The sequence below is a fragment of the Nocardia carnea genome, from assembly GCF_029868855.1.
In the GTDB taxonomy this organism is placed as follows: Bacteria; Actinomycetota; Actinomycetes; order Mycobacteriales; family Mycobacteriaceae; genus Nocardia; species Nocardia carnea_A.
Map to the genome: position 1 here is coordinate 1 of NZ_JARWOV010000244.1, position 112683 is coordinate 112683.

Here is a 112683-nt window from a genome sequence, read left to right on the forward strand (position 1 = left end):
CACTCCGTCCTCACGGTTACGGGCGACCCGGACCACATCGTCGCGGAACTCCTGGGGATAGGGCTTGGGCACGATGACATCCTTCCAGGTTCGCCTGTCGGCGAACCAGATCGATGTCACCTATCCGTGCAGCAGCCCCGAGCGTGCTGCGGTCGCAGCGGGCGTGCTGGTCTACGTAGAGTCGGCTGGTGTTGTCCGGTCCGTAGACCAGGATGCCGCAGGCCAGGTTGAAGTTCCGGTATGGCATGGGGATGAGATTCCAGAACCCGGTGGGGACTTCGGCCCACGGCAACACCGCGCCGCGGAATGGTGGAAGAGATGGCAGAGTGGACCCGCGTTGTGGTGGGGCGAACTCGACTACCAGGCGGTGGCCTTCCTTTCCGGGAATGAGTTCCCAGGTGAACGGCTCAGTCGGCTCGAAGCCTGGTATCTGTAACGGTATCTGGCTCGCCTCGCGCGCCTGCAAGGCGGGAACCAGCAGGGGATCGATGCGGATCGGCAGGTGTACGAGCGCGATCTTTCCTCCCGATGCTTGGTCGAGTACGCCCACAAGTTCGAGCGCTTTCGCCGATGCCGCGTCGGTACCGATCATTGCCATCACCGCGGTGGCTTGCCCTGGAGGTGCGGCGGGGATCTCGATGACCGAGGATGACAGTGAGTCGCCCGTGACTACCCGTAGTTCGGATTCGGGGAACCAGATACACAGGGCGGCGCGCCAGTGCGCAATGATCGTGGTCTGCGGCAGCTCCCATCGGTCGATGGTGTGCCGGTCGCCAGGCCGCAGCGCCTCGCGGGCCCGCTCGATGTAGCCGAGCTGCGCGTAGTTGTTGCTGTGCAGGCTGAATTTGAACTCACCCGCTCGCTGCCGGGGAGCCAGATACAGCTCGTCGGTGACCTTTTTGCCGCTGCCGGTCCACACCCGCCACTCCGCCGATCGGCGCCCATCCGGCGCGCCCACCACGAACCGCACCGTATTGATCAGCGCGCGAGCCTTCTCGGTCATGCTGCCGCAACGAACCAGGTCCGGGAAGCGTTCCACAGCAGGGGCTACTTGGCCCCGTTGAGTGTAGCCAGGCTATTAATCCCGTCGAATCGCAGACATTAGCAGTGCGAGAATCGCGAGATGTGTCGATGGTGTGTGCCCACCAAGAGCGCCTTGTCCTTCTCGATGTCGAGTTGCTCGGGCGGATGGGAATGACTCGGCGTAAGCGAGATCCACTGCCGGTGCGCCGGTTGCGAGAAGAGGCATTGCGCAACGAGGCGGGTACTCCCGCGCGTAAGCATCATCTGGTGCCAGCGTCCTACCTGCGACGCTGGGCGGAGGACGATAGCAAAGGCCGCTCGAAGCTCCGGGTCACTGAGATCGATCGGGCGACCAGTTACTGTGTCGGGCCGGACAATGCGGCACGAGAACCCGATTTCTACCGAGTCGAACACCCGGATTTGGATCCGGCGAAAGTTCCGCCGTCGTTGTTCGAGACCCACCTCAGCAAGATCGAACGCAACGCGAAACACGCCATCAGCGCGCTGATCGAACACCGCGCCACCTATTCCCTCGGCCCCGAACGGTTCGTCTTGTTCGCCTGGCACCTGGCATACACCGCGACCCGGGGCCGTGCATTCCGTGCCCGGATGAACGCGGTTGCCACCGCGCACTACAGGCTGATTGCCGAGAGCACCACCGACGCCACGATCGCAGCGCGGATTCGCGGGCTCGGTGAGGATCCGACACCGGAGCTGGTCGCGTCGTGCCGGCGAGTGTTCGACGATGTGCGCGATGGCAAACTCATAGCCCGCCACGACGAATCTGCGGTCATCCTACTTTCAGTGACGAGTGCAGGCGCCGGTGGGACCGTATCGTCGGCGAGTAGATCTTGCGGGTCTGTGGTCTGGGTCATGCGCCGGTGGGCCACTGTCCATGCTTTGGCAAGGAGGGTGCGCCCGGTTTCGGGGTCGTCGAACAAGGCATCGAGTAGGTGGTCGGCAGGGTCCGAGCCGGCTGGGAGACGGTAGATGAGGAAGGCGAGCCAGGCGATGTGGCTGTGGCTGACCCATCGGTCCTCTGGTTGTCCGTCGAAGGATTGGATGCATCGGTTGCTGCGTGGGGACGCGTGAGGGTCCCGCACAACTAACGCGGGGTTGTCTTCGTAGATCAGGCTGTTTGATCGCGATGGTGCGAGTCGGCTTCTCCATCTCGGGTGCGTTACGTTCGATCACTGCTTCCAATGCTCCGATGGTGTCGATCTCGCCGTCGCGCCACGCGGTGTAGATGCCACGGAGCAGAGTGTCCCGATACGGGTGCTCGAGCGGTATCTGTAGGCGGACCCGTTCCCCGGCCGCGTCGATGACCGTGACCTGGTGCGGCGGGGCGCTGTCCCGACTCAGGGTCTTCTCGGGCGGCGTGGTGTCGGAGCGTGCACGGTCTCGGCATCGCACGAACGCAGCCACTGGCTTTCCCTCGCCGGGCCGACCCTGATCGATATGGAAGGCTCCGAGGGACTGCACCAGCGGTTTCAATTTGGGGTGGCCGTAAGTCCGGGTGTCGAAGTCGGGTCGGCTCTTCGACAGATAGTTGCCGACCGCTCCCAGGTGTGCCCACCCGTTCTCGTCGGAAGAAGCTTCCACCGCTGCGGTTACCAGACCGATTAGATCCGGGCCGGGGATTTGTGTGGCTCGATCGAGCGCGGTATCGGCGGCCGACTGTTGGGTCGAGCTCAGGTTCTCGGCGTACACGAATTTGTCGCAGGCTGCCACGAACGCCCGTGGTGTCTTGCGTTCGCCTATTCCGAAGACGGTGAGTCCGGACTCTCGTAACCGCCCCGCTAGCCGGGTGAAGTCCGAGTCGCTACTGACCTGGCAGAACCCGTCGAATCGGCCCGTGTACAGCAGGTCCATCGCGTCGATGATGAGTGCGGAGTCGGTGGCGTTTCGTCCGGAGGCGTAGGCGAACTGCTGGACGGGCTGGATCGACAAGGTCGGCAGGTGTGCCTTCCATCCGGTGAGGTTTGTACTGGTCCAGTCCCCATAGGCGCGTTTGACGTGCGCGGTCCCGTACTTTGCGACCTCGGCCAGCAACGGCTCTGCCAGCGTTGGCGACGCGTTGTCGGCATCTATCAGCACCGCCAGCCGGAGCGAATTGTCCGAAGCCACCCGATCCCTCCCTGTCTACTGCGTCCCTGTGACAACCATTCTGAAGGCGAAGTGCCCCCTGTGCGGCCGAACGATGAAGAGCGAGAACGGGTCCGGTGAGCTCCTCTTGCGGAGCGAACCGGATCGGACGGTGTCTGTAGCGAAGATATTTCCTTGGTGCTCCAGGGCGATGGCTGTCTGCGCGCGAATCTGTTGGCTGGGCGGCGATGTGAACGGGTGAGTCGGTGACGAAGGGGACTGCGCCAGACTGGCGATACCTTCGTCTGAGCTCGATTGTCCATATCGGTTGTGTTGATCCGGTTGGATAAGTTACGGATCGAGATCGAGGTCGGGCTCATGGATGCCTGGATCGGCGAAGTCATTCGGTTCCGGTTCCTCGGCGTCGCCGCTGATGTTGATTTCGCGTTCGTGTGCGCGCTGCTCCGGTGAGAGAGCGCTTCGGCGCTGCTGTTCGCGGCGGTAGGCGGTGAGTTGCTCGTGGATATCGTTGATCCGGTCGGTGATTTCGGAGTCGAGTTCGTCGGCCGGCTGGCCGATGGGGTGGTACATCGCGGTTTCGGTGTCGACAAGGGCCAGGCGTAGCTTGAGCTGATCGATGTACTGGTCGAGTTGGCCATCGGAGAGCACCAGTAGAGGGTTGTCCACGGTGGGCTGTTCGGGTGTCGGGGTAGCGCGAGGTTCGGCGAATGGATGATTGGTGACCCAGCTCTCGATGGCTTCGCGGTGCGTAAGAGTGGCGTGCCAGTCGCGCCGGAGCATCGCCTGGGCCGCGGTCGGAGAGTAAGTCTGTGCGATATAGGTGCATCGGGCGTGGATGTGGTCGCTGGGGTCGTGGTCGGGGATCCCGGGGGCGCCGGTGTCGCGGCATTCCTCGCACAGTCCGTCGTCGCTGCGCCGTGGTGAGGCGGGGCGGGATTCGGCGGGGGCGCGTTCGATCCCGCAGGACACGCACCCGAACCCACGGGTACCGGGTACGGCGGCGCGATCGAAGTCGAGTACGTAGGCGTCGGGTGTCGGGTCGGGTGCTTCGTCGCGGCGGTGAGAATGGGGATGCAGGGTGTCGCGGGTAGGGATATGGGCGGGTGGATCGGCGAGGACGGTGTGGTCGGGGAGATCGAAGGGAGAGTCGTCGCGGTTGTCGAGGTAGTTCTGGACCAGGTCGCGGCCTGCCTGCTCACCCGCCGGAAGGGCTTCGCGCGGCTGGCTGTGCACTGCGGGTTCGTGATCGCGTGCGGCGTGATCGCGGTGGTAGCCGGTGTTTCTGGTGCGGGTGTCGGGCTGAGAGATGCGGGGGTCGGTAGCCGGGGTGCACGCCCGGATGAGTGCGGCGTGGTCGGGATAGCGGGTGGCGGCCCATTCCAGGCGGGCCAGCGCGACCGGGTAGGCGTGGTGGTAGAGGGTGTCGGCGACGGCGGCGATGACCCATTTCTGGTCCGCAGTCGCGGTGGCGGACACGGTGCGGAAGGCTGCGGTGGCGTCGTCGACACGGCCGGTCGCGAACAATTCGGCCACTGCGCTGATCGTGTCGGGTAGATCGTCGGCGGTGGTGTGGTCGGTGGGTTCGCTCGCTGAGGTGGGGGCCGGGCGCGGTTGCGGGTCGGGTTTCATGCGCGGTTCCTGATCGTGTTCGGGGTTGGTGGATGCGGTACTGCTGGTGGGTTCCGGTGGGGTGTTGGTGGTGTGCGGTGTTGTGGTGCGGGTGGGGAGGTGGCGCAGGAGTGCGTCGACGCGCCATGCCACGGCGGCGGCGAGCTGGTCGGGCCGTAGTCCGGGTGCATCGTCGGGTTGGGCGCTGGTGAGCAGCTCATAAGCGGTTGCCAGCAGATCGCGCGCCGACCACGTGGTGCCGGTGGCGCGGTCGACGGAGGCGACGAGCCGAGGCCAAGCCGGGTCTTTTATGACCCGGTCGGCTGTGTCGTGACCGAGGACTGCGTGGAGGTCGGGTAGCCAACCTGGCCGCAGCTGTCCGGCGGTCAGTGTGTTGTCGAGGGCGGAAGGTTCGAGTTCGAGCCGGGACCACAGAGCAGCGGCGGGCATTTCATCGGGAAGTGGACGCACGGCGGCGGCGTCGGTGAGCAGGGTGGTGATTTCGATTCCGGCGCGGTGAGCGACGTCGATCTTGTCGGCGACGATCGGCCAGTAGGGGTCGCTGGCGATCCGCGGCTCCAGTGTGTGGGCGAATGGGGACCACAGATTGCTGGGAAGGTGGCGGTCACCGAGACACGCGGTAAGGCGCGCGTCGAGGGCTTCCTGGTGGTCTCGTTCGATCTTGCTGTAGCGGCGGGGCCCGGTCGGGTGCGGTTCGCGGTCGCTGATGTGGAGGCTGGCGCGCCACACGGCCAGATCGGCGACCAGGTTCTGGTTGATGCCGATCAGGGGGCGTGCCCAGTACGGGGCGGTCGCCGGGGTCCAGGTCCGGGTGATGGTGCGGATCTGGTCGGCGAGATCGGCAACGATGCGTTCGCGTGCCCGCAACTGTCCGGCGAGAGGATGGTTGTCGAGGCCAGCGGGTAGTCCGTGTGTCCAGGGGAGCGGCCCGGACGGGAGGGAGTGTGCACCGGTGGGGTCCAGGCGCCAGTCGAGTACGGCGGCGGGGTCGATGGCGGTGTCGAGTTCGCGTTCGGCCGCGGCGGTGGTTAGTGCGTCGATGGGGTTGTGGCCGGAGAGTGCGATGAGCGCGAGGTGCTGGCGCAGAACCGGGTAGGCGGGGCTGTCGGTCAGATGGATACGCACCGTTTCCGCGGCGGTGTTGAGGCGTTCGAGTGCTTCGGGGCCGAGTGCGTCTTCTGCGGCGAGGCCCACTTGATCGAGGTAGATATCGAGCGCGCGTCCGATCCGCCGGTGCGAATCGAGGGCGTCACGGAGCGCGGTGTGCGCGGATTTCTCTGCTCCGTCCTGGTCGAGAATGTGGAGGAGGACTTCCACGGCGGTGCGCGGGTAGACGGCGGGTTCGGTCCAGAAGGAGCCCTCGCTACCGCCCAGCGCGGTCGGGATATAGGCGTGGTTGGCGTGCCGTCCTCGGGTCATCGCGACATAGAACTGTTGACGGGTTTCGCCTCCGGTGAGCGCGATATGGCAGGTGTCGGTGGTGATTCCCTGCGCGGAATCGATCGTCGCCGCGTACCCGAGCCGCACATTCTCGGCCACGTAATCAGCGGGAAGCCGCACACTGTCGCCCAGTTCTCTGCCCGAGCGCAGATGCTGGGCGGTGATACTTCCGTCGCCGTGGACGGCGGTGACGGTCCAGGTGTAGCCGTTGCGCACCCAATCCCGGGCCCCGAGTCGCAGCGTCGAATCGTTGCGGCGGGTCCGGATCGTGTCCCCGACCGAGGCGCGCAGCTCGTCGGTCAGTGCCACTTCCGTGCCGGGTTCATCACCGTCTCGGGCGAGGCGATCCACGCGAGCGCGCGCGTTGAGCGCAGTCACGATGTCGTGGGTAGCGGCGAGCATGATGGTGTCGCGACCGGCCAGGTGGTCGCCGATCCACGCGGTGTAGGCGTCGTCGTGGGTCGACCCCGTGTGCCCGCCGTGGATGCGGCCGTGGTCGAGATACCAGCCCAACGCGATCGGATCCCCGTCGCGTAGTTGCACGCTGGCGGTGGCTTCCCCGGCCGAGGCGAACCGCACCACATGAGTCAATGTGAGTGTGTTCTCCGGTGCGGCGGCGTGCATGTCGGTGCCCGCGCCGCCGGCTTCGATCGCCGGGAGCTGCCGGTCGTCGCCGATACAGCGGATCGTTGCGCCGCGGGCTGTGAGGAACCGGAGCAATTGAAGACGTTTGGCGTTGCCGACCTTGACATGTTCATCGACGATTACGAGCGTGCCGGCGTCGATATCGAGGACCCACTGCGGCAATGTAGGCGGCGCTTCAGCGGCCCGCGCCGCATTATTGCGGCCGGGTGTGTGTTGGTTGAGGACGTGCAGGACCTTGTCGACGGTCTCCACTCGGGCCCCGATCGCCTCACCGAGTTCGGCCGCGGCTGCGGCGGTGGGAGCTAATCCGAGGACGGTCCCGCCGCTGGCGTGCCATGCGGTGGTGAGTACGCGCATCGCGGTGGTTTTGCCCGACCCGGCGGGGGCGTTGGCGGCGTGGACCCGTAAACCGGAGGTGGCGAACCCTTCGATGACCGCGGCCTGGCCCGCATTGAGGGGCCGGTCCGGGTGCGCGGTGTTGAATTCGCGCACCGCGACAGCGACCTGGCCCGGTGCAAGTTGCCGCCCACCCGGCTGCACGGCGAAGTCGATGAGCTGCTGCTCCACCGACAACACCGCCGCCGAGGTGTAGAGCCGGTGCGCGGAGTCGGCGTAGACACTGCGACCGTTACGGCGTTGCAGCAGCACCGGTACCGAGGCCAGTGCGGGTTCGTCGGCGATATCAGGGTCACCCTGTCGGATGGATCGGCTGGGGGACAGGGCTTCGTTGGTGACCGCTTCGGCGACCCGTTCCCACTCGTCGGGTTCGATCCGGCCGCGGAGTTGGCGTTCGGTTTCGGCACGGATATTGGTGTAGCGCCAGGTCGACCGCTGCGCCGAAACGACCTCTACCACCCGGTCGGCGGTGCCCGAAATCCACTCGGTCGTGGCCGATACCCGCGGTGCCCGGAGAGGATTCAGTGCGGCGACCACCACATCCGCGACAGCTTCTCGGCTGCCGAGGATCTGCACGGCCTGAGCGCGCCAGGTGCGGCGCTGCTCGGCCAAAGAGCGCCGCAGATGTTTGGTGGGCCGGGTTTCGAGGGTCGCGCGTTCGGCCAGGTCATACACCTCCCCGGGGGTCGGTTCGCGCCCGAGTTCGCGCTGGAACATGGCCGAGAGCTCTTCGAGCCGACGGGTGATATCGGCGTCGCGGCGCGACCACGAGTGAATCACCTGGACGGGGATGCCGATGATTTCGCGGATCGGGCGCTTGTCGGCCGCGGTGTCAGGGCGAGGGCCGAACCGGACCCCGATGAGATGTTCGAGGTGATGCTCTAGGCGGGTGTTGTAGATCTCGGAAACCGTGACCAGTGCCCGGTACATATCAGCGCCGTAGAGCGTGCGCCAGCGTCCGTGCAGGGTGCGGACCCGGTTGGCGATCAGGACGTGGGTGTGCAGGTCCGGGTCACCGGCACGGCTGTCACGGTGGGTGAACCAGGCCGCGATGATGCCGTCGACATCGACGTGACGGATCCCGTTGCGGCCCAGCCGAGTGCCGACCGCGTGGCCTTCCAGCCAGCGCAATGCGTCGCGGATCGCCCGCTGATGCGCGTCCTCGATCTTCTCCGACACCGGCCTCGGTGCCAGCGCCCACAGCACCGACACGCTCTTCACCGGAGAAAAAGTGATGTCGAATCCAGCGACCGCGGCCGTCTTCGGCCGCGAAGCCTTGGCTACCCACCCCGACAACTCCCGCGCATCCAAGGGCGCGCGGCCGTACTCGTCGGTGAACATATCGAACGCGACATGGGTGCGGATCCGGATCTTTTCGGATTCGGGAATGCCTTCGTGCGCGTCCAATCCGTGTTCGGAATTGTATTCCTGAAACGCTTTCGCGCACTGTTTCCGGAACGCGGAATTCTCGGAATATACCCGGAACGGATTGCCCAAACGGGTGGCTTTGTCGGCGGCGCGGACCGCGTCTTTGTGTTTCGCGCCCCGCCGCATCTGCTCGTCATAGACCGCGGCTTCCATGGTCGTGGCGTTCGGGTGCCGACCCAACCCGAACAGCGATTTCATCTGATCTTCGGTGACTTCAGCACCCGCGGTGAGGTCGAGTGCGGCCAACCCGGTGCCGTGCCAGTGGCCCGGGGATTCGCCTTCGGCGGAGTAGTAATCGGCCAGGCTGGAGCGGCCGCGGGAGTCGGTGTCGTTCGCGGCTACCTTGCGCAGGTAATACTCATAGCCATTGCCTGCCACGACTTTATGAATCGTCGCGGTCATACCCCCATGAAGCGCCCATTCCCGCAACGAATTCCAGAGCCCGGGTTTACCTATTTTGTGGCAAATCCACCGAAACCCTTGGTCGTTACCAAATTGTTATCCTCGATGAAAGAGGTCTGCTTGTTGGAAATGTGTGGAGGAGGGGTGTGGGGGTGTGGAGGGGTGATGAGTGTGGAGGTAAGGGAGGGGTAGTGGCGGGTATGTGGTGAGGGTGTGTGATGCGGAATGGGTGGGGAGCCATGGATAGGGAATGGGTCCGTATCCATGGCTCCGGTTGACGGCGATCCGTGGGCGCGTCGTCAGAGGCGCGGGCTCCAAAGAGCGGTTTCGGGGTGCCAGCCGAAGGACGCGCACGCATATGAGCGGTCGTCGAGGGCGACGACGTCGCCGACGGACAGCGAGCGCAGGCCACTGTCGTACCAGGCGCGAGTGTGCTGCTGGTCCTCGGCGTGCAACGGGTGGTCGTTGAACATGGCGAAGACACGATCGAGGACCTCGAGGTCGTTGACAGTGCGCGGGGTCGGCAGCGTGAAGGTGTAGGCGAGCACGAGCAGTGCGCCCGGCTGGTACCCGGCGAAGGCGACGCGACTGCGGTTGAGGAACACCCGCACCTGTCGGTCCACGACGGCGGGAGTGGGGTGGACCTTGAATACGCGCGACGCGAGGGAAGTCAGACGTTGACGCAACAGAGGGCTCCTGACGGTGAGAGGGTGGCGGCCGGTCCGCCGCAGGAGGTGTCACCGCGGCGGACCGGAGTACTGGAGGGCGAGACGACAGGTCAGGCCGCGCGGCGGCCCGGTTCACCTCCGGTGGCGACACCGAGGTCGACACGGCACTGAGTGCAGTAGTTGTCGGCGTGCACGATCGCGGATCGGGCGCAGGCGTCGCAGCGGCCGATCCGCTGCCCGGCCCCGAGCGCGGTAGGCCACGGCCGACGCGGTGTTGCCGGTCGCGCGGCCCGGCGCGGTTCGGGCGCGTCGAGGTTCATCGCCATCCAGCGCGTGATCAGCCGCCAGGTCGGACCGGTGTTCGCCGCGGCCGCACGGACCCGGTCCAGGAGGGCCCGCGCCTGGCCGGGGTGAGTGGCGGCGATGTAGGCGCAGCGGGATTCGACGAACTCCCGCACACCCCAGGGAGTGGTGAGTGCGGGGATGCCGGGGTGGCCGTCGGCGCGGCACACATCGCAGAGCCCGTCGTCGCTGACCGGCCGGCCGTCGCGGATGTGGACGGCACGCCGGTCGGCATCGGGGCGGTCGATCCAGCATCCGACGCACGGCCAGCCGAGGTAGGGGACCATCGCGGCGAGGTCATAATCCAACCCGGAGCCCTGCCACGTGGATTCGGGGATGTCGAGTTCGCTGTAGGGCAGGAAGATGTCGTAGTCACTCGGGATCGCGAGCCCGGTCCGGCGTGCGGCGAACCGCATCTGATCGGCGGCGGTGATTCGTGGCCGACGCGCGGGCGTGCGGCGTCGCCGGGAACGACCGGGACGTTCGTCGACCGGTGCGGTATCGGCGCCGTGCTCGCGCAGAAACGCGGATGCGCGATCGTCGAGGGCGGTGTGGCGTCCGGACCGGACCCGGCGGGAGGCAGGAGTTTCGGGGTCGAGGAGTTCGCGGTCGCGGTCGGTGTAGTTCTCGGCGACGTGGCGGATGTAGCTGCGGTCCCACAACTCGGCTTGCACGTGCGCCCACACCAGATGCGCGGGTTTGCGCGGATTCGGCACCGTGGTATCGCGGGGTTCGTCGGTGGTGTCGATCGCATACAGGCGGTCGGCGGCGTAGGCCGCGTACTCGGCCTCAAGGCGGCGGGCGGTACGCAGGTCGCGGTCGTGGTGGCGCAAACTCACCACCGCCTCGGGTTCCGGTGCGTGTGTTTGGGCGCGGGCGCGGCGGGCGGCGATGGCCTCGGGCCGCAGCCGTGCGGCATCGGTGGCCGGGGAGGGGGTGGCAGTGAGGCGTTCGCGGTCGCGGCGTTCACGGATGGAGCGGCGCACCCATTCGGCGGTCTCGATCGAGACCTCACTGATGTCGGGCATGCCGGGGATGTGCAGGCCGGGGTCGGTGTCGGTGGTGTAGTCGATCACCATCGCCCGAAGCTCGGGTCGGCTTTTGGCCATCCACCCGAGCTGACGCGCTGCTACCGGCCACGGGGAGCGGGCCAGCAGATCCGCGGCCCGCTCCAGGAACCGACGTTCGGGCGGGGTGGCGAGGGTGAGCGCGAATGTGAAGTAGTCGCGGGCTCGGTCGGGGTCGGTGTCGAGCAGGTAGTCGACCTCCCACAGTGCCTCGGCGAACGGCGACACCCCGGTCTCGCTAGCGGTGTCGGAATCGATGGTGGCGGTGTCGGTGGCATTCGCAGCAGTAGTCATCACAATGTCCCGTCTGGTCGGAGAAACGACGCAGCCCCGTACCGGGAAGCTCGCGCGATGGCACGGACCCCCACAACGGGGCTGGGTGGCTGGTCGGGTGACCCGCCTGAGTGCGACCGACCAGGGTGGGGGCCCGACACGGCGCAGGGAACGCGCCGAAGCGGGCGGCACCGAATTTCCGCGCACTCCCGTGCCCACCGGCGGTGTCATGAGGTCGGGGCGCCGGGGGAAATTCGGTGGTGGCCGGGGGGGGGGGGGGGGGGGGGGGGGGCGTCGCCTGGGGGGGGGGGGGGGGGGGGGGGGGGGGGGGGGGGGGGGGGGGCCCCCCCCCCCCCCCCCCCCCCCCCCCCCACCCCAGCACTCGAAAGGAACGGTGTCGCCCGCGGCGTCGCGGGTACCGGTGTTCTTCGCTATCGCGTCCGCCAGTTCGGTGCAGGACTTCCAGGTGCGCGGGGTGGTGTCATCGAGATTGCCGATCGTGTACCACTCCTCGGTTTCCCGGTAGCGGACCAGGCCGAAACCGTCGGGGTCGAGGGTGATATCCAGGGCACCGGATATCGTCCCGGCTTCCCGGGTCATGACCGATGTCTTGTTCGGCAACTCGATGACTTCGGCTATTTGAACTCACCTCGTTTTATGCAATCGTCCACGGCGGTGCGCAGTGCTGTCTGCTCGTCCTGATCGACGCTCAGCCCGTACTTTAGCTTGACCTGCACGTAGTGCGAGATATATCCGCACCGGAAACTTCCCGGCGGGAGATAGTCGGCCGGGTCCTGATCGCCCTTGGAACGGTTCGCAGAGGGGTCGGAAGCGATGAGGTTCTGCGCGTCGTTGGCGATGCGACGGCGGGTATCGGTGTCCAGGTCCTTGGCGCCGGACCGCCAGGCCTCGGCGAGCGGGACGATATGTTCGGCGTCGACACCGGACGATTCAGTGATGAACTTGTACGGTTTCAGTTTTCCGGTTTTGGCGTCCATGACGCCGTAGGTGTCCTGCCAGCCGCCGCCCTTACCGATTTTCAGGTCGCAGGTTTTCGGGTCCAGGGTTACGTCACCGGTGGCGTCGCGCAACATCATGACCTCGCGGGTGGTGCATTTGCTGTACTGGGTGAATTCGGGACCGAAACCGTGTTCGGCGGCGTTGTCGTCCCAGTGCGGGAACTTCTCCCGGCTGTAGCCGGTCATACCGACTTCGGTTTTTACGGGGAGGCGGTCGAGTGCGGATTTCACGTCGGCGGCCGCGGCGCTCGGGGCGTCCGCCGCGCCGGCGGCGGGATCTGTTGTGCTGTCGCGTCCTTCGAGGAGATAGCCGCCGGCCAGGACGATCACGATCAGGATGGGGACCGCGACGGCGGCGAATTTACGAACCGGGGCGGGTAGTGCGGACAGCAGCGAGTTCACCGTGCCACCTCCGCGAATCGGGCGCCGATGGGCGAAACGCCCGATTGCTCATATGTTGTGGGCTTCAACGAAATTCCTTGCCGAGGTGCCGGGATGTACCGAGCGTCAAGCTACCGCCCGCCCAGCTAACCCGAAGCTACTCTCCGGTGTGAGATTCGGCATAGTCCCCACGGCACCACCTCCGAGTCGCCGTGCCGGCGCCGACTCGGAGGTGGGCCTGCCACGAACGAGGGCTTGCGTACCGGCGCAATTCGCGGCCCGGTTGTCCGGACCGGGTACCGCGCCGGCGCCGCGGGGCTTGATGAGGGGGAGTCCCGTGGTCGCCGGTGCGCCGGATGTGCTCGTCGTGACGTCTCTGGGCCGGAAGGTTCCCCGGCTCGTGTGTGGTGTGGTGAACAATTCGCCGGCGACCGGTGTCCACCGGCCGACGGTTCGTGAAAAGCATAGGGAGTTCCCATAATTGGGAGCGAACGGGGGGTGGGTTACCGCCGAGTTCAGCTCGCCGCCTCGTCGTCGGGGACGATCTGGGCGGTCGGCGGGATACCGGTATCGAGAAAATGGATCAATCGCGCTATCCGGTCGGTGTGCTCCAGGCTGCCCGCGAGCCGGTGCCCGACCAGGGCGAGCGCGATGGCGGTATCGGTCGAATCGCCGGTGGCCGAGAGCGCGGTGCGGAGCTCCTGGTTGAGTGTCCGCATGGCCGCCGGCGCATCCGCGTCGGCGGCGCTGTACCGGCCGGTCGTCACCGCCCGCTCGGCCTGTGCGGTGGCGGCGGTGGCGAGTTCCGCCATCGCGCCGAGTGGGCGGAGAACCGGTGCGGCCGCGACCGGTTCGGGATGGCTCAGGTACACCTGGTCGGCAACCTGGCTGAACAGGTGGCCGATCCGGGACAGTTCACCGGCGATCTGGATGGCGGTGACCACATGGCGTAGATCGCGTGCCACCGGCGCCTGGAGCGCCAGTAGGACGACGGTGCGGGCTTCGCAGGCGCCGTACATGGTCTGTAGGCGTTCGTCGAGGGCGAAGACCTCGTAGGTCGCGGTGAGGTCGGCCCCGACGAGGGCGTCGGTCATGCGTTCGGCCGCCTCGTGGGCGATGCTGCACATCTGCGTCAGATCCGCGGTCAACGCGACGAGCTCGTTGGTGAACTGAGTTCGCACGGGGGAATTGTCGCCCATTGTGCGCGCATCGGTCGAATGATCGGGTGATTCGATGCCCGAGTTCGCTCGGCCGCATACCCGGCTGCGGTGTTACCGTCGCCACATGGTCGATTTGCGAAGTTTCAAACATCGCGTTGTCACCACTTTTCAGCGCCGGGTGGCCAATCCGCTCAACCGCCGAGTGCCCGCGCAGCAACTGCTGGAGACGACGGGCCGGGTCAGCGGGCAGCCGCGGGTCGTTCCGATCGGTGGCCGCCGCAGCGGGAACGAGTTCTGGTTCGTCTCCGAATTCGGGGATCGCAGCGACTATGTGCGCAATATCCGCGCGGACAACCGGGTCCGGGTGCGTCTGCACGGTGAATGGTTGTCCGGCACTGCGTATCCGGTCCCGGACGACGATCCGGTACGGCGGCTGGCATCGCTACCGCGTGGCAACAGTGCTGTTGTGCGAGTGATGGGTACGGATCTGTTGTCGATCCGCGTGGATCTGGATCGTTGATTCGGGTGATTCCGGGCCGGCTGTCGATATCGGCCCGGCCCAGGAATGGTTCCGGATGCGCTGGATCTCCAGCGCGCCCGATTTCTCGTATTCGCACGGTGTGAATGAGGTAGAACGAGTTCTCATGTGCTCACTGAGGTCGGGTGACGCGATGCACAATCGATCGGATGAGATGTGCAGCGGTAATTTTCCGTGGTCACTGTCACACTGCCGCAAATTTGTTTGTCACCTCCAGTAACGATTAGCTTGCTCTCCATTGGCATCGATGCCGGACCGGAGAGATTGAGCGCATGAACTTCGCAACATTGCGTGCCCCCGTGGCGGTATACGGATCTCGGCGATGACTCCCGAGAGCCATACCGCGGCGATCGATACGGACCGGCCCTCCGGCCCCACCGGACCGCAACCCCCGCGCCGTACCGACACCGCGCGGGAAATCGTCGGCAAGAATTTCTCGGGCACCATCGTGTCGTCGGTACGGACCTTCGGCCGGGGCGTCGGGATGGCGCAGGAATCCGTCGGTGGCGCGGTTTCGGACCTGGCTCGCGGCCGCTTCCAATGGCAGGAAATGCTGGTGCAGGCGTGGCGGCTGGTGACGGTCACCGCGTTCCCCGCGATTCTGATGGCGGTGCCGTTCGGCGTGATCGTTTCGGTCCAGGTCGGCAATCTGATCCACAATCTCGGTGCCGATTCGCTGATCGGTGCCACCGGCGGCCTCGGAGTGATCAAACAGGGCGCGCCCTTGGCCACCGGCTTCCTGCTCGGCGGCGCCGGGGCCGCGGCCATCGCGGCTGACCTCGGCGCCCGTACCATCCGCGAGGAGATCGACGCCCTGAACACCATGGGGATAAGCCCGGTGCACCGGCTGGTGATCCCGCGCATGGTGGCGATGCTGCTGGTCGCGCCCCTGCTGAACATCCTCGTGATCTTCGTCGGAATCGTCGCCGGATACCTGGTGGCCATCGGCGGGCAAGGTGTCACACCCGGGTCGTACTGGGCCGCGTTCGGATCGTTCACCACCGCCGCCGACGTGTGGGTTTCGCTGCTCAAGGCGGTGATCTTCGGCTTCCTCGTGGTGATCATCGCCTGCCAGCGCGGGCTCGAGGCCAAAGGCGGCCCACGCGGGGTGGCCGATGCCGTGAACGCCGCGGTGGTCCTCTCGATCGTCGCGATCGTGATCGTCAACCTGGTCATGACCCAGGTGACCGCCATGTTCCTGCCGACCAGGCTGGCGTGATGGCGGCGACCTCGTACGCCCCGAAGGGGCTCGGATTCCTCGCGCGCTACTTCCGCCGCGGCAGCCGGATCCTGGGCGCGGTGGATTCGCTGGGATTCGCCGTCGTGTTCTGCTGGCAGGTGCTGTCGTCGATACCGCTGGCACTGCGCCGCTACCGCGGCGAAACATTGCGGATCATCACGAATATGACGTGGGGGCGCGGATCGGTCATCGTCGGCGGCGGCACCGTGCCCATGATGATCGTGCTCGGGCTGGTGATCGGCGCGTCCATCGGAGTCGAATCCTTCGCCACCCTCGACATGCTCGGGATGGGACCGGTCACCGGGATCGTCTCCGCCTTCGCGACCACGCGGGAACTGGCGCCGATCGCGGCCGCGGTGGGTTTCGCCGCCCAGGCGGGCTGCCGGATCACCGCGGAGATCGGGTCGATGCGGATCTCCGAGGAGATCGACGCCATCGAGGCGCTGGGCCTGCGGTCGGTGCCGTTCGTGGTGACCACGCGGGTGATCGCCGGCGCCGTCGCCATCGTCCCGACCTTCCTGATCGCGCTGATCGGCTCCTACTTCGCCTGCCGCGGCCTGATCACCCTGGTGCACGGGCAGTCCGCCGGTGTCTACGACCACTACTTCTTCCAGTTCATCGCGGGATTCGACATCATCGCGGCCACGGTGAAGGTCGCGGTGTTCGGCATCGTGGTGATCTGCGTGCACAGCTATTACGGATTCTTCGCCACCGGTGGACCCGAAGGTGTCGGTATCGCCTCGGGACGTGCGGTGCGTGCCAGTTTCGTCGCCATCATCGCCATCGACATGGTCCTGACGATCGTGTTGTGGGGATTCGACTCGGCGATCAGCTTCACGGGATAGGGACAGATGCCGAAGTACGGAATGCCCGGGGTCGCCGCCGGTCCGCGTAGTGCGCGGCGGGTCGGCGTACTGGTCGTCGCGGTGCTCGCGGTGGTCGCCCTCACGGTCTACGGCTACCGGTCGATCACCTCGGACGAGGGACTGCGGGTCGCGTTGCGCACCGAGCAGATCGGCGATGGTGTGGTCGCCGGAACGCTGGTGCGGGTGGACGGGGTGCAGGTCGGGGAGGTCACCGATATCGCGCCGGCGGGCCGCGGCACCCAGCGGATCGGCCTTTCCCTCGACGAGAGCCGGTTGCACGGGATCGACGACAGCATGGTGGTGGACTACGCACCGGCCAATCTCTTCGGTATCAGCGAGATCGAACTGCGGCCCGGGTCCGGTGGCACGCCGCTGCGCTCCGGTGCGGTGGTGGATCTGACCGGCCGGCGGGCCGCCGATGTGTACGACGCCACCATGGGTGCGCTGCTGCGCAGTATGTCGCAGACCAGCGGCACCGTGTTCACCGCCGATATGGCGCGGGTGATCTCCCAGGCCGCCGCGGATGTCAAGGCGTTCACGCCGCTGGCCGAGGCGCTGATCACGGCGGGGCGGGTGATCGCCGAACACCAGTCGATGCCGGCGAACGAACTGGTGGGGCAGTTGGGTCCGGCGTTCCAGGGCGGCGGGCAGTTCGCCGGCGCCACCATCGAGGTACTGGACCAGATCGTGGATATCGATGTGCTGCGCGCGAACCGGACCGATTTCGACGCCGGGGTGAAGGCGCTGACCGGCGATATCCTGCCCGCTCTGACCGGCACGATGGACAGCGCGAGCCAACTGTCCGGATACACCGATATGCTCGCGCCCACCCTGAACCTGCTGGCCCTGGCCGTGCCGGACCCGCAGCAATCGGCGGCCGATCTGCGTACCCTGCTCACCCGGCTGGGGGTCGCGCTCGAGGACGGGCCCGACGGGCCGGTGCTCGACCTCGAGGTCGACGTGGACGGAGTCGCGGGAGGGCAGCGATGACCGCGCGGCGCGCCGCCTGGCGGCTGGCTCTGTTCGCCGGCGTGATGGCTTTGGTGCTGGCCCTGGTGATCGGGGCCATCAAACGACCGGTGGACGGCGAGACCGAAACCCACCACGCCCTGTTCACCGACGCCAACGGTCTGAAAACCGGAGACGATGTGCGGATGTTCGGTGTGCAGGTCGGCAAGGTAGAGGCCGTTACCCTGGACGGCGACCGGGCGAAGGTCCGGCTCACCGTCACCACCGACACCCCGGTCTACGACAACAGCGTCCTGGCCATCCGCTATCAGAACCTCACCGGCCAGCGTTATATCGATCTGCAGCAGCAGCCCAACCCGGGGGTCCGGCTCGCCGACGGCACGGATATCGGGCCGCAGCAGACCATTCCGTCGTTCGATGTGACCAGCCTGTTCAACGGTCTGCAACCGGTTCTGGCGACCCTGTCGCCCGAGGCGGTCAATCAGTTCACCGAGAGCATGCTCGCGGTGATCGAAGGCGACGGCGCGGGAATCGGCCCGGCACTCGGCGCGATCGGCACACTCAGCGAATACGTCGAAGACCGCCGGCATCTCATCGGGACCTTGGTGCGCAATATGTCCGACCTCGCGGAACGGGTGGGCGGCCGGCTGTACCACCTCGTACCGCTGCTGGCCCGGCTCACCGATATCTTCGAGGCGCTGCAGCGCAATGTCGGCGGGCTCGCGGATTTCGCGATGAGCGCGCCGTCGGTCCTGGAACCGGTGGATCGCCTGCTGGCCGCGGTGGGACTGAGCCCGGAGATGGGCCCCGATATCGATGCGATGATCCGCAATCTCTTCCCCGATCCACAGCAGGCTCTCGACACGTTCGGCCGGCTGCCCGGCTTGCTGGCCGCGGTGGATACCGCGTTCCCGCGGACCCCGTCCGGCTATCGGCCGGAGTGCAGTAAGGGCGAAGCCGAAGTGCCGGCCCCGGTGCGGGTCCTGATCGGCGGGCAGCAGGTGGCGATATGCAACGGATGAACATCGCCCGGTGGAAGTCGGTGCCGGCGCGCTGGTTCGATCGGGACCGGCCGATCACCGACGAGCCCACGAATCTGCGCAGGCAACTGCGGTTGGGGATCGCCGGTATCTGCGCGGTGGCGGTGCTGGGCGTGGCGGTCGGTGCGCTCTATGTGCTCCCGCTCGGAAAGCAGACCTACACCGCCGAACTCAGCGAGGCGCAGTCGGTGAAGGCCGGCGACGATATCCGGCTGGCCGGGGTTCCGGTGGGGGAGGTGGAATCCCTCGAACTGGAACCGGATCGGGTGCTGATGCGGTTCACCGTGGACCGGGATGTATTCGTCGGCGACCGGAGTTCCCTGGATATCCGCATGCTCACACTGGTGGGCGGTCACTATGTCGCCTTGTTCCCGGCGGGGGACAACCCGCTGGGCGACAACGTGATTCCCGCCGACCGGGTCCGGCTGCCGTACAGCCTGATGGAGACCTTCCAGGATGCCACTGCGCCGCTGCGGGAAACCGACGGCGACACCCTTCGCCGTAACCTCGCCGCACTCGACACCTCCATCGAAGGCGCACCGGAAACACTGCGCAGCGTGCTGGACACCGTCGGCAGCTATCTCGACGCCATCGAACGGCAGCGCACCCAGGTGTCGAACGCCATCGCGACCGCCGACGAATACGTGACCATGTACGACGGCGCGAAAACCGATCTGGGCCGGTTGATGGACAACGTCAATCTGATGGAGACGGTGCTGTTGGACAAACGCGCCGAACTGCGTCAGGCACTGGGCCTGCTCAGCTCGGTGGTGCAGCGCGTGACGGCCCTTGCCCCGACCTGGGACCAGACACTGAAGCCGAAGGTGCAGCAGCTCGCCGACGCGCTGCCACGGCTTCAGGAGTACGGCGACCAGCTGGAACCGATGATCGCCTCCGCGCAGAGCCTGAGCGCGAAACTGCGCGAGCTGGTCGGGCCCGACGGCGGTGTTGAGGTCGATCGGTCGGGAACCACGGTGACAGCGCCCGGTCTGGATCCCGGCGCCGTCGTCTGCGTCCCGCTTCCCGGGAAGGTGTGCTGATGCTGAAACGGATGCTCGCCTCCCCGGCGCTGATGTCGATCGCGGGAGCGGTGGTGCTGGTGCTCCTGGTGTCCGCCGCCTACGTAATCGCGTTCGAACCGTTCAGGCAGACGCGCGCCTACTGCGCGATCATGCCCGACAGTATCGGCCTCTACCAGGGCAATCAGGTGTCGATGCGGGGTATCACGGTCGGTTCGGTGACCCGGATCGCCCCGGCCGGCGCGAAGGTGCGCGTCGATTTCGAGGTCGACGCCGACCATCCCGTATACGCCGGCGCCGGTGCCACCACCGTGTCGGACACGGTCGTCGCCGACCGGGAACTGGCCGTGCTGCCGGGTACGAACACCGCCGACGAGCACGACCCGGGGCAGTGCCTCACCAACACCCTGACACCGAAGAGTCTCACCCAGACGGTGACCGCGCTGGCCGAGCTGTCCGATCAGATCGGCGGCACCGAGACCCGGCCGAACGCGCTGGCGGGCGGCCTGGACGCGCTGGACTCCGCCTCCGCCGGCACCGGCCCGCAGATCAACGACCTCATCAACCAGCTGGGCCGGGTCCTGGAATCGCCGGACGCCGATATCGCCCATCTGGCCGGTATTTTCGACGCCTACGCCTCGGTGTCGAACAAGGTCGCCGAGCACTGGGGGAATCTGAAACTGATGCTCACCCGGCTGGCGCCGACACTCCAGATGTCGCATGCCGAACTGCTCACGCCGGGTATCGAGCTGTTCGACGGGCTGCGCGAAATCCTGCCGATGCTCAACGATCTGTCGGTGATCCTGGCGGATCCACTGATGTCCACCCTGGACAATCTGGTGCCGCTGGTGAAACTACTGCGCGCGAATGTGGGTTCGCTGAGCGAGATCGTCGCCACCACACCGGTACTGGCCACGGCGCTGCGCACCGTCACCGATCCGGCGACAGGTGCGCCCGGCCTCACCTACGCACCGCCGCGGGTCGCGATCCCGCAGCAGAACGCGGAACAGGTGTGCGCCGCGGTGAACGCGCTCGCACCCGGTCGTTGCGCGGGCGCGGCGAACGGCATGGTGGATCTGGATCTGGCGCGGCTGGTACTGGGATCGGCGGGTGCGCGATGACACAGCGATTTTCCTTCGATACGACGCGGCGGATCACTTTCGACCGCGTCCGGTTGCGGCGCGGCCTCGCGGCCTGCGGACTCGCCGCGGCACTGGCCGTCTCCGGTTGCGCATTCGACCCCTCCGATATCCCGGTTCCGGGTGCCACCGTCACCGGCGGGAGTTATCCGCTGCGTATCGAATTCGCCAATGTCCTGAACCTGCCCGCGCGGGCGAAGGTCATTGCCAACGGCGCGCAGATCGGCAATGTGGAACGGGTCGAGGTCGTCCCCGGCGACGCGACCACCACCGGGTATGTGGTGGTGGATATCGAGGTCGACGACGCGGTCGAACTACCGGCCTCCACGATCGCGGAGCTACGGCAGAACACCGTGCTCGGCGATATCCACGTCGCGCTGACCACACCACCCGACGGCTACGACACACTGCTGCACCCCGGTGACACCATCACCCGCGACCGCACGAAACCACCGGTTCAGCTCGAGGACACGATGGCGGCCATCGCCTTCTTCGTCAACAGCGGCGCGGTCGGGGATCTGCAGGACATCGTCCACCGGCTCAATGCGGTGCTGCCGCAGGACCCGGCGAAAACCCAGCAGATCGCGCAGGTGCTGGCCACGGACGCGGTGGACCTCGCCGCGCATCTGGACCAGGTGGATCTGCTGCTCACCGGTGTGGCCGAGAACGCGGAGGTCATGCACGGGATCCAGGACGAACTGGACAATATTCTGCGCCCCGAATCGGTGCAGCAGATGAACGACGCCACGGCATCGATCGCCGGGGTGACCGAAATCTTCGGCGGCCTCGGCCCGGTCGGGCAATCGTTGAGCTGGCTGGCACCGCTGGCGCAGTCCGGGGGCGCGGCCGCTGCGGCCTTCGTCCCGCTGGCCACCGGCGGCCCGCTGGATCTGCGGCAGCCCTCGAACCTGAACCTGCTGGTCGCATTGCTGCGGGACAAGATCATCCCGTTCGTGGAGAACGGCCCGAAGGTGGATATCAGTGCCGTCCGCACACCGGGACTGTCCACCGACGACCAGGTGGACCGGATCATCGAAACCCTGCGCATGATCGGAGCCGTGCGATGAAACTGGGTCCACTGGCATCGCTGGGCGGTATCGCGGCCATCACGGTGCTCGGCGCGAGCTACCTGACCTTCGGTGTGGTGCGCGCCGATCCGTTCCGCGACTACCTGAACGCCTCCCTGGTGCTGGAGGATTCCGGGGGTCTGGGTGTGGGCTCACCGGTCCTGCTCACCGGTATCGAAGTCGGCCGCGTGACCTCGGTCGACCGCGTCGCCGACGGTGTGGAAGTCGGTTTCCGGCTGCAGGATTCGCACCGGCTGCCCGCCGACAGTGTCGTCACTGTCGAGCACCTGTCCGCGCTCGGCGAGCCCTACGTGCAGTTCGCGCCGAAAACGGGCGCCGGGCCCTATATCTCCGACGGGCAGCGACTGGAGTCGGAAGATATCCACAGCCCGCTGTCGATCCCCGAGGCCGCCCGGATGGTGACCCGGACCATGAACCAGCTCGACCCCGCCACCATGGATTCGCTGGTGCGCACGATGAGCGAGGCCCTGCACGGCACCGACGCCGTACTCCCGGAACTCACCCGCGCCGCGGACCTGCTCGCCGCGGCCATCATGTCCCGCGAACCGCGGATCGCCGAACTGCTCGACAACTTCGAAACCGCCGCCGCCGACGCCACCTGGGCGGGCCCGGCCACCTCGGCGGCCGCCACCGAATTCACCCGATTCGCCGAAGTCCTCGACGATTTCGTGGAATCGGTGGGCCGGGTCACCGGAGCCGAGGGATCACCGGAGAAATACCTGGCGGACGGTGGACTTGTTCCGCTGCTGGAGCGCCTGCGCACGGTCCTCGACGAGATCGGGCCCGAACTCGCGGCCCTGCAACCCGGACTGGTCCCGCTCACCGACAGCCTGAACAACTCCGCACCCCAGGTGAATATCAGCAGCCTGCTCCAGCAGGCGCTGGAGAGTACAGACGAGGATTCCGTGCAGGTGCGGGTCGGCCTGAAGTAGTCTCGCCGACTCGGCGTGACCGCACCGAAAACGCCGGGCTTCGACACCGTATCCGTGTGGGCGGTTCGTTTCCGAGCCATGGCTCGATTTCGCACTGTGCGATCCGTCGCGCTGTACCTGCGCTACGAATCATCGCTGTTCCGGAGCCTCCGGTTCGGCCCGATCCAGGATGGCCTGGGTCCGGGTGTCGAGATCGCCGAGGGTGGAAAGCAGTCCGATAGCTCCGAGTTCCGGGGGTGGTTCGTCGGCCATCTGACGTAACTCGGCCAGCACCGCGTCGATATCGTCCGCCGGCACCGGCCGTCTGCGCGGCGCGACGGGAGCTTCGACGGGTTGCCACGCGATGGCCTGCTGCCACCACGGATCGCGGATGGCCCACGCCCAGATCGTTTTGCGGACCAGCGGTGCGCTATCGGTGTAGAGCTGGAAGAACGCGTCGAGGTCGCGGTGTTCGAGTTCGAAGATCTCGTCCGGCAGGCGGCGGGCCCGGATATGACACATCGGTGCGCGGGTCACCTGCAGCGCGGGGTCGCGCGGGTCCGGCGGCGTCTCCAGGATCTCGTCGAGAATGCTCTCGGTGAGATAGGGGAGGGTGAAGGTTCCCGTGGTGACCTGTATTCGGGTGGCGCCGCGTGGGTTGTAGAGGCGGCGGGTCGCGACATCCAGGACGGCCAGGTCACGGTCGGCGGTGAGCGCCAGCAGGGCGCGCAGGCAATCGAACCGGTCGCGTACGGTGGCTTCCAGCAGGGCGCCGCGGGCATCGGGGCGGCGGTGGACCCGCAATCCGGTCCCGGAACGGTGGATCAGGGTGCACACCACACCCACCGCCCGCTCCGGTGGACTGGGCTCGGGTGCTTCTACCAGGGACAGATACCGCTCGTACGCCTGCTCGGCCGAATCGAGCGCGGCCGCCGGCAGTACGGCGAATAGAGAACTCACCCGCCAAGTACAGCAAAATATGCGAATTGTCGCTGGTTCACTTCAAATAAAACCCTGCCGGGGCAACAGATCTCGGGTGCTCCTCAGATACCGGCGACATCCGCCAGCTGGCCGATACCGTAGGTGACCGCCATCGCCAGCGCACCGCCGAGCACCACCCGGGCCACCGCTCGCACCCGGTTGCTGCCGCCGAGCCAGGCGCTGACCGAACCCGTCAGTGCCAGCGCGAGCAGGACCGCGACCATGGTGACCGGGATCCGCGCCGTGGTCGGCGGCAGCAGGATCGCCAGCAGCGGTAGCAGCGCACCGAGAGTGAAAGCCACCGCCGACGAGAACGCCGCGTGCCACGGATTGGTCAGTTCGTCGGGATTCAGGCCGAGCTCGGCCTCGGCGTGGGCGGCGAACGCGTCGTAGGCGGTCAGCTCCTCGGCCACTTGCCGAGCGGTCTCGGCGGACAGGCCTTTCGCGTGATAGATCGCGGTGAGCTCGGCCAGTTCGTCCGCCGGATCCTCCTTCAGTTCGCGGCGCTCCTGTGCGAGCAGCGCAGCCTCCGCGTCACGCTGGGTGCTCACCGACACGTACTCACCGACAGCCATGGAAATGGCGCCCGCGCTGATCCCCGCGATCCCGGCGGTGAGGATCGTGCTGGTACTGGACGCGGCCGCCGCGACACCCACCACCAGGCCCGCGGTCGAGACGATCCCGTCGTTCGCCCCCAGCACCCCGGCCCGCAACCAATTGAGCTTGGCCGCGAAACCCGTCTGCGGGAGATACCGATCCTCCGCTGCCTCTGTCATACCCAGAGGCTATGACAAATGTGTCAGCTGAGGACATCCTTTCCGGTAGGCGGGCCGCCATCGAGTCCGGCTCGCGCCGCGGCCGGCTCTTCCTCGGTGACATGGCCGCACTCCGCCTTGTATCGGCGTGTATCCGCGGCCAGGCGTTCCCGGCGAAGCGCTCGGTCCACGGCGGCGGTGCTGTGTCCACGCCCGGGGAGGTTCTAGCGGGCAGTGTGCGCCTCTTCGGACTGATCCGGGCTATTGCGGAACTGCGTACAGGTAGAACAAAACGATCGTGACCAGGCCCATCGCCGGGGTGAGGACCCAGGTCTCCACCTTGTTGCCGGTGCGGGAGATGATCGGGACCGCCAGGCGCGGCTTCAACGGCCACAGCAGTGGGCAGCCGCGGTCGGTGAGGCAATCGCCGACGATATGGATGAGCGCGCCGAGGCCGATGGCGAACGGGAGCCAATACGGGGAATCCGGGAGCCAGCGGTCCATCAGCACCGTGCCACCGGCGGCCAGCAGTACGCACAGACCCCAGGCGCGGAAAGAGTCGCCGCGCGGTGTCAGATGCAGGGCCCGGATACCGAAGGCGAGCATGACGAAGATGACACCCAGGGTGAAATATCTGCCCAGGTAGTGCACACCGGCCCAGGTCGCCCAGCCTGCCAGCAGGACGAACAGCAATCCGTGTGTGCCCTTGCGGTGCCCACCGGAAACAGTCGCGACCCCCTTCGCCACCACATTGCTCAACGGGCCCAGCGAATCCCCGATCGTGCCGCCCGGATGATCGATATCCGGCAGCAACGCCGCACCGGCCGTGATCAGCGCCCCCAGGATCAATTCGAGCGCGCTGACATCTACAGGGCCGCGCACGAATTCCATCACCGGGACGGGTACGACGGTAGCGGCGGTGGCGAATGCCAATGCGCCGCTGGTGGCATGGGAATGGCCGAGCAAAAGAACTCCCGGTATCAAGGTGCGATCGGACGTAGCGATCAAAGTTAGCAATCGATCCCGACAACCCGGACCGCCGCACGACGCGCCGGACACCCGCGGTCACGAGACACGCCGCGCCGACGGTGGTTTCGATGAAAACGCCCTGGGAAATCTGTACGCCGGCATCCATCGATGCAATGCTGGCGCGACCGGAGCGCCGGTGGAGCGCTCCGTTCTCGGAGGGGGTGTCGAATGCGTGATGTCCGGCCGATTCTGTATCGGGTACCCGATTTCGAACCGTCGACGGAACCGCCGGGTGGGCTACCGCCCGACCGGTGCAGGGGTGCCGAGCCGCCTCCAAGGCTGCCGTCGGCCGGAACACCATCGGACGTAGCGTCGTCGGGGGAGGCGCTTTCTCCCGGGACGCCGGGACCGCTGTCTGCACGGACGCCGTCGGTGCGGATCGGGGCACGGACAATCAATAGCGCCCGCGAGACGGGGGCGGCGCCGGACGAGTCCCGTGGTGCCGTCTCCAACGCATCCACAACGACATGCGTACCCGCGGAAAAATCCACTGGTTGCCGAACCCGCATCGACCGCAAATCCCTGCGCGCCAACCGCAGCGCACCGGCGGGGATTCGCCGTGCGCACCGCGCCGGGCATTCGGCCGACGACCGCACCGAGCCGATCGAGGCACAGGAATTCGCCGGGAAAGCCCTGCGGATTCTGCTGGAGGTGCTGGACCGCCGCCGCCCGGTAGCGCAGCTCAACACCCTGTGTGCCCCCGCGCTGATCCACGCGGTCGGTGCCCTGGTGGCGGGTGATCACGCCCCCAGCCGGACCTTGGGCGCCGCAGTGCTGACCAAGTTCCGGTTGTTCTCGGCCGACGACCACGCGTTCGAGCTCATAGCCATGTACCAGCGCGGCCCCCGCCGCCTCGCCCTCGCCGGCCGTGTCGAGCACACGGCCACCGGCTGGAAGCTCACCGCCTTACGTCTGACCTGAGCGCCCGCCCGGCGCCACCCGGCTCGGCTCCCGGACTCGGCGGGCCGGTCGACTCCTGCCCGGCCTCGGACCACGGTGGTGCGCCGGCAGTACAGGCCAGCGGTCGTGGTGGGCGGAGAGCCCGGCCGACCGCTACCGCGTCTGGCGGGTTCAGGTGTCCAGTTCGTAGGTGTCGATGAATTCCTGGCCGCCGATGAGGTAACGATCCAGGCTGATCTCGTCCGGTTTCTCCGGATCGAAGGGCGTGCCGATCTTGCCGTCGACCTCGGCGTATTGTGGTTCACCCCACGGGGCCATTATCTCGATCGGGTGACCGGTGTCGTTCGGGATTGCGCGTATCTTCCCTTTCGCTCGATACACTCCGGCTTCCTCGGTCTCCTCGTGCCGTTGCCGGAAGTGGGTTCGGGCGGCGTCGATATCCGATTCGGCTGCCTTGTAGATGTATTCCTCGCCGCCCGGGTTCGTGATGACGACCTGGCCTGCCCGGGTGCGATTGGTGGTTTCTCTGGTGCCATCCGCCAGGACGGTTTCGACGAGCTCGCCCTCCTCCGCGATTCGGGCGCGGACCAAACTCTTCTTCCGGTAGATCGGAGCCTCCGCGAGTTTGGCCGTGTAGTCGGGTGTGGAGAGATCGAGTCGCACCCTGCGCTCCGGATCCGAGCCGGTCGCAGTGTCCGGCTTCCCGGTATTTCTGCCCGCAGGCTGGGCGAACTCCGGAGTTCTGCCTGTTCCGGCCACAGGTTTCGCCGCTGCGGCGTCGCTCTGTTCGAAAACCTTGCCGGCATCGCGTGCGGTATCGGCGGCCCCCGGGTGGGCAATTCGTGAGCTCGGGTGTAATGCGGCGCGAGCTGCTTCAACTTCTGGATCAGCTCCGCCGCTACATCTGCCCATGACTGCCCCGCGGCCATCGCTGGTCCTCCGATTACATGCTCACAAGCTCGAATGCCGGAATAAACACATGAATCGACCACAGTCGACCCACCGGCCTGCTATTTCTGCCGCTGAAATTCGGAATCCATACGATCCGAAATGCAGGCCACTCCGGTCGGGGCCGCCCGTGCCGGCGTCCGGTTCGCGCCAGGACCTGCGTCGACGACGATACTGAATCAATTTGCCTCGAACAATTCTTTCCCGGTATATTTCGGGAATTTCGTGCTCGCTTCACATTTCGAAATTCAGTTTTTGTTCCTTATGCACAACGCTTGCGTCTAAAAGAAACGCGCGTGGAGTTGCGATACTTTCCCACGGGGAGCATGGGGCGGCCGGGCCGGATCTCCGCCGAGAGCGCTCGCAGTGTTCGTGACGCGCAGGACGCCAGTGGCTTCCGCTGTGATGTGGGTCATTCGCCCATCCGGTGGACCTTCGGGAGCACTTCGCTTACCTGGAAGTGGGGTATCCCACCAGGAAGTGTGTACTTGTCCGGGTCGGCGTCCGAGCCGACACTCGGACCTTGTGAACGAGACCCCGGAAGCCCTCCGAACAGCACGTACTGGAATCACAGCGGCCGGTCAGGAGGTTCCGGTGACCGTGCTCGGCACGGGATCGATGGGGCGGGCGCTCGCCGAAGCCTTTCTCGCGGCCGGGCATTCGACGACGGTATGGAATCGGACTCCGCACCGGGCGGCTCCGCTGGTGGCGGCGGGCGCCGACCACCAGCTCGACCTCGCCGATGCCCTCGCCGCAAGCCCGTTGGTCATCAGTTGCACCAGCGGCTTCCGGTCTGCACGCGAGAGTTTGACGGGCGCGGAGCACCAGTTGGCCGGCCGGACCGTGATCACCCTCAACAGCGGCACCCCCGCCGAGGCTCGGGAATTCGCGGCGTGGGTGAAAAGCTGCGGGGCGCGTTTCCTCGCTGGGGCGATCAAGAATGTGCCCTCGGCCGTCGGTAAGCCGGACACCCTGTTGTATTTCTCCGGTGAACGAGCGGTATTCGACACTCACCGGGCAACGTTGCAGGCGCTCGGCGGCGACCTCGTCCATCTGGGGGACGACCCGGATCTGGCCGCCCTCTACGAGTCGGCCGTCGGCGCTACCCTCCTGCCTGCGCTGCTCGGATTCTTCGAAGGCGCGGCGTTGCTGGCGGGTCGTGGCATCGCAGCGCAGACGATGGTGCCCTACTCCGTCAAATGGCTACAGATGATCGAATCACTCCTACCGATCATGGCCGGAGAGATCGACGACCGGGACTACACCCGCCTCGGTTCCTCGATCGCGTTGTTCCACGACGCGATCCCCTACGACGAGCAGCTCGGCGCAGACTCGGGCGTCGATCTGTCCTGGCACGCTCCGATGCACGAGCTGTTGCAGCGAGCGGTTGCCGAAGGTCGTGGCGAGCAGAGCATCACCGCCTTGTTCGAACTCCTGGTATCTCGCCGGTCCGGCCGGTGAGAGCTGCCACGAAACACCGGCCCCGATACAGGGAGGAAGCGCCATCATGTCGCATACAGCAACCGGTCCGGTGACCGTTATCGGGCTGGGCCCGATGGGACAGGCGATGGTCCGTTCGCTGCGGGCTTCGAACCTCGTGGTCTCCGTCTGGAACCGTAGCCAGGAAAAAGCAGAAGCCATGAGGGAATTCGGCGCTACCCGTGCGCATACGGTCGCCCGGGCTCTCGATGCCGGCGAAGTGATCGTGCTCAGCCTGACCGACTATGCCGCCATGTACGACGTCCTCGGGCCGGCTGCCGACCACCTGCCCGGGAAAACAATAGTCAACCTCTCGTCGGATACGCCGGACGAGACCCGCGCGGCCGCGAAGTGGGTCCGTGCGCGAGGCGGCCGCTTCGTCGCCGGCGGAGTGATGGCCGACGGAGCGGGCGGTTGCCGCCATGGCAACCGACACCGGCGGGTGGCGTGATCTCGGACATCTGCGCATGATGACGGCCGGTGCCGGGCACGTGGCCGAGACCGCCGCCGTCGGAGTCGACACGGGCTCGGCGCGCGCGGTGCAGAACCACTGGCGTGGTGCGCTGGCCGAAAGCGAGCGGGCCGGTGAGCCGATTTCGACCTTCCAGCTGCTTCGGGGCGATACGGCATAACCGATCACGGTGCCTGCGTGCTCCGCCCGATTGTGGGAACGGGCCATCGTGGTTGCGGGGACAAAGGTTTGCCCGGCTGCCTACCATGAGGGCACGGGAGGCTCCGTCGACGGGAGAGCGTGATGAACGACAATGCGGGCGTGGTGGATCCGAATACACCGAGCATCGCGCGGGTGTACGACTATTTGCTCGGGGGGAAGGACAATTATCCGGTCGATCAGAAAATCGGCGACCATTTCAAGGTCGATCTGCCCGGTTCGGTGGCCATCGCCTTCGGGAACAGGCAGGCGCTGGTGCGGGGTGTGCGCGATATCGCCCGCAGTGGGGTGAAACAGTTCATCGACCTGGGCAGCGGACTGCCGACAGCGGACAACGTGCACCAGATCGCGGCGCGATACACCGACGGTGCGAAGGTCGTCTATGTGGACAACGATCCGATCGTGCTCGCGCACGGCCGGACGCTGCTGGCCACCGACGACCGCACCACCGTGGTCCAGGCCGATGTGCGTGAGCCGGAAAAGATCCGAGACAACGACGAGGTGCGCCGCCTCATCGATTTCGAGCAGCCGGTGGCGATGGTGTTCAGTGCGATCCTGCACCACCTCAACGACGACGAGGATCCGCACGGTGTCGTTTCCTACTGGCGTGATCAGATTCCCTCCGGAAGTCAGGTATTCATTTCCCATTTCAGGTCCGGTGGGAATGCGGAGACCGAGGCGGCGGAGCAGAAACTGCAGTCGACGTTCGGGCGCGGCCGGTGGCGCACCGACGATGAGATCCGTGAGCTGTTCGGTGATCTGGAGATCCTCGAACCCGGAATCGTGCCAGCGGTCTTGTGGCGGCCCGATACCCCGGACGAATCCGATTCGCCACTGAGCAGTATCGGCACGGCGGAACGGGAACTGACCGTATGGGATCAGCTCATATCGGCCGGGTTGGCTCGCAAACTGTGAGAGCGGGAGCCGCCGAGCAATCGGTGAACCGGAAATGGGATGTGTTTTCGGAGCCTCGGGGGCAGACTCGGAGGAGTGCAAGCGCGTAGTGTCGGCGAATTGATCGCCGCTTCCGATCGTGAGCGGGTGAAGTACCTGCCGTTCTGGGGCCACCAGCCGCGTCCCGACGGGCGGATCGGTGCGAATTGCCTGAGCCAATGGTGGCCGGTGCGGTTCACGGTCGACGACGTGGATTTCGCGACGGCCGAGCATTACATGATGTGGCGGAAGGCGTTGCTCTTCGACGACTACGACATCGCGGAAAAAGTTTTGGCGGCAACGCATCCGGGTGCCGCCAAGAAATTGGGCCGGAGTATCCGGGGGTTCGCCGACGATACGTGGGTGGAACACCGGTTCGGCATCGTGGTGAGCGGCAACCTGGCGAAATTCGGTCAGCACGCGGAGTTGCGACGATTCCTGTTGGACACCGGGGATCGAGTCCTCGTGGAGGCCAGCCCGGTGGACCGGGTCTGGGGTGTCGGGCTGACTGCCGACGATCCCCGAATCGAGAGCCCGGCCGGGTGGAAGGGGCTGAACCTTCTCGGGTTCGCCTTGATGGAGGCCCGTGAGCGGCTGCGGGCCTGACTCGTGGCGTATCGGCTCGCGCCCGATCGGTGTTGCCGGTCGACCCTGTAGAACTTCAGCGGGGGCGGTGGACTCGTAGGTCCACTGGGCGGCCGTCGGGATCGTGCGCTGTCATCGTCCATTGGGTGGGGAGGGTTTCGATCGGGCCCACCTGCGCTCCCGCTGCGAGCAGCGTTTCGCGCAGGGAGCACAGTTGGTCGTAGGCCGCCAGGCGCAGGCCCCAGCCGGCGCGGCCGAGTGGGTCGGGGCGGCTGCTGCCGGGACCATCTGTTTCGACGAGCATCAGGTGGTCGGCGCCGCCGACGTCGAGTATCGCGATCCGAGGTGCGTCTGGAGCGGCGGGGCGTTCGAAGGCGAGCCGGGCGCCGAGTAGTCCGGTGTAGAACGCGGTGAGCCGGTCGATATCCGTTGTCGGCAGGGTCAGATGGTTTATTCCGAGGAGTTCGAGCATGGTTCGCCGAGCCTAATTCGGGGACTGCGGCGGCGTCCATCCTCCGGGCTGCCTGCTTTGTCCCGATCCGGAATGTGTTTACGCTGCTTGTCCGGATATCGGATCGGAGGACAGATGGTCGGCGGAAACGAGCCGGGTGGCCGGAGGCGGGATTCCGCGGCTACCAGGGCCGCGATTCTGGCGGCGGCACAGGAATTGTTCGCCGAGCGGGGCTACGAGCGGGCGACGGTGCGTGATATCGCGACCCGTGCAGGTGTGAACCAGGCGCTGCTGTTCCGGTATTTCGGGAACAAGGATGAACTGTTCCGGGCGACGATGACCGATCGGGGCCGGTCGATGCTCGAATCCGGCTCGGTGGAGACGCTGCTGTCGAGGCTGCTGGAAAAGGCGTTGGAGCCGGGGGAGGCGACAGTGCACGGGAATTGGTTGCAGGCGGCATTGCGGTCCAGTGGACACGAGGCGAGTGCGTCCGTGATCCGCCGGGAATTGGGGGAGGAGTACATCCGGGCGTTGTCCTCGCTCACCGACGGGGAGGGTGCGGAGGTACGGGCAGATCTGCTGCTGGCCTGGCTGCTCGGTATCGGACTGGTGCGTTCGGTGCTGCGCCGGGAGCCGCTGGCCGGTGCCGATCCCGCCGAGGTTGCCGGATATGTGCTGCGTGCGGCGGGTGTGCTGCTGGAACGGAACGACCCCGGATTTCCTCCGGAGTAACGGTATCTCGTCGTTGACGCGTGATCCCGCACACCCTTACCCTGGCTAAGTAAGCAGCCGCTTACATTGCTGGGGTGTCCGCCCGCCGGGCGCCGCGGAAGGGAGATCGCATGACCGTGAACACCGAGGTGCGCCGCTACCCCTTCGGTGCACCGACACGTCTCGATATGGACCCGCTCTACGCGAAACTGCGCCGCGAGGAGCCGGTCAGTCGGGTCGAATTGCCCTACGGCGGCCAAGGCTGGCTGGTCACCCGCTACGACGACGTCAGAACGGTGCTCGGCGATCCCCGGTTCAGCCGCGCGGCGACCGTCGGCCGCGAAGACGTCCCGCGCGCCACCCCGGCTCCCGCGCAACCCGATTCGCTGCTGAGCCTGGATCCGCCCGAGCACAGCCGGTTGCGCAAACTGGTCGCCAAGGCGTTCACCAGCCGCCGGGTCGCGGAACTCCGCCCGCGCACGCGGCAGATCGTGGACGAGAAACTCGGCGAAATGGAACGCGCCGGTGCCCCCGCCGATCTGGTGCAGGGGCTGGCTCTTCCGTTACCGGTAACCGTGATCTGCGAAATGCTCGGCGTGCCGGCCGGGGAGCAGCACCGTTTCCGTGACTTCTCCGACGCGATCCTGTCCACCACCGCCTACACCCGCGAGCAGATCGAAGCCGCCCGGGGTTCGCTCGAGGGCTACCTGGCCGAACAGGTGGCCCAGCGCCGGGAACACCCCACCGATGATCTGCTCGGTGCGCTGGTCGCGGCCCGCGACGACGAGGACCGGCTGAGCGAACGGGAACTGGTCAATCTGGGCGTCGGGATTCTCATCGCGGGCCATGAGACCACCGCGAACCAGATCGCCAACTTCACCTATGTCCTGCTCACGCAGCGCGAATACTGGGACCAGTTGCGTGCCGACCCGGAGCTGATCCCGGGCGCTGTCGAGGAACTGCTGCGCCACACCCAGCTCGGCGCCGGCGGCGGACAACCGCGGGTGGCGACCGAGGACGTGGTGCTCAGCGGGGTCACGGTGCGGGCAGGGGAGGCGGTGTTCGTGCACACCCAGGCCGCCAACCGGGACGAAGCCGTATTCGACGATCCGGAAACACTCGACCTGACCCGGCCGCGCAATCCGCACATCGCGTTCGGGTACGGGGCGCATCACTGCCTCGGCGCGCAGCTGGCGCGGGTGGAACTCCAGGTCGCGATGGAGGCATTGCTGGAGCGGTTCCCGGGTTTGCGGCTCGCGGTGCCGGAGGACGAGATCCCGTGGAAGTCGGGGTTGCTGGTCCGGGGCCCGGAGAAACTTCTCGTGTCCTGGTGAGCCGTGAGCCGGTTGGCCGAGTGGCGAACCGGTTCGGGCGCTCGCCGCTGCCACCAGGTGAGGGCTACGCCGGCCAGTCGATCATCTCCTTATCCGCGCCGCCTGTTCCAGGGTGAACTAGTCTGTCGGGTTTGCGTAGTGGCCCGGCCGAGTTGCCGGCGTGGCGGGGGACCGGGATGGCCGTCCGTGCCACAACGCCCCGTCCTCCGTCTACGTCGGCTCTCAACCTGTGCGAGGCGACTGTGATGTCGTCGGTGTGGATTCGGGTGGGTGTGGGTCGGCGTCGGTGAAAATGCGGTCGAGTTGTGTGTCGATCAGAGTGAGGGCGCGTTCGGGGCTCAGTTGCCCCAGCAGCAGTCGGGTCTGTAAACCTTCGGCGGCAGCGGTCAGGAACATGGCTTCACCGGCTGCGTCGACCTCCTGGGGTACCTGCTGGAAAGTCTGGCCCCGGGTGAGGAGGCCGGCGACCAGATCGGCCAGCGCTGGTGGGGCAGCCCGTGCCACGGCGGCGAGATCGGGTTCGGTGAGGAAGCGGACGAAGTAGGCCGCGTACACCACGTGCCTGCTGCGTCGTTCCTCGTCCAGGGGGAGCATTTCCAGTAGCACGCCTCGCACGATCGCGCGGATACCAGGGTCTTCGCCCAGTGCTGCCAGGCGATCCCGGGCCTGTTCTTCGGCGTCTGTATTGAGAATTTCCAGTGCGCCGAGCAGCAATTGGTCGCGTGTGCCGAAGTAGTACTGCAGCAGGCGCGCGGACACTCCGGCTTCGGCCGCCACCTGTCGGAGGGTGACCTGTTCGAGTCCGCCGCGTATGGCCAGCCGCCAGACCGCTTCGGCGATCTGGCGGCGGCGTAGTGCGTGGTCGACCTGTCGGGGCACGGGTTTGGTCCTTGTCGTTCGATCCTTCGGCAGGCAATCCTTTGTGGTGCGATCGTATCAACGCTGTTATGGTGCAGTCGAACCATGAAGTTGCCACCGCGTCGTACTCCGGCGTGTGGATTTCCGGCCAGAGGCCGGCCTGAAGACGAAAGAAGAGGGCGAATGCGTTACGTGACAGCGTTGATCGGCGGCATGCTGCTGCTGGTGCTCGGAGTCCAGGGCGCGATCAGGTTGCTGGCCGACCACGGCAATTCCGGGTTGCTGAGCTGGCTGCCCGGTGGATTCCCGGTTCAGTTGCCGGTATATGTCGTGGTGGCCTGCGTTGGAGTGCCGCTGGCGGGTTGGGGTAACCGCAAGGCCAAGCAGGCCGGTGTCATCAAGTGATCCGCTGCCGGTCGCTGGTGTTCGTGGTCGCTGGACTACTGGTTGCGGCCACGCTGGCCGGGTGCGGTGCACTCCCTGACTCGCGCGCGGAACCACGAGCACCTCTGATCGATCTCGACGCAGGCAGGGTGCGCGGGATCGAAGCCGACGGGGTAGCCCGCTTCCGGGGTATTCCCTATGCCGCGCCGCCCGTAGGAGAACGCCGCTGGCACCCACCGCAACCGCCGAATACCTGGCGAGGTATCCGCGAGGCGACGACTTCAGGCCCGGTCTGCCTGCAACCGGAGGCGCCTGAGATGCCACCGGGTCTCGACCAGAGCGAAGATTGCCTCACCCTCGACGTGACTGCTCCGGCCGGTGACAGCGCAAAGGCGGCCCGGCCGGTCCTGGTGTGGATCCCGGGCGGTGGTTTCGTCACCGGCGCCGGCTCGATCTACGATCCGGCCCGGCTGGTGCGTGCCGGTGGCGTCGTGGTGGTGACGGTCAACTATCGGCTCGGCGTATTCGGCTTCTACGCCCATCCCGGACTCCGCGGCAGCAATTTCGGGCTGCAGGACCAGGTCGCGGCCCTGGCATGGGTGCGCGACAACATCGCTCATTTCGGCGGCGACCCCGGCCGGGTCACTCTGGCGGGTGCTTCGGCCGGTGCCATGAGCGCCTGCACCCTGCTGACTTCACCGCAGGCTCGGGGACTGTTCCAGCAGGCGATCGTCGCCAGTGGCTCGTGCCGGACCAGCCACCCCGCAGGCGCGTTCGGCGAAGCGGTCGGCGCCATCTCGACATGGCAACCACTGACCACCATCCAGCACACGGGCCGCGGCCTGGCCAGTCGATTGGGCTGCTCCGATGTGGCGTGCCTACGTGACCTACCGGCGCGGGCACTGTTGCCGCATACCGCCGGGTTCCCGCTGCTGGCCTACGGTACCGAACTCGTACCCGAGGAGCCGGCACGAGCATTCGACTCCGGAAAACAGGCAGAAGTGCCACTTCTGCAAGGGAATACCGCAGACGAGCACCTCGAATTCACCCTCGCCGCCTATCCGGAGCCGCTCACGGCCGACCGGTACTCTGCCGTGCTACGGACTGCCTTCGGGCAGGCAGCCGCGGACGTCGAACGGCGGTATCCGGCAACGGATTTTCCATCGCCCACGGCCGCGGCCGGACGAGTCTTCAGTGACCGCGACTGGATCTGCCCGTCCTGGCGAACCGGCCGGCAGCACAGCACCAAGGCGCCCACCTATGCCTACATCTTCGCCGCCGAATCCGCGCCGACTCCCGCCGGAAACCCGCTGCCACCGCATGTCCGACCGGCCACCGCGCACGGCTCCGACCTCTACTACCTGTTCGATTTCCCCACCGGACCCGCGCTCACTGCCGAACAGCAGCCACTCGCCGATCTTCTCGTCGGCTATTGGACCGCGTTCGTCCGGTCAGCAGACCCGAACGGCGCCGACCGCCCCCACTGGCCCCGGTTCGACGAACAGAACACCGCGATCAGATTTCAGGACGGCGCCGGACAGGTCGATATGAATGCCGGGCACCACTGTGAACTGTGGGGGTTGTGAACGTCGACCATCGAGGTATGGCAGTTGGTCTGGTAGCGGCCGGAAAAGTGACCGGCCCTACCGCACAGTGGCTCGCCGAAATCACCGCCCGGTGGTAGGTCGGGCGGCGTGGCGGCCGGGCTGTTGTGCGGTGCTGATGGCCGGTTTCGCAGTGGCGCACTTTCATGCGCACGCCCGCGGGAGCCCTTCCGTTCGTGGCGGATCACTGTGTGGTCAGCCGGTCGCGTTGTGTCTCACACAATTCCCAGATGATGCTCTGGGTGCTTCTGTCCAGGACGGCACCGGGCCACTGGGTCGGGGTGGCCTTGCTGTTGAAGTAAGTCCCGTGAATACCTTCGGCCTCGGGACTGGAGGCGAGGTACACGCTGGAGCGGGTGGCCCGCAGTAGTGCGCGGTGGCCGTAGACGATCGGCATGGCGAGCCGCAGCAGCGGCACTATCGGTCGCGCCGGCAGCGGGTAGGTGGCGGTGGTGAGGTTCTTGTTCATCGACGTGTACGCGTGCCCGGGGTAGGCCACGTTCAGCGTCACACGGGTGCCGTCGAGTTCTCGGGCGAAACGGTAACTCATCGCCATCTGTGCCAGCTTGGTCTGGTTGTAGAACGACAGCCCGACGTAGGATTTCTCCCCTTGCAGGTTGTCCAGGTCGATCCGCCCCTTCGGGATGCCGCCCGTGATGTTGACGACCCGGGCGGGCTGCCGAGTGGACCCGGCGGCCGTCAGGGCCGGCATCAGCCAATGCGTGAGACAGAACGGCGCGACCACATTGACCGCGAACGCGGTCTCGAGGCCGTCTTCGGTCAGTGTCCGGTGGGGTCGCGTCGCACCCGCATTGTTGATCAGCACATCCACACCATCGGTCCGATTGCCGACCTCCTCGGCGAGGCGCTGCACGTCGCGGAGCCGGGACATATCGGCTGTGATCGCTTCGACGCGGTCGTTCCCACTGCAGCCGCGGAGCTCGTCCACGGCAGCCTCGGCACGGTCCCTGTCGCGCCCGACGAGGATGACGCCGGCCCCCAGTACGGCCAGGGCTCGCGCGGTTTCCTTCCCGATACCTCCGGTACTCCCGGTCACCAGCACGGTCTTGCCTTCCACGGTCACCACTCCACTCGCTAGATTGTCACTTGGTGACATCATAGACACCTGATGTCGACAAGTAGTCTGAGTGCGTGACAGAAGGACTGCGCGAACGGACGCGCCGAGCGGTCCGGGCCGAGCTCGCCGAGGTCGCCATGGGCCTGTTCACCCGGAAGGGATTCGACGAGACGACTGTCGAGGAGATCGCCGGCGCAGCCGGAATGACCAAGCGCAGCTTCTTCCGGTACTTCCCCACCAAGGAAGACGTCGTCTTCGACGGCGTCGACCTCACCGGAGAGAAAGTTGTCGCCGATATCGCGGCTCGGCCTGTCGGCGAAGACGCCTGGGAGTCGCTGCATCTGGTGCTCGGGGCCTGGCAGGGCGAGATCCAGGCCGGTGAGCAGATACTCGCTACCCTTCGGCTCATCGAGGCCACACCCGCGCTCGTCGGACGATTCCATCACCGGCGAACCGAATGGCGGCAGCGCGTCAGCGAAGCGCTGCGAAACCGCCCAGGAGCAGACATCGACGCATACACCGCGGACTTGCTCACCAACGCAGCCACCGCGGTACTCGACGCCGTATCCAGCGAGTGGGTGCGATCAGGCGGGAAGGCGGACCGCACGGCTCTGCTGGACCGAGGGTTCGGCCAGATCGACGTCGGCCCCGACGTGCGCCGGGTATGAACTCGCGCGGCGGCTACCGGCTGACATCAACGTCCAGCCCCGCAACACCTGGGCCCTGGTTCAACGGCCATACGACGCCCAGGACGTCCGCCGGCGGAGCGCGGGCAGCTCAGGACAGCCAGCCGCGCTGGTTGCGTTCCCGGAAGTAGGCGTCGTCGGCGTCGATCTCGTCCTGGGAGATCACTCGCCGTAGGGGTGCCTGCGAGGAAAGTTCGCGCTGGGGTTGCCGTGGTTGTGCGCTATCCCGGGGCGGCTGCGGGGATGCTGCCCGGTGCGGCGCGCGCGGTGTGCTCTGCCGGACTGTGCCGATGGCGTGCTGGAGGCGCCGGGTGATTTCGTCGGGTGATCCGGGCGCGAGGGTGAATTCTTCGCTGCTGTGTTTGATCAGCAGGTATCGCCCGTCTTGGGGGAGGAGGTCCATCCAGTGGAAACCGTGTGGGTTGCCGGTCGGGCGGGAATCGATCGCCGGTCCGGCGAAGACTCCGATTTCGCCCACCCCGGAACGCGGCCGGCGCATGATCTGGTTGATCTGTTCGATACGGGACATCCGGGTCGGGTGCCGGGCGTATTCGATCTGCCCGATCTCGGCCCGGGTGCCGCGAACCTGCGCGAACCGGCCCGGCGCGCAGCGGGGGAGGCAGGCCACCAGCCTGGCGGAGAGTTCTTCCGGTGCCAGAGTGAGCAGTTGGATATCACCGCCGTATTCCTTTGTCGGACCAGGGCTCTGGAGCGCCAACGTGGCCGACCGCCCGGCGAGACCGGCATGTATCCGCACCACCCGCTCGAAACCGCGATCGTAGGCGCCGTGCACTTCGATCCGGACCTGCGGTTCCAGCAGCGTGCGCATGGCGTGAAAGAAACTATCGTCCGCCATCGCCTGTAGCCGCTGCGCCGCCGACACTCGGACGCGCTCGTACTCCTCGGCGCTCGGCGGTGTCTCGGTCGGACCGAGCGGCAGCACTCGGATCGGATAGGGCAGCCGATCACGCTCGAAACGGCGCACCGCCTGAATGAACATCTCCCCGCTCAGGCGCCACTGCAGGTCGTTCACCCGCCGATCACCCCGCCCGGCGGCAGAGCCGGCGGCTGAGTGCCCAGCAGTTCGCTACCTCGGTCGTAGATCAGGTAGTCGGGGGTTTCGTGTTCGTCGTCGTCCTCGCGGTTACCGCGCGCGGCGCCGGGCGACATCATGCCGGGCATCCCGGTGCGACCGGCCCGGTTGCTGGTACCGGCTGCCGTGGTGGCGGCCGGGGCACCGGCGGGTTTGTTCGGGCTGCCCTGCACCGTCTGCCCGGGAATGTAGGGGGCGGTCTGCGGAGCACCCGATGGAGTACCGGACGGGGTGCCCGCAGGCAGGCCGGGCGTACCGGGGGCCGTGGGCGATCCGGTGGTGAGGGAAGGTGTTGTCGGGGTCGTCGACTGCGGGGTCGTCGATTGCGGTGTGGTGCTCTGCGGTTCGGTCGACTGCGGTTCGGTGGGCTGCGGATCCTCGCCGGTGGGCTGTTGTCCGGGGTCCCCGGTGTCGGTGCCGTCGTCGGTAGTGGTGCCGGGGGGTGCCGTGGTGCCGTTGGTCGTGGTGGAACCTGTCGGAATATCGGTGCCCGGTGGTTTACTGCCGTCGTCCACCGGCTTCACCGGCTCCGGCAACACCGGGGTCTTACTGTCGACATCGGTAGCGCCGGGCTCGTAGTACGTCGTCATCACGTGACGTGCGGTTTCCTGGGCTTCGTCGGCGCGATACTGCGGGGTCTTGAAGACGTCATCGGGGAGTAGGGCGTTTGTGATCCAGTCGCCGGTGGATTCGTTATCCGGTTTTCCGACGGATGCTTTTGCCTGCGCCAGGTGGCCTTCGATCAGGTCCAGACCGTGCGCGACCATCTGAAAGCTCGCGGCGAGTGAGGTGAACGAGGCGCTGAATGCCCGTACGCCGTTGACGGCGGCCGTGCCGGATTGCCCGTTCCAGCCGGCTTCGAGGTCGGCGTTCACGCCATCGAGGAACTCTTTGTTGGCGTCGCGAGCTTCGGTCGCCAGATTCCGCCAGGCGGTCGCTTTGTCGTTGATGAGCGCGGAATCGACATCCTGGAGCGCATCCCAGATCTGCTGGTGCGTCATGGCAGCGAAGCCGTCCTTCTCGAGGATGGCCGGGCCCGCGAACTCACCGCCCCATTCGCCGACCAAACTCGACCATTCGCCGCTGAAGGCGGCGCGATCCTGCCCCCATTTGGTGTCTTGATCTTTGACGACCTGGTCATCGGCCGCTTTGTTTCTTTCCGCTTCATCGGACCTGTACCAAGCCATGATCACGCTCCCGCATTGCCCAGCGCACTGGAGGTGGACTGATCGGTCTCTTCGATGCGGCGTCCGGCCAATTCGAAGGTTTCTTTCATCAAAATGACGATGTCGATCGCAGCCTTCAACCGATTCGCTGCGGAGTCCGGGTCGCCGACCCCTTTGCGAGCGAGCTTGTCTCGCAATGCTGCTGCGGATCGAAGAGTGCCGAATCCGCTCAGTGTGCCGAGGTGCTCTGCGGTACGCAGCATCTCGTCCAAGCGGTCGATGAAGGTGTTACATCGGCTCACCAGCTGAGTGCTGATGCCCTCTTCCATTCGTAGTTGGCCGCTTTCGGCCTGAGTTTTGAGATTCTGCCACTGTTGTAGCGTCACCGCCGGTGGGGCGTCTTGGTCAGACATGGCGGCCATCCTGAACAGAATTGTCCGGCCGGTACCGCGGGGAGCGGGAAAACGGGCTCATCGGATTTCACTCCGGTAGATACGGTTCGAGCGTCGTAGCGTGCTGTACCGCCAAACCGCACGGCGGCGACTCCGGTAGCGAGTCGCGCCGGCTGTAGCGCCAGTTGACGGAAACGAAGGCGAGGCCGTGCTCCGTCGGGAGGCTGGCATAGCACAGTCGTATCGGGCTCTCGCCGGTACTGGGATAAAACGTGAGTCCAGACCTACCGTTGATCTCTACGGGGCTGATTCCTGTGATGGCCGTGTTCTCGGACCAGCGATCCTGGGCGAAGGTACTCGAACCCACGCTGATGTAATAGGGCCCGTCATTCGCATCCCAAGAGCAGATACGGAATGCCGCCTTGTCGCCGGGGGCATCTACGTCGGTGTCTTTGGTTCCCGGGTCCGCGCCGGTTGCCCGCAATGCTTCCTCCGGCAGTTCCGAGCACGGGTTCCAGTCGACGTTCTGCTCTCCTGCGGTGGTGATCGACACTCCCGGAGATGGTTCCCCGCTGTCCGAGACCCCGCAACCGGTTACCAGCCCCACGACTGCCATCGCCGCCACGGCATTCCCCACTACCCGTGCGTGCTTCTTCCTCGCGGTGCGCATGCCCCTCCTGCTCGGCGTGTGAGCCATCCACACGAACCCACATTCACCCTACAGGCCGGTCATCCGGTTCGCGTAGCCTCCGGACCACCGGCCTCAGCGGGGACGAAGCCGAAGGCTGGTGGTGAAGGTGGCCCACTCACTCGGTGCGAAGACGAGCACGGGACCTGCCGGGTTCTTCGAATCGCGGACTCCGATGGTCGTATCGTTCAGCCAGGCCACCTCGACGCATTCTCCGGTCGAGTCGCTGTGGGAGGATTTGAACCATCGGGCCGGGGCCATGTCGGAAGTCATTGCTCGTATCTCCTTGCCAACTGCCTGAGCAGGTCTCTCGATCGGTGCTCCTCCAGTGTGGCTGCCCGCAGAGTGTCGTGGATCCCGCGATAGATGTTCACATCGTCGGTGCTCTCGAAAAACATGGTTCCCATGGTTGCTTCGGTATGCACAACTGGCGGTTCGTCGCGGAACTCCCCGCCGGTGGCCGGGAAGTCCAGGATGATAAAAGGGTGGACCGGTGCCCACGTGCCCGGGAATCCTGCGGTGAACGGCAGTATCCGCACGCTGATGTTCGGTCGAGTGCTCATATCGGCGATATGCCGCATCTGCCTGCACATGGTGGCGGCCGAACCGACACGAATATGAAGCGCACTTTCGTGTATCAGGAACTCTGCGTGTACCGGGTGGTGCTGTCTGGTCAGAATCGCCGCTCTGCGCATCCGCAGTGCCAATCGCTGTTCAACATCCTCTGGTGTGTCATCCGGAAAGAAAGGCAGCACAATGCCCCGTGCATAGTCCAATGTCTGGAGCAGCCCAGGAACGATCGAGGATTGATAGACGTGCAGTTTCGATGCCGCTGGTTCGAGTTCGAGATAGGTTCCGAAGCCCGCTTTGATCCGGTGGCGCGAACTCACCCACCACGATTTCGTAGCCGACTGCTGAGCGAGGGTCTTCAACTCCGCTAGCTGGTCATCGGTCAGTTCGTACAGCCGACCGAACCCCTCCACATCCCGTAACCGGACCTTCTCGTTGTGCCCCTTCTCGATTCGGATGACCGAGGTCTTGCTCATCTCCATTTCCCGCGCGGCCTGTTCCAGGGTGAATCCCGCCCCCTGCCGCGCTTCGCGTAGTGCCCGGCCCAGTTGCCGTCGCGGCAGGGTGGATCCGGGTTGTTCGTCTCGTGTCATTTCTCCCCTTCCCCTCGGTCGGCAGAAAAGCCCAGAACGCGGTCCGATTCGGACGTTTCCCCGGAGCGGAACGGTCCGTGATCAAGGCTTCCCGCCGACTCGAATCGGACTGTCCCGCTGAACTATTCATTCCGGCGAACCACCGGCAACTCAACCATAGGTACGAGCGGCGCGGAAGACCTCTGAGCAGCAGAATTCGGCCGGAATGCGCCATATGTCCGGCCTCGGAACGTTCCAGTGCCGGACCGCCCGTAAATCGGAGTATTCGAAAGGTACAGCCGAGCCTGCCGCTGGTTACTGAGTACGTGACGTCGGATGGTTACGGGTCCGGAACGGACCTGGTGTGGGTCCGTTTCGTACCTCTGCGGGGTGTCGGGCGTTCCGGCCCCTGGGCCGACGGACCGATCGAATCGGACTGTCCCGCTGAGCTCTTACGGCAGGACGTACGGAGCGGACGATAACCCGCATGGTGGATCGATGCGGAAGCCTTTCGACGGGGCAACAACGGCACCCCGGCGGCAGAACTCACAGTGCGGTGTCGGGGGAGTGGCGCGCGGTGTGGCAGCGCGACGGGGAGCGGATCCGGATCGTCCGGGTGCGTAACCTCGCCGACGACCGCACCGTGGTCGCCGTCGGCGATCTCGGCGCCGCACCGGATCTCGCCGATATGCGCGAGCGGTTTCCGGAACTCTCCGCGCTGTGGGATGTGGTCCGGCATCAGTTCTGGGCGCAGGGGACGGTCGGGTGAGCGCGATCCGCTACCCCGATGACGAGTCCATCGACGAGATCACCGCTCGCTTTCTGCTGTCGATGCCGCCGAGTTTGCTGCCGATGCTGTACGGGTTCCGGTTCGACGGCGAGAATATCGAAGCCGAATGTGCCGCTGTCGATCTCACGGGCGACCGGGGCGACGACGAACCCAATCCGGTCCACATGCGAGCCGCGCAGCTGCGGAAAGCGCTGGGAGCGGACATGTTCGGGTTCGGCCTCGTCTTCGGAGTGTGTGGTGATCAGCTCGAGGATCGGGTGGAGAACCGGCATATCCCCGAACCGGTTCGGGTCGCGGCCCGGCAACTCCCGGGGGCCGGTGATCTGGTCGTCGCCGTTGTAGTGGACGCGACCGGCCGGCAATGGTGGGCAATCGCGGACCGGTACCTCATCGAGCTGGACCCGGTGCGTATCCACGTGCCCGCTGCGGCACCGGCCGAGTGGCGGTTACCCGGAACTCTGGATGCCTCCCTGTGGACCGCCGCGCTCGCGCTCGACGAAGCCAACCACCCGTACCTGCTCCGGTGCCGCGCGGCCGGGCGCGGCACCGCCGGTACGGGTGAGCCTGGCCGCGGCGGCGAGTAGCCGGCAGCCGTCCTACCAGCGGTTGTTCTCCAGAGCCGTCAGGGCACGGATCCGGCCGAGACCGCCTACCCTCTTGCCACCGCGGGAGCGGGAGAGCAGGGTGAAGGGAGCCGGTGGCGCCACCGGGGCGCCGCCTCGAGCAGAGAGGGGGTGGGTCGTGTTCGCGCGATCTACCAGAATTCAGGCGCAACCCTCCGCTATCGATGCCGGGATCGCGTATATGCGCGATGAAGTCCTGCCCGGATTACGGGAGATCCCCGGATGCATGGGACTGTCGTTGCTGGTCGACCGGGCCACCGGGCACAGCATCGCCACCAGTTCGTGGGAGACCCGGGAGGCGATGGACGCGAGCAAACAGCGGGTCGCCCCTATTCGTGACCGGGCGCTCGCGACCTTCGGCGGGAGTGCGCAGATCGAGGAATGGGAGATCGCCGGACTGCATCGGGCACACCGGGCGAGCGAGGGCGCGTGCGTACGCGCGACCTGGGTGAAGACCGATCCGAGCCGGCTGGATTCGGCCGTGGAGATCTACAAGGCCGCCACACTGCCCGCGATGGAGCAGCTGGACGGGTTCTGCAGTGCAAGTCTCATGGTCAACCGGCGGTCCGGCCGCGCGGTCTCGTGCACCAGCTACGACAGCGCCGCGGCGATGCGTGCGAGCCGGGAACAGTCGGCTTCGCTGCGGGTGGACGCGGCCCGGCAGACCGGGGTCGAAGCGCTCGACGTGCGGGAATTCGAGTTGCCGCTCGCCCACCTGCGGGTGCCGGAAATGGCCTGATCAGGGCTCATTGTCGAGTCGGTCGTCGAATTCCGCGCGGGCGCGTTCGACCTCGGGCAGGGTGCTCGTCGCCCAGTTCAGGAGTGCGTCGAGGAGATCCTGTAGCGATCTGCCGAGGGGTGTCAGGCGGTATTCGACGGCGACGGGGCGGGTGTTGGTGACGATCCGCTCGATCATCCCGTTGCGTTCGAGGCGCCGCAGTGCGGCCGTCAGCGATTTCTGCGTCACCACCGGTATGGCCCGGCGGAGTCCGTTGAAGCGCAGGGGCCCGTGCTCGCACAGCGCGTCGAGGATCCGCAGTGACCATTTGTCGAGCACCTGATCGAGCAGATCGCGGTGCTGTTGCGTGAGCTGCGGTGCCGGTGCGGTGGTTTCCATCATGAAACCTAGTCTCGTTGAAGTTCCCTTTGGGCACCAGGTAGACATCAGATACTTGCTTCTACCAGCGAAAGGGACACTCATGGCAGTGCAACTGCTCACCCCCGAAGGTATGTTCGCGCCCGTTCCGTATCACCACGTTTCGATCGGCACCGGTGCGCGCCAGGTTCATGTGGCCGGTCAGATCGCGCGTGACGCCACGGGTAACCCGGTCGCGACCGGTGACCTCGCCGGTCAGGTCGCGCACGCCCTGCGCAGTACCGCGCGCGGTCTGGCGGGGGCGGGTGCCACTTTCGCCGATGTCGTGCGGCTGCGGTTCTTCGTCACGAACTGGAGTCCGGACAAGTACGACGCTTTCGTCGCGGGTATCGACAGCGTCGTGGACGAGCTCGGGATACCCCGGCCGCTACCGCCGCTGTCGGCGATCGGTGTGGATTACCTCTTCGAACCGGATGTGCTGGTCGAGGTCGAGGCGTACGCGGTCCTGGACTGATCAGGAAGGCGGGGGATTCGTTCTTGCCCGGCCCGCAGCAGCCCCGGAGCCAGAGCGGTTATCCGAGGGCCGCCCCCACCGGCGGGCCGGGGGACAGGGACGCCCGCGGAGTTGTGGTGGCGAGGGCGGCTGCGGACCCGCCGGTGTGCTCGAGATTCTCGGTATTCGCCGGGTCCGGTAGGGGCGGATCGGTATGGCCGGACTCGTAGGCGTTGGCGATCAGGGCGGCCTGTAGCTGCCACAGGCCTTCGGTGTCGGCGGGGTCCAGGCCGGTCAGGCGGGCGATACGGCGCAATCGGTAGTCGATGGTGTTGGCGTGGACGTAGAGAGCGCGGGCGGTGCGCTGGCGGTTGCGTTCGTTGGCGAGGTGCATGGTCAGGGTGTCCAGCAGCTCGGGCTGATCGAGCAGTGGGTCCACCGAGCTCGCCAGGCGGCGCCGGGCCGGGCCGGCGCGGGTGATCTGGTATTCCACGGCGAGATCCGCCATCCGGTACAGACCGGCGGGCCGGTGCAGGCGCTGGGCGAGGTCGAGAAGTTCGTGGGCGCGCCGGGTTGCTTCGGGTACTTCGTCGCGGCGAGCGTGGACCACGGTGGCCGGCAGCGGGTCACCCGCGGCGTTTCGCAGGCGCTCGAACAGCCTTGTGGCAGTGGTGTCGTCGTCCGAATCACAGGGAACCAGGACGGTGCCACCTTTCTCGCTGAGCCGGGTCAATGGCATATCACCGCCCCGCGTCAGTTCACCGCGCAGTCGTCGCAGCCGACGGTGCGCGCCCATGGGATCGTGGTGGTCGTCGGCGGCCTCGTCTGCCGGAGAGGTGAGGGCCAGCGCGAACACCGCGTAGGCGTCCGCGTCGCGAAACCCGCACTCGCGCGCCATTTCCGTGGTGCTCGTCCCGGCGATCAGGGCGGCTGCCAGGACCTCGGCGCCGGCCTGCCGCATGGCGGTATGGGCCCGCAATTCGCGCACGTAGGCTCTGGTGAAAGTGGTGACGACGCTGTCCAGCACCTCGGCCAGCCGTTGTCCTGCGACGACGAGCGCCCGGCTGTCGGGGCCGTGGGCGTGCCGGGCGAGCAGATCGAGAACGAACCGGAACCCGAGGTGGGTGGCGTGCTGCACGGCCTCGAGTGCCACGCCGTCGGCGGCCCAGTCGGCGATCTTGTCCTGCACGGGCTCGGGTATGCGGCCCGCCGAGCGACCTTGTAGCGCCGCGGCCACGAGTTCCAGGCATCCGGCCACCACCTCGGCGGCCTCGCGCCGCGCCACGCCGCACGGCAGTACTGCCGCCGGACTGCCGCCCTCGCCTGCGCCGGCGAGATGGTCCAGTAATTGCTGGGATAGTCGGCGGGGCCGGGGTAGATGCTCGATGGCCGGCATTCCGGCGATCTCGAGTTCCTTACTAATTCGAGGGCTGTTCGTCAGCACCGACCTCGGCCTCCTCACCGCCGAATGCACGGACCCCGATGGGCCGGCTCGGTCCGCCGGCACTCCTCTGTATCAGTAAAGACTGTAACCGACGGTGACCTGCACCACAACATCGCCGCGTTGTCTGTCCTGTCGTGGCGGAATCCCATGCTGGAAATCACCATCTACTGAGACAGTGCGGTTAAGCTTGCCGGAACTCGGCTCGCCGACGATGAGCGGAAGGATGACGATGACGCAGCAGGAGTACCGGGTCGCGGAACTGGCCGAGGCTGCCGGCGTCGCGGTGCGTACTGTGCGCTATTACCAGGACAGGGGTCTTCTCGACGCACCACGGCGGCAGGGGCGCCACGCCGTGTACAACCAGGCCCACCTGGAGCGTTTGCGGCTCATCGCCGATCTGCTCGGCCGCGGTCACAGCCTCGACGGCATCGCCGACCTGCTGACGAGCGCCGAGTACGGCGGTGGGGTGTCGGAACTGCTGGGCTTCGAAACGGCGGCGTCACAGGCTTGGGGAGACGGGGAGGTCACCCTGGACTTCGACCAGATGCTGACGCGCTTCGGCGAACAAGCCACCCCCGAGGCCATTGCCGAGGCGATGGAGCTGGGTTACCTGCGGATCGAAGAAGATCGCTTCGTCTACTCCAGTGGACGGCTGCTCGAGGCCGCGACCGCGTTCGTGGCCGCCGGTATCCCGCTGCGCTCGGTACTGGCCCTGAGCTGGGAACTGGAAGCGGCCTTCGATCGGATGGCCTTTGCGTTCGTCCGGGAATTCCGGGTCAATCTCGTCAACCCGGTGTCGGAGAACCCTGCTCCCGAACGACTGAACGAGCTCGCCGGGACCCTCGCCCAGCTACGCCCGGCCGTCCGCCAGGTCGCCGACGAACTGCTCGCCCGGGCCATGGACCGCCGCATCCATGCCGACCTGCCCGAGGTCTCCCAGCAGTTGAGCCAGGCCACCCATGCCGAGCCGGGCCCCTCCGGCGACACCACCACTCCGCGGTAGGGCACCGATGATCGAATACGTTCTGGCGGCAGCCGTCGTGGCCGAGGCCGCCGGCCTGATCGTGCTGTGGCGGTTGCTGGTACGCAGCCGGCGTGAGCTCGCCGAGACACGGCGCAGGCCCGATACCCGGCAGCTGCTGGTGGACAGCGGCCGGGAAGCAGTCAAGACCGTATGGCAGACCGCGAGCCTGGTGCGCCGCAAGGGCTTCCGCGCGGTGGTGCTCAGTTCGATCGAGGATCTGGCCGGCTGGGCGCAGGTGGAACGGCCGGACCTGGCGCGACTCACCGCCGAGGGCAATGTCGTGATCGCCTTCTCCGATATCGAAGGTTCCACCGCGCTGAACGAACGATTGGGCGATCGGGCCTGGGTCGCGCTGCTCGGCCGGCACGACCGGCTGATCCGCAAATACGTCGCCGCGCACAACGGGCATATCGTGAAGAGTCAGGGCGATGGTTTCATGATCGCGTTCGGCGACGCCGAGCAGGCAGTGCGCTGCGGCCTGGACGTGCAGGGCGCTATCGGCACCCTCGCCAAACCCGTGGCCAGTGTTCGCGTGCGGATCGGCATGCATATGGGCCGATCGGTCCGGCGCGGGGACGACCTGTTCGGCCGGAATGTGGCCATGGCCGCCCGTGTCGCCGCCCAGGCGCACGGCGGCGAGGTCCTCGTCAGCGAGTCGGTGCGCGACGCCGTGGCCGGTCGGCCCGATATCGCTGTCACCGCCGCCCGCGCAGCCGAACTCAAGGGCTTCCGCGGCAGTTTCCAGCTCTACACGGTGGCGTCGGGGGACTGAAACTCCGATGGCGAACACGTCGGGTCGCGACCCGGCCCGCCGGTGGTCAGGGGGTCAGCACGATCCTGCCGAATACTTCGCCGTCGTCCATCTTCCGGTGCGCCGGCGCCGCCTTGTCCAGTGGCAGTGCTTCGTGCACGATCGCGTGCAGCTCGCCGCGACCGGCGGCGGCCATCTGATCGATCTGCACGGCACGGCGGGCCGACGATGGCACGGTATCGGCGCTGAATGTCGCGAACGACAGGGACTTCAGGAACGACGCCACCATTCTCCCGCCGAAGTCCGGCGGTGGGAAACCGCCGACGGCGCCGACGGCGACCATGCGGCCGTTCGGCTCGAGCTTGTCGAGGAACGCCGGCATATCCGGGCCGGAGATGATGTCGATGATCACGTCGTAGCCGGTGGGGGCGTCCGCACCGCCTTCACCCGAACGGTCCAGGACATGGGTCGCGCCGAGTGCGCGCAGGCGGGCGCCGCGCTCCGCCGAAGATGTCGTGACCGCCACCGCGCGGGCGCCGCCCCGTGCCGCCAGCTGGACCGCCATCACTCCGATACTGCCGGCCGCGCCACGCACCAGCACGGACTCTCCTGTTGCGAAATGGGCGTGGGCAAGGCCGAAATGGGCCACCATTGCGGAACTTCCGACAGTGACCGCATCGGCGGCGGACAGGTCGGTGGGGAGCGGCAGGATGTCCGCGACCGGGGCGACCGCCTGTTCGACGTAGCCGCCGCCCCGGCCCGTGAATGCCCATACGCGCCGGCCGATCCACGACGCGTCGACGCCGGCACCGACAGCGGTCACGGTTCCGGCGACTTCGGAGCCCGGTATCCAGCCCTCCTGGAATCCGTATCCGGCGAGGGTGCCGCGGCGGATCACCGCGTCGACGCCGCCGACGCCGATCGCCTCGGTGGCGATCACCACCTGTCCCGGGCCGGGGTGGGGCGCCGGGATATCGGTGACGGTCAGCCCGTCGGGGCTGCCGAAGGACTGGATGACGACTGCCTTCACTGTCTCTCCTCGGTCTGGGTTCGGGCGGCGAGGAATGGGAACGTCTCGCTCGTTTTCGACGCTAACGGACGCCCCCGTCCGCTTAGCTAAAGTGAGAGTGATGCCCAGCCATTTGACTCACTCGCTGCGCTCCGACGCCCTCGACAACCGCGAACGCATTCTCGACGCGGCGCGCACCCTGTTCGCCACCGAAGGGTTGAACGTGCCGATGCGGGAGATCGCCCGGCTCGCGGGGGTGGGGCCCGCGACTCTCTATCGCCGTTTCCCGACCAAGGAGGTCCTGGCGACCGAGGCCTTCGCGGATCAGATGCGGACCTGTCACGCGATAGCCGACGAGGGACTGGCCGATCCGGACCCGTGGCGCGGCTTCTGCCGGGTCATCGAGCGAACGTTCGAGCTGAATGCGCACAGCCGAGGATTCACCGAGGCGTTCATATCGACGTTCCCGCACGCTGTCGACTTCGCCGCGAGCCGGGAACACGCTCTGAAATCGGTCGCCGAACTGGCGCGCCGCGCGCAGAGCACCGGGCAGCTCCGTCCCGACTTCGTCCTGGACGACCTGCTGCTGATGCTCATGGCCCACCGGGGTATCCAATCCGGCTCGCCGGCTGCCCGCGCCGCGGCTTCCCGGCGCTTCGCGGCCTTCGTCATCGAGGCGTTCCGTGCCTCCGCCGAGTCCGCACCGCTGCCACCGGTCCCGCGGTTTACTCCCGCGGCTACAGCCTGAAACCCTTTTTCGCGTTCGGGGCCGCGGGAAAACCCCCGCGACCCTGTTGCCGGAACAGCAAGTTTTCGCGCCAGGTCTTCGTGCGTCCGGAAGGCTGAGGGTGCCCCAGCCGCCGGTATCCAGGCCCGAGAAGGAGACCATCGTGCCCACTACACCCCGCCGCGTCGACGCTCCGCCGCCCAGAACGGGAAACAGCGAGGTCGAGACCCTGCGCGGTTTTCTCGACTACCTCCGGACCTCGATCGCGGCGAAGGTCGACGGTGCTCCGGAACCGCAGGTCCGGACGGCGGCCGTGCCGTCGGGCACGAACCTGCTGGGGCTGCTCGCGCACCTGACCGCTGTCGAGCGCGCGATATTCCTCGGCGAGAACATCACCGATTGGCAGGCAACATTCCGGGCATCGCCCACCGACAGCGTGGCCGAGGTAGTCGCTCGCTACCAGGAGGTGGTGGAGCGGGCGAACGAGGTTCTCGACGGATGCGCGGATCTCGGCGCATCCGTCCCGCGCTCCCGGCCCGGACATCCCGCACCCAGTATTCGCTGGGCGCTGGTCCACATGATCGAGGAGACCGGCCGCCATGCCGGCCACGCGGATATCCTCCGCGAGCTGATCGACGGCGCCACCGGACGCTGAGATCACCCGCCGGCCCGAACCGGGCGGTCACGCCGCTTTCAGCGGGTCGTGCCCGAGGCACATCAGCCGATGCCGGAACTGCGCGTCGCCGGCCACCGACTCCAGATCGTCACGGCGTTCCGCGGTGACCGTAGCCACCACGCGCCGCATGACGGCCACATCGTCGGAGGTCAGATCGGTCCGGCGTTTGCCGAGAATCGCCAGGACCCGGCGGCCGATTTCCGGCCCGGAACGATCCGGTTCCCGTTCGGCCACCGCGCTCGCCGCCTCGGTGCGCAGCCAATCGCCGAGCTCACGCGACGACATATTGACCACACGGTGGAAATCGTCCCAGAGTTCGTCGTCCACCACTGTTTCCGCCATGGTGTCCACCTCCTACGGATCAGCTCCCGCGGTTCTCGCCCAGTTCCTCGACCACCGGATTCGGCGGTACCGCGCGTTCTCGTTCGGTCACCGTCGGATGCGCGTGGTCCCGGCTCTGCGCGGCGCGTTCGGCGTCGGACCGGCCGTCGTCCAGGTTCACCGACTGCAGCACTTCCGTCAGGTTGGCGTACTCCACCGGCGGGATGGCTTTCAGAGCGCGTACCGTGTCCTCGTCCGCGCCCGCCTCCGCGGCGCAGCTCACCAGGTCGGCCTTCTCCGCAGGGAAGTCGGCCTCCGACAGCGCCCGCTGGATCCGTTCCACATCGGTTGTCACCATCACGAACCTTCCCGGGACGCAACCGCGACCCTCGTCAATCTCTCGCTTGCGGCGCGGCAGTACCCGGCTGCGGGCCTCGCAAACAGGGCCGGGCCGGCCGATAGCGGCGGTGGCAGGCGGCGGTTGCGGCTGTTCACGACGGGTGGGTGCGCACGTGTTTCCGCGGGGACACTCGGGGCATCCGGGGCGCATGGATATCGACAATTCATCCGGAAACAGCGACCGACGCCGGGTCGGTGCACAGGTCGATGCGGCCGATCTCCACCGGCTTCTCGACGCGGGGCCGAACAGCTGCCTCGTACTGTCCGAAGGCCGAATGCAGATCCACGACGTATCCCCGGACGACGGTGACAGCCTGGTCGTGGTGACGCGGGCGGACCTGATCGCTCAGGTAGGTGAAAGCCCGGCGGACAACGACCTGGTCACCCAGGCCGCTCTGCTCGACAGTGAGGTCCGGACACTCGGTGCCTGACCGGCTCAGGACGCCGGGCTCGTCGTGGGTGCGGTGCCCAGATTGTCCAGGAACCAATCGGTCGCCAGCGCAGCCACCTGTTCCAGTGCTCCGGGCTCTTCGAAGAGATGCGTGGCCCCCGGCACGATCTCCAACCGGGGGTGCACGGTCATATGCTGCTGAGCTTTCCGGTTGAGGTCGAGAACCATATCGTCGGCACCGCCGACGATCAGCAGCGTAGGTGTCCGGACCCGGGTGAGGGCGTCGCCCGCAAGATCCGGCCGCCCGCCCCGGGAGACGACGGCATGGACGGCGGCCGGGCGTTCCGCGGCGGTGCGGAGGGCGGCGGCGGCACCGGTGCTGGCGCCGAACAGGCCGACCGGGTTCTCGGCGGTCGCCGCCCGGCCGGCCAGCCAATCCACGGTGGCCGCCAGCCGCCCGGCCAACAGCGGGATATCGAAACGCAGCTCCCGCGTGCTCAGGTCGCGGTGCTCTTCCTCGGCGGTGAGCAGATCGAGCAGGACAGTGCCGAGCCCGGCCTGCTCGAGTACCGCGGCCACGTGCCGGTTCCGCGGACTGTGCCGGCCGCTGCCGGTGCCGTGCGCGAAAACGACGATTCCGGCCTCCGGGGCGGGCAGCCGGACCCGGGCGTCGAGATGGATATCGCCGACGGGTATCCGCACTTCCTCGTCGGCGAACATGGTGCCGGTGGGATCGTCCATGGTTCTGTTCCCGTCGTACGGATGGCCGGCGTACCGGCATATCGGGAACGGGTTTACCCGTCCCTCGCCCGGTAAACAGTTGCTCAGCTGCCGCCGACCACAGCGCCCCGTCCGGTCACTTGAAAGCGACCGCGTTACGTGCCGCCCACTCGGCGAAGGTGTGCGGGACCCGGCCGAGGACCCGTTCGACGTCCGGGCTGACCTGCTGTAGTGCGGGAACCGGGCTGCCGAGCATATCCAGCGTCGATTCGACCACCGGTTCGGGCATGAACTGCACCATCCGCTCCCGCGCCTGTGCGCGCGTCAGTTCGGTGAAACGCACCGGTTCACCCAGTGCCGCGCCGAGGGCGGCGGCCTGCTGCCGGGGTGAGACCGCCTCGGGGCCGGTGAGTTCGTAGGTCTTGCCGCGATGGCTGTCGTCGAGCAGGGCGGCAGCGGCCACCGCGGCGATATCGGCCGGATCGATCACGGGCAGTGCGATATCGGCGAACGGAGCCTCGATCGCGCGCTCGCGGCGCACCGATTCCGCCCACTGCAGAGCATTGGAGGCGAAGTTTCCCGGCCGCAGGATCGTCCACTCGAGGCCGGAACTCCGCACCACGTCTTCCGCATTCGAGGGATGATTACCGGTCCCGACCCCCTGCGAGGACAGCAGCACCACCCGTCGCCCGCCCGCGCTCCGGACCGTATTCACAACCGCGCCGAGATCTCCTCCGGCGCCCAGGAATTCGCCGGAGGTCAGCAGGAATACGGTGTGCGCTCCCGCGAGAGCCGGTGCGAGTTCGTCCACGCGCAGAAGGTCGGCCTGTCGATGCTCGACACCGGCCGGGATATCGGCTGCCGGCGCGGTACGCGAGACCGCGCGGACCTCCGCTCCCGCCGCGGCCAGTGCCTGCACCAGCGGTCGTCCGACATTGCCCGTCGCCCCGGTTACCACGATCATGTTCTTCTTCCTTTCGAGTTCGATGAGGCGACGCTACTATTCGAAAGACAGTAGGTACCTAGAGGAAAGTATCGGAGGTCGGCGCAATTGTGACCGAAACCACTGCGTGGCAGCCGGACGAGGACGTCGCCCCGGAGAACGCCTGCCCCGTCGCGCCCGTGGTCGACGTGGTGTTCAGTCGCTGGATCACACCGATCCTGTGGGTGCTGCACTATCGCGGGCCACAACGCTTCGTCGAACTCCAGCGGCTGATCACCACCATCACCCCGAAAGTGCTGACCGAGCGGCTCCGGCAGCTGGAGCGCGACGGATTGATCACGCGCACTTACTATCCGGAGGTCCCGCCCCGCGTCGTCTACGAGATCAGCGAGCTGGGCAGCAGCCTGGCGCCGCTGTTCGCGGCCCTGGTCGACTGGTCGGGCAACCTCGAGAAGGTCGAGCGGGCGCGACGTGCCTACGACGCCACCGCGCAGGATTCGCGGCGAAAACGCTGATTCCCGATCGCGACGAGGGAACGACGAGGGAACCAGGGAGCGGTGATCCGGTCGGGCCGGTGAGCGTGCGGCCGTCCGACGTGGCGAGGGCGTCACCCGTCCCGGATAGAGTCGGTACGTGGGCGCTTACCGCGAGTACCGGCCACCGGCCGGGTTGGAGCCGGTGGTGGCGTGTGTCTGGGAAAGCGATGTCCTCGTCGCAGGTACGCAGCGTGTCATTCCGGACGGATGTGTCGATCTGGTCTGGCTCGGCCGGCGTGTGCTGGTGGTCGGTGCCGATACCGAGCCGATGACATGGGCGGCGGCCGGCGAGCAGGCCGAGGGAGTCCGGTTGCGGCCGGGAACGGCCGGCCGTGTTCTCGGAGTCCCCGCCGACGAGGTCCGCGATCGGCAACTCCCGCTGTCCGATCTCTGGCCCACGGTGGCCGACTGGCCCGATCTCCCCGCGGCGGCGGACCCGGCGGCGCGGCTACGGCTGCTGACCGAAGCCGTGCTGCACCGCAAGGCCGAACCGGATCCGCTGGTCGGTGCCGCTGTCCGCCGATTGGTCGTTCCCCGCGTCCGGGTCTCGGCCGTGGCCGCCGATCTGGGGGTCAGCGAACGTCAGTTGAACCGGCGGGTCACCGCGGCCGTCGGGTACGGACCGAAGTTCCTGGCTCGGGTGGCCAGACTGCGCAGACTGGTCGCGGCACGCGGGGAGTCGCTGGCGGAGCGGGCGTACGCGGCGGGCTACGCCGGCCAAGCGCATATGACCGACGAGGTACGGCGTCTCACCGGCCTCACCCCTGTCCGATTCCTGGAAGACGCCACACTCACGGCTGCCTAACCTCCGGGTACATGAGCATCGACCTCGCAGCAGCCCGGCAGTACATCGAATCCAATGCCCGAGTCCTGGAACGGCACCAGCTCGCAGTGCTCCTCGACGACGGCCCCGTCGAACCCGTCCGCACCGCACTCGCCGCCTATCGCAACCCCGACGGCGGATTCGGGCACGCGCTCGAACCCGATGTGCGATGCCCGGGCAGCCAGCCCTCGGCGGCGCTGTCCGCGCTGGAAATACTCGCCGAACTGGATATGCCCCGAGACCCCATGGTCACCGGACTGGCCGACTGGATCGCCGGTATCGCCGATCCGGACGGTGGTGTGCCGACGGTTCTGCCATCGGCCACCGGCCACCCGCACGCCCCGTGGATGGAGCCGGACCCGGAGGCCGGTTTCCTCACCTACGCGCTCGCGGCCGGACTGTGGCGGCTCGGCGTGCGACATCCGTGGCTCGACAAAGCGACAGCATGGTGCTGGAACCGGATCGACGCCGTCGAGGCCCCGGCCGGCTACACCGTCAAGTTCGCGCTGCAATTCCTCGACGCCGTACCCGACCCCGCCCGCGCCGCCGCGGCCGTCGAACGGTTCCGGTCCGCGATCCGCGAGGACGGTACGGTCCCGGTCGAAGGCGGCGTCGAGAACGAGCAGATCGGCCCGCTGACGCTCTCCCCGCACCCGGGGACACCGAGCCGGGCGTTGTTCGACGAACAGGTGATAGCTGCCGACCTGGACCGGATCGAAGGCGAGCAATTGGACGACGGCGGCTGGGATTTCGACTTCCTGCATTTCACCCCCGGCCAAACTGTGGAATGGCGCGGTGTGGTGACCGTGGGCAATATCAGCACACTGCGGGAGCACGGCAGGGTGTGATCGCGGTTTCCGGCCGGCGGGCGGTGAGACCGGTGACGACCTGGCCGCGCATCGCCGCCGACGCCGACCCCGACGCGGCCGCGTCGCTACTGGTCGGAGCCTGTTTTCACGAAGCGTTCCTGTACTACTACGCGCACGGGGCAGAAGGCCCGGCCGCGGGGCCCGCCGCTGAGGCGTTCGTGGAGGCCTTGATCACGCCGCTGTCATGAGCGGAACGACCCGGCCGGTGCGGCGGACCGGGTTCGGAGACGATCAGCTCGCCTCGGGCGGAAGGTGCTGGTGGAGGGTGGCGGCGCGGAGCGTGAGGTGGTTGCGTTCGGCGAGGTTCTGCGCCTGTGCGGCGGCCTCCACGTACAGTCGCGCCGCGGTGGCGGTATCACCGGCCCTTTCGTGAAGGTATGCGGCGGAAGCGGTGTACCGGGGGAGTTCCGGGTCGAGTTCGGCGAGTGCCGCGAGACCGGCCTGTGGGCCGTCCGCCTCGCCGACCGCTACCGCGCGGTTCAGCCGGGCGATCGGGCTGGCGGTGATCCCGACCAGTTCGTCGTACCATTCGACGATCTGCACCCAGTCGGTCTCCTCCGCGGTCTGCGCGTCGGCATGCAGCGCGGCGATCGCCGCCTGTGCCTGATACTCGCCGAGCCGGTCGCGGGCCAGGGCGGCCTGCAGGATGGACACGCCCTCGGCGATCAGGTCATGCCGCCACAGTCCGCGATCCTGTTCGGCGAGCGGTACCAGGCTGCCGTCCGCGCGGATCCGGGCCGGGCGCCGGGCATGATGCAGCAGGAACAGCGCCAGCAGGCCCGCGACCTCCGGGTCGCCGGTGGTTGCGGTGAGCTGCCGGGCCAGCCGGATCGCCTCCGCGGCCAAGTCGATATCGCCGCTGTATCCCTCGTTGAACACCAGATACAGCACCCGCAGTACGGTGCGCAGATCGCCGGGAGTGTCCAGCCGGACCTCACTCACGGTGCGTTTGGCCCGGCTGATCCGCTGGGCCATGGTGGCTTCGGGTACGAGATAGGCCTGCGCGATCTGCCGGGTGGTGAGACCGCCGACGGCCCGCAGCGTCAGCGCCACGGCCGAGGCGGAGGTGAGGCTCGGATGTGCGCACAGGAAGTACAACCGCAGCGTTTCGTCCTCCGCCGCGGCCGGCCCTGCCGGCGGCTCCTCGGAAACCCGCAGCTCACGAGTGCGTCGTGCGGTTTCGGAGCGGGCCAGATCCACGAAACACCGCCACGCCGTGGTGATCAGCCAGCCCTTGGGATCGTCGGGCGGCCGCCGCGGCCACGTATCGACGGCCCGTAGCAGCGCCTCTTGCACGGCGTCCTCGGCGGTCGCGAAATCCGCCCCGCGGTGGACGAGGGCCGCCAGGACACCAGGGATCAGGTCCCGGAGGCGGCCCGCGTCCAGCGCGTCGGCGGTCATCACTCGGTGACGGTCGGCGGGGCGGTCAGGAACGGGCGCACCTCGAGCCATTCGTGGATCGGTTTCCCGCCGGCGCCGGGCGCCGCGGACAACTCGCCGGCCAGTTCCACAGCGCGGTCGTAGGAGTCGACATCGATGATCATCCAGCCCGCGATCAGGTCCTTGGTCTCGGCGAACGGCCCGTCGGTGACGGGCGGTTTGCCCTCGCCGTCGTAGCGGACCCAGGCGCCCTCCGGTGCGAGGGCCTGACCGTCGACGAACTCGCCGGAGCTCTCCAGCCGGTCCGCGAAGTCCTGCATGTACTGCATATGCGCCTCGATCTCGGCCGGTGTCCACCGGTCCATCGGCACATCGTTGACCGCCGCCGGGGCGCCGCGGTAATGCTTGAGGAGCAGGTACTTGGCCATGAGGTTCTCCCTTCGGATGTCCGACCCTGGTTGGTCGATCACACCTGGGACGGAGCCGCTACGACGTTCTCGACATCCACGCCGAAAATTTCTCGAACTTTTTTTCCGGGGGCTGTGCAGTCCTTCGATCAGGCCTCGCTCGGCTGCACGATGACGAACCCTTCACCGTCGAGACGGAGCTGGAACGCCTCGCCCGAACCGCCACGAACCATCGAACCGAAACTCTGCGAACGATTCAACGAGGTCTGCAACTGCGCGCTCCAGCCGACCACCGCATCGGTGTCGACGAAAACCGGTGCCTGCGGATGCACCGGAATGATGATCGGCGTCCCCGCGCACACCAGCCCGAGCCGCCCCTGCCCGGTGAACACACAATTGAACAGCCCACCGCCGGCCATCCCGACGCCCTGCACCATGCGGATGTCGTACTGCAGGCTCGAATCGAACACCAGAATATTGCGGCCGTTGATGGTGAGCGCGTCGCCCGGGACGAGGTCGACGAGGAAACAGTTCCGGTCGAAATGCGCGAACCACGCCTCACCCTGACCCCGCACCGACATCAGCGGCACGCCCTCGCCCGTGAGCGCGCGCTGCAGGAACTTCCCGACCCCCTGCCCTTTCTTCTCGAATTGCAGGCTCCCGCGGAACGCGACCATCGAGCCCTGCCGCGCGAGGCATTCGCCGTTCACGGCGTACTTCAGTGCTTTCGCGCTCTGCGCGGTCAGCCCGGGGGCGGTGGCGGGCTGGGCCATGTTCTCGCCGGCGAAGATCTCACTCTGCATACCGTGATCCTGCCGCAACAGCCCCCGCCATGGGTCGCAGTGGTGCGCGAACAGAGACCCGGCACGGCGTGCGGTGTTCGGGCTGCCCGGGCGGGTTCTTCCGCCCTCGGCCGCGCGAACTTCCGCGGGCGGCCCGATGCGGGCGCCGCCGGCTTTCCCGGCCGCCGCGGAACGGTGAAGTAACGAATTCGTATCGGTGATCGAAAACCTCAGGAGCGCACATATTTAGGAGTGTGGTGCGTGCTCGGCGGGTAACCGGAAGATGGTCGCCCTCCGACGACCGAGTTCGACGATCGAGAGAGACCGCTATGCCTGGCTTCCTGAAGTACGTCATCTTCCTCAATATGCTGGGCATGCTCGGCGGTATGTACACCACCTGGTGATTCCCGGACCCCGTACGCCGATCGGTTAGATTGGCGATTCCGGTGGAACCGTGCCGGGCGCCCGGGTTGTCGAGGAATAGGGGCCGTATGACGAAGACCGCGCTGGTGACGGGGGCGTCGTCGGGAATCGGGCGGGCGACTGCCGCGCTGCTGGTGGAGCGCGGCTATCGCGTGATCGGTACCAGCCGGAATCCGGATTCGATCACGGCGTCGGACCGGGTCCCCGGGGTGGAGTATCGCGCGCTCGACCTCACCGACCCGGCCGGTATCGAGCAGTTCGGGCACGAGCTGGGACCGGTGGATGTGCTGGTGAACAATGCGGGGGAGAGCCAGTCGGGCCCGATCGAGGAACTGCCGCACGACGCCGTCACCCGGATTTTCCAGTTGAACGTTTTCGGGGCGGTCCAGCTGACACAGCTGGTTCTGCCGGGCATGCGGGAGCGCGGGTACGGGCGCATCATCATGGTCGGGTCGATGCTGGCGAGTTTCCCGCTGGCCTACCGGTCCTCGTATGTGGCGACGAAAGCGGCGATCAAGGGTTTCGCGGACGCGGCGCGGTTGGAGACGGCGCCGTTCGGGGTGTGGATCAGTACCGTCGAGCCCGGGTCGATCGCGACCGGGATCGGGGAGCGGCGTACCGAGTACATTGCCGAGGATTCGGTGTACGCGGCGGATTTCCGGACGATGATCACCACACTGGACCGCAACGAACGAGCCGGGACCGGCCCTGACGAGGTGGCGCACACCATCGTGCGCGCGATCACCGCGTCGAAGCCGAAACCGTTGTACGCCAAGGGCAGCCGGGCGCCGATCGTGTTCCTGCTGCGACGCCTGCTGCCGGCGGCGGTGATCGAGAAGGTCGTTGCGCGGATGCACGGATTGAAGCGTTGACGCCAGGCCCGCGAATGCGTTTGTCCGTGGGCTGCGCCATGTGGACACATACCGCCTGGCCGGCGACGGGTGACAAACTGCGCAGCTATGCGAGCTGGTGTGATGCGGTGGAGGGCAACACCACCTTCTATGCGGTACCGGCGCGGCGCACGGTGGAGACCTGGGCCCAGCAGACCGGCCCGGACTTCCGGTTCGTGATCAAACTGCCGAAAACCGTCACCCACGAACGCCGGCTCTCGGGCGTGGACGCCGAGCTGACCGAATTCCTGCACACCATGGAACCGCTCGGGCCGCGCATGCACGCGCTGTGGGTCCAGCTGCCGGGAACGTTCGGGCCCAACGAGCTGGGGTCGCTGGCGGGGTTGCTCCGGCAGGTCCCGGCCTGGCTGCGGGTCGCGGTGGAGGTTCGGCATCCGGCGTTCTTCGCCGAGGGCGACGCCGCGAACCAGCTCGAACGAGTACTGGGGCGCACCGGAGCGGAGTGGGTCCCGTTCGATACCACCGTCCTGTTCGCGGCGCGGCCGGCGAGTTCGGCGGAGTACGAGGCGCAGTCGAAGAAACCGCGGTTGCCGCAGCGGATGCGGGCGCTCACCGACGCCCCGATCGTGCGGTATCACGGTCGCGACGATCCCGAGCCGACGGTGGCGGGCTGGCGGCCCTGGGTGGAGCAGACGGTCGAATGGTTACGGGAGGGGCGTTCGCCGACGGTCTTCCTGCACACCCCGGACAATGCGTCCTCGCGGGATCTGGCCCGCCGGTTCCACGACGAGGTCCGCGCTCATGTCCCGGAACTCGTACCGCTGCCCGACCCCGCGGAAGCCGAACCGATGACCCTGTTCTGATGGCGCGGCAGGCCGCCCGGTTCAGTTCACCGCAAGCAGCGCCGCGGCGGCGAGCACCTCGACCCAGAAGTAGAACCAGACGGGATAGAAGGCCGCCGGAGCGTCCAGCACACGCGAGACCACCCGCCCCGCCGCCATTCCGGCCAGCGCGACCGCGACCGCGATCACGACGCCCCGCCCCAGTTCACCGGTCGTCGTCGCCGACCAGATCAGTGCGGCGGCCACCGCGAGACCGAACCCGCCGTACACCGCTCGTACCTCGGACCGCCCCGACGAGGTGGTGACGGCGATACCGAAGGGCCGTACGAGCCGCGCGGGCGCGGTGAGGGCATAGAGGCCCATCCCCGTGAAAAAGAGTGCCGCTGCTGTCAGGACCACCGTTCGCATTACGCCTCCTTGCCGGCTTTCCGTCGCTCGATCATCGAGCACCGCCGGTGTAGGTGCTTCCGGAAACGTGCGGTGGCCCGGGGAGGGACCGGTCCGCGCCCGTCGTGCGGGGCTCCGGTGGGTGGGCGGAACCACGCGCTCGACGAGCCGGTACACCGTCGGCCGAGGATCATCAAGTGAACATCAGTTCTTCCCCAGAGTTCGATTATGTAGCAGGATATTGCTTTATAAGTGAGCGAATATTCACAGAGCGTGGTAGAAATCGGCTGTAGCGAAGGGAAAACCCATGCAACCGACCGATAAGCAGCGCGCCGCGCTGGAAATGATCTGCGATACGTTCCTGCCCGGGGACGGGCTCGCCCTGCCCTCGGCATCCGAACTGGGCGCTGTGGACACGGTGCTGGCACTGCTGGCGCGCAACCCCCGGCCGGCCGAGACCAAGCAGCTGGCGATGCTGTTGGACCTGTGGGACGGTCCGGTGACCGGCCTGCTCGCCGGGTGGGGACCGCGGCGGTATTCGAAACTGTCGCAGCAGGACCGGGAGAAAGCGCTGCTGCGGCTCGGTGCCTCCCGGCTCCGCGCCGTGCGAGCGGTCTTCCAAGCGCTGAAGCAGGCGTCGTTGCTGGCATACAACGTCACGCCGGGCCCGACGGGAGTCAATCCCGTGTGGAAACACCTCGGCTACGACGCGATTCCCGGACCGTCGGCGAATGCGCCGCAGCCCGCGCTGCGCCCGCAGCGCATCACCGAACCGGCGAGCCTCACCTGTGATGTCGTCATCGTCGGCTCCGGCGCCGGCGGCGGGACCGCCGCCGCGGTGCTCGCCGAAGCGGGCCTGGATGTGGTGGTCCTCGAACGCGGCGAGTACTACGACGACAAGGATTTCGGCGCCGGTGAACTCGCCGGCCAGCAGCTGCTGTATTCGCCCGGACCGCTGGCCTCCAGTGAGGGCCAGCTCGCCCTGGTCGCGGGATCCTGTCTCGGCGGCGGCACGGTGGTGAACTGGAGTACCTCGCTGCCCACGCCCGACAGCGTCCGCGACGAATGGGCGGGTATCGGCGCGAAACAGTTCGCGGAGCCGGAGTTCACCGAATCGCTGGATACGGTACTGCGGCGGCTCGGCGTGAACGAGCGGCGTTCCACCCCGCTGGCGCGGGACAACATTCTGGAGCGCGGCGCGCGTGCGCTCGGCTGGCCGGTCGACCCGCTGCCGCGCAATGTGACCGATGCCTGCGATGCCGGCGTCGAATGCGGCCGGTGCGGTAGCGGCTGCCGATTGGGAGCCAAACAGTCGGTCACGAAAACCTGGCTGGCCGATGCCGCCGCCCGCGGCGCGCGGCTGATCGTGGACGCGAATGTGCGGCGGATCTCGGTGCGCGACCCTATCGCCGAAGCGGTGACCGTCCGTACCTCGGCGGGGGTCGAGTTCGAAGTCCGCGCGCGCGCCGTGGTGGTGGCCGCGGGCGCGATCCAGACCCCCGCGCTGCTGCGCCGATCGGGCCTGGACAACAAGAACATCGGCCGCTACCTGCGGTTGCATCCGGCGGCAGCAGTTTTCGGTGTCTTCGACGAAGAAGTGCGGCCCTGGGAAGGCGGTCTGCAGACCCGGATCTGCCGGCAGCACGCCGACCTGGACGGCAACGGCTACGGCGTGATCTACGAAACCGGTCCGCTCGCACCCGGATCGTCCACCGGGTTCATGAGCTGGCAGGGCTCCGCGGATCACCGCCGCGTCATGCACGATTTCGCCCGCACCAACGCCGTCGGCATCATCACCCGCGACCGCGACTCCGGTGCGGTGAAGGTCGACCGGGACGGTGAACCCACCGTGGACTACCGGATCTCGGACTACGACGCCGCCCACCTGCACACCGGAATCGAAGGCGCGGCACGGATCCTCGAAGCCGCGGGCGCCACCCGCATCTTCTCCGGACATCAAGCAGGTGTCTCCTACGAACCGGGCGTCCACGGCTCGCTCGGCGAGTTCTCGGCCGCCGCCGAGGCCGCCGGGTACGCCCCGGGACGCTGCACGATGGGCGCCCTGCACATCATGGGGTCGGCCCGGATGGGTGGTTCGGCGGGTAACTCCGCCACCGACCCAGACGGTGCGACCTGGGAGGTGAAGAATATCGTCGTCGCCGACGCATCCTGTTTCCCGACCTCCTCCGGGGTGAACCCGATGGTGACGATCGAGGCCATTGCGCATATGAACGCCACCCGCCTCGCCGCCCGGCTGGCCTGATCGCGGGCGCGGGAGGTCCGGCCCGATGATCAGACCTCCCGCAGGCTGCGCGCGATACTGTGCAGCAGATCGATATCGCGGGCGGGATCTATCGTGGTTTCGAACGGCGGCCGGACCTCCAGCCGGCCGTCGTCGATCAGATCTCCGACGAGCACTTTCGCCATCGCCAGCGGGAGCCGCAACTGCGCCGAAATCTCCGCCACCGACTGCGCGGCCCGGCACAGGCGGACGATATCGACGTACTCGGGTTCGGTGCGTTGCGGTGCCGGCCCTGCTCCCCGGTCCACCACTCTGGTATCCAAGGTGAGCTCCCGGCGTTCGGTACGTCCCCGGCCGCGGGTCACCGCGAAGAGGCGCACGACGGGACCGTCGTCGTCCTCGTCCCAGTGGTCCTCGGGCCCGTACACGGCTAGCGTATGCCGTTCGGATAGCCACGGACGTGGGTGCCGGGCCGCTCGTGGGCGTGCATCGCCGACCGGTCTCGGTCGTGTACCGCAGGCCGGTCATAGGGGACCGGACGGCCGCGGTCACCCTGATGTGTGCGGGAATCGACGCCCAGATGAGCGCCGACCTGCTGTACGGTGCGATTCATTTCGTAGGCCACCATCCCCAGATCGGCGGAGTCGGCGGCCAGCAGCGAGAGACAGGCATTACCCCCGGCCGCGGTGACGAACAGGACCGCCCGGTCGAGTTCCACCACCGTCTGGCAGACCCCACCCGCCTTGAAATGGCTTCCCGCGCTCCGCGCCAGGCTGTGGAAGGCCGAGGCCATGGCGGCGAAGCGTTCGGCGTCGTCGCGGTCCAGTCCGGAGGAGTGCCCCATCAGCAGGCCGTCGGTGGAGAGCAGCACGGCGGAATCGGCGTCCGGTAGACCGCGGACCAATTCCTCGAGTAGCCAGCTGAGGTCGATGCGATCTGTTTCGGTCATCGTTCGCCTTCTCGTGCGGAGCGTTCTGGAGCATTGGGATCGGAGTACGGTGCGCGGCGGCCCGAACGGCTCCCGCGAGAGATCGCCGACATCCGGTTGCGGGCCTGTTCCGGGGTCCGGGGACGAACCACATCAGGGTCCGGGTTCTCCTCCCGGGCCGTGGGCTCGGCGGGCTTGCGGTAGCGGCGCGGCAGCGGCGGGCGACCGGCGCCGGCCGAGTACGGTTCCGGCTCCGCGTGCGGGTCGTGATAGTTGATCTCGGAAGTGACGGCGGGATGGAAATCCGAACCCAGCGTGCGGGAATCGTAGGGCGCCTCGTGCACCGGAGCGGTGGCGAAGGTGGTCGACGGCGAGGTGCGGAAGGTCAGGGGCGCCGCGCCGGTCAGGGCGGGTTCGATCACCGGTGCGGCCTCCAGCGGGGGCGGTCCGGCAGGTTCGGTGAGGGCGATCGGGATGAGCACGATCGCCTTTACTCCGCCGTACACGGATTCGGTCAGGCGTACCGAAATCCCGTGCCGGGCGGCCAGGGTGGCGACCACGAACAAGCCCAGGCGAGTGTCACCGGTCAACGCCGCGACACCGAAGTCCGGCGGTCCGGCCAGCGTCCGGTTCCGTTCGGCGATCTCGTCTTCGGACATGCCGAGGCCCTGATCGGTCACATCGATCGCCACACCGCGGCCGACCACGGTGGCCGATACCTCGACCCGGGAATCCGGCGGCGAGAAGGCGGTCGCGTTGTCCATCAGTTCGGCGAGCAAGTGGATGAGATCGGCCGCGGTTTTCCCGGCCACGCGCATATCCGGCACCCGACCGGTGTGGATACGTGTGTAATCCAGGCTTTCCGCGGACGCGGCCCGGATCACGTCCCACAGGGACACCGGTTTGCGCCAGCGCCGGCCGGGTTGTTCGCCGCCCAGCACGATGAGGTTCTCGGCGTGGCGGCGGGCCCGGGTGGCCAGATGATCGAGCTGGAAGAGGAGTTCGAGCTGGTCGGCGTTCTCCTCGCGGCGTTCGGCCTCATCCAGCAGCGCCAGCTGACGATGGACGGCGAGTTGGTTGCGATGCGCCATATTGAGGAATACCGCGTTGAAACCCGCCCGCGTCTTGGCCTCGGCCACCGCGGCCGATACGGCGGCCAGTTGCGCCCGGTTGAAGGCGTCGGCGACCTCGCCGAGTTCGTCGGTGCCGAAGTCCAGTTGCGCGACCTCGGCGCTGGTATCCACCTCCGCGCCGTCGTCGAGGCGGCGCATGAGGTCGGGCAGGCGCTTGTCGGCCAGGTCCAGGGTGTCGTTGCGCAGATGGCGCATCCGGGCGATGAAACGATTGGCCATCAGCAGTGCGCCGAGGAAGGTCAGCCCGGTGAGCAGCAGGACCGCGATTCCGCCGAGCAGCGATTTCGCCGCCGTATCGGCACCCTGGGCGCGGGCGGTGGCATGGGCGTCGTTGCTCTGGTCCTCCCAGAGTTTCAACAGACTCCCGACGACCTGTCCGGACGCCTGCTGCCAGGCGGCGGTGTCCATCGGCAGCGCGGCCGATTCGCCGGTGGAATCCGAGTCGTCGGCGTCGGAGCCGTCCTCCGATTCGCCGGCCGAACGCGCGCCGCCGGACATGATCGCGTCCTGCATGGCGATCACCTGCCGATAGGCCGTGGAATCGGTGATCGCCCGGAGTTGCGCCAGCCGTTCGCCTTTGAGCACCGCACCGGAATACGCCACTTCGCCGCGGAATTCGCCGACGTAGCGGTTGAACTCCACAAGCTGCGGCACGGTCAGTTCGGTCAGCGTGAGTGCGGTCGCACCCAGGGTGTCCGCCTTGGAGAGCGCTTCGGCGGCCCGCAGCGGTTCGGCGCCGTAGCCGAGCGATATCGCCACCCCGGCGTCCGGGGCGACCCGGGCGGCCAGCATGGAGGCCGCGATGATCGTATCTATCACCGCGCCGAAGAACCCGAAAGCCTCCGGCCGGGGGATTGCGCCCGCATCGATAGCGGCCCGGGTGGCGGGAACCTGACCGAACAACTGCTGATAGCCGGCGAGCTCGGCCTGGGAACCTTCGGGATTGAGCTGCTGCGCCGCGTCGCCCTTGGCGGAGATCTCGGCCAGGGCGATATCGGACTGCCCGCGCGCCGCCGCCAGTGCCGGCGCCACACTCGTATCGCCCGCGAGCAGTAGCAGGGAAAGCCGCCGTTCTTCCTCGAACGCTCGCACCATCAGAATTGCCGGACCGGTGGTGCTGCTGGCCAGTTCGGCCCAGTTCGTCGCATCCCGGCCGGACCGCACGAGGTAGGCGGCGGCGCCGATACCGATGGTGAGCAGCGCGAGACTGGTGACGAGCACGATCGCGAGCAACCGGGTCCGGATGCCGACCTGCCCGCGCGTGCGATGCGCTCCGAAACGCGTTTTCCGCGGAAACGTGCCCGCGAGAGGTAGGCGAAATCCCAACGTAGACCCACTCATTCCAGGGTGATGGGCCGCCCGGCCGCCGGTCGGCCCATCCCAGCTCTCCCGGCATCGCGATAATTTCTACTACGTTTTTCCTCGCAATGCGGTTTGTCTGTCCCAGACTCTAGCGAACCGGATGCACCCGGTCCTGCGAAAGTGGATATGCCGGTGTTCGGATCAGCCGCCGCGCAAGCTGTTCGCGATCGTCCGGAGGAGATCGAGGCCGGCGGCGTCGTCGGGGGTCGCCACCGGTGCGCGCACGATCAGCCGGCCGTCATCGATCAGATCGCCGATCAGAACCTTGGTCAGCGCGAGCGGAACACCGAGTTGAGCCGATACCTCGGCCACCGACTGCGGAGCCCGGCACAACCGGACTATTTCCGCGTACTCGGGTTCCGGTCGCCGCAGCGCCAGGCCCGACCCGGCGTCGACCACCATGGAATCCAGCGTGAGCTCCGCGCGCTCGCTTCGACCCCGGCCGCGGGTCAGCGCATAGAGACGTACGACCGGGCCGGCGTCCTCCTCGTCCCCGGGGGTGTTGTGTGGACCGCTCATGGCCGCGGCTTGCCGTTCGGTCGGGCGTCCGGCAGCCTGCTCACCAATTCCTCCAGCGGCCGGCTCCGGTCAGTGCGCGGGGGCATGGTCATCGTCGCCTTCCTGTCGAGTTCTCTCGGATTCGGCCGGCTCCGGCAGCCCGCGGCGTCCCGACCGGGTGCCGTCCTCGATGGCGGCCATCAGATTGCGTGCCTCTTCTGCGCTACGGGAACGAGGTGCCTCGGTGGCCGGCTCGTTCGCGGCGCCGGAATCGGCAGGTTCGTCGGCCTGGTCGGACTCGGCCGACTTCCGGCGCCGGCGGGGCAGCGGGGGCCGGGCGCCTGTTCCCGGCTGCTGTGCCGCGATACCGGGGGCCGGTTGCGCGGACCCGCCGGATTGCGCCGGGGCCGGGACACCCGCGGGTGCGGTGGCACCGTCCGCTCCGCTGGAATCGGTGGGCCCGGAATCCCCGGAGCCGTTCGCCGCTTTGTCCGCGGGTTCACCGTGCGGCAGGCTCCGCTCTGTGATGAGCTCGGTCGGGATCAGCACGACGGCCTTGACTCCGCCGTACACCGAATCCGACAGCCGCACCGACGCACCGTGGCGGGCCGCCAGCGTCGCCACGACGAAAAGCCCCAGCCGGGTATCGCCGGACAGCGCCGCGACCCCGAAATCCGGTGGCTGCGCCAGCAACTGGTTGTTGGCGTCGATCTCGTCGGCCGACATGCCCAGCCCCTGGTCGGAGACCTCGACCGCCACCCCGCGGCCCACAACCGCCGCCGAGACCTCCACCCGGGACTGCGGCGGGGAGAACGCGGTGGCGTTGTCCATCAGCTCCGCCAAGAGGTGGATCAGGTCGGCCGTGGCCTGTCCGGCGATCAGGACATCGGGGACGGTGCCGGTGTGGATCCGGGTGTAATCGACGGTTTCCGCCGCGGCGCCGCGGATCAGATCCCACAGCGGAATCGGATTGCGCCACACCCGGCCCGGTTGTTCACCACCCAGCACGATGAGGTTCTCGGCGTGGCGCCGGGCGCGGGTGGCCAGATGGTCCAGTTCGAAGAGGAGTTCGAGCTGGTCGGCGTTCTCCTCGCGGCGCTCCGCGCGATCGAGCAGGGCCAGTTGCTTGTGCACGGCGACCTGGTTGCGGTGGGCGATATTCAGGAAGATGGTGCGGAAACCGGCCCGGGTCCGGGATTCGGCCACGGCCGCCGATACCGCGGCGACCTGCGCCCGGTTGAATGCCTCGGCCACCTCACCGAGTTCGTCGGTACCGAAGTCCAGGCGCGCCACCTCGGCGGCCGTATCGATCTCCGCGCCGCTGTCGAGACGACGCATGAGATCGGGCAACCGGTGATCGGCCAGTTCGAGGGTGTCGTTGCGCAGCCGCCGCATACGCCCGATGAACCGGTTGGCCACGAACAATGTGCCCAGGAACGCCACCAGCGTGACCACCAGGACCACGATCCCGCCGATCAGCGACAGGCTCGCGGTATCGGTGCCCTCCTCCCGGGCGATGGCATGCGCGTCGCGGCTCTGGTCCTCCCACAGTTTCAGCAGGGCCGAGGTGAGCCGGGTGGATGCCTGCTGCCAGGACGGTGCGGTCATCGGCAGGGCGGCCGGATCCGATTGCGCCGACTCCCCGGTTTCGTCGTCGATTTCGGTCGGGAAGGGCCCGCGCAGCACCATCGCGTCCTGCATGGCGGTCACCTGCTGCCAGTCCGGTGAGGAGGTCAGCGCGTGCAGCTGGTCCAGCCGCGGCCCCCTCAGTACGGAAGCGGAATAGGCGGCCTGCGCGCGGAACTCACCGACGTACCGGTGGAATTCGAGGAATTGCCCCGGCGTCGCTGCGCCGCGGGCGAGGCTCACGATACCGAGCGTGTCCGCGCGCGACAGCGCCTCCGCGGCCCGCAGGGGTTCGACGCCGTAGCCGAGCGCGATACCCAGCCCGGCGTCGGGCGCGACCCGAGCGGCGATCAGCGACGCCCGGAAGATCGTGTCGATCACCGTGTTGAAGAATCCGAACGCTTCCGCGCTGGGTACCGCGCGGGCGTCGATGGTGGCGCGGAAACCCGGAACGCTGTTGTAGAGCGGGCGGAACGTCTCCAGTTCGGCCGCCGACCCGCCGGGGTCGAGCCGCTGGGCCGCCTCGCCTTTGGCGATCGTCGCGGCGAGCGCGGTATCGGAACGTTGCCGGGCGTCCACGAGGGCGTCGGCCGCGCCTGGATCGCCCTCCAGATACAGCATCGACAGCCGGCGTTCTTCCTCGAAGGTTTCGACCATCGAGATCACCGGCGTGGTGGTGCTACTGATGAGGTTGGCCCAGATCCGGGCCGACAGACTGTCCTTCACCAGATATCCGGCGGCCCCGATACCGATGATCAGCAGAGTGATATTGGTGATCAGCAGGATCGACAGCAGCCGGGTGCGGATACCGACCCGGCCGCGTGTGACGCCCCTGCCGGAGCGGAGTGCCCGATCCCACGAGTCGGACAGATGCCGCCGAACAGCCACGATAGATCAACCCGTTCCAGGGCATGCGCAGACGACACCATGGTGATCGGCGCATATCACCCTAATGTTCCCGGCATTGCCGTTGTCCGACAATGCATCAGCTTCGGTCCAAACCATAGCGAAGCATGACACCGAGTCCGAGACGAGTCTCACCAAGCGGCCGTTAGGGTATCGGGGTGACCCCGGCTACAGGCCACTCGTCCGTTTCGTGCCCGGTCCGCCCGGGCCACGGAAACACAGCACCTGATCGCCGTAGCCGGCCAGCGGCCGCGCCTCGGCAGCTTGGCGGATACCGCTGGCGGGCAGCTCGGTGAGCTTCGCGAACATGGTCGCGTTCCCGAAGGCCGAACGGATCTGCGTCTCCGAGGCGTAATCGGCGCCGTAGTCGGCGAGCTTGCCGAAATCCAACGGCGCCAACGGTGTATCCAGCGCCACCGGCTCAGCGGGCCGCCCGAGTGCGGCGTACTGCGTGGCCGCGCCCTGCTCGTACCAGCACAGCTCGTAGGCCAGGCTCTCGGTGCTGGTCACGCTCACCACCGGCCACTGCCGCGAAAGACAGCGGGCCAGCGGGTTCTTCGCGACCGGCGTGAGCTCCCATTTCAGGCTCTGCACCGCGACCCAGCTCCCCGACCGGCGCTCGATCAGCACGATATCCTCACCGAGTTCCGGTGTCGCGTTCATCTGCGGGTCCCGGGTGCCCCAATGCGCCTTGTCCACGCCGTAGGCGGTGTTGATATCCACCGGCTCCGCGCCCGCCTCGGTATAGGCCGCGATAATCGCCGCCCGCACCTGCTCGACCGCGTCCGGTGCCGAACACAGCACACCGAGCGCACCGAAGGACGAACCGATCTCCACCGGTTTGGCCGGTTGATCCGGCATCGCACCGGCCACCAGCGGTTTCAACCCGACCAGCGCCAGATTCCAGTTGATCTCCTCGATCGTCGCCAGATCACCGGCGCTCTGGTAGAGGATCTGCTGCTGGGTCAGATAGCCGGCGCGCTCCAAGGTGCGGCATTCGAGTTTGCGCAGCGCGGACTGGGTTTTGCTGGTGAAACCGATCTCCTCGATTTTCAACCCCCGCAACTGCGCGGCCATCGCCGGGGTGGTGAGCGCGGTATAGCGTTCGCGGTACATGGCCACGGCCTGTTTCCGCTGCCGGCCCACCATCAGGGTCCGCAGCAGCGTGTTCAGGGTGGCCAGGTATTTCCGGGACTGGTCCGGATCGGCCGCGAACAAACCGGCGCGGATCCGTACGGCCTCGTCGGTTGCCACGACGGCCGCGCCCGGATCCAGCCGGCACAGCCATACACCGCATTTCGACAGACTGTCCGCGCAGGCGCCCGCCGCGTTCGGATGATCGTGCGCCACCTGCGTATAGGCGTTGCAGGCGTCGCGGATGGTCGCGGTGGCCAATTCCCGGTGCCCGATCGCCCGGGCCGCCTGCTCCAGCAGTCGCAGGGTGTCCTGGACCTCGTTGGCGAACTGCGCGGTGACCCGGCCGGCGGTGAACCAGCGCAACCGGATCATCACCGCTTCCTGCGCGGGTTCCAGCGCCCCGGCCACCCGGTTCCGCACCGAACCATCGGTTTTGGTGGCCAGATACGCGGCGGCGAGTTCGGACAGGCTGGTGGCCAGCTGTAATTCGGTTTCCGGTGTGCGGTCCCGGGCCGCGATCCGGTCGGTGGCCACCCGGCCCTCGATGGCGATCAGATCCATCGCGATCTCAATTCCCGCATCACCTTCCACGCACGGTCCCTGCCGACCCCATCGAGTCGCGTGGCCGTCATCCGAGCATTCCCGGAAAGTCTGCCACAGGTACGGCTCGATCAGCAGGCCTACCGGCAGGCTTCCCTGCACCGGATGGCCCGGCAGTGGATCCGGTGCGCCCGGTCAGCCGGCGGGCACGGTGGTGGCGCCGATACCGAGATAGAAGAGCATGATCAGAAACAGGAACCAGCCGGCGCCCTGCCAGATCGGCCAGGTGCCGCCGCGCCGCCATACCCGGATCGTCTCCACGAACGCTCCGATACCACCCAGGAACAGCAGCACACCGGGCCCGAACAAGACCGCCACCTGCGTCGGCGTATCGCAGAGCAGCGAATCGGCATCCCGGCACTGCGCCGCGGCCGACCAGATCGCCGTCCCGGCGCAGACGAGTGCCGCGACGGCCAGGACGGTCAGTGTGTAGCGCACGGCCCGGCGGAAGTTCCCGTCGTCGGACCAGCGTTTCTCTACATCGTCGGTCATCACCCCAGCCCTCCTGCCCCTCTCCACCGGACCGGTCTCGTCGCCCGCGGTATTGCCCGGATCCAGTGCGGCAAACGTCGCCCGGGAACCGCGGCGGGGCTTTCCGGGTAGAAACAGAAAGCTGAGCAGCTCCGCGACAGGTAATCGTTTTCGCAGTTCAGCAGGCATTCTTCCGCTTACCGAAAGCGAGTTGCCGGGTCGGCCCGGTTCCCTGAGGCTGAAGCTGTGAACACACCAGCGCACCGCGCGTACGCCGAGTTCCTTCCCGAGCCCTACCGGTCTGATTCCGTCGCCGATCCGGTATCCGAATGGTGGGAGTGGCGGGGGCGGCGCGTCCATCTGCTGCGCGCGGCGGTACCCCAGGCTCCGGTGCGGGTCCTGGCGATCCACGGCGCGGGCGGGCACTCGGGTCTGCTGTGGCCGCTGGCCGCGCTGGGCTCGCGGGAAGGAGTCGATGCCACGGCCGTCGACCTGCCGCTGTACGGGCGGACGATCGAACCGGACCCCGGCGGGGTGCGTTACGGCGATTGGATCGATCTACTGTGCGATCTGGTGCACCGCCTGACCGCGGCCGACGACCGCCCATTGGTGCTGTTCGGCGCGAGTATGGGCGGGATGCTGGCCTACGAGGTCGCCGCCCGCACCGGGGCGGTAACGCACGTCGTCGCGACCTGCCTGCTGGACCCCGCGGATCCGGCGGCCTCCGCCTGCCTGACCAGATGGAACCTGCCCGGCCGGTCGGGCCCGCGGCTGCTGCGGTTGCTCGACCCGGTATGCGGACGGCTGCGCGTGCCGATCCACTGGATCACGCATATGGACAAGATGAGCCTCGATCCGGACCTGTCGCGGTTGTGCGCGACCGATCCGCTGGGCGGCGGTACCCGGATCCCACTCGGCTTCCTCAGCAGTTTCGCCGGCTACCGGCACACACCTCCGGAGGACTTCACCGCCGCCCCGATCACTCTGGTCCACCCCGCCGCGGACGAGTGGACGCCGCCGGAGCTGAGTATCCGCTTTCTCGAACGTGTTCCCGGCCACCGCGAAATCGTGCTACTCGACAACTGCGGGCATTTTCCGGTCGAAGAACCCGGGCTGACGCAGCTGGTCACGGCCCTGCGCGCGGTCCTCGCCGAAGCGGCCGGGTCAGGGCGCTGATACCGGCGGTGCCAGCCGCTCCGCAATGGCCGACAGGTCCTCGACTGTCATCGGATGGCGCGGATGGACGCGGTGCACCTGCGCATCGATCGTGTGCACCAGGATGCGGGCGGTGAGCTCAGGGTCGGGGCCACCGCGACGGCAGCGATCGAGGTGGTACGCGAGTTCGTGCACGAGGTGATCCTCGAGGGCGTGCATCGCCGCCAGCTCGCCCGCCTCCCGTAGCGCCATGCGGTGCATCAGGGCGTGCAATCCGGGACGGTCGCGGTGGAGGTCGACGACCACGTCCAGCACCGCGCGCAGCGTCGTATCGAACGGTGGCTCGGCGGCGCGTAATTCGTCGAAGACGGTGCCGAGGCGCGCGGCGGCCTCGGTGACGTGCCGCCGGGCCAGCGCGTGCAGGATGGCCTGTTTGTCCGGGAAGTACTGGTACAGCGTGCCTATCGACGTGCCGGCCCGCTCGGCGATGTGGTTGGTGGTGGTGGCCAGACCATAGCGCCCGAAGAGCTGTGCCGCCGCTTCCAACAGGGTATCGACGGTGAAACGCGACCGGCCCTGCCGAGGCGATCGCCGTAGTCCGTGGCTCATGGGCGCTCGGGAGTCGCGGACAGGGTGAAGGCTCGTCGGCCGACCGGCATGGGCATCTGTGGTCTCCGGTGTCGGGCATCGGGTTCGTCGCCGATTATCCGGCACCGGACGGACCGCCGTACAGGCATGCGTCGACCGACGGTTGCCGGTGCCGGAGATCTGCTCGGTCTCCGAGGGTCAAAGGCCCGTTCGGTGTCCGGTGTTCACAGATACCGGTCGCGGAGTTTGCCCTTGACCAGCTTGCCGGTGGGGGTGCGGGGGAGTTCGTCGGCGAAATCGACCGTGCGCGGGACCTTGTAGTGCGCGATACGGGCGCGCAGGAACTCGCGGAGTTCCTCGGCCAGCCCGGGGCCGGGTTCGGCGCCGGAGGCGGGTTGGACCACGGCCTTCACCGATTCGCCCATCTCGTCGTCCGGGACGCCGATCACGGCGACATCGAGAACCTTCGGATGGAGGGCGAGGGCGTCCTCGATCTCCTGCGGGTAGATGTTCACACCGCCGGAAATGATCATGAACGCTTTGCGGTCGGTGAGAAACAGGAAGCCGTCCTCGTCGATATAACCGATATCGCCGGTGGTGGTCCAGGTCGGATGCTGCGGGTGGATGGCCTGCTCGGTTTTCGCCGAATCATTGTGATAGGTGAACGGGACTTCCTCACGTTCGAAATAGATCGTGCCGATCTCGCCCGCCGGCAATTCCGCTCCGTCGTCGCCGCAGATCCGGACCGCACCCAGCCCCGCGGGACCCACCGACCCAGGCTTGCGCAACCACTGTTCGCTGTCGATGAAGGTGGCGCCGTTGCCCTCGGTGGAAGCGTAGTACTCGTGCAGCACCGGCCCCCACCAGTCGATCATCTTCTGCTTGACCTCGACCGGGCACGGCGCGGCGGCGTGCACGGCCACCCGCAGGCTCGAGACGTCGTAGCGGGCGCGGACGGCCTCGTCGAGTTTGAGCATCCGCACGAACATGGTCGGTACCCACTGGCTGTGGGTGACGCGGTAGCGCTCGATGGCCGCCAAGGCCTGTTCGGGGTCGAAATGTTCCAGCACCACCAGCGTTCCGCCGAGGGCGTGGACCACGCCCCCGAACCGCAGCGGTGCCGCGTGGTACAGCGGGGCGGGGGAGAGGTAGACCGTTTCGGTATCGAATCCGTAGAGCGGGCCGAAAACGGCGGTGTAGGTATCGCCGGGCGGATCGCCGACCTGCCGGTCCGGTAGTGGATGCTTGATGCCCTTCGGCCGCCCGGTGGTACCGGAGGAGTAGAGCATATCGGCGCCGCGGGGCTGATCGGCCAATGGTTCGGCAGCGGCCGCGGCCAGCGCCTCCTCGTAGGATCCGTACCCCTCGACTTCGCCGCCGAAGGCCAGCCGGATCCGCACGTCCGGCGTTTCCTCGATGATCTTCTCGGCGGCCTCGCGCAGACCGGCCGACGCGATGAGCGCCCGCGCACCGCAGTCGCCGACGATATAGCTGATCTCGCTCGGCGACAGGTGCCGGTTCACGGCGGTGATGTAAAGCCCGGATCGCAACGCCGCCCAGTAGACCTCGTACACCTTCGGATCGTTTCCGGACAGCAGCGCGAGATGGTCGCCCTTGCGCAGACCCGCCTCGTGGAGATGGCGCGCGAGGCGGACGGAGTTGTCCTCCAGCTCCCGGTAGGTCAGCGTCTCGCCGGTCTCGGCGAGGATGACAGCCGGTTTATCAGGGAATCGATCGACATGCGCGCCGGGATACATGCTGCTCCTCTGCGGAACGAAGCGATCGGTGCACCGATCGCCGAGCCGATATCGGGGCCGACGCCGCGCCGCGGCCCGGACCCTGCCGGACATTCGCCCGGCCAGCGCGACATTAGCCGAAAGTGAACCATGATTCGGTCAGTACGCCCAAACTCGTCGGTGCGGCCCGGCTTTCGTACGGACCCACCCCGGTGCCGGAACCGGGCGAGGTGCCCGCGACCGCACGTCCGCGATATCGGCGCAGGCGCCGGTTACTGCGGTTCGTCGAGGAAGGTGGTTACCAGGCTGTTGAAGAATCCGGGCCGTTCGCCTTGTACCCAGTGCCCCGTGGCCGCCGGCAGGTACACATCACAGTTCGGCATCCGGCGGGCGAGCATATGGGCCCCGGCGGGCCGGTTCACCCGGTCCTCCGCACCCCAGATCACCAAGGTCGGGTGCGTGACCCGGCGCAACCGCGGATCGCGGGTGAGATCCATCCGCAGCAGAGTGCGTGGGGCAGACGGCCCCGAGGGGCGGCGCAGCGGCGGATTCGCGACCACCTCGGGATCCAGGCTCGCGCGGTAGCGGCTGTCGATCATCTCGTCGGTGATGCTGCCCGGGTCGTGTACGAGGTATTCGCGCATGAAGGTGGCGAGTTTGTCCCGGCTGGGACCCTCGCCGCCGTAATAGGCGAGCAATGCCCGCAAACCCGCGGTCGGCAGCGCCCGGGTGGTGCCGATACCGCCGGGAGCCAGCAGTACGAGCCGGCCGACCTTGTCCGGTGCGTCCATCGCCATCCGCAGCGCCGCCGCCCCGCCGTAGGAATTGCCGACCACGTGTGCGGTGTGCACGTCGAGGCCGTCCAGTAATCCGGCCATGGCGGCCGCCAGGTCGCCGAAAGGATCCGACCGGTCGAGCCGCTTGCTCGACCGCCCGTACCCGGGCATATCCGGGACGATCACGCGGAACCGGCGGGCCAGCGCAGCCACATTGTGTGCGTACGCCGCCAGACCCGAGGCGCCGGGACCGCCGCCGTGCAGCATCAGCACCGCAGGTCCCGAGCCGGATTCCGTGTAGTAGATCTCCCGGTCGCCGACGCGCACCGTTCGCCCGCGCTCGATCTCCGTCACCTTCGACCTCCTGCTCGGCGGACTCTGCGGAGAACGCTACGGAACCTGTGCAAACCCCTGGCGCCGGGGCCGATGAACACGGCATATGCAGGTTGCGTGTCACACCGGCCCGCGGCCCGCGCCGAACTGTTTCGGCCGTTGGAGGCGTCGGTGGAGATCGGTGAGAACGTCTCGCCGGCCCGGCACCCCGTCGCCACCCGCGAGCGAGTCGAGCCGATCGCATCCGAGCGATTACGGCGCTTCCGAAACCTGGGACTCGCTGCTCGGATATGCGGTTCAGTGGGTCGGCGGAGCGACGCTGATCTCGCGGACCTCGCGCAGATGCTGTTCCATCGCGGCCGCCGCGGCGGGGCCGTCGTGCCCGGACACCGCCCGGTGGATCGCTTCGTGTCCCTGGACGGAGATCCGGCGGCCCAGCGCGGTGCGGTGGGACAGGATGCGGGTGTGCCGGGTCCATTCCGTTGTCATGGTGCACAGCGTGACCAGCAGCGGATTCTGGGCGGCGTGGGCCAAGAGGGTGTGGAACTCGATATCGAGGCGCATCGACTCGTCGGGTGCGAGATTCTCGTGCGAGCGGGCCAGGATCTGGTCGAGGGACAGGAGGTTCGATTCGACCGCGCGCTGGGCGGCCAGCTGTGCGATCCGCGGTTCGACCAGATCGCGCAGTTCGGTCGCATAGCCGAGTTCGATATCGATCTCGGCGAGATTGCCCCGTAGTTCCGCGGCCGTGTGCGGGATATCGGCGACCGTGCTGCCGTGGCCCTGCCGGCGTCGGACGAGCTTCTTCGATTCCAGCTCGAACATCGCCTCGCGCAGTGACGACCGGGAGACGTTCAGGGTCGCGGCGAGTTCCCGCTCCGAGGGCAGCCGGTCGCCCGCGCGGAGCTCGCCGCTGATGATCAGGCCCTCCAGATGCGCCGCGACCTCGGCGCCGACGCTGCGCGCGGGCCGCCGCATCGGCGGTATGGAAGCGAAAGTCATAGATCCCTCCCTGGTTTTCGCCCACCGGCGGTCGGGCGCGAGACAAGAGGTCGGACCAATACCCGGCCACCGCTTCGGAAGGGGTACAACGTATCAGCTCCGGGGCTACCGCCGCGTACCGGTGAGATATCCGATTGATTCGGGAAAGTTACCGATATCCAGTGCATTTCGGGCTCGTATTGCCCGGCGGTAAAGCGGTCGTTACGTTCCGCCGCCCCGGTCGCCGTGGGGGTTCCGGGCTCTTATGGTCGGTGCATCAGGTGGTCCGACCAATAAGGAGGTCGCGGTGACGACACTGATCGGACAGGATTACTCGCCCGCATTCCCGGTGCTGCAACAGGATCCGGGCACAGAACAAGGCACGGTGTACGTTCCGGCAGACCCGCGGCGAGTGCTCTGGGGCCGACTACCGTGCCGTACGGATACCCCGGTCGTCACCGTGGGCCCGGGCAGCACGGTCGTCGTCGATACCGTCAGTCACGAGGGAATACTCGAGGACCAGGGCTCGGACCCGGTGCGGTACTTCGGCCGGCATGGTGTGCCCCGCGAGGATGTACTCGCCGATGCCGTCGAGGTGACAGCACACACCCGGCGCGAAACCGGGGCAGGACCGCATATCGTCACCGGGCCGATCGCCGTGGCCGGCGCACGGCCGGGCGATCTGCTGGCCGTACGCATCGACGCCTTGACCATGCGTGCGCCTTACGGTGTGGTGTCCACCCGGCACGGCCGCGGGGTGCTGGCCGGCCGGCCGGGATTCGACGGTGACTACGGGCAGTTCTGCCGGGTACACGATCGGGACGGCCGCTGGTTCGGCGCCCTGCCACTCGATGCCACCGGACGGGCCGGCAGCGCGGTGTTCCCGCTCGCGCCGTTCCTGGGGATCATGGGTGTGGCCACCGATACCGGAACCCGGGTCGGATCCGTCCCGCCCGGACCGCACGGCGGCAATATCGACATCAAACTCCTCACCGCGGGCGCGACTCTGTTCCTGCCCGTCCAGGTTCCCGAGGCGCTGCTCTACATCGGTGACCCGCATTTCGCGCAGGGCGACGGCGAGGTGGCGTTGACCGCGCTGGAGGCGCCGTTGCGCGCCACACTGACCGTGGACCTGATCCCCGCGGCGGATATCGCCGGCGGATTCGGCGGCCGGATCGGCCCGTTCGCCGCCGCGCACGGGTTGCTGATCCCCACCGGTATGCATCCGGACCTGAACACAGCACTGGAACTGTGCGTCGCCCACGCCGTCGACCTGGTGGCCGGGCTCTTCGAAGCCGACCCCCGGCAGGCATACCTTTACCTCAGCGCCGCCGCCGATTTCACGATCTCACAGGCCGTCGACCAGGTGCGCGGAGTGCATGGGACGATCCGGCGCTCCGACTTCGGGGCAGGGGCGAACACGGCGTTCGCGCGGCGAATCCTGGAGCGGATCCGATGAGCGCGAGTGGCGATCCACACGCCGGGGCGACCACCGCCTGTGCAGAGGTGACTCCTGGCGAACCCCGGCGTTTCGGTGCGGTCACCGGTGCTCCGGCCGACCGTTCTGGCTCCCGCCCGGAAAACCGCAACTCCGGGGGGCTGGATACGACCGTGTGGCGGCTGCGCGGATCACCCCTCGTCGCGGCGACTGCGCCGGGCCCGCTGACCGGCCGGACCGTGGCGGTGAAGGATCTGTATGCCGTGGCGGGATTCGCCGTCGGCGCCGGGATCCCGGCTTATGCGGCGGATCAGCGGCCGGCGTCGGAGCACGCTCTCGCGGTGGCCGGATTATTGGCGGCCGGTGCGCAGGTCACCGGTATCGCGCATACCGACGAGTTCGCCTACAGCCTCACCGGCAGTAACGGCCGATACGGAATGCCGGTGAACCCTGCTGCACCGGCGTGTATTCCGGGCGGGTCCACCAGCGGTCCGGCCGTCGCCGTGGCCCGCGGCGAGGTGGATATCGGGCTGGGTACCGATACCGCCGGGTCCATCCGGGTGCCTGCCTCCTATCAAGGGCTGTGGGGTATCCGCACCACGCACGGGCGGGTCGGCACATCCGGACTACTGCCGCTGGCACAGTCGTTCGACACCGTCGGCTGGATCACGGCGGACGGGGAAACACTGGCTGCCGTCGCGGATTGCCTGCTCGGTGCCGATACCGCTACCCCGGGCGGCTTTGCGGTCGACCACCGGCTGTGTGCCGGTGCCGATCCGGGGATCGCGACGGCGGTCCGGTCGGTGGCCGGCGCGCTCGACGCCGAACCGGTGGACCTGCGACCACGCGACGAATGGATCGCCGCGTTCCGTGTGGTCCAGGCCTACGAGGCGTGGGCGAATCACGGGCAGTGGATAGCTCGCCGTCCCGGTGTCCTGGAACCCGATGTGGCAGAGCGTTTCGCCTTCGCCGCCACGGTCACCGCCGCACAGGCCGACGCCGCTCGGGCGGAGCTGGCCGCGGCCGCCGACCATATCCGGGCGGCACTCGGCAAGCGGGTCCTGCTGCTTCCGGCCGCGGCGACCCCGCCGCCGCTACGCACCGCCGGACCCGCAACCCATGAAGCTGTTCGGAGGCGCACCCTGCGCCTGACCTGTCTCGCGTCGATCGCGGGCCTGCCCGCGGTGACCCTGCCGCTGGGCCGCGATGAGGGTGGACCCAGCGGAGCGTGCCTCGTGGGTCCCGCGGGCACCGACCGTTCCCTGATCCGCCTTGCGCTCAGCAATGCCGCTGTTCCGGCCGCGGGGTCGCCGCACAGTGAGGAATCGATATGAAACGTCCACTCCACCAGCTGCTCTCGGCTGTCTGCGTCCTATTTCTCGTGGTCACCGGATTGACGGGCTGTATCGCCACCCCCGACAGCGCAGGCGGCGCGCCCGGCGCCGTCCGGATCGGGACGCTGCGCGGCCAGCCCCACCTGTACGCGCCGTACTTCATGCAGCGGTTCGCCCCGGCGGGCACCACCTACGAAATAGTCCTGTTCGAGAATTCGCCCGACATAAAGAACGCGCTGGCTTCCGGCGCCGTCGATATCGGAGTACTGGGCGCGCCCGCGATGCTCGCCGGTATCGCGGCCGACCAGGAGGTCGCGATCATCGCCTCCGCCGCCGACGGCGGATCCGGGTTCGTCGGCCGGCCGGATATCCGCACCCCGCAGGACCTGCGCGGTAAACGGATCGGCTTCCCGGCCGGATCCTCGCAGGAGATCGCCCTGAAACTCACGTTGCGGGCACACGACCTCGACCCGGAAACCGACGTACAACTGGTGAACCTCGCGTACTCGGATATGGCCGGCGCCTACACCGCCGGCCGCGTCGATGCCTTCCTCAGCGCCGAAATGGGGGTGTCCATCGCCCGGCAGGCCGGTGCACACCAGATCCTCTCGCCGTACGAGACACCCATCGGCGCCACCAACATCGTTCTCGGCGGTAACGGAGGGTTCCTCGACGAACATCCCGATCGGGCGGCCGAGACGGTCCGGAGCTTCACACGTGCCATCGAATTCATGCAGGGCGACCACGACGCCTGGGCGGCCGGGCTGGTCGAAACCTTCGGAATGGAACGCGCGGTAACCGATATCGCCATCCAGAATGTGATGCTGCGCTGGGAACTCGACGACGAATTCCGGCAGCGCGTCGCGGAACTGGCCCGGCAGATGGTGCAGTTCGACCAACTGCCCACCGCGCCCGATACGTCGAAGGTCTTCCGGACCGAATTCCTCGACACCCCGGCGAGCCGGTGATGGCCACGGTGGACACCCGGGCCGAGCCGGTGACCGGGCCGCGCGAACCCGGAACCGCGGCAGGCGAGCACTCCGACCGGACAACACGGCGGACCCGCTACGGTGCGCGCGTCGCCGCGGTGCTCTGGGCGCTTCCGGTACCCCTACTGGTGCTGCTGCTGTGGGATAGGGGTGTCGGCGGCGGCTGGACTCTCCCGTTCGGTATCCAGATGCAATTCCTGCCGACCCCCTACGATGTGGCGCGCCGCCTCGCCGACCTCGCCGTGGGCGGGATAGTCGAGGACAGCTACAGCGGCACCCTGTGGTTGCACCTGTATGCCAGCACGCTGCGGGTGGTGCAGGGTTTCGCGATAGCGGCGGCCGTCGCGGTGCCGCTCGGCATCCTGATGGGTCGTTCGCGGACCGTGAACCGGATGCTCGAACCGACCCTCGGCCTGGTGCGGCCGATCCCTGTCACCGCGTGGGCGCCGCTGTCGCTGCTGATCATCGGGTTCGGTGACCGGGCGACCATTTTCCTGGTGTTCCTGGCCGCGGTGTTCTCCATCCTCATCAACACCGTCGCCGGGGTGCGGTCGGTGCCGGGCCGGCTGTTCGAGGCTGCCGCCATGCTCGGCACCCCGCCGGCGCAGACTTTGTACAAGGTGGTGCTGCCCGCGGCCGTACCCACGATCGTCTCCGGGCTCCGGATCGCGCTCGGACTCTCCTGGGTGATCCTGGTGGTCGGTGAAACCGTCGGTATCCGCGTGGGTTTGGGTGCGCTGATCACCCAGGCCCGGGAACAGTCGCGTACCGACCTCATCGTCGCCGTGATGATCGTGATCGGCCTGGCCGGATTCCTCGCCGACCGGATCATGATGCTGGCCGTCCGGCTGCTCGTGGGCCGCCGCCCGCTTCTCCCATGACCTCCCGCACGGATCAGGTGATCGTATGAAGATCTATTCCACCCGCCGCCGCCCGCACCGGCCGGCCCGGATCGTGCTCGACGGGCTCGGCAAGAGATACCCCGGTACCGCGGGGCCCGCGGTCGAGGGCGTCACGCTCGATATCGCCGCCGGTGAATTCGTCTGCGTCGTCGGCGCCAGCGGCTGCGGGAAATCCACCCTGCTGCGGATTCTCGCCGGTTTCGAAACCGTCACACAGGGTACGGTGACCGTCGGCGACGAACCGGTGACCGGGCCCGGCCCCGACCGCGGCGTCGTTTTCCAGGACTACGGGTTGTTCCCGTGGCTCACCGTCGCCGAGAACGTCGCCTACGGTCCGAAACAGGCCCGGATGACCCGCGACGATATCCGCGAAATCACCGCCCGCTGCCTCGCAACCGTCGGCCTGACCCGTGTACGCGATTCCTTCCCGCACCAGCTCTCCGGCGGTATGCAGCAGCGCGTCGCCATCGCGCGGGTACTGGCCAACCGGCCCGCCGTCCTGCTCATGGACGAACCGTTCGGTGCGCTGGACGCGTTGACCCGCAGCGATATGCAGGCCGAACTCGGCCGGATCCACCGGGATTCGGGGGTCACGGTCGTTTTCGTCACGCACAGTGTCGAGGAAGCGGTGTTCCTCTCGGATCGAGTGGTGGTCATGGCCGGCGGCACCGCGCACGGCACGGCCGGTCATATCCGCGAGGTAGTCGGGATCGACCTACCCCGCGAGCGTGAGGTGACGGCCCCGGAGTTCAACGACTACCAGCGCCGGATCGACGCGCTCATCCACCAAGGCAACCGGTCGGCCGCCTGACGGCAACGGGATGCGGAGTCGGCCGCATCGACACTCGATCCCACTACCGCCTCACCCGGTGCCATCCGATGGGCCGTGTCCGGAAACGGGGCCGACGCTGCTGCCGGTGGTGGGGCCGCCGACCCGTAGGCGGCAGTAACTAGCTCTCGGCTACGGCGGCGACTGTGACGAAGGCGTCGAACACGGCGATGCCGCGATCGTCGTCGAAGGGCACCTCGGCGGCAGAGGCCTCGGCGCGGCATCCGCGTATGCGTTTGCGGTGCCCGGGCCCCGACCCGGTCAGTGGGCAGCGGGGCTCCACCTCACATATGCATCGCCGGGAGCAGGTGATGAGTGCGGGTGGTTTGCGCGACGACTCTCCCCGCCTTGATCACGTAGCACCGGTCCGGCCGATCGAGCAGGGCGTCGGCGACTCGATACGTGGACAGCACGACCAGATCGGCGTCGGCGCCCACTCGCAGACCGTAGCGGTCGCCGATACCGATCACGGCGGCGGCTTCGTAGGTCGCCATACCGAGGACGCGGGTGAGATCTTCGGGGCCCGCCAGATGCGCGGTCTGGGCCAGGAACAGGCCGATATCCAGCAGGTCGGCATTGCCGTACGGGGTGAAGGCGTTGCGAATATTGTTCGACGAGAAGGCACTTCGCACGCCCGCCGCCCAGAGTTCGCGGACCGGCGCGATACCGCGGCGGATGTTCGCGGTGTCGGTGCGCCCGCCCAGGAACATATCGGTGGCCGGGAGCGGAACCACGGCCACACCTGCCTCGGCGAGGCGGCGCAGCACCCGGTGGCGGTCGGCGGGCGGGCGGGCGGCCAAGGAGGTCGCGTGGCCCATGGTGACCCGGCCACCCATTCCGGTGCGTTCGGTGACGTCGGCGATGTAATCGGCCAGTGCGAAGCGGGGGTCGGCGGTGTCGTCGGCGAAATCGGCGTGCAGGTCGACCGGGACGCCGAATTCGGCGGCCAGATCGAAGACCAGATCGATATGCCGACGGCACTGTGCCACCGAGTCCTCGTTGTAGGTGCAGCCACCGATCACCTCGGCGCCCGCGTTCAGCGCCTGCCGGAGCAGGCCGAGAGTACCGGGCGCACGGAGGATCCCCTCTTGCGGAAACGCGACGATCTGCAGGTCGATCCGGCCACGGAACTCCGCGCGCAGCTCGAGCAGGGTGTCGACCCCCAGCAATCCGACGATCGGGTCGACATCCGGGTGAGCCCGAATCATGGTGGTGCCGTGGGTGATTGCTTGTTCGAGCACTCGGCGGGCCCGGTCGCGGATCGCGGCGGCGGTGAAATCCCGTTTCAGTTCCGCGGTGACGGCGATCGCCTGGGCGAGCGTCCCGTCGCCGCTTCGCTCGCGGTCGAGGAGGGCCTTGTCGAGATGGACATGGGATTCGATCAAACCGGGTATCACCACGCGAGCCGCGCAGTCGATCTCCTGTTCGGCGGTGCACGCAAGATCCGGGCCGATCGCGGTGATCACGCCGCCGGTGACCGCGATATCCACGAGTGGGGCCGCATCGTCGATATGCGCGTTGCGCAGCAGCAGGTCGGCCGGAGTGCTGTCCACCGGATCTGCCGGGGCGCTGTGCCGCGGGTTCGCCGTGCTGTCCGAGCCGGGATCTCCGGTGCCGCGGTGCGCTTCTGCCGTGGTACGCGGTAACCGGATCCCCAGCGTGCTGGATACCGGGGTGGCCCGGCCGCTGGGCAGGGAATTCGCGGTGGTTCTGCTGCCGCCGAGTGGGGGCGCGCCGCGGGTGGAAGCCGCGACACTTCCCGCGGTGGCGGAAGTCGCAGTGGTGCCCCCGTGGGCTGGCATCCCGTTGCCGCCGGCCGAGCACGTTGTCCCGAGGTGGGGCAGCGGCTCGGGTGCCCGATGGACCGAACTCCGATCGTGCTGCGGCAGCGGATTCGGCATCGATACCTCCCAGAGCGGCTGATTACGTCACCGTTTTGTATACGACCCCTCTGTTTCCGGTAATGCGGTGAAATGCTTCGCGGGCGTTACGAACCCGACCCTGCCGGCGTGGAACGGCGCTCGCGAAGCCGATAGGCGGCGGTCGCATGGGCGATGTGCTCGGTGACCAGCCGCTGGGCGAGCGCCGCGTCCTTCGCTTCCAGTGCGGCACAGATGTGCTCGTGCTCAGCCCAGGAATCACCGGCCCGGCGGGGTAGTTCCACCGCGTACACCCAGGCGATCTTCCAGCCGAGCTGGGTGATCAGCTGGGTCAGCAGGGTACTACCGGACGCTTCGGCCAGGACCTCGTGGAATCTGCTGTTCAGCCTGGTCAGCTCGTCGAGCCGGCCCGTGCGCACGGCGTCCTGGCCGAGCGCGGTGAGTTCCTTGAGCCGGCCGAGTTGTTCAGGGGTGCGCCGCAGCGCGGCGCGGCTCGCGCACAGGGGTTCCAGCAGCGCGCGGATCTCGAGCAGGTCGGCCGCCTCGGCCTCGGTGAGCTCGGCGACGAACGTCCCGGCGTAAGGGCGCGAAAAGGCGAAACCCTCGGCTTCCAGGGTGCGCAGCGCCTCTCGTACGGGGACGCGGGAGACGCCGTAACTCTCGGCGATCGTGTCCTCGGTCAGCCGCTGACCGGGCGCGAAGGCGCCGTTGATGATGTCCTCGCGGATAGCGCGGCACACCTGCTGTTTGGTCATCCGCGGGTTACTGGCCACATCGTCCTCGGCTCGGTGGGTCGGGGGCGTGGTCGGATACGATCCGGCGCCCGGTTCTTCCAACTGGATACCAGGTGTGCGCCTGGGTTGCCGGTGGGGGTTGTCCCGGTCACCTGCTCGGTACGGCGGAACGGTGCCGCCGTGGTCCGGTCGCGGTTGCCCGGTTGCGTCCTGAAACGCCTGTTCGCTGCCCGGTTCGGCCGCTGCTACGGGCACAGGGGCGTGCGTGCGACGGCCTCCGGGCGCCGGCGTCGGCACAAGATTGTGGCGAGTCGTTGTCTGCCGGACCGCGGGTGCTCGGCGGGCGCGAAGTCACCCTTTCGTATACGATCCAGTCTCACTTCGGATGGGAGGGATGCTATGGATCCCGCGTACGCGGTTCTGCTGTTGGTGGCCGGTTTCGGCGCCGGTGTCTGCAATGCCATCGCCGGTGGTGGCAGCCTGCTGTCGTTTCCCGCGCTGCTGGCCACCGGACTGCCGCCCGTCACCGCGACGGTGACCAACGCCGTGGCTGTCTGGCCCGGGTACCTGGGTGGCGCGGCAGCCCTGCGTTCCCGGCTCACCGAACACCGCAGCCTGCTCCCGCGATTGGTCCTCACCGGCACGGCCGGCGCCGTCGGTGGTGTGATCGCACTGCTGGCCGCGCCGCCCGAGGTGTTCGCCGCGCTGGTGCCGTACCTGGTGTTGGCGGCCACCGCCCTGTTCGCAGCTCAGCCGATGATTTCGCGGCGGCTCACCGAGAAGGGCGGCGATTCCCGGTTCACCCTTTTCGCCGGAGTTTTTCTGGGCGGTGTCTACGGCGCGTACTTCAACGGTGGCATGGGCATCGTGTTGCTGACAGCCCTCGCGCTCGGTATCGATGCCTCGATCAACCTGCTCAACGGCCTCAAGAGTGCGCTCACGCTGACCGTTTCGACCACCGCGACCGTGGCCGTGGCGCTTTTCGGGCCCGTCGAATGGTGGTCCGTCGCCGTGCTGGCACCCGCGTGCCTGGCCGGCGGAACCGTCGGCGCGAAGATCGCCGACCGGTTGCGCCCCGGCGTTTTCCGCGCCGTGGTCATCGTCTTCGGTGCCGGTGCGGGCACCGCCATGTTGTTCACCTGAACCGCTCGACAGAAGGAAACCCAGTGTCCGATTCCTTGCTCCGCGATATGCCCGATTCCTCGGTCCGCGATGCGCCCGACCTCCTGCTTCGCAACGGCCGCCCGTGGACGCCCGGACAGCCCGTCGATACGGCCGACATTCTGATCCGGGGCGGCCGGATCGAGCAGATCGGTGTGGGCCTGACCGCGCCGGATACCGAAACCGTGGACCTCGACGGGGCGCTGGTGCTGCCCGGTTTCGTCGACACCCACTGTCACCTGGACAAAACTCTGTGGGGCGGTCCCTGGGTGCCCAATACGGGGGGTCGCTCGCTGGCGGGCCGGATCGCCAACGGTGAGGGCCGGCGCGCGGAACTCGGTATCCCCAACCCGGACTACGCGGCCGGTCTGCTCGCGACCATGGTCACCGGCGGGACCGCGTATGTGCGCAGCCATATCGATATCGACCCGTCGGTGGGCCTGGCGGGAGTCGAGTCGGTCCGGGCCGCCGCCGACCGCCACCGCGACCGGGTCGATGTCGAGCTGGTGGCATTTCCCCAGGGGGGTCTGATCAGCCGCCCCGGGGTGGCCGATCTGCTGGCCGCGGCTCTCGCCGACGGTGTCGAGGTGGTGGGCGGTATCGACCCTGCCGGTTTCGACGGGGACCCGACCGGACAGCTCGATGTGATCTTCGGTCTGGCCGAACGGTTCGGCGCCAAGGTCGATATCCACCTGCACGATCCCGGAAACCTGGGTGCCTGGGAGTTCGACCTGATCATCGAGCGCACCCGGGCCACCGGGCTGGCCGGTCGCGTGACAATCAGTCACGCCTACGCCATGGGTGCGCTGCCGCCCGCCGAGCAGCAGCGGATCGCCGAAAGCCTGGCGGAGGCGGGTGTGGCCATGGTGACCTGTGCGGTCGGCGATGCCCCGGTGGTCCCATTGCGCGTGATGCACGCGGCCGGCGCGACCCTCGCGCTGGGCAACGACGGTATCCGCGATCTGTGGACCCCGTACGGCGACGGTGACATGCTGCGCCGGATCAGCACGGTTGCCTTCCGTGACCGGCTGCTGGCCGACGAGGAGATCGAACTCGCGCTCACCGCCGGAACACACGGCGGTGCAGAGGTTCTGGGCCTCACCGATTACGGCTTGCGACCGGGTGCCCGCGCCGATCTGCTCACCGTGCAGGCGCCCGCTCCCGCGGCCGCGGTGGTCGGTGTTCCGGTTCGGGGGCTGGTCGTCAAAGGTGGTCGTGTGGTCGTCCGTGACGGCCAACTCGTCGATTGATCGTATACGAAACAGCGGCGTAATCCGACGGACCGCGATCGGCAATCAGCGCCCGATAAAACTGTTCCATGAGTACAGAGGCAATCCCGGCGCCGACCTCTCCGGAGGAGGCAACGTATACGACCGAACCCGAACCGGCCCTCGCATTCCGGAATGTGTCGATGGTCTTCGAGAACGGGACCGCCGCCCTGCGCGATATCGATATCACTGTGCGCGCGGGGGAATTCGTGTCCCTGGTCGGGCCTTCGGGCTGCGGTAAATCCACCTTGCTGCGCCTGGCGGCCGGCTTCGAACAGGCCAGTACCGGCAGTGTCGAGGTCGGGACCGGGCATCTCGGTTACGTCTTCCAGGAAGCCACCCTGCTGTCCTGGCGCACGGTATTGCAGAATGTCGAACTCCCCGCGGAACTGGCCGGGGTGGCGCGTGGTGAACGCCGCGCCGCCGCCAGGGAAGCGATCGAGCGGGTGGGCCTGGCCGGATTCGAGAAGCACAAACCCGCGCAATTGTCCGGCGGTATGCGTATGCGTGCCTCCATCGCCCGCGCGCTCACCTTGCGTCCGGAGGTGTTCCTGTTCGACGAGCCGTTCGGCGCACTCGACGAGATCACCCGGCAGCGTCTCAACGAGGAAGTGGGCAGCCTGTTCCGCCGCGACGCGTTCGCGGGTGTCTTCGTCACCCATTCGGTGCCCGAAGCGGTGTTCATGTCGACCCGGGTCGTCGTTCTCACCGGCCGGCCCGGCCGGGTCGCCGCCGATATTCCGGTACCGCTGGACTTCCCGCGCGAACCGGGTCTGCGGTATACGCCGGAGTTCGCCGAGATCGCGGCCTCGGTCTCGGCCGCGCTGCACACGGCCGAGCATGCGGTGGCGGCATGACCACGGTCACGGCGGAGGCCGCTGCCGAGGTGGCCGTGCGCACCGAACAGAAAGAAACGGAACGGGTTCGCCGGATTGTGTTTCCGCCGGTGCGGATAACGGCGCCGATCGTGGTGTTCGTCCTCGTCATGGGTGCCTGGTACTTCGCGAGTAACTACCTGATCGCCGCCGAGTCGCGGTTCCTGCTCCCCGGTCCCGACGAGGTGATCACCGAGGGGCTGCTGGATTCCGCCGTACGTGCCGAGATCCTGTCCGCGCTGGGTTCCACCGTGCTGGTCGCGCTGAGCGGGCTGGTCATCGCCATGGTGGCGGGGGTGGGTTTCGCCGTGGTGATGAGTCAGGCGCGGTGGGCCGAATACTCGCTCTACCCGTACGCGGTGATCCTGCAGACCATTCCGATCCTCGCCGTCGTCCCACTGTTCGGATTCTGGTTCGGCTACGAATTCGGCAGCCGGGTGATCGTCTGCGTGATGGTCTCGCTGTTCCCGGTGGTGACCAACACCCTGTTCGGGCTCAAATCCGTCGCACCCGCCGAACACGATCTGTTCACCCTGCACGGCGCCACCCGGCTCCAGCGGCTGCTGAAACTCCAACTACCGACGGCGCTTCCGGCCATGATCTCCGGTTTCAAGATCTCCGGCGGGATGGCGATCATCGGGTCCATCGTGGCCGATTTCTTCTTCCGTCAGGGTGAGCCCGGTATCGGCCGGATGATCGATGTCTACCGGCAGCGCCTGGCAACCGAGGAATTGCTCACGGCGCTGCTGTTGTCCTCGCTGGCCGGGCTGATCCTGTTCTGGTTCTTCGACTTCCTGGCCGTCCGCGTAGAACGCGCCCACGGTCGCCGGCGCGGCCACTGACCCACCGGCGGGCTGCCGCTCCGTCGCTGTCTCAGCGGCGGTCCGCCGTCGCTGTCCCCCACCCCAACCACCGCACCTCGGGAAGCTCAATGAAAAAACACCTCTCCGCCGTGACCGCCGTCGCAGGTGCCGCACTGCTCACCGCATGCGGTGGCGCGACCTCGGTACCCGAACCCACCGGGGAGGGGCCACTGGCCGGTATCTGCCCGTCCACGGTGGTCATCCAAACCGACTGGTACGCCACCCCGGAACGGGCCGCCGCCTTCCAGCTCGTCGGGCCCGATGGCACCGTCGATGTGAACAAGGGCTCCTACGCGGGCCCGCTCGGCGATACCGGTATCAATGTCGAGGTCCGGCTCGGCGGACCGTTCCTCGGCGGCCAGCCGGTACCCGCCCAGATGTACCAGGACACCTCGATCACTCTGGGATTCGTCCCCACCGACGACGCCGTCCGCGCACAGCAGGACTTCCCGGTCACCGGCGTATTCGCCTCGCTGGATGTGAACCCGCAGATCATCATGTGGGACCCCGCGACCTATCAGGTCGCATCCTGGAAGGACGTACCCGGTACGAACGCGCCCGTGGTGTACAGCGAGGGAAAGATCTTCATGGACTACCTCGTCGCGAACGGTTACGTGAGCAAGGAACAGGCCGACGCCTCGTTCGACGGCACCCCGAGCCGTTTCGTCGCCGAACGCGGCCGGGTGATGCAGCAGGGCTACGTCTCCAACGAACCCTACCGCTGGGCGCACGATGTGGAGGGCTGGCGTAAACCCACCGATCACCTGCTGATCCACGAAGCCGGCTACGAGATCTACCCGCACGCCTGGTCGGTCCGCATCGGCGAACTCGAATCGCTGCGACCCTGCATGACGAAACTGGTCCCGATGCTGCAACAGGCCCAGGTCGACTACATCGCCGACCCCGAACCGGTGAACGCCGCCCTGCTGCGCATCGCCGAAACCATCCCCGACGGTCCGCCGATGACCGCCGCCGGGAACACCGATTCGGTGAAGGTCCAGGTCGCGGAGAAGATCGTCGGAAACGGACCCGACAGCACGCTCGGCAACTTCGACACCGCCCGAGTGGACCGGGTCATCGAGGCGGTCACGCCGATCCTGCGTAACCGCGGTGACAGTATCGCCGACGGGATGAAGGCGGCGGACCTGGTCACCAACGAGTTCGTCGACCCGTCGATCGGACTGCCCGCCACGCCACAGCCGTGAGTGTGGATCCGCCCGGTCGCCGTGTGTGGCCGGGCGGCCGCCGATGATCCACCCTCGGATAATGCGGAAACCGCAGATGAAAATGATATTCTCGCTCAGTGGATTCGCCGGTCAGCCCGCAGGTCGGCGATGTTCTTTATCTCATGGCCACCGTCGACCGGGTCGAGGGGCTCACGACTCCGCAGCTGGCCGCGCTGCGCCTGGGCAGTTCGGCACTCCTGCGCGGTGATCTCGCCGCGGCGCTGACCGGATTCGATTCTGTGCTCTCCGATCCGGAGCTCACCGAGCAGACCCTCGACCAGATCGCAGCCCTGCGGTCGCTCACCGCGTCGCTGGCCGGACGAACGTCCACGGTCACCGATCGCGACGATCCGGCCGGTCCGGCATTGCGCGCTGTGCAGCTGTGCCTCCGCGCCGACCGCCACTGGCGAATCGGTGAGCTCGCCGAGGCATTGTGGCAGAACCAGCTGGCCGAGAACGTGGCGGCCGAAGCAGGGCCGGTCTGGCACGTCTTCACCCGGTTGATGACAGCCAAACGGCTTGTGGATATGCGGATCACCGCGCGGGCGGCGGATCTGGTCGCCCGCGTTCGCGCCGAGCAGGAACGGCACGGCCTGTACGCCTTCGAATCGATACCCGTCGCACTGGAGGCAGCGGTGTGCCTTCAGCGCGATCAGCCCGAAGCTGCCCTGCGTGCCGCCGCCACCGCTGTCGAATGTGCTCATCGGCACCGTACGACAGTCGCCGTGCCGCGCGCGCTGGCGGTGGCCGCACTGGCGTATCTGCGGCTCGGCGACGTGGCCCGGGCTTCCGAACAGTTGGGGCGCATACGCGCACAGCCGGATCATTTTCTGCTCCCGGATACGGTGGCGCGAGCCGCGCTGATCGATATCGCGGTGACCGCCGAACGTCGCGGGTCGGCGGCTGCGGCCGGGCTGCTGCGTTCGTCGTGGCCGGTGATCGAGGCCGAACCGGCAGGCTTTGTCGAGGATCCGGCGATACCGGCCTTCCTGACGGGCTTGGCCCTCCGTGCAGGGGACGCTCTTTCGGCAGGCCGGATCGCCGAGGCCGCCGAGTGGCTCGCACAGCGAAATCCTGGACTGCCGCTACTGCATGATGCCGCGTCCTACGCCAGGGCGGTCTACCGCGAGGAAAACCGTGCGCCCGATTCCCTCTTCGGCGTTGTAGCCGATCCCTGCCCGCCCCCGGGCAACGGGCAGCCGACTTCGGGTTCGTTCGAAGGCGGCGGAGTTCCGGCCGGACTCACCGCCCGCGAAGGCGAGGTAGCGGGGCTGGTGGGGCAAGGAATGACCAATCGGCAGGTGGCGCGAAAAGTCGGGATCACGGAGCACACGGTGAATTTCCACCTGCGCAAGATCTACCGGAAACTCGATATCTCCTCGCGAGCGGAACTGATTCGGAGAATCGCCACTTCCGGTTGATCAGGGGCCACTACCCGTTGTGCTACTACCAAGGTAGGTAGTGCCGTTATCTCCTGTACCGCAATATGATTCGAATACCGGCGACGGGGCCCGGTCGATATTCGAAACCAAGCGATATCAGAATGCAGGGGGCTGAGTGAACGACTTCTGGGAACGGGCACAATCCATCCGTGAGACCGTTCGTGCGGATCTGGAAACCAGAGACCCGGCGGACGGTACCAATGCCGGGGGTATCGCGCCCCGGCTCGTAGCGCTCGGCTGGAACGGGGTGAGCATCCCTCAGAAATGGGGTGGTCAGGGGCGCGGGACACTGGCCAGACTGGTGGCGATCGAGGAAACGGCGCGGGTCGACGCGGCACTGGGCGCGAGCCTGTCCGCGGCGACGCTGGGCACGGGGCTGCTTTCGGAATTCGGCGACGAACAGCAGCGTGCCCGGTGGTTACCGCAACTCGCGCGCGGCCAGGACATCATGACCATCTGCATGACCGAACCCGAATCCGGATCGCACCTGCTCGGAATGCAGACTACCGCGGTCCGCGACGGTGACCACTGGATTCTCAACGGTCGCAAATGGTTCATCGGCAATTCCCATATCGCGACGTTGCACGGTGTCATTGCACGGACTTCGCCCGGGCAGGATTCGGGCGCGCTGAGCGCATTTGTGGTGGAGGCCGGAAGCCCGGGCTGCTCCGCAGGAATCGAGCACGAACTCGCAGGTCTGCGGGGTTTCAGCCTCGGCGAGGTGGTTTTCGAGGACTGCCGGGTCCCGGCGGATCACCTGGTCGGCAGGGAAGGCGGGGGGCTGGGCTACGCGCATGCGGTGGTGACCCGGCACGGAAAACCGAATATCGGTTCGGTCGCCCTCGGCCTGGCCACGGCGGCGTTGGATCGGGCGCGGGAATACAGTCGAAACCGGGTGCTCTACGGCGAATCACTGTCCGGGCTGGACAGTGTGCAGCGACGCCTCGCCGATATGTTCGCCGGTATCTACAGCAGTCGGCTCTCGCTGTACCACGCCGCGGCCCGGCTCGATGCCGGCCACCCTCATGACGTCGGCTTCATCGTCGGGAAGCTGCAGGCCAGCGAAACGGCCGTACAGTGCGCTACCGCGGCTATCGAACTCATGGGTGCCCGCGGGTGCCATCCGGGAATCGGCGCGGCGCAACTGCTCGACGATGCCCTGATGACACTCGCGCCGTCCGGCACCTCCGACGTCATACGCAAACGACTGGCCGAATTCGCTCTCGGCGCGCATCGCCCGGCGCCGGAGGGTGTTCCAGCATGAGTGGACGGCCGCCTACTCATCTCTCATTTTCCCGATTCGACAGGAGTAATTGCTGTGCGTGACATTTTGACGGTCGGCGATGTGCAGAAAATGACCTACACGGTGCCCGCCGACAAGACTGTGCCCCATTTGTATCCGGAATCCGAGGACTATCGGATCATGCCGGAGGTATTCGCTACCGGATTCATGGTGGGCCTGCTGGAGTGGGTGGCGATCATCGCGCTGCGCCCGGTGCTGGACGAAGGCGAGGGCAGCCTGGGCACGATGGTGAACATCCAGCACAGCGCGCCCACACCGCCCGGTGCTCGCCTGACCGTCACCGCGCGGTGTGTGCGGGTGGACGGCAACTACGTGGAGTGGGAGGTGGAGGCGCGCGACGACGAAGGGGATGTGGCCGCCAAGGGAACCCACGGGCGGCACGTCATCGATACGGCCCGGTTCCTCAAACGGGTAGCCGCGAAAGCCGAGCGACTGATCCCGGTCAGCGCGTCGTGAACTCCACCGCCGCACCCACTGCCGCCCGCGACGGACTCGGATGGTCGGTGGGTACGGCGGTGCTGGCGGCGATCTGGGCGCTGCTGTGGGCCGGTGCCTTTCTGGCGACCGAGATCGCGTTGCGTGACGCCGGTCCCGCCACGGTCGTCGGCGCTCGATGCCTGTTCGCCGGGTTCTTCCTGATCGCCGTCAGATGGCGTCTGCTGCGCGGCCTGCCGCCGCGCTCGCTGCTCACCCTCGGGGTGCTGGGCCTGCTCAACAACATCGGGTACCTGCTGGTGATGGCCTGGGCGCTACCGCATCTTTCGGTAGGGATGGCCGCGGTGCTGTCCGCTTGCACACCGCTGCTGGTGCAGGCGGTTTCGGCAGCATCGGGTGAGGCCGGGCTCACCGGAACACGGATACTCGGTCTGCTCCTCGGTTTCGGTGGAATCGCCGCCTCCGCCGCCGACCGACTCGGCGCCGGGGCGGTGACCGTCGAGGGAATAGCCGGCGGCGTGGTGGCCGTACTGTTCCTGGTGGTGGCCACGGTCGGGACACCACGCCTGGCCGGTGATACGGATCCGTATCTGGCCACCGGCTGGCAAGCGCTGGTCGGCGGCGTGCCGCTGGTGATCTTCGCCGCGGTATCGGGGGAACCGGTGCGAACAGGACCCGGTCCGATCGCGGCGATCCTGTTCCTCGGGCTCGGCGCCTCGGTGATCGGAATGAGCCTGTGGCTGCTGCTCATTCGACGGGCCGGGCCTGCGGGTGCCAGCGTTGCGCAGTTCATGCCGCCGCTGTTCGGGGTCGCGCTGGGCGCATTGTTCCTCGGCGAGGAGGTGACAGTGGTGGAACTCGCCGCGGTCGTCCCCGTGGCCGCCGGGATCGTGCTGGCCACTCGCCGCAGCACCACCGCCCGGAAACCCTCGTCCGGACGGGCACCGTCCGGTGCCCGACAACCTCAGGAATCGCTATGAGAGACGCAGTAATCATCGAAGCCGTCCGCACACCCATCGGCAAGGGAAAACCGACCGGAGCGCTGCACGGGATCCACCCGGTGGACCTGCTGGCACACAGCCTGCAGGAACTGGTGAGTCGCACCGGGATCGATCCGGGCGTTATCGAGGATGTCATCGGCGGTGTGGTCACCCAGGCAGGTGAACAGTCGGTCAATATGACCCGGCGTGCCGCTCTGGCCGCCGGATATCCCGAATCGGTGGCCGCCACCACCGTCGACCGTCAGTGCGGCAGCAGCCAGCAGGCACTGCACTTCGCCGCGCAGGGAGTGATCGCCGGTGCCTACGACGTGGTGGTCGCGGCCGGGGTGGAATCGATGAGCCGCGTCCCGATGGGCGCGAGTGTGCTCGGCGCGGATCTGAACGGCACCGGTTTCACTGCACGCTATCCGGAACCGCTTGTCTCGCAGGGGCTCAGCGCCGAACTCATCGCCGCCCGCTGGAACCTGACCAGGGCCCGGGTCGACGAATACGCCGCCGGAAGCCACGAGAAGGCGGTCCGGGCCACCAAGGAGGGTTCCTTCGCGGCGCAGCTGGCGCCGCTGGCCGGTCTCACCGAAGACGAAGGTATCCGGCCGGGCACGACAGTGGAGGCGCTGGCCGGTCTGCGCCCGGCCTTCCACAGTCCGGAGGTCGCGGCCCGGTTCCCCGAGATCGACTGGAACGTCACCGCGGCCAATGCCAGCCAGATCAGCGACGGCAGCGCCGCGATCCTCATCACGACCAGTGAAAAGGCATCCGAACTGGGCTTGCGGCCACTGGCACGAGTCCACAGTTTTGCCGTTGCGGGGGACGACCCCCTGCTGATGCTCACGGCGATCATCCCGGCCACCCGTAAAGTCCTGCACCGGGCGGGCCTGGATATCTCCGATATCGGGTTGTTCGAGGTGAACGAGGCCTTCGCGTCGGTGGTGCTGGCCTGGGCCCAGGATGTGGCGGTCGATCTCTCCAGGGTGAACGTGAACGGCGGTGCGATCGCGCTGGGACACCCGCTCGGCGCGTCCGGCGCCCGGCTGGCGACCACCCTGGTTCACGCCCTGCACGAACACGACGCCCGATACGGCCTGCAGACGATGTGCGAGGCGGGCGGTCTGGCGAACGCCACCATTTACGAACGTCTCTGAAACGCCGACGGGAGCGTGGCCGGGGGAGTACAACCGCAGAAGGGGCGAAACCGTGTGTGAGGACAGGCGCATGAACAATCACATCTCACCGGACACCGGGGCGGCGCGGATGACGCCCGGATGGCACGCGCACCGGACCCCCGGCCGTGCGGCGATCATCATGGCGTCCAGCGGGCAGACGGTCACCTACCGAGAGCTCGAAGAACGGTCGATCCGGGGTGCCCGCGCCCTGCGGACCCGGGGACTGCGGCCCGGTGACCATATCGCCATCCTGATGGAGAACAACGCCGCCTACCTGGAGATCGCCTGGGCGGCGCAGCGTTGCGGCCTGTACTACACCGCGATCAACTGGCATCTGACCGCCGGCGAGGTCCAGTACATTCTCGACGACTGCGGCGCCACGGCGCTGATCGCCGGCGATACCGTCGCGGAGGCGATCGGCGGCCTCGACCTCTCCCGGATCTCGGTCCGGATCGCGGGCGCCGGCGATATCCCGGGATTCGAGCCGTACGCGGACGTACTCGCGCGGGAGCCGGCCGATCCGCTCGGCGCGGACGAATGCGAGGGCCGGGAGATGCTCTACTCCTCGGGCACCACCGGAGCGCCGAAAGGAATTCGCAAACCCCTCCCGGCGACTCCGCTCGGCGACCCGTCGGCGGCGCCGGTGCAGATCGCGCAGGGCCTACTGGTGAGCGGAGGCACGGCGGACGCGGTATACCTGTCGCCCGCCCCGCTGTACCACGGTGCGCCGCTGATCTTCTCGATGTCCTGGCATCGCCTGGGCGCCACCGTCGTGATCACGGAACGCTTCGACCCCCGGCAATGTCTGGAGCTCATCGAGCGACATCGCATCACCCATACCCAGATGGTGCCGACCATGTTCGTGCGCATGCTGCGGTTGCCGCCCGCGGAACGGGACCGCTACGACACCTCGAGCCTTGTCGACGTCGTCCATTCCGCGGCACCGTGCCCGGTCGGGATCAAACAGCAGATGCTCGACTGGTGGGGGCCGATCATCTCCGAGTACTACTCGGGCACCGAGGATGTCGGCAACACCTACATCACCGCCGGGGAATGGCTGGCCCATCCGGGTTCGGTGGGCCGACCGGCCCCGGAATGCCATATCGTCGGCGAAGACGGCGCAGAACTCCCGTCCGGCGAGGTGGGAGTCGTGTACTTCGCCGGCGGCCGCCCGTTCGAGTACCACCACGATCCCGCGAAAACGGCCGCGGCCGCGCATCCGAACGGCTGGCGCACTCTCGGCGATATGGGTTACCTGGATGCCGACGGATACCTGTATCTCACCGACCGGCAAGCCCACATGATCATCTCCGGGGGTGTCAACATTTATCCCCAGGAAGCCGAGAACCTCCTCGCCGCCCATCCCGCGGTCGCGGATGTGGCTGTCATCGGTGTCCCCGACGAGGAGATGGGGGAGGCGGTGAAGGCGGTGATCCAACCGGCCGACCCGGCCGCCGCGGGCGATGCGCTGGCCGCCGACCTGATCGCGTTCTGCCGCGCCGAACTGGCAGCCTACAAATGCCCCCGCTCCATCGACTTCACCGGCGAACTGCCCCGCGATCCGAGCGGCAAACTCTACAAACGACGCCTGCGCGAGTCGTACTGGAAGGACCACGACAACCTGATCATCTGATCCGGTCCGGTGGGGACCGGCCCACTCCCCGGTGGGTGGGGCGACGGCCGCGTAGCCGCTCACAGCCTCAGATACAGTCGAGTCATCGCAAAACTCAGTAGCCAGTAAACTAAGATCCAATCTTAGTAAGATTGAAACTGAGTTCATTGCAGGAGGTGGCCATGGAGTTCAAGGGGCGGGCCGATGACCTGCGTCGGCTGAATGGGCAGCTGGACGTCGTGGCGGCCGCGACCGGCGCAACCCGCGGTCGGGCGGTCATCGTCACGGGGCGGCGCCGCGTCGGAAAATCGCGCCTCGTACAGGAGTTCTGCGACCGGTCCCAGTTGCCTTATGTGCTGTTCCAAGCAACGCGTGGGCGTAACCCGCCGGCCGAGCGTACGGAATTCGTCACGGCCGTCGCTTCATCACCGCTGGCCGGGGCAGACCTGGTGGCCGGTTTCCAGGCGCCGGATTGGAACCAGGCCCTGCGCACCGCAGCGATCGCGGCAGCAGACGATGTTCCCAGCCTGATCGTGATAGACGAAGTGCCCTGGCTCATCGAGCAGGACGCCGAATTCGAAGGTGCTCTGCAGACGATCTGGGACCGCTATCTTGCTGCGAAACCCGTCATGTTGGTCCTGGTGGGCAGCGATCTGTCGGTTATGGAGGCGCTGCAAACACACGGTCGCCCCTTCTTCGGAAGATCCACGAAGATGACCGTGCAGCCACTGCACTTGGCCGATGTGCAGGAGATGACTGCGCTACCCGCCGCCGAGGCGGTGGATGCGCTTCTCATCACCGGCGGTTTTCCTGAGATCGTTCAGTCTTGGACGCCGGGCGCGGGGCGTGCGGAGTTCCTCCGAGAAGCACTGCTCAACCCATTGGATCCACTGCTGGTTGCCGGTGAACTCTCATTGCTGGGAGAATTTCCCGAATCGTCTCGGTCGCGGGCAGTGTTGGAAGCGATCGGCAGCGGTGAACGCACCTACAGCGCCATCGCAGCGCAGGCGGGCACTTCCGGGGCGCTGCCCGCGGGGACCCTGGCTCCGATCCTGAACACCCTGCTTGCGAAGCGCATCGTCACCGTGGACCTTCCGCTTTCGACCAACTCGGACACCAAGAACAAGCGGTATCGGATCGAGGATTCGTACCTGCGGTTCTGGCTCGCCTGCCTCGAACGCGTCATCCCGCTGATAGAACGTGGTCGCGGTGATCTGGCCGTAGAACGCGTCGAGCGTAAGTGGACGTCCTGGCGAGGCCGGGCGGTGGAACCGCTCATTCGGGAATCGCTGCGGCGACTACTTCCCGATGAGCAGTGGCCCGAGGTCGAGGCTGTCGGTGGTTGGTGGAATCGGCAGAACAACCCGGAGGTAGACCTGGTCGGTGCGGATCGCCAGCCGGTAGCGCGCGCTGTATCGTTCGTCGGTTCGATCAAATGGCTCGAGGAACGACCCTTCGATCGGCACGACTACGATGCGCTGGCCCGCAGCGTGATGGCCGTTCCCGGTGCGGCGCCGGAGACCGAACTGATCGCGGTTTCTCGTTCCGGGACTGCACCGGGTCTGCCTCTTGCGATGTCTTGGGGACCTGACGATCTGGTTCGGGCCTGGCAGTAGCTGGTCGCCGTGTCATCCAACGGGGATTTCCAGTCCTCGGACCAGCTGGTGTGGGGCTTGTAGATGCACCGCGTGGCTCACGCCGGGCAATACACGCCATCCGGTTCCGAGGGTCGCGGCGAGAGCGCGGACCGATCGGTGCCGCGCGGGAGCGGATCGTTCGCCGACAGTCAGCGTGATCCGGTGCGCCGGTGCGCCGACCGGCCGGGGTTCGAAGGCGCGGAACATCGCCAGTTCGCCGGCGACCGTTTCGGCGGAGGCGGTGGTGAGGTCAGGCGTCCAGGCCGGCCCGTAGAGAGCTCGCCCGAAACCGCCGACGCCGTCACGCCGGAACGCCGCCGCGACCTCGTCGAGTAACCCGGGGGCCAGTGAGCCCGCGGCCGGTTCGTGCAGCAGCGCACCGGTGAACTCGACGCCCCGGGCCGCCAACTCCAATCCCAGCGTGGCCCCGCCGCTGACCCCGATCACGAACGCCCCCTTGCACAGCGGTGTGAGGGCGGCGATCTCGATGTCCATATCCCCGGATTGTGGCCGGTCGGGGCAGTGGACCTGCACGGACGAACCGAGCGCGGCGACCGTCCCCGCCCACACTCGGCTGTCCGTGGCCACCCCGTGGATCAGCACGACCCTCATGCGGTGACGGCCTGCTTCCCGAGCGCGGCGAGCAACTGGTCGGAAGTCGCGACCGCGCCGAAGATCCCGCCCTGCATGGTGACCATGCTCAGCGCGGCCTCGTGGTGTTTCTGCTCGGTGGCGCCGGTGCAGTCGGAGAGCACCAGGCATTCGTAACCGCGGTCGTTGGCTTCCCGCATGGTGGTGTGCACGCAGACATCGGTGGTGATCCCGGTCAGGACGATGTGGGTGATACCGGCGCCGCGCAGCAGCAGGTCGAGGTCGGTGGCGTAGAAGGCGCCCTTTCCCGGCTTGTCGACGATCGGTTCGCCGGGAATCGGGGCTACCTCGGGCACGATCTCCCAACCCGGTTCGCCGCGTACCAGGATGCGCCCGCACGGGCCGGTGCTGCCGATTTCGGCGCCGACCTGCGCGGATCGCCAGCGTTTGTTCGCGGGCAGGTCCGAGAGATCGGGCCGGTGGCCTTCGCGGGTATGGATAACGGTGAGGCCGAGTTCGCGCGCGGCCGCGAGCACGCGTGCGGTGGGTTCCAGACCTGCTCGGGTGAGCGCCAGGTCGTAGCCCATCTGGTCGACGTATCCGCCGGGGCCGCAGAAATCGGTCTGCCAGTCGATCAGCAGCAGCGCGGTGCGCGCCGGGTCGATCGCGCCGTCGAACGGCCAGGTGTAGGGGGTGGCGTCCACGGTGGTGATGGTCATGCGGTGATCTCCTTCTTGCTTCGCGCGGTGCGTATCGCGCAGAGGGTGAGGACGAGGGCGGCGGCTACGAAACCGATGACCGCGTCGGACAGCCAGGGCGCGAATTCGTGGGTGAGCAGGGCGGCGACGGCGCCACCGGCCCACGCGGTAAAGGCGGGCCAGTGCCAGCGGGTTTCGCGGTTCGCGGCACCGAGGCCGAACCTGGGCAGGACCAGTTGGTCGAGGATGACGACCGCGCCGATCGGCGGCACGATCACGCCCAGCAGGTTGAGCCACTGTTCGAAATACGACCAGATCCCGGCCACCGCGAGCACCACACCGACCGCGCCGAGGACGAGGGTGAGCCGCCGCATCCTGCCGCCGGAGAGCTGACTCCAGCCCACGGCGCCGTTGTACAGGCAGTGCGCGCATACCGAGCCCAGATTGATGAACACGAACGCCACCGCCAGGGGAACCAGCAGACCGCCGTGGTCGACAAGGAGGCCGAGGAAGTTACCGCCGTCGGCGGCGGGATCGGCACTACCGCCCAGGGCCACGACGAGACCGCCGATGACCAAGGCGATGGAATTCCCCACCGGGAAAGCCGAAGCCGCGGCCAGGAACGCTTCGCGGCCGTTGCGGGACCAGCGCGTGAAATCGGCGGTCATGGTGCCGGAGTCGATGAAGGAGGCGATCACCAGTGTCACCGCGGCACCGAAACTCATCGCGGCCGCGCCCGCACCACCGTGGTAGGACGTGGGTGAACCGCCGCCGTCGGCGACCGCCAGCCCGATCGCGACCAGCCCGAGTATCACGTACACCGGTGCTGCTACCAACCCGATCGCCGACAGCGCCCGGATCCCCAGCAGCGTGACCCCGATGAACGCGATACCGGCGGCGAGCGCGGTGAACTGTTCGTGCCAGCCGAGGGTGTCGTGCAGGATCGCCCCTGCCATCCCGGTCTGGAAGGCGAACCAGCCGATGACGATGGTTGCCAGAAACGCCGACGGCAGGAAAGCGCCTGCCTTGCCGAAGCTTTCCGCGGCGGTGAGCGCGAAGTTCTTACCGCTGCGCCCGGCGATCACGCTGAGCGCGCCGACATACAGCATCATGCAGATATTGCCGACCGCGATGGCCAGCAGGCCGAGCCAGAAGCCGAGCGAATACACGATCAGCCCGCCGAAGATGGCGCAGGTCAGCACCATCGGGAACCCGAACCACACCGCGGATACCGAGCCGAGTCCGCGGCGGCGGTCGGCGGGAACGGGTCGGTCTTCGTATTCCTCTATCTCCCAGTTGGTTTCGCTTGCGGTGATGGTTGTGGTGCTCATGGCGCGTCGTTCCGATCGGGCGAGGGGAGTTCGTAGATCACGGTGATGCTGCCGCCGCCCGGCGGGCCCTGATGCTCGGCGCCGCCGGAGACATATACCGCGCCGTCGCCTTTGAGTGCGGACAGCAGCCCGCCGACCGCGCCGCGAGCGTGGCGGGTGGCATTGATATCGGAGTCGGTGAGCATGGTGTGGCGCAGGCCCCGTACAGCACCAGTGGGATCGGCCTCGGCCTTGGCGAATATCTGCCGTACCGTGCCGCCTTCGGCCGCGACCCGGTCCAGCAGTTGCTGCACCGCGGCGAGGTCGATGGCGTCGGCCATATGGCCGTGCACCGCCCGCAGCGGGTTCGCCGCGGTCGGGCTTTCGGCGACCACCAGTATGTGGCAGTCATCGAGTTCGGCTCCGGAACTGGCCGAGGCGCGGGCCGACCACACATCGGCCTCCCCCGCGAGGGCGCTCAGCGCGGTCGCCCGGTCGCATTCACCCAGGGCGACAGCGATACCCAGGGAACTCGCCGCCCGGGAGAAACCCATCGACGCGTACGTGTCGGTCGCGACGGGAACCTGCCCGGCCGCATGTACCACGGCAATGGTGTCCGAGGTGAGCAGCGGGCACTTCACCAGCACCAGATGCACATCCGCGGGAGTGACACCGAGTTCGGCCAGCAGTTTTCCGACCGTATCGGCAACGGTATCGACCTGGGCGGCCCGGCCGATTTCCGCCGGATCGAGCGGGCGGCTGCGCCGGGCCGCTGCGACCAGCCCACGATCGAAACCGGGATACCGCTTCTCGTCGCGGACGAACAGATTCACATGCGGGCTCAGCACACCCTCCGTACCACCGGAGAACACGGTGACCGCGGATTCCGGGATCCGCGGCTCCCATATCGCGGCGGCCAGGCCGCGACTGAAATCGTTGACGCAGCCGTTGCCTTCGGTCTTGCCGATCACCGATACGAGATCTTCTGCGCGGTAACCGGTTTCGGCCAGTACGTCGAAAGGCCGGGTGTCGCCGGGGTCGGCGGTGGGCACGGTGAGCAGGGCGATACCGGTCATACGGTGCTCTCTTTCGGGGTCCGGGTGGTGCGGAGATGGTTGAACAGCAGATTCAGGACGAATGCCACGATGACCGTGCTGGTGATCGCGCCCCCGGCGATGATCCGCACCGACGACGGCAGCCCCTCGTACACCTCCGGCGCGACCACCGGGATCATCCCGATCCCCATCGCCAGCGAGACCACGAGCAGGTTGTCGTTACGGGAGTAGTCCACCCGCGCGAGCGTCGCGATCCCGACGCCCGCGACCGTGGCGAACATGACCAGGCTCACCGACCCGATCACCGGCCCCGGCAGGTTGGCCACCACCTCGCCCATCTTCGGCACCAGACCCAGTGCCACCAGCAGGCCGCCGGCCACCGCGACCGCGCCCCGGCTCGCGACCCCGGTCATCCGCACCAGGCTGACGTTCTGGGCGAAGATCGTGTCCGGGAACGAGGTCAGGAACCCGGCCAGCACGGCGGAGGCGCCGTCCGCGCTCAACCCGCGGGCGAGCTGCTTCTGGTCCAGCGGTCGGCCCAGGTTGTCGGCGGTGGCCATCAGGTAGGCGGTGGATTCGGTGAAGATCACCAGCATCACCAGGCACATCGAGATGATTCCGGCGATGGGGAAGGTCGGGGTGCCGAACAGGAACGGGTTCGGCAGGCCGAACCAGTCGGCGCTGCCCACGGCACCGAAATCGGTGAGCGAGAGCGCGGCGGCGGCCAGCGTGCCCAGCACCAGCGCGATCAGGACCGCCGACTGCGCGATGAGCCCGCGACCGTACTTCATCAGCGCGATGATGGTCAGCACCACACCGGCCGCCAGCGCCAGTGGTGCGCCCCCGGCCGGTTCGTCGCCGAAGGTCATGGATACGGCCTTGCCGATCAGCGACAACCCGATCATGGTGACCGCCGCCCCGCGCACCATCGGCGGGAAGAACCGCACCAGCTTGGAGAACGGCACTGCGACCAGCATCCCGAAGATCCCGGCCGCGATCATCGCGCCGTATACGGCGGACAGGCCGTATTCCTCACCGATCAGGATCATCGGCGTCACCGCGGTGAACGAGGCACCCGCCACCACCGGCATCCGCGCGCCGAGCAGTTTCCCGATCCCGAGAGCCTGCACGAGTGTGATGACGCCGGCGACCAGGAGGTCGGCGTTCACCAGGGTCGCGATGGTGGAGGTGTCCAGGCCGAGTGCGGCGCCGAAGACGAGCGGCACCGCGACGCAGCCGGTGTACATGACGAGCACATGCTGGACACCGAAAAGCGCTGTGCGCCAGACGGGAAGCGGGGGAGCTGGGGGAAGCGGCGGCGACTGGGTCGGGGCGGCGTCGGTTGACATAGGACCTGGCCTCGGGCAGAAGAAACAAGCAACACCTGAAGTTGTATACAAACAACGTTTCGTGGATGTTGCTCAACGTTCCATCGCGGTGAACTATCCAGCTTGGAGATTGTTGCGCCGAATATTTGTATACAAGAAGCCGGGTTCGGGCGGCTTCGGACCGTCCGAGCCGCCCATCGGCGGACGATTGCCGGAGGCTGCGGCAGGTCCGTTCGTGCCGTGGATCCACAACACGAACCCCGTGTCACGGATCTATGACACCGTTCGGTCCTGAGTCATTTCGGTGTGCTGTCCGCGTCCAGATCCATGAGCAGGTCTTCGTCCCGGGCGATGTGCTCGTCCATCAGGTAACCGGCCTGAACCGGGGAGCCGTTGAGAATGGCGTGCGCGATCGCGGCGTGGTCGCTCCACGACACGCTCGTCCGGGTGTCCTGGCGCTGCCCGAAGATCCATGCCACCCGGCCGAGGATCTGCTCCAGCATCGCCCGGAGCTGCTGATTGCCCGAAGCCTCCGCGACCAGGGAATGGAACCGCAATGTCAGCTCCGGTAACTCGCCGTGAGCGTGCTCGCGATCCGCCGATCGGCCCAACTCCACCACCCGCGCCAGCTCTGCGGCCACCGCTCCGCCCCGGTTCCGGGCGGCCAGCTGTGCGGCCAGCGTCTCGAGTCCGCGCCGGATTTGCACCAACTCGCGTGCCGCCGCACCTGTCGGCGCGGAGACGGTCGCGCCGCGGTACCGCACCAGCGTCACGAACCCTTCGCTCTGTAGCTGCGACAGCGCCTCGCGAACCGGGATCCGGGAAACGCCGAACCGTTCGGCCAGGTCCACCTCGCGCAGCCGGTCGCCCGGCGACAGGCGGCCGGCCAGTATGTCCTCCCGAAGCGCGTCGGCGACCGCGGCGCGGGGTGCGGTACGTCCGGTGTCCTGCGAGGTGGTCACGGAGCGAGCGTAACGGTCGGCCCTCGGCGTCGACGCCGGTGTTGCGGTGGCGTGGATATCGAGCAGCTGCCATCCGGTCCGACCGGGCCTACCGGCGAAGCGCACAGATTATCGCCAGGGCGTCGTTTCGGGCGGTTACCCCAGCGGTCCCGAGGTGTGCTCCGAGCTGTGAACGCAACAGTGTGCGTGACTCCGGCTCGAGGCCGAGATGATTCGAATAGGTGAACACCATGCCGAGCCAGTCGTCGGTCGTATAGTGCAGCTCTTCGACTTCCTCTCGCTCCTCCGTGGTGTATCCGCATTCGTCGAGGAGCGTGTGCAACTCGGTAGTGCGGGTGGCGTCGATGGGCGGCCCATGTGGCATATCGAAGCCGGCGTAGATGTCGTCGAGGCTCTGCCGGGGCGGCGCGGTCGGGGTGATTCGGTTCGACAGCAACGCCAACCGGGCGTCCGGGCTCAGCAATGCCGCAACCTTCCGCAACGATTCCCGTGGACGCATCCAATGAAAGGACTGGGCGAACACGACCAGGTCGAATCTGCGTCCACGAGGATCCCAGTCCTCGAACTGCGCCTGTTCGACCGAGATTCCTTTTCCGGCAGCGATCTCCACCATCCGTTGATCCGGTTCCACTGCGAGCACTTCCGCACCGGCAGCTGTCAACTGTGCCGACGCGATGCCGGTTCCCGCGCCGACATCCAGCACTCGTAGTCCCTCTCGCACGACAAGTCCGGTGATCAGACCACGCGGATATCGCGGACGGAAGCGGTCGTAGTTCTCCGCGACCGAGCCGAACGACTCGGCCCGCCGGCGGTCCAGATATGGATGCTGCGTATCGGGCATACCTCCAGGATGCCGCGCTGGATTCAACCGTGCCGGGAGCCGGCTTGCAGGCGGGTGGCGGGCGCGAGCCGGGCGACCACGTCGCGGTCGAGTCGGGTTTCGAACGCCGTCTCAACCACCCCCTCCACCGCAGCCACCCCCTCCACCGCCACCGCCACCGCCACCGCCGCCGCAGCCGCCCGCGCCGCCTCCACCGCAGCTACCACCGCCTTCTCCGGCGCCGCCACCGCCCTCTCCTCCGAAGCCGCCCGCGCCGCAGCCTCCTCCTGCCGCGCCGCCTCCCGTCCGTCCCCCGGCGGACCAGTCGCCCCGATTCGAACCTCGACCGCGGGACTCGCGCTGCTTCCGGCGATCCCACCAGTCCGCGGCGAAGCCCACTGCGAAGCCGAGGACTATTACGGCGCCCACGATCCAGTCGAATCCCTCCATACTCAACGGTAACGTCCGAAATCGACTTCGGGGTAAAGGTTTTCACCCACTACGCGTACCTGGAAGTGACGACCTCCGTTGTCGTCGTCACTCCGGCGGCCCGGATCTCCTCGGTGTTGCATCGGCCCCGGTGGGTGGTCGGTGCGAGGGTGATCCCGATCGGGAACGGACTGATCGCCGGTGCAGTCCCGCTTCACGGCCCGAAGAGCTGGGCAAGATCGAATCGCGGCCGGAACCCTTGTCGACCACGTTCGGACGCGGCCCGGTCCGGCCGAGTCGACGCGCAACAAAGTGTTGCGTATTGTGCCGGATGTGCCTAGGGTCGTACGCAATCAAAGGTTGCGTATTGGAGGTCGTGATGGAATTCGGGAAACTGGAACGGGAGATCCGGATCGATGCGGTGCCGGAGATCGTCTTCGAAGTGGTGAGCCGGCCCGAGCACATGAAGATGTGGTGGCCCGACGAGGCGACATTCGAGCCGGTGCCCGGCTCGGTCGGTGAACTGATCTGGGGCGACCATGCCGGGACCGAAACGATCAAAGTGGTCGAGGTGGACCCGCCCCGCAGGTTCGTGTTCCGGTGGATCGCCCCCGCGGGCGAGCTGCCCGACGAGGGCAACTCCCTGCTGGTCACCTTCGAGCTCGAACCCTCCGGTGACGGCACGCTTCTCCGTCTGACCGAGAGCGGTTGGCGAGAGAAGGGGTGGGAAGCCGCGGTGCTCGAACAGGCGTTCCACGATCACGAGCGCGGCTGGGACGAGTACCTGCCCAAGCTGGGCGGCTACGCGCCCTCCGTGGTGCTGCGATGACCGTCGCGGTCGACGACGAACTCTGGTCGGCGATCGGCGACCCGAACCGGCGCCGACTGCTCGATCTGCTGCTTGCGGAGGGACCCGGTACGCCGACAGGTCTCAGCGAACATCTCCCGATCTCACGCCAGGCGGTGACCAAACACCTGGCGGTCCTCGACCGGGCGGGCCTCGTGCACGCGACACCGATGGGGCGCGAACGCCGCTACGAAGTCGATGAAGCGCAGCTCGCCCGTGCGGTCCGGCAACTGCGGGAAGTCGGCAGGACCTGGGATTCGCGCCTGAACCGCATCAAGCGCATCGCGGAGGAGATCCAGCGTCAGCGTCGTGACTGAGCGAGAGGTCGCCGGCCGAGCTGTCCGGCGACCTTCTCGGCACATCCGACTACTGCGTCGCCTCGATGGTTTCGAAGAGATTCAATTTGTACGTGGTGACCGGTGGCGGGAAGACCGCCCGCATCATCTTCATGCCCAGCCGGTAACGCAGTGGCCAGCTGCCCGCGACGGCCGGTTGCGGGGAGGCGAAGGTGCGGGATTCGAGTAGGCGCACGCCGTACGGCTCCAGAGTGCCGGGGTCGTCGCAGACCCATTCCATCCGCGCGGACACCTGTTCGAAGACCGGGTTGCGATCCTGGGTGCCCATCATCGCCTTGCCGCCGGTATCCAGGACCAGCCGGCTGCCCGGGAACCCCCGGGCGATCTGCCGCAACGTGGTGTGCACCGTTTCGGCCGGGAAGTACAGCAGCACCGCCTCGCTCAGCAGGAACACCGGGCCGCCCGGTGCACGAACCTGCTCGAACCAGCCGTCGTCGAGGATCGAGCCCTCGATCATCGTGTACCGGTCGCTGTCGGTGAAGAATTTGCGGCGCAGGGCCATGGTGTCGGGCAGGTCGAGATCGAACCAGCGCAGCCGGCCGTTGTCGAGTCGGTCGAAACGGGTGGACAGACCGCAGCCGAGGTCCACCACGGTGGCTTCGGGGTGTTCGGCCAGGTAGCTGCGCAGGTAGCCATCGAAGATCGACGCCCGCAGTACCGACCCCGCCAGGGAAGGACCCCGGAACTTCGCGAAGTCGTAGTCGATCGCGGCGACCAGTTCGATGGCTCTGGTGTCGCGGAGAATACTGTCGTGCCGCCCGGCGTCCTGCGCGCGGCCGTACAGGGGAATCAACAGGGTCTCTTGGACCGCACCGAGCGATATCGCCTCACCCACCCGCTCAACGTAAACCGTTTCCGGCGAAAACGGTGAGCTACGTCCGGCGGGTCGGGAGGCGGTCGGTGTCAGCTGGTGGAGGCGGTGGCGAAGGGCGTACCGACGGGTGCGGTGGCGCGATCCACCGACCGGCGCCACAGGCCGCGCTTCTCCAGAATCGGCAGCACCCCTTCGCCGAACCAGTACGCCTCCTCGACGTGGGGGTACCCGGACAGGATGAAATGCGTGATCCCCAGCCGGGAGTATTCGATGAGCCGTTCGGCCACTTCCTCGTGCGAGCCGACGAGCGCGGTGCCCGCACCACCGCGGACCAGGCCGACGCCCGCCCACAGATTCGGTGCGATCTCCAGCCGGTCGGTGTTGCCGCCGTGTAGTTCGAGCATGCGGCGCTGGCCCTCGGATTCGCTGCGCGCGAGGTTGTTCTGTACCCGCTCGATATCGGCGGGGTCGATTCCCTGGAGTAGGCGGTCCGCTTCGGCCCAGGCCTCTTCGGAGGTGTCGCGGGTGATCACATGCAGGCGGATACCGTAGTCGAGATTCCGGCCGCGCTCGGCGGCCAGGCCGCGGATCCAGTCCAGTTTCTGGCTGACCGCGATGAGTGGTTCGCCCCAGGTCAGGTAGGTGTCGGCATACTGGGCGGCGACCGGGCCCGCCGGGCCCGAGGAACCGCCGAAGAACACCGGCGGCACCGGATCGGGGTGGTTGTTCAGCAGCGCGTTCTGCACCCGCAGGTGTTTACCTTCGAAAGTGAAGGGTTCGCGCGACTCCCACAGTTCACGCACGATGTGCAGGAATTCCCCGGTGCGTTCGTAACGCTGTTCCTTGTCGAGGAAATCGCCGAAGGCGCGCTGCTCGTGTGGTTCTCCGCCGGTCACCACGTTGAGCAGTAACCGGCCGCGGGAATGCCGCTGGAAGGTGCCGGCCATCTGGGCGGCGAGGGTAGGGCTCACCAGCCCTGGCCGGAACGCGACCAGGAACTTCAGGGTTTCGGTGGTTTCCACGAGCATGGCGGTGGCCAGCCATGCGTCCTCGCACCAGGCGCCGGTGGGGGTGAGGACCGCCTCGAACCCGTTCTCCTCGGCCGCGCCCGCGATCTGGTTCAGGTAGCGGAGCGAGGCGGGCCGGTCGCCGGACATGGCTGTGCCGTGGCCTCCGGCCATCAGCCCGCGCGAATCGCCGTAGGTGGGCAGAAACCAGTGGAACGACAGGCTCATTCGGCGGTCCTCCGAGGGTCGGGCGGTCGGATACACGGTCGATCTGTCCACGGCCGGCGGCCGGCGGGCTCCGGCCGCGGCACCGCGACGAAGATCGGGCCGATCGTCGATCCTGGCCCGCCGGCGACGGGCTGTCACCGGTTCGGATCGGGGGGATTTTTAACCGGCGGGTTTCGATCCCGGTGCGCGAAACCGGTGAGCCGTACCGGGCTGTCGATGATCGTGAGCCCATGACCTCCACCGCAGCGAAACCCGCTTCCGATGCCGATCTGGACGCCGTGTTCGCGCCGATCTACGCCGATATCGCGGCGGGCGCGGTCGAACGCGAAACCGATCGCCGGCTCGCCCACGACGAAGTGCGCCGGTTGCGCGCGGCGCGGTTCGGTGCCCTGCGGGTGCCGGTCGAATACGGCGGGTTCGGCGCGAGTGTCCGGCAGCTGTTCCGGCAGCTGATCGAACTCGCCGCCGCCGACTCCAACCTTCCGCAGGCGTTGCGGGTGCATTTCGCGTTCGTCGAGGATCAGCGGCTGGCCGAGCCCGGACCCGGGCGCGAGCATTGGTTGCGGGCGGCGGCGCAGGGGACACTGGTGGGGAACGCGATCACCGAACCCGGCGCCGGCGCGGTGGATCGGTACCGGACCAGGCTGACTCCGTCGGATTCGGGCTGGCTACTGAACGGCACCAAGTACTACAGCACCGGCTCGCTGTATGCCGACCATATTCTCGTGGCCGCCGACCGTGACGGGGAGCGGGTCGCGGTGCTCGTCGACGCCGCCGCCGAGGGCGTGCGTCAGCACGACGACTGGGACGGATTCGGCCAGCGGCTCACGGCCAGCGGCACCACCGAGTTCACCGATGTCGCGGTACCGGCCGACCGGGTACTGGGTCCCGGCTACGGTGCCGACGGCCCCACCTATTCGACGGCCTACCTGCAGCTCGTACAGCTCGCGGTGCTGGCCGGTATCGCGCAGCGCGCCGAACAGGACACCCGCGGATGGGTCGCCGGACGCCGCCGCGGTTATACCCATTCCGCCGCGGACCTGCCCCGGCACGATCCCCTGGTGCAGCAGGTGATCGGCCGGTTGTCGGCCGCCGCGTTCAGCGCCCGCGCCAGTGTGCTGGCGGTCGCCGATGTCCTCGACGCGGTACTCGCCGCGGGGGCGCGTGCGGAGAGCGAGCTGGTCGAGGTCGAACTGGCCGCGGCGCAGGCGCAGCTCGGGGTCATCGACACCGTGCTGGCGGCCACCACACAACTGTTCGAGGTGGGTGGCGCTTCCATCGTCTCGGAGGGGTTGCGCCTGGACCGGCACTGGCGCAACGCCCGCACCGTATCGGTGCACAACCCGGCCATCCAGAAAGCCCGCGCCATCGGCGACCACCTGCTCAACGGCACCCGGCTCCCGTTCGCGTGGAGCGCGGGCGAACGCACGGAAGGAACGCCACGATGACCCGCCGTATCCGCTTCAATGCCTTCGATATGAACTGCGTCGCCCACCAGTCGCCCGGACTGTGGCGGCACCCGGACGATCAATCGCACCGATACAAGGAGCTGAGTTACTGGACCGGACTGGCGGCCCTGCTGGAGCGCGGGCGGTTCGACGGCTTGTTCATCGCCGATGTGCTCGGCACCTACGACGTGTACGGCGGTGACGACCGGGCGGCACTGCGGCAGGGTGCGCAGATTCCGGTGGCGGACCCGTTGCTGCTGGTATCCGCCATGGCCGCGGTGACCGAGCATCTCGGATTCGGGGTCACCACCGGGACCGGGTTCGAGCACCCGTATCCGTTCGCGCGGCGGCTGTCCACACTCGACCACCTGACCGGCGGGCGGGTCGGTTGGAACGTGGTCACCGGCTATCTGCCCTCGGCCGCACGTAATTTCGGTGCCGACGACCAGCTCGACCACGACGACCGGTACGACCACGCCGACGAGTACCTGGAGGTCCTCTACAAGCTGTGGGAGGGATCCTGGGCCGATGACGCGGTGGTCCGCGACCCGGTCCGCAATATCTACGTGGACCCGGCGAAGGTGCACCACATCGGACATACGGGCACGCACTTCACCGTGCCCGGCGTGCATCTGTCGGAGCCGTCGCCGCAGCGGACACCGGTGATCTATCAGGCGGGCGCGTCGCCGCGCGGGGTGCGTTTCGCGGCCGAGAACGCGGAGGCGATCTTCGTCGCGGCACCGTCGAAACGGGTGCTGGCGCAGACGGTGACGAATATCCGCGACGCCCTCGAGGCGGCCGGCCGGGCCCGGGACGCGGCGCGGATCTACGCCCTCGCCACCATCGTCACCGACGCCACCGAC

Annotated in this window: 113 protein-coding genes and 1 pseudogene (1 of these 114 only partly in view); 60 read left to right on the plus strand and 54 right to left on the minus strand. The window is 67.5% G+C overall.

Features of this window, described 5'->3' with window-relative positions; translation table 11 throughout:
* Nucleotides 1–16: 16 nt before the first annotated feature.
* Complete coding sequence (locus tag QH195_RS24225; protein ID WP_280437134.1) at nt 17–1003, minus strand: hypothetical protein; 987 nt, start codon at nt 1001–1003, stop codon at nt 17–19.
* Between the two features lie 245 nt (nt 1004–1248).
* Between QH195_RS24225 and QH195_RS24230 the strand changes: the two genes are divergently transcribed.
* Complete coding sequence (locus QH195_RS24230) at nt 1249–2013, plus strand: DUF4238 domain-containing protein (RefSeq protein WP_280437135.1); 765 nt, start codon at nt 1249–1251, stop codon at nt 2011–2013.
* Nucleotides 2014–2466: 453 nt separating this feature from the next.
* On the opposite strand, the pseudogene QH195_RS24235 reads toward QH195_RS24230, so the two are convergent.
* The 6 genes and pseudogenes from QH195_RS24235 to QH195_RS24260 form a co-directional block, all read right to left on the minus strand.
* Nucleotides 2467–3150, minus strand: a pseudogene (locus QH195_RS24235) (NYN domain-containing protein); the annotation flags it as partial.
* A gap of 309 nt (nt 3151–3459) precedes the next feature.
* Entirely contained in the window at nt 3460–9069 is a 5610-nt protein-coding gene (gene mobF, locus QH195_RS24240) for a MobF family relaxase (protein ID WP_280437136.1), read from the minus strand.
* Nucleotides 9070–9368: 299 nt separating this feature from the next.
* Complete coding sequence (locus QH195_RS24245) at nt 9369–9755, minus strand: hypothetical protein (protein WP_280437137.1); 387 nt, start codon at nt 9753–9755, stop codon at nt 9369–9371.
* A gap of 92 nt (nt 9756–9847) precedes the next feature.
* Complete coding sequence (locus tag QH195_RS24250) at nt 9848–12019, minus strand: hypothetical protein (RefSeq protein ID WP_280437138.1); 2172 nt, start codon at nt 12017–12019, stop codon at nt 9848–9850.
* 35 nt (nt 12020–12054) lie between these two features.
* Complete coding sequence (locus QH195_RS24255; RefSeq protein ID WP_280421142.1) at nt 12055–12840, minus strand: HNH endonuclease family protein; 786 nt, start codon at nt 12838–12840, stop codon at nt 12055–12057.
* 494 nt (nt 12841–13334) lie between these two features.
* Nucleotides 13335–14000 carry a phosphate signaling complex PhoU family protein gene (locus QH195_RS24260; RefSeq protein WP_280421141.1) on the minus strand — a complete coding sequence of 222 codons (666 nt, stop codon included), beginning with the start codon at nt 13998–14000 and terminating at the stop codon, nt 13335–13337.
* A 103-nt stretch (nt 14001–14103) separates the two neighbouring features.
* On the opposite strand from QH195_RS24260, the gene QH195_RS24265 reads away from it, so the two are divergent.
* The 9 genes from QH195_RS24265 (at nt 14104) to QH195_RS24305 (ending at nt 22810) form a co-directional block, all read left to right on the plus strand.
* Nucleotides 14104–14499, plus strand: coding sequence for a nitroreductase/quinone reductase family protein (locus QH195_RS24265; RefSeq protein WP_280421140.1), 396 nt, complete (start codon nt 14104–14106; stop codon nt 14497–14499).
* A gap of 340 nt (nt 14500–14839) precedes the next feature.
* A complete protein-coding gene (locus QH195_RS24270; RefSeq protein ID WP_280421139.1) occupies nt 14840–15736 on the plus strand; it encodes an MlaE family ABC transporter permease in 897 nt (298 codons plus the stop codon).
* Nucleotides 15736–16602 carry an MlaE family ABC transporter permease gene (locus tag QH195_RS24275; protein WP_280421138.1) on the plus strand — a complete coding sequence of 289 codons (867 nt, stop codon included), beginning with the start codon at nt 15736–15738 and terminating at the stop codon, nt 16600–16602. Before QH195_RS24270 ends, QH195_RS24275 begins: the two co-directional genes overlap by 1 nt.
* Nucleotides 16603–16608: 6 nt before the next feature.
* Nucleotides 16609–17613 (plus strand): MlaD family protein, encoded by a 1005-nt coding sequence (locus QH195_RS24280; protein ID WP_280437139.1) that lies wholly within the window; start codon nt 16609–16611, stop codon nt 17611–17613.
* Nucleotides 17610–18614, plus strand: coding sequence for an MlaD family protein (locus QH195_RS24285; protein WP_280437140.1), 1005 nt, complete (start codon nt 17610–17612; stop codon nt 18612–18614). The genes QH195_RS24280 and QH195_RS24285 overlap by 4 nt, the downstream gene beginning before the upstream one ends.
* Nucleotides 18602–19672 carry an MCE family protein gene (locus tag QH195_RS24290; RefSeq protein ID WP_280421135.1) on the plus strand — a complete coding sequence of 357 codons (1071 nt, stop codon included), beginning with the start codon at nt 18602–18604 and terminating at the stop codon, nt 19670–19672. Before QH195_RS24285 ends, QH195_RS24290 begins: the two co-directional genes overlap by 13 nt.
* Nucleotides 19672–20772: an MlaD family protein gene (locus QH195_RS24295; protein ID WP_280437141.1), complete on the plus strand. Its 1101-nt coding sequence runs from the start codon at nt 19672–19674 to the stop codon at nt 20770–20772. Before QH195_RS24290 ends, QH195_RS24295 begins: the two co-directional genes overlap by 1 nt.
* On the plus strand, nt 20769–21857 hold the full coding sequence (locus QH195_RS24300; RefSeq protein WP_280437142.1) for an MlaD family protein: 1089 nt from the start codon (nt 20769–20771) through the stop codon (nt 21855–21857). Before QH195_RS24295 ends, QH195_RS24300 begins: the two co-directional genes overlap by 4 nt.
* The gene (locus tag QH195_RS24305) at nt 21854–22810 is read left to right on the plus strand and encodes an MlaD family protein (protein WP_280437143.1); all 957 of its coding nucleotides are present in this window, start codon (nt 21854–21856) and stop codon (nt 22808–22810) included. Before QH195_RS24300 ends, QH195_RS24305 begins: the two co-directional genes overlap by 4 nt.
* A 129-nt stretch (nt 22811–22939) precedes the next feature.
* On the opposite strand, the gene QH195_RS24310 is transcribed toward QH195_RS24305, so the two are convergent.
* The 3 genes from QH195_RS24310 to QH195_RS24320 form a co-directional block, all read right to left on the minus strand.
* Nucleotides 22940–23749 carry a hypothetical protein gene (locus QH195_RS24310; protein WP_280437144.1) on the minus strand — a complete coding sequence of 270 codons (810 nt, stop codon included), beginning with the start codon at nt 23747–23749 and terminating at the stop codon, nt 22940–22942.
* Nucleotides 23750–23832: 83 nt separating this feature from the next.
* On the minus strand, nt 23833–24546 hold the full coding sequence (locus QH195_RS24315; protein ID WP_280421130.1) for a VIT1/CCC1 transporter family protein: 714 nt from the start codon (nt 24544–24546) through the stop codon (nt 23833–23835).
* 240 nt (nt 24547–24786) lie between these two features.
* Entirely contained in the window at nt 24787–25533 is a 747-nt protein-coding gene (locus tag QH195_RS24320) for a metal-dependent hydrolase (RefSeq protein ID WP_280421129.1), read from the minus strand.
* Between the two features lie 393 nt (nt 25534–25926).
* Here QH195_RS24320 and QH195_RS24325 point away from each other — a divergent pair, with 393 nt between their 5' ends.
* Nucleotides 25927–26475, plus strand: coding sequence for an Rv3235 family protein (locus tag QH195_RS24325; RefSeq protein ID WP_280437145.1), 549 nt, complete (start codon nt 25927–25929; stop codon nt 26473–26475).
* Between the two features lie 150 nt (nt 26476–26625).
* On the opposite strand, the gene QH195_RS24330 is transcribed toward QH195_RS24325, so the two are convergent.
* Nucleotides 26626–27117 carry a hypothetical protein gene (locus tag QH195_RS24330; RefSeq protein ID WP_280437146.1) on the minus strand — a complete coding sequence of 164 codons (492 nt, stop codon included), beginning with the start codon at nt 27115–27117 and terminating at the stop codon, nt 26626–26628.
* 879 nt (nt 27118–27996) lie between these two features.
* Between QH195_RS24330 and QH195_RS24335 the strand changes: the two genes are divergently transcribed.
* The 5 genes from QH195_RS24335 (at nt 27997) to QH195_RS24355 (ending at nt 31090) form a co-directional block, all read left to right on the plus strand.
* Nucleotides 27997–28863, plus strand: a complete 867-nt coding sequence (locus tag QH195_RS24335; RefSeq protein WP_280437147.1) for an NAD(P)-dependent oxidoreductase — start codon at nt 27997–27999, stop codon at nt 28861–28863.
* A gap of 70 nt (nt 28864–28933) precedes the next feature.
* Nucleotides 28934–29332, plus strand: a complete 399-nt coding sequence (locus QH195_RS24340; protein ID WP_280437148.1) for an NAD(P)-binding domain-containing protein — start codon at nt 28934–28936, stop codon at nt 29330–29332.
* Nucleotides 29304–29513 carry a hypothetical protein gene (locus QH195_RS24345; RefSeq protein ID WP_280437149.1) on the plus strand — a complete coding sequence of 70 codons (210 nt, stop codon included), beginning with the start codon at nt 29304–29306 and terminating at the stop codon, nt 29511–29513. The genes QH195_RS24340 and QH195_RS24345 overlap by 29 nt, the downstream gene beginning before the upstream one ends.
* Before the next feature lie 122 nt (nt 29514–29635).
* Nucleotides 29636–30466, plus strand: coding sequence for an SAM-dependent methyltransferase (locus QH195_RS24350; protein WP_280421122.1), 831 nt, complete (start codon nt 29636–29638; stop codon nt 30464–30466).
* Between the two features lie 75 nt (nt 30467–30541).
* Nucleotides 30542–31090: an NADAR family protein gene (locus QH195_RS24355; protein WP_280437150.1), complete on the plus strand. Its 549-nt coding sequence runs from the start codon at nt 30542–30544 to the stop codon at nt 31088–31090.
* A gap of 55 nt (nt 31091–31145) precedes the next feature.
* On the opposite strand, the gene QH195_RS24360 is transcribed toward QH195_RS24355, so the two are convergent.
* Nucleotides 31146–31541, minus strand: a complete 396-nt coding sequence (locus tag QH195_RS24360) for a VOC family protein (RefSeq protein WP_280437151.1) — start codon at nt 31539–31541, stop codon at nt 31146–31148.
* 114 nt (nt 31542–31655) lie between these two features.
* Here QH195_RS24360 and QH195_RS24365 point away from each other — a divergent pair, with 114 nt between their 5' ends.
* Complete coding sequence (locus QH195_RS24365; protein WP_280437152.1) at nt 31656–32252, plus strand: TetR/AcrR family transcriptional regulator; 597 nt, start codon at nt 31656–31658, stop codon at nt 32250–32252.
* Between the two features lie 110 nt (nt 32253–32362).
* The gene (locus QH195_RS24370; protein ID WP_280437153.1) at nt 32363–33565 is read left to right on the plus strand and encodes a cytochrome P450; all 1203 of its coding nucleotides are present in this window, start codon (nt 32363–32365) and stop codon (nt 33563–33565) included.
* Nucleotides 33566–33787: 222 nt separating this feature from the next.
* On the opposite strand, the gene QH195_RS24375 is transcribed toward QH195_RS24370, so the two are convergent.
* Nucleotides 33788–34444 carry a TetR/AcrR family transcriptional regulator gene (locus tag QH195_RS24375; RefSeq protein WP_280437154.1) on the minus strand — a complete coding sequence of 219 codons (657 nt, stop codon included), beginning with the start codon at nt 34442–34444 and terminating at the stop codon, nt 33788–33790.
* Between the two features lie 162 nt (nt 34445–34606).
* On the opposite strand from QH195_RS24375, the gene QH195_RS24380 reads away from it, so the two are divergent.
* On the plus strand, nt 34607–34828 hold the full coding sequence (locus tag QH195_RS24380; protein ID WP_280437155.1) for a hypothetical protein: 222 nt from the start codon (nt 34607–34609) through the stop codon (nt 34826–34828).
* Nucleotides 34829–34851: 23 nt separating this feature from the next.
* The gene (locus QH195_RS24385) at nt 34852–36393 is read left to right on the plus strand and encodes a carboxylesterase/lipase family protein (protein WP_280437235.1); all 1542 of its coding nucleotides are present in this window, start codon (nt 34852–34854) and stop codon (nt 36391–36393) included.
* A gap of 202 nt (nt 36394–36595) precedes the next feature.
* Here QH195_RS24385 and QH195_RS24390 read toward each other — a convergent pair whose 3' ends face one another.
* Complete coding sequence (locus tag QH195_RS24390; RefSeq protein ID WP_280437156.1) at nt 36596–37489, minus strand: SDR family NAD(P)-dependent oxidoreductase; 894 nt, start codon at nt 37487–37489, stop codon at nt 36596–36598.
* Between the two features lie 74 nt (nt 37490–37563).
* On the opposite strand from QH195_RS24390, the gene QH195_RS24395 reads away from it, so the two are divergent.
* The gene (locus QH195_RS24395; RefSeq protein WP_280437157.1) at nt 37564–38157 is read left to right on the plus strand and encodes a TetR family transcriptional regulator; all 594 of its coding nucleotides are present in this window, start codon (nt 37564–37566) and stop codon (nt 38155–38157) included.
* Between the two features lie 109 nt (nt 38158–38266).
* Here the strand turns inward: QH195_RS24395 and QH195_RS24400 are convergent, their stop codons facing one another.
* From QH195_RS24400 to QH195_RS24415, 4 genes are all read right to left on the minus strand, one after another.
* On the minus strand, nt 38267–39208 hold the full coding sequence (locus tag QH195_RS24400) for an ESX secretion-associated protein EspG (protein WP_280437158.1): 942 nt from the start codon (nt 39206–39208) through the stop codon (nt 38267–38269).
* The gene (locus QH195_RS24405) at nt 39205–40455 is read right to left on the minus strand and encodes a WXG100 family type VII secretion target (protein WP_280437159.1); all 1251 of its coding nucleotides are present in this window, start codon (nt 40453–40455) and stop codon (nt 39205–39207) included. Before QH195_RS24405 ends, QH195_RS24400 begins: the two co-directional genes overlap by 4 nt.
* Before the next feature lie 2 nt (nt 40456–40457).
* Nucleotides 40458–40847: a hypothetical protein gene (locus QH195_RS24410; protein WP_280437160.1), complete on the minus strand. Its 390-nt coding sequence runs from the start codon at nt 40845–40847 to the stop codon at nt 40458–40460.
* Nucleotides 40848–40914: 67 nt separating this feature from the next.
* On the minus strand, nt 40915–41379 hold the full coding sequence (locus QH195_RS24415) for a DUF3558 domain-containing protein (protein WP_280437161.1): 465 nt from the start codon (nt 41377–41379) through the stop codon (nt 40915–40917).
* On the opposite strand from QH195_RS24415, the gene QH195_RS24420 reads away from it, so the two are divergent.
* Nucleotides 41369–41518 carry a hypothetical protein gene (locus QH195_RS24420; RefSeq protein ID WP_280437162.1) on the plus strand — a complete coding sequence of 50 codons (150 nt, stop codon included), beginning with the start codon at nt 41369–41371 and terminating at the stop codon, nt 41516–41518. The genes QH195_RS24415 and QH195_RS24420 overlap by 11 nt on opposite strands.
* Before the next feature lie 71 nt (nt 41519–41589).
* Here the strand turns inward: QH195_RS24420 and QH195_RS24425 are convergent, their stop codons facing one another.
* Both QH195_RS24425 and QH195_RS24430 read right to left on the minus strand, forming a co-directional pair.
* A complete protein-coding gene (locus tag QH195_RS24425; RefSeq protein ID WP_280437163.1) occupies nt 41590–41787 on the minus strand; it encodes a DUF397 domain-containing protein in 198 nt (65 codons plus the stop codon).
* A complete protein-coding gene (locus QH195_RS24430; protein ID WP_280437164.1) occupies nt 41784–42677 on the minus strand; it encodes a helix-turn-helix domain-containing protein in 894 nt (297 codons plus the stop codon). Before QH195_RS24430 ends, QH195_RS24425 begins: the two co-directional genes overlap by 4 nt.
* Nucleotides 42678–43212: 535 nt before the next feature.
* Here QH195_RS24430 and QH195_RS24435 point away from each other — a divergent pair.
* The 3 genes from QH195_RS24435 to QH195_RS24445 all read left to right on the plus strand — a co-directional run bounded on the left by QH195_RS24435 (nt 43213) and on the right by QH195_RS24445 (nt 44808).
* Nucleotides 43213–43425: a hypothetical protein gene (locus QH195_RS24435; RefSeq protein WP_280421109.1), complete on the plus strand. Its 213-nt coding sequence runs from the start codon at nt 43213–43215 to the stop codon at nt 43423–43425.
* Complete coding sequence (locus QH195_RS24440) at nt 43422–44030, plus strand: hypothetical protein (RefSeq protein ID WP_280437165.1); 609 nt, start codon at nt 43422–43424, stop codon at nt 44028–44030. The genes QH195_RS24435 and QH195_RS24440 overlap by 4 nt, the downstream gene beginning before the upstream one ends.
* Before the next feature lie 157 nt (nt 44031–44187).
* Entirely contained in the window at nt 44188–44808 is a 621-nt protein-coding gene (locus QH195_RS24445; RefSeq protein WP_280421107.1) for an antibiotic biosynthesis monooxygenase, read from the plus strand.
* On the opposite strand, the gene QH195_RS24450 is transcribed toward QH195_RS24445, so the two are convergent.
* Complete coding sequence (locus tag QH195_RS24450) at nt 44809–45189, minus strand: winged helix-turn-helix transcriptional regulator (RefSeq protein ID WP_280437166.1); 381 nt, start codon at nt 45187–45189, stop codon at nt 44809–44811.
* 79 nt (nt 45190–45268) lie between these two features.
* Here QH195_RS24450 and QH195_RS24455 point away from each other — a divergent pair, with 79 nt between their 5' ends.
* Complete coding sequence (locus tag QH195_RS24455; RefSeq protein ID WP_280421105.1) at nt 45269–45679, plus strand: RidA family protein; 411 nt, start codon at nt 45269–45271, stop codon at nt 45677–45679.
* Between the two features lie 58 nt (nt 45680–45737).
* On the opposite strand, the gene QH195_RS24460 is transcribed toward QH195_RS24455, so the two are convergent.
* Complete coding sequence (locus tag QH195_RS24460; RefSeq protein WP_280437167.1) at nt 45738–47102, minus strand: PucR family transcriptional regulator; 1365 nt, start codon at nt 47100–47102, stop codon at nt 45738–45740.
* Nucleotides 47103–47331: 229 nt separating this feature from the next.
* Here QH195_RS24460 and QH195_RS24465 point away from each other — a divergent pair, with 229 nt between their 5' ends.
* Both QH195_RS24465 and QH195_RS24470 read left to right on the plus strand, forming a co-directional pair.
* Complete coding sequence (locus tag QH195_RS24465) at nt 47332–48105, plus strand: MerR family transcriptional regulator (protein ID WP_280437168.1); 774 nt, start codon at nt 47332–47334, stop codon at nt 48103–48105.
* A 7-nt stretch (nt 48106–48112) separates the two neighbouring features.
* Complete coding sequence (locus tag QH195_RS24470; RefSeq protein WP_280437169.1) at nt 48113–48898, plus strand: adenylate/guanylate cyclase domain-containing protein; 786 nt, start codon at nt 48113–48115, stop codon at nt 48896–48898.
* A 46-nt stretch (nt 48899–48944) separates the two neighbouring features.
* Here QH195_RS24470 and QH195_RS24475 read toward each other — a convergent pair whose 3' ends face one another.
* Nucleotides 48945–49907, minus strand: coding sequence for a zinc-binding dehydrogenase (locus QH195_RS24475; RefSeq protein ID WP_280437170.1), 963 nt, complete (start codon nt 49905–49907; stop codon nt 48945–48947).
* A gap of 100 nt (nt 49908–50007) precedes the next feature.
* Between QH195_RS24475 and QH195_RS24480 the strand changes: the two genes are divergently transcribed.
* Both QH195_RS24480 and QH195_RS24485 read left to right on the plus strand, forming a co-directional pair.
* Nucleotides 50008–50634 carry a TetR/AcrR family transcriptional regulator gene (locus QH195_RS24480; protein WP_280437171.1) on the plus strand — a complete coding sequence of 209 codons (627 nt, stop codon included), beginning with the start codon at nt 50008–50010 and terminating at the stop codon, nt 50632–50634.
* A 142-nt stretch (nt 50635–50776) separates the two neighbouring features.
* Nucleotides 50777–51268 carry a DinB family protein gene (locus QH195_RS24485; protein ID WP_280437172.1) on the plus strand — a complete coding sequence of 164 codons (492 nt, stop codon included), beginning with the start codon at nt 50777–50779 and terminating at the stop codon, nt 51266–51268.
* Between the two features lie 27 nt (nt 51269–51295).
* Here the strand turns inward: QH195_RS24485 and QH195_RS24490 are convergent, their stop codons facing one another.
* Nucleotides 51296–51631, minus strand: a complete 336-nt coding sequence (locus QH195_RS24490; RefSeq protein ID WP_280437173.1) for a DUF3140 domain-containing protein — start codon at nt 51629–51631, stop codon at nt 51296–51298.
* Nucleotides 51632–51650: 19 nt separating this feature from the next.
* Entirely contained in the window at nt 51651–51968 is a 318-nt protein-coding gene (locus QH195_RS24495) for a DUF2795 domain-containing protein (RefSeq protein ID WP_280437174.1), read from the minus strand.
* 190 nt (nt 51969–52158) lie between these two features.
* On the opposite strand from QH195_RS24495, the gene QH195_RS24500 reads away from it, so the two are divergent.
* Nucleotides 52159–52440 (plus strand): hypothetical protein, encoded by a 282-nt coding sequence (locus QH195_RS24500; protein ID WP_280437175.1) that lies wholly within the window; start codon nt 52159–52161, stop codon nt 52438–52440.
* Nucleotides 52441–52445: 5 nt separating this feature from the next.
* On the opposite strand, the gene QH195_RS24505 is transcribed toward QH195_RS24500, so the two are convergent.
* Nucleotides 52446–53141, minus strand: a complete 696-nt coding sequence (locus QH195_RS24505; protein ID WP_432278345.1) for a dienelactone hydrolase family protein — start codon at nt 53139–53141, stop codon at nt 52446–52448.
* A gap of 115 nt (nt 53142–53256) precedes the next feature.
* Nucleotides 53257–54084: an SDR family oxidoreductase gene (locus QH195_RS24510; protein ID WP_280437176.1), complete on the minus strand. Its 828-nt coding sequence runs from the start codon at nt 54082–54084 to the stop codon at nt 53257–53259.
* A gap of 89 nt (nt 54085–54173) precedes the next feature.
* Between QH195_RS24510 and QH195_RS24515 the strand changes: the two genes are divergently transcribed.
* The 4 genes from QH195_RS24515 to QH195_RS24530 all read left to right on the plus strand — a co-directional run bounded on the left by QH195_RS24515 (nt 54174) and on the right by QH195_RS24530 (nt 56479).
* Complete coding sequence (locus tag QH195_RS24515) at nt 54174–54578, plus strand: winged helix-turn-helix transcriptional regulator (RefSeq protein WP_280437177.1); 405 nt, start codon at nt 54174–54176, stop codon at nt 54576–54578.
* Nucleotides 54579–54696: 118 nt separating this feature from the next.
* The gene (locus QH195_RS24520) at nt 54697–55404 is read left to right on the plus strand and encodes a DUF6597 domain-containing transcriptional factor (protein WP_280437178.1); all 708 of its coding nucleotides are present in this window, start codon (nt 54697–54699) and stop codon (nt 55402–55404) included.
* An 11-nt stretch (nt 55405–55415) separates the two neighbouring features.
* Nucleotides 55416–56270 (plus strand): hypothetical protein, encoded by an 855-nt coding sequence (locus tag QH195_RS24525; protein WP_280437179.1) that lies wholly within the window; start codon nt 55416–55418, stop codon nt 56268–56270.
* Nucleotides 56271–56302: 32 nt separating this feature from the next.
* Entirely contained in the window at nt 56303–56479 is a 177-nt protein-coding gene (locus QH195_RS24530; RefSeq protein ID WP_280437180.1) for a hypothetical protein, read from the plus strand.
* A 43-nt stretch (nt 56480–56522) separates the two neighbouring features.
* On the opposite strand, the gene QH195_RS24535 is transcribed toward QH195_RS24530, so the two are convergent.
* The 3 genes from QH195_RS24535 to QH195_RS24545 all read right to left on the minus strand — a co-directional run bounded on the left by QH195_RS24535 (nt 56523) and on the right by QH195_RS24545 (nt 58881).
* A complete protein-coding gene (locus QH195_RS24535; RefSeq protein ID WP_280437236.1) occupies nt 56523–57692 on the minus strand; it encodes an RNA polymerase sigma factor in 1170 nt (389 codons plus the stop codon).
* The gene (locus tag QH195_RS24540; protein WP_280421091.1) at nt 57692–58099 is read right to left on the minus strand and encodes a YciI family protein; all 408 of its coding nucleotides are present in this window, start codon (nt 58097–58099) and stop codon (nt 57692–57694) included. The genes QH195_RS24535 and QH195_RS24540 overlap by 1 nt, the downstream gene beginning before the upstream one ends.
* Before the next feature lie 128 nt (nt 58100–58227).
* Nucleotides 58228–58881 carry an AIM24 family protein gene (locus tag QH195_RS24545; protein WP_280421090.1) on the minus strand — a complete coding sequence of 218 codons (654 nt, stop codon included), beginning with the start codon at nt 58879–58881 and terminating at the stop codon, nt 58228–58230.
* Nucleotides 58882–59351: 470 nt separating this feature from the next.
* On the opposite strand from QH195_RS24545, the gene QH195_RS24550 reads away from it, so the two are divergent.
* Complete coding sequence (locus QH195_RS24550; protein ID WP_280437181.1) at nt 59352–60155, plus strand: SDR family oxidoreductase; 804 nt, start codon at nt 59352–59354, stop codon at nt 60153–60155.
* 14 nt (nt 60156–60169) lie between these two features.
* Nucleotides 60170–60997 (plus strand): DUF72 domain-containing protein, encoded by an 828-nt coding sequence (locus tag QH195_RS24555; RefSeq protein ID WP_280437182.1) that lies wholly within the window; start codon nt 60170–60172, stop codon nt 60995–60997.
* 21 nt (nt 60998–61018) lie between these two features.
* Here QH195_RS24555 and QH195_RS24560 read toward each other — a convergent pair whose 3' ends face one another.
* A complete protein-coding gene (locus QH195_RS24560) occupies nt 61019–61384 on the minus strand; it encodes a DUF4345 family protein (protein ID WP_280437183.1) in 366 nt (121 codons plus the stop codon).
* Between the two features lie 286 nt (nt 61385–61670).
* On the opposite strand from QH195_RS24560, the gene QH195_RS24565 reads away from it, so the two are divergent.
* A complete protein-coding gene (locus tag QH195_RS24565; protein ID WP_280437184.1) occupies nt 61671–63626 on the plus strand; it encodes a GMC family oxidoreductase in 1956 nt (651 codons plus the stop codon).
* Between the two features lie 29 nt (nt 63627–63655).
* On the opposite strand, the gene QH195_RS24570 is transcribed toward QH195_RS24565, so the two are convergent.
* From QH195_RS24570 to QH195_RS24600, 7 genes are all read right to left on the minus strand, one after another.
* The gene (locus QH195_RS24570) at nt 63656–64033 is read right to left on the minus strand and encodes a DUF742 domain-containing protein (RefSeq protein ID WP_280437185.1); all 378 of its coding nucleotides are present in this window, start codon (nt 64031–64033) and stop codon (nt 63656–63658) included.
* A gap of 2 nt (nt 64034–64035) precedes the next feature.
* On the minus strand, nt 64036–64554 hold the full coding sequence (locus QH195_RS24575; RefSeq protein ID WP_348537357.1) for a roadblock/LC7 domain-containing protein: 519 nt from the start codon (nt 64552–64554) through the stop codon (nt 64036–64038).
* Nucleotides 64551–66887: a sensor histidine kinase gene (locus tag QH195_RS24580; RefSeq protein WP_280437186.1), complete on the minus strand. Its 2337-nt coding sequence runs from the start codon at nt 66885–66887 to the stop codon at nt 64551–64553. Before QH195_RS24580 ends, QH195_RS24575 begins: the two co-directional genes overlap by 4 nt.
* Before the next feature lie 282 nt (nt 66888–67169).
* Nucleotides 67170–67547 (minus strand): DUF742 domain-containing protein, encoded by a 378-nt coding sequence (locus QH195_RS24585; RefSeq protein ID WP_280421083.1) that lies wholly within the window; start codon nt 67545–67547, stop codon nt 67170–67172.
* 69 nt (nt 67548–67616) lie between these two features.
* Nucleotides 67617–70040, minus strand: coding sequence for a sensor histidine kinase (locus tag QH195_RS24590; protein ID WP_280437187.1), 2424 nt, complete (start codon nt 70038–70040; stop codon nt 67617–67619).
* A 186-nt stretch (nt 70041–70226) separates the two neighbouring features.
* A complete protein-coding gene (locus QH195_RS24595; protein WP_280421081.1) occupies nt 70227–71756 on the minus strand; it encodes a hypothetical protein in 1530 nt (509 codons plus the stop codon).
* 174 nt (nt 71757–71930) lie between these two features.
* Nucleotides 71931–72287, minus strand: coding sequence for a hypothetical protein (locus tag QH195_RS24600; RefSeq protein ID WP_280421080.1), 357 nt, complete (start codon nt 72285–72287; stop codon nt 71931–71933).
* Nucleotides 72288–72512: 225 nt separating this feature from the next.
* On the opposite strand from QH195_RS24600, the gene QH195_RS24605 reads away from it, so the two are divergent.
* The gene (locus QH195_RS24605; RefSeq protein ID WP_280437188.1) at nt 72513–73442 is read left to right on the plus strand and encodes an alpha/beta hydrolase; all 930 of its coding nucleotides are present in this window, start codon (nt 72513–72515) and stop codon (nt 73440–73442) included.
* Here QH195_RS24605 and QH195_RS24610 read toward each other — a convergent pair.
* The 4 genes from QH195_RS24610 to QH195_RS24625 form a co-directional block, all read right to left on the minus strand.
* Nucleotides 73431–74030 (minus strand): TetR/AcrR family transcriptional regulator, encoded by a 600-nt coding sequence (locus QH195_RS24610; protein WP_280437189.1) that lies wholly within the window; start codon nt 74028–74030, stop codon nt 73431–73433. The two genes, QH195_RS24605 and QH195_RS24610, sit on opposite strands and share 12 nt — an antisense overlap.
* 203 nt (nt 74031–74233) lie before the next feature.
* Nucleotides 74234–75766: an acyl-CoA synthetase gene (locus QH195_RS24615; RefSeq protein ID WP_280437190.1), complete on the minus strand. Its 1533-nt coding sequence runs from the start codon at nt 75764–75766 to the stop codon at nt 74234–74236.
* A gap of 251 nt (nt 75767–76017) precedes the next feature.
* On the minus strand, nt 76018–76875 hold the full coding sequence (locus QH195_RS24620) for an alpha/beta fold hydrolase (protein WP_280421076.1): 858 nt from the start codon (nt 76873–76875) through the stop codon (nt 76018–76020).
* 276 nt (nt 76876–77151) lie between these two features.
* On the minus strand, nt 77152–77856 hold the full coding sequence (locus QH195_RS24625) for a FadR/GntR family transcriptional regulator (RefSeq protein ID WP_280421075.1): 705 nt from the start codon (nt 77854–77856) through the stop codon (nt 77152–77154).
* Nucleotides 77857–78142: 286 nt separating this feature from the next.
* Here QH195_RS24625 and QH195_RS24630 point away from each other — a divergent pair, with 286 nt between their 5' ends.
* From QH195_RS24630 to QH195_RS24650, 5 genes are read left to right on the plus strand one after another with little or no spacing between them, the layout of a single operon-like run.
* On the plus strand, nt 78143–79294 hold the full coding sequence (locus QH195_RS24630; RefSeq protein ID WP_280421074.1) for an acetamidase/formamidase family protein: 1152 nt from the start codon (nt 78143–78145) through the stop codon (nt 79292–79294).
* Nucleotides 79291–80607 (plus strand): amidase family protein, encoded by a 1317-nt coding sequence (locus QH195_RS24635; protein WP_280437191.1) that lies wholly within the window; start codon nt 79291–79293, stop codon nt 80605–80607. The genes QH195_RS24630 and QH195_RS24635 overlap by 4 nt, the downstream gene beginning before the upstream one ends.
* Nucleotides 80604–81575 carry an ABC transporter substrate-binding protein gene (locus tag QH195_RS24640; RefSeq protein WP_280437192.1) on the plus strand — a complete coding sequence of 324 codons (972 nt, stop codon included), beginning with the start codon at nt 80604–80606 and terminating at the stop codon, nt 81573–81575. The genes QH195_RS24635 and QH195_RS24640 overlap by 4 nt, the downstream gene beginning before the upstream one ends.
* On the plus strand, nt 81575–82477 hold the full coding sequence (locus QH195_RS24645) for an ABC transporter permease (protein WP_280437193.1): 903 nt from the start codon (nt 81575–81577) through the stop codon (nt 82475–82477). The genes QH195_RS24640 and QH195_RS24645 overlap by 1 nt, the downstream gene beginning before the upstream one ends.
* 25 nt (nt 82478–82502) lie before the next feature.
* The gene (locus tag QH195_RS24650; protein WP_280437194.1) at nt 82503–83309 is read left to right on the plus strand and encodes an ABC transporter ATP-binding protein; all 807 of its coding nucleotides are present in this window, start codon (nt 82503–82505) and stop codon (nt 83307–83309) included.
* A gap of 302 nt (nt 83310–83611) precedes the next feature.
* On the opposite strand, the gene QH195_RS24655 is transcribed toward QH195_RS24650, so the two are convergent.
* Both QH195_RS24655 and QH195_RS24660 read right to left on the minus strand, forming a co-directional pair.
* Nucleotides 83612–85129: an amidohydrolase family protein gene (locus QH195_RS24655; protein WP_280437195.1), complete on the minus strand. Its 1518-nt coding sequence runs from the start codon at nt 85127–85129 to the stop codon at nt 83612–83614.
* A 185-nt stretch (nt 85130–85314) separates the two neighbouring features.
* Nucleotides 85315–85962: a GntR family transcriptional regulator gene (locus tag QH195_RS24660; protein ID WP_280437196.1), complete on the minus strand. Its 648-nt coding sequence runs from the start codon at nt 85960–85962 to the stop codon at nt 85315–85317.
* Between the two features lie 378 nt (nt 85963–86340).
* Here QH195_RS24660 and QH195_RS24665 point away from each other — a divergent pair, with 378 nt between their 5' ends.
* The 12 genes from QH195_RS24665 (at nt 86341) to QH195_RS24720 (ending at nt 99906) form a co-directional block, all read left to right on the plus strand.
* Nucleotides 86341–87084, plus strand: a complete 744-nt coding sequence (locus QH195_RS24665; RefSeq protein WP_280421066.1) for a sulfite exporter TauE/SafE family protein — start codon at nt 86341–86343, stop codon at nt 87082–87084.
* A 23-nt stretch (nt 87085–87107) separates the two neighbouring features.
* Entirely contained in the window at nt 87108–88352 is a 1245-nt protein-coding gene (locus QH195_RS24670) for an amidohydrolase (RefSeq protein WP_280437197.1), read from the plus strand.
* Nucleotides 88353–88420: 68 nt separating this feature from the next.
* Nucleotides 88421–89227, plus strand: coding sequence for an ABC transporter ATP-binding protein (locus QH195_RS24675; RefSeq protein ID WP_432278346.1), 807 nt, complete (start codon nt 88421–88423; stop codon nt 89225–89227).
* The gene (locus QH195_RS24680; protein ID WP_280421064.1) at nt 89224–90087 is read left to right on the plus strand and encodes an ABC transporter permease; all 864 of its coding nucleotides are present in this window, start codon (nt 89224–89226) and stop codon (nt 90085–90087) included. The genes QH195_RS24675 and QH195_RS24680 overlap by 4 nt, the downstream gene beginning before the upstream one ends.
* A gap of 89 nt (nt 90088–90176) precedes the next feature.
* Nucleotides 90177–91313: an ABC transporter substrate-binding protein gene (locus QH195_RS24685; protein WP_280437198.1), complete on the plus strand. Its 1137-nt coding sequence runs from the start codon at nt 90177–90179 to the stop codon at nt 91311–91313.
* A gap of 98 nt (nt 91314–91411) precedes the next feature.
* Entirely contained in the window at nt 91412–92755 is a 1344-nt protein-coding gene (locus QH195_RS24690) for a response regulator transcription factor (protein WP_280437199.1), read from the plus strand.
* Nucleotides 92756–92891: 136 nt separating this feature from the next.
* Nucleotides 92892–94040, plus strand: a complete 1149-nt coding sequence (locus tag QH195_RS24695) for an acyl-CoA dehydrogenase family protein (RefSeq protein WP_280437200.1) — start codon at nt 92892–92894, stop codon at nt 94038–94040.
* A gap of 54 nt (nt 94041–94094) precedes the next feature.
* Nucleotides 94095–94535, plus strand: a complete 441-nt coding sequence (locus QH195_RS24700) for a thioesterase family protein (protein ID WP_280437201.1) — start codon at nt 94095–94097, stop codon at nt 94533–94535.
* A complete protein-coding gene (locus QH195_RS24705; protein WP_280437202.1) occupies nt 94532–95494 on the plus strand; it encodes a DMT family transporter in 963 nt (320 codons plus the stop codon). The genes QH195_RS24700 and QH195_RS24705 overlap by 4 nt, the downstream gene beginning before the upstream one ends.
* Nucleotides 95491–96657: a thiolase family protein gene (locus QH195_RS24710; RefSeq protein ID WP_280437203.1), complete on the plus strand. Its 1167-nt coding sequence runs from the start codon at nt 95491–95493 to the stop codon at nt 96655–96657. The genes QH195_RS24705 and QH195_RS24710 overlap by 4 nt, the downstream gene beginning before the upstream one ends.
* 109 nt (nt 96658–96766) lie before the next feature.
* Entirely contained in the window at nt 96767–98311 is a 1545-nt protein-coding gene (locus QH195_RS24715) for an acyl-CoA synthetase (RefSeq protein ID WP_432278852.1), read from the plus strand.
* A 131-nt stretch (nt 98312–98442) separates the two neighbouring features.
* Nucleotides 98443–99906: an ATP-binding protein gene (locus QH195_RS24720; RefSeq protein WP_280437205.1), complete on the plus strand. Its 1464-nt coding sequence runs from the start codon at nt 98443–98445 to the stop codon at nt 99904–99906.
* A 12-nt stretch (nt 99907–99918) separates the two neighbouring features.
* Here the strand turns inward: QH195_RS24720 and QH195_RS24725 are convergent, their stop codons facing one another.
* From QH195_RS24725 to QH195_RS24760, 8 genes are all read right to left on the minus strand, one after another.
* Nucleotides 99919–100539, minus strand: a complete 621-nt coding sequence (locus QH195_RS24725) for an alpha/beta fold hydrolase (RefSeq protein ID WP_280437206.1) — start codon at nt 100537–100539, stop codon at nt 99919–99921.
* Entirely contained in the window at nt 100536–101237 is a 702-nt protein-coding gene (gene biuH, locus QH195_RS24730) for a biuret amidohydrolase (RefSeq protein ID WP_280437207.1), read from the minus strand. Before biuH ends, QH195_RS24725 begins: the two co-directional genes overlap by 4 nt.
* On the minus strand, nt 101234–102547 hold the full coding sequence (locus QH195_RS24735; RefSeq protein ID WP_280437208.1) for a cytosine permease: 1314 nt from the start codon (nt 102545–102547) through the stop codon (nt 101234–101236). Before QH195_RS24735 ends, biuH begins: the two co-directional genes overlap by 4 nt.
* Nucleotides 102544–103602, minus strand: coding sequence for a ring-opening amidohydrolase (locus QH195_RS24740; protein ID WP_280421057.1), 1059 nt, complete (start codon nt 103600–103602; stop codon nt 102544–102546). Before QH195_RS24740 ends, QH195_RS24735 begins: the two co-directional genes overlap by 4 nt.
* Nucleotides 103599–104930, minus strand: coding sequence for a nucleobase:cation symporter-2 family protein (locus QH195_RS24745; protein ID WP_280437209.1), 1332 nt, complete (start codon nt 104928–104930; stop codon nt 103599–103601). The genes QH195_RS24740 and QH195_RS24745 overlap by 4 nt, the downstream gene beginning before the upstream one ends.
* Nucleotides 104931–105205: 275 nt before the next feature.
* Nucleotides 105206–105871 carry a GntR family transcriptional regulator gene (locus QH195_RS24750; RefSeq protein WP_280437210.1) on the minus strand — a complete coding sequence of 222 codons (666 nt, stop codon included), beginning with the start codon at nt 105869–105871 and terminating at the stop codon, nt 105206–105208.
* 88 nt (nt 105872–105959) lie between these two features.
* The gene (locus QH195_RS24755; RefSeq protein ID WP_280437211.1) at nt 105960–106712 is read right to left on the minus strand and encodes a class I SAM-dependent methyltransferase; all 753 of its coding nucleotides are present in this window, start codon (nt 106710–106712) and stop codon (nt 105960–105962) included.
* Between the two features lie 23 nt (nt 106713–106735).
* Nucleotides 106736–106939 (minus strand): hypothetical protein, encoded by a 204-nt coding sequence (locus tag QH195_RS24760; RefSeq protein ID WP_280437212.1) that lies wholly within the window; start codon nt 106937–106939, stop codon nt 106736–106738.
* Nucleotides 106940–107499: 560 nt separating this feature from the next.
* Between QH195_RS24760 and QH195_RS24765 the strand changes: the two genes are divergently transcribed.
* Nucleotides 107500–107949: an SRPBCC family protein gene (locus QH195_RS24765; protein WP_348536830.1), complete on the plus strand. Its 450-nt coding sequence runs from the start codon at nt 107500–107502 to the stop codon at nt 107947–107949.
* Nucleotides 107946–108284 (plus strand): ArsR/SmtB family transcription factor, encoded by a 339-nt coding sequence (locus QH195_RS24770; RefSeq protein WP_280421053.1) that lies wholly within the window; start codon nt 107946–107948, stop codon nt 108282–108284. Before QH195_RS24765 ends, QH195_RS24770 begins: the two co-directional genes overlap by 4 nt.
* A 49-nt stretch (nt 108285–108333) precedes the next feature.
* Here the strand turns inward: QH195_RS24770 and QH195_RS24775 are convergent, their stop codons facing one another.
* The gene (locus tag QH195_RS24775) at nt 108334–109158 is read right to left on the minus strand and encodes a class I SAM-dependent methyltransferase (RefSeq protein WP_280437213.1); all 825 of its coding nucleotides are present in this window, start codon (nt 109156–109158) and stop codon (nt 108334–108336) included.
* A 68-nt stretch (nt 109159–109226) separates the two neighbouring features.
* A complete protein-coding gene (locus QH195_RS24780; RefSeq protein WP_280437214.1) occupies nt 109227–110372 on the minus strand; it encodes an LLM class flavin-dependent oxidoreductase in 1146 nt (381 codons plus the stop codon).
* 230 nt (nt 110373–110602) lie between these two features.
* On the opposite strand from QH195_RS24780, the gene QH195_RS24785 reads away from it, so the two are divergent.
* Both QH195_RS24785 and QH195_RS24790 read left to right on the plus strand, forming a co-directional pair.
* Nucleotides 110603–111820, plus strand: coding sequence for an acyl-CoA dehydrogenase family protein (locus QH195_RS24785; protein WP_280437215.1), 1218 nt, complete (start codon nt 110603–110605; stop codon nt 111818–111820).
* Nucleotides 111817–112683 carry the 5' portion of an LLM class flavin-dependent oxidoreductase gene (locus QH195_RS24790; RefSeq protein ID WP_280421049.1) on the plus strand. It continues 564 nt past the right edge of the window, so only the first 867 of its 1431 coding nucleotides appear in the window; it begins with the start codon at nt 111817–111819; its stop codon lies off the right edge, out of view. Before QH195_RS24785 ends, QH195_RS24790 begins: the two co-directional genes overlap by 4 nt.

Excerpts from the sequence above, each read along its gene's own strand:
- QH195_RS24370 (WP_280437153.1), top strand. The coding sequence starts at position 32,363 with ATGACCGTGAACACCGAGGTGCGCCGCTACCCCTTCGGTGCACCGACA.
- QH195_RS24640 (WP_280437192.1), top strand. The coding sequence starts at position 80,604 with ATGAAACGTCCACTCCACCAGCTGCTCTCGGCTGTCTGCGTCCTATTT.
- QH195_RS24290 (WP_280421135.1), top strand. The coding sequence starts at position 18,602 with ATGCAACGGATGAACATCGCCCGGTGGAAGTCGGTGCCGGCGCGCTGG.
- QH195_RS24560 (WP_280437183.1), bottom strand. The coding sequence starts at position 61,384 with ATGCGAACGGTGGTCCTGACAGCAGCGGCACTCTTTTTCACGGGGATG.
- QH195_RS24380 (WP_280437155.1), top strand. The coding sequence starts at position 34,607 with ATGCGTTACGTGACAGCGTTGATCGGCGGCATGCTGCTGCTGGTGCTC.
- QH195_RS24675 (WP_432278346.1), top strand. The coding sequence starts at position 88,421 with ATGAGTACAGAGGCAATCCCGGCGCCGACCTCTCCGGAGGAGGCAACG.
- QH195_RS24345 (WP_280437149.1), top strand. The coding sequence starts at position 29,304 with ATGGCAACCGACACCGGCGGGTGGCGTGATCTCGGACATCTGCGCATG.
- QH195_RS24365 (WP_280437152.1), top strand. The coding sequence starts at position 31,656 with ATGGTCGGCGGAAACGAGCCGGGTGGCCGGAGGCGGGATTCCGCGGCT.
- QH195_RS24740 (WP_280421057.1), bottom strand. The coding sequence starts at position 103,602 with ATGACCGGTATCGCCCTGCTCACCGTGCCCACCGCCGACCCCGGCGAC.
- QH195_RS24480 (WP_280437171.1), top strand. The coding sequence starts at position 50,008 with ATGCCCAGCCATTTGACTCACTCGCTGCGCTCCGACGCCCTCGACAAC.
- QH195_RS24450 (WP_280437166.1), bottom strand. The coding sequence starts at position 45,189 with ATGATGGAAACCACCGCACCGGCACCGCAGCTCACGCAACAGCACCGC.
- QH195_RS24250 (WP_280437138.1), bottom strand. The coding sequence starts at position 12,019 with ATGACCCGGGAAGCCGGGACGATATCCGGTGCCCTGGATATCACCCTC.
- QH195_RS24585 (WP_280421083.1), bottom strand. The coding sequence starts at position 67,547 with ATGAGCGGTCCACACAACACCCCCGGGGACGAGGAGGACGCCGGCCCG.
- QH195_RS24565 (WP_280437184.1), top strand. The coding sequence starts at position 61,671 with ATGCAACCGACCGATAAGCAGCGCGCCGCGCTGGAAATGATCTGCGAT.
- QH195_RS24735 (WP_280437208.1), bottom strand. The coding sequence starts at position 102,547 with ATGAGCACCACAACCATCACCGCAAGCGAAACCAACTGGGAGATAGAG.
- QH195_RS24315 (WP_280421130.1), bottom strand. The coding sequence starts at position 24,546 with ATGACAGAGGCAGCGGAGGATCGGTATCTCCCGCAGACGGGTTTCGCG.
- QH195_RS24470 (WP_280437169.1), top strand. The coding sequence starts at position 48,113 with ATGATCGAATACGTTCTGGCGGCAGCCGTCGTGGCCGAGGCCGCCGGC.
- QH195_RS24715 (WP_432278852.1), top strand. The coding sequence starts at position 96,767 with ATGACGCCCGGATGGCACGCGCACCGGACCCCCGGCCGTGCGGCGATC.
- biuH (WP_280437207.1), bottom strand. The coding sequence starts at position 101,237 with ATGACCATCACCACCGTGGACGCCACCCCCTACACCTGGCCGTTCGAC.
- QH195_RS24295 (WP_280437141.1), top strand. The coding sequence starts at position 19,672 with ATGCTGAAACGGATGCTCGCCTCCCCGGCGCTGATGTCGATCGCGGGA.
- QH195_RS24595 (WP_280421081.1), bottom strand. The coding sequence starts at position 71,756 with ATGGATCTGATCGCCATCGAGGGCCGGGTGGCCACCGACCGGATCGCG.
- QH195_RS24660 (WP_280437196.1), bottom strand. The coding sequence starts at position 85,962 with ATGACCAAACAGCAGGTGTGCCGCGCTATCCGCGAGGACATCATCAAC.
- QH195_RS24430 (WP_280437164.1), bottom strand. The coding sequence starts at position 42,677 with ATGACACGAGACGAACAACCCGGATCCACCCTGCCGCGACGGCAACTG.
- QH195_RS24545 (WP_280421090.1), bottom strand. The coding sequence starts at position 58,881 with ATGCAGAGTGAGATCTTCGCCGGCGAGAACATGGCCCAGCCCGCCACC.
- QH195_RS24665 (WP_280421066.1), top strand. The coding sequence starts at position 86,341 with ATGGATCCCGCGTACGCGGTTCTGCTGTTGGTGGCCGGTTTCGGCGCC.
- QH195_RS24725 (WP_280437206.1), bottom strand. The coding sequence starts at position 100,539 with ATGAGGGTCGTGCTGATCCACGGGGTGGCCACGGACAGCCGAGTGTGG.
- QH195_RS24680 (WP_280421064.1), top strand. The coding sequence starts at position 89,224 with ATGACCACGGTCACGGCGGAGGCCGCTGCCGAGGTGGCCGTGCGCACC.
- QH195_RS24555 (WP_280437182.1), top strand. The coding sequence starts at position 60,170 with ATGCGTTTGTCCGTGGGCTGCGCCATGTGGACACATACCGCCTGGCCG.
- QH195_RS24540 (WP_280421091.1), bottom strand. The coding sequence starts at position 58,099 with ATGGCCAAGTACCTGCTCCTCAAGCATTACCGCGGCGCCCCGGCGGCG.
- QH195_RS24745 (WP_280437209.1), bottom strand. The coding sequence starts at position 104,930 with ATGTCAACCGACGCCGCCCCGACCCAGTCGCCGCCGCTTCCCCCAGCT.
- QH195_RS24270 (WP_280421139.1), top strand. The coding sequence starts at position 14,840 with ATGACTCCCGAGAGCCATACCGCGGCGATCGATACGGACCGGCCCTCC.
- QH195_RS24765 (WP_348536830.1), top strand. The coding sequence starts at position 107,500 with ATGGAATTCGGGAAACTGGAACGGGAGATCCGGATCGATGCGGTGCCG.
- QH195_RS24645 (WP_280437193.1), top strand. The coding sequence starts at position 81,575 with ATGGCCACGGTGGACACCCGGGCCGAGCCGGTGACCGGGCCGCGCGAA.
- QH195_RS24360 (WP_280437151.1), bottom strand. The coding sequence starts at position 31,541 with ATGCTCGAACTCCTCGGAATAAACCATCTGACCCTGCCGACAACGGAT.
- QH195_RS24425 (WP_280437163.1), bottom strand. The coding sequence starts at position 41,787 with ATGACTTCCGACATGGCCCCGGCCCGATGGTTCAAATCCTCCCACAGC.
- QH195_RS24685 (WP_280437198.1), top strand. The coding sequence starts at position 90,177 with ATGAAAAAACACCTCTCCGCCGTGACCGCCGTCGCAGGTGCCGCACTG.
- QH195_RS24465 (WP_280437168.1), top strand. The coding sequence starts at position 47,332 with ATGACGCAGCAGGAGTACCGGGTCGCGGAACTGGCCGAGGCTGCCGGC.
- QH195_RS24490 (WP_280437173.1), bottom strand. The coding sequence starts at position 51,631 with ATGGCGGAAACAGTGGTGGACGACGAACTCTGGGACGATTTCCACCGT.
- QH195_RS24600 (WP_280421080.1), bottom strand. The coding sequence starts at position 72,287 with ATGACCGACGATGTAGAGAAACGCTGGTCCGACGACGGGAACTTCCGC.
- QH195_RS24500 (WP_280437175.1), top strand. The coding sequence starts at position 52,159 with ATGGATATCGACAATTCATCCGGAAACAGCGACCGACGCCGGGTCGGT.
- QH195_RS24780 (WP_280437214.1), bottom strand. The coding sequence starts at position 110,372 with ATGAGCCTGTCGTTCCACTGGTTTCTGCCCACCTACGGCGATTCGCGC.
- QH195_RS24785 (WP_280437215.1), top strand. The coding sequence starts at position 110,603 with ATGACCTCCACCGCAGCGAAACCCGCTTCCGATGCCGATCTGGACGCC.
- QH195_RS24635 (WP_280437191.1), top strand. The coding sequence starts at position 79,291 with ATGAGCGCGAGTGGCGATCCACACGCCGGGGCGACCACCGCCTGTGCA.
- QH195_RS24755 (WP_280437211.1), bottom strand. The coding sequence starts at position 106,712 with ATGCCCGATACGCAGCATCCATATCTGGACCGCCGGCGGGCCGAGTCG.
- QH195_RS24535 (WP_280437236.1), bottom strand. The coding sequence starts at position 57,692 with ATGACCGCCGACGCGCTGGACGCGGGCCGCCTCCGGGACCTGATCCCT.
- QH195_RS24655 (WP_280437195.1), bottom strand. The coding sequence starts at position 85,129 with ATGCCAGCCCACGGGGGCACCACTGCGACTTCCGCCACCGCGGGAAGT.
- QH195_RS24350 (WP_280421122.1), top strand. The coding sequence starts at position 29,636 with ATGAACGACAATGCGGGCGTGGTGGATCCGAATACACCGAGCATCGCG.
- QH195_RS24710 (WP_280437203.1), top strand. The coding sequence starts at position 95,491 with ATGAGAGACGCAGTAATCATCGAAGCCGTCCGCACACCCATCGGCAAG.
- QH195_RS24625 (WP_280421075.1), bottom strand. The coding sequence starts at position 77,856 with ATGACTTTCGCTTCCATACCGCCGATGCGGCGGCCCGCGCGCAGCGTC.
- QH195_RS24225 (WP_280437134.1), bottom strand. The coding sequence starts at position 1,003 with ATGACCGAGAAGGCTCGCGCGCTGATCAATACGGTGCGGTTCGTGGTG.
- QH195_RS24650 (WP_280437194.1), top strand. The coding sequence starts at position 82,503 with ATGAAGATCTATTCCACCCGCCGCCGCCCGCACCGGCCGGCCCGGATC.
- QH195_RS24575 (WP_348537357.1), bottom strand. The coding sequence starts at position 64,554 with ATGACCGAAACAGATCGCATCGACCTCAGCTGGCTACTCGAGGAATTG.
- QH195_RS24510 (WP_280437176.1), bottom strand. The coding sequence starts at position 54,084 with ATGATCGTGGTAACCGGGGCGACGGGCAATGTCGGACGACCGCTGGTG.
- QH195_RS24525 (WP_280437179.1), top strand. The coding sequence starts at position 55,416 with ATGAGCATCGACCTCGCAGCAGCCCGGCAGTACATCGAATCCAATGCC.
- QH195_RS24265 (WP_280421140.1), top strand. The coding sequence starts at position 14,104 with ATGGTCGATTTGCGAAGTTTCAAACATCGCGTTGTCACCACTTTTCAG.
- QH195_RS24505 (WP_432278345.1), bottom strand. The coding sequence starts at position 53,141 with ATGGACGATCCCACCGGCACCATGTTCGCCGACGAGGAAGTGCGGATA.
- QH195_RS24495 (WP_280437174.1), bottom strand. The coding sequence starts at position 51,968 with ATGGTGACAACCGATGTGGAACGGATCCAGCGGGCGCTGTCGGAGGCC.
- QH195_RS24615 (WP_280437190.1), bottom strand. The coding sequence starts at position 75,766 with ATGTATCCCGGCGCGCATGTCGATCGATTCCCTGATAAACCGGCTGTC.
- QH195_RS24610 (WP_280437189.1), bottom strand. The coding sequence starts at position 74,030 with ATGAGCCACGGACTACGGCGATCGCCTCGGCAGGGCCGGTCGCGTTTC.
- QH195_RS24300 (WP_280437142.1), top strand. The coding sequence starts at position 20,769 with ATGACACAGCGATTTTCCTTCGATACGACGCGGCGGATCACTTTCGAC.
- QH195_RS24405 (WP_280437159.1), bottom strand. The coding sequence starts at position 40,455 with ATGGCTTGGTACAGGTCCGATGAAGCGGAAAGAAACAAAGCGGCCGAT.
- mobF (WP_280437136.1), bottom strand. The coding sequence starts at position 9,069 with ATGACCGCGACGATTCATAAAGTCGTGGCAGGCAATGGCTATGAGTAT.
- QH195_RS24550 (WP_280437181.1), top strand. The coding sequence starts at position 59,352 with ATGACGAAGACCGCGCTGGTGACGGGGGCGTCGTCGGGAATCGGGCGG.
- QH195_RS24770 (WP_280421053.1), top strand. The coding sequence starts at position 107,946 with ATGACCGTCGCGGTCGACGACGAACTCTGGTCGGCGATCGGCGACCCG.
- QH195_RS24410 (WP_280437160.1), bottom strand. The coding sequence starts at position 40,847 with ATGTCTGACCAAGACGCCCCACCGGCGGTGACGCTACAACAGTGGCAG.
- QH195_RS24455 (WP_280421105.1), top strand. The coding sequence starts at position 45,269 with ATGGCAGTGCAACTGCTCACCCCCGAAGGTATGTTCGCGCCCGTTCCG.
- QH195_RS24305 (WP_280437143.1), top strand. The coding sequence starts at position 21,854 with ATGAAACTGGGTCCACTGGCATCGCTGGGCGGTATCGCGGCCATCACG.
- QH195_RS24285 (WP_280437140.1), top strand. The coding sequence starts at position 17,610 with ATGACCGCGCGGCGCGCCGCCTGGCGGCTGGCTCTGTTCGCCGGCGTG.
- QH195_RS24275 (WP_280421138.1), top strand. The coding sequence starts at position 15,736 with ATGGCGGCGACCTCGTACGCCCCGAAGGGGCTCGGATTCCTCGCGCGC.
- QH195_RS24280 (WP_280437139.1), top strand. The coding sequence starts at position 16,609 with ATGCCGAAGTACGGAATGCCCGGGGTCGCCGCCGGTCCGCGTAGTGCG.